We start from the raw sequence: 115,343 nt of genomic DNA, 5'->3' as shown, positions 1-115,343 counted from the left end.
AACTTCGGGCTGAGCCCGAGCAGCACCGCCGCCGCCCCGGCGACCCAGTACGCGGCGGTGGAGTAGACCCGGGTCGCCGCCATCACGCCGATGTTCTCCGCGTACGTGGTGGTTCCGGAGCCGCCGGCCGAACCGGCGAGCACGGTGGCGATCCCGTCGCCGAGGAACGCCCGACCCATGTCCCGGTCCAGGTTGCGGCCGGTCATCGCGGCGACCGCCTTCACGTGGCCGGCGTTCTCGGCGATCAGCACCAGGACCACCGGGATCACCAGTACCGCCGCGCGGACGCTGAAGCTGGGCGCGTGGAACTCGGGCAGCCCCACCCAGGCGGCCTCGCGCAGCCGGGTCAACGTGGCCGTGTCGAGCCCGCCCGTCGCGGCGGCGAACAGCCAGCCGACCACCACGCCGACCAGGATGGACAGCCGGCCCGGGAAGCCCCGGAAGGCCACCGTGGTGAGCAGGATCGCGGCGAGGGTGACCACCGCGACCAGCGGCTGCGCCTTGACGCCGGTGCCGCTGCCGTTGCCGTCCCAGGCGACCGGGGCGAGGTTGAGTCCGATCAGCGCGACGATCGCGCCGGTCACCGCCGGGGGCATCAGCGCGTCGATCCACCGGGTGCCGGCCACCTGGACGACCACGCCGACCAGGGCCAGCGCCGCGCCCGCGACCACGATGCCGCCGAGCGCCGGGCCGATGTCACCGCCGGCCTTCGCCGCCATGACCGGGGCGATGAAGGCGAACGACGAGCCGAGGTACGACGGCAGCCGGTTGCCGGTGACCAGCAGGAACAGCAGGGTGCCGAGCCCGGAGAAGAGCAGCGTGGTGGCCGGCGGGAAACCGGTGATCAGCGGCACCGTGAAGGTGGCTCCGAACATCGCCACCACGTGCTGCACGCCGACGCCGACGGTTCGTGGCCAGGAGAGGCGTTCGTCCGGGGCGACCACGTCGCCGGGGCGTCCCGCCCGGCCGTCGCCGTGCAGGCGCCAGGGGGTCCGGCGTGGTGGCGTGGTGGGCGTCCCGGTCTGGGGTGGGGTCATGGCGCAACTGCCCTTCACGTCGGTGGGACCTGGTGGGGGCGGCGGCGACCCTGGACGTTTGTAGCAGAGCGCCGGCGGCGGCCGGCCCGCTGGACCGGCCGTCGGTGACGGCGGACGCGGGGCGGGCGGTCGGCGCAGGAGGCTCAGGCGACGCCGGCGGGGCGGAACTGCACGCTGACCCGGGGCCCGACCGCACGACTGGTCTTCGGGACGGCGTGTTCCCAGGTGCGCTGGCAGGAGCCGCCCATGACGACCAGGTCGCCGTGGCCGAGCGGGAAGCGCGGGCCGGTCCCGCCGCCGCGCGGGCGCAGCAGCAGCGGTCGGGGGGTGCCGAACGAGACGATCGCGACCATGGTGTCGGCGTGCGCGCCCCGGCCGATGGTGTCGCCGTGCCAGGCGACGCTGTCCCGGCCGGACCGGTAGAGGCACATGCCCGCGGTGACGAACTCCTCGCCCAGTTCGGCGGCGTAGTGCCGGTTGAGGGCGGCGCGGGCCGCGGTCAGCGCGGGGTGGGGGAGCGGGCGGCCGGCGGCGTACCAGCAGAGGAGGCGGGGCACGTCGACCTCGTTGTCGTACATCCGGCGGCGCTCGGCCCGCCAGGGCACCTCCCGCAGCAGCGTGGCGAGGACCGGATCGGAGCCGCATACCCAGCCGGGGAGGTGGTCGACCCAGGCACCCCGGCCCAGCTCGTGCCGGCGTACCCGCCCGACCAGCGGTTCCAGGGCGGGGCCCTGGTCGGTGAGGTCCAGCATCGAGGGCTGGTACGCGATGTCGGCCACCCGGCCGATCCTACCTGCATCTCGTACACGCGTACGAGAGGCGGCCGCTCGGGGTAGGGTGCCCGGCGGGGCGGCACCGACCGGTTCCGCCCGGTGTGACCAATCCGGCGTACGCCGGCCGACCGACGGGAGAACCCGTATGCCGATCCGCGAGCCGTACCCGCGGGCGGTGTCATGACCAGCCTCACCCCGACGGCGGGGGCCGACCGGTCCCTGTCCCGCCTGCCCTCCCTGACCGGACTGCGGTGGATCGCGGCGATGCTGGTCTTCGGCTTCCACGTCGGGACGATGCGGATCATCGTCGAGCCGGAGTTCAAGGTCGTGGTGGACCAACTGTTCACCCTGGGCCTGTCCGGGGTGCAGTTCTTCTTCGTCCTCAGCGGGTTCGTGCTGGTCTGGTCCGCCCGTCCGCAGGACACGAAGTGGGCGTTCTGGCGGCGCCGGGTGGCCAAGATCTACCCGAACCACGTGCTGATGTGGGCGGTGGCGCTGCTGGTCGGGCTCTGGTTCGCCGACCCGGTCAACCCCTCGGCGGCGGTGCAGAACCTGCTGCTCGTGCAGGCCTGGAACCCCACCCCGGGCTACTTCTACAGCGTCAACACGGTGAGCTGGTCGCTCTCCTGCGAGCTGTTCTTCTACTTCTGCCTGCCCTTCGTCCTGCCGGCGCTGCGCCGGGCGTCGTCGTGGATGCTCTGGACCGTCGTGGTCGCGGTACCGCTGGTGATCCTCGCTCTCTGGCCGGGCCAGCTCCTGGTGCCCGAGGAGAGCCGCTGGTGGTTCACCCAGATCTTCCCGCTGGTGCGGTCCACCGAGTTCTGGATGGGCGTCGCCGCGGCCGAGCTGATGCGGCGCGGCCACTGGCGCGGTCCCGCCCTGCCGCTGGCCAGCCTGGTCTTCGTGGTCACCTGGGCGGTGGCCGGTGAGTGGATCCGCGCGGAACTCTGGGCGGCGCTGCTGTCGGCCGCGTACATCCTGGTGATCACCGCGGCGGCCCGGGCCGACGTGCGGGGCCTGCCCTCGCCGTGGCGATCCCGGCCGCTGGTCTGGCTCGGCGAGGTGTCCTTCGCCTTCTACCTGGTGCACGTCTTCGTGATGGTCACCATCCTCCGGCTCACCGGTGACTACGGCGTGGGCTTCACCGGCTGGACGGGGCCGCTGGTGGCGGTCGGCTTCCTGCTGCTGAACCTGCTGCTGGCCTGGCTGCTCTACCGGTGGGTGGAGACCCCGATGATGCGCCTGCTCGCTCCCAGCCGGAAGCGTCCCGCCCCGGCCGGGGATCCGTCCGCGACCGGGGACCGGGCGGCCGTGACGCCCCGGCAGCGGGCCGCCGACGGCGTCGACCGGTGCGGACACGCCGTGGCCCCGGCCGGTGACCAGGCCGCGGATTCCGGCACGGCTGGCATCGATGCGGGTACCCGACGTTCGGGGTAACATGCTCTGCGTGTCTTCCGTCGTGCTCGACTGCCATCGGTGGCGGTCGGTGCGCCGGGCGTTCCGGGTGTTCACCAGCCTCGCCGTGGCGGTCGCCCTCGCGCTGAGCGGCGGCGCCCTCGCCGGGGGCCTCCCCGCTGGCGGTGTGCCAGTCCTCGCCGAGAGAAGCCTCTCCGTGGGACGGCTGCCCGCCCTGGTCGGGTCGTACCCCGCCCACGGGGTCACGACTGACGGGGTCGAGCCGGACGCCCGCGACGAGGCGGGCACGCCCTCCGGCACCGGCCCGGCCGTCGGCGCACCGGTCGTGGTGGCCGCGTCCCGGGCGGTCGGCCGGCCCCCGGTCCGGCCGCTGGTCGGCACCGACGCCGGTGCGGCCGGCTCCCGGGCACCACCGCCCCGCTGATCTGTCCGCTCCGGGTGTCCCGTCCCCGGGGCCCGAGCTGATCCGACGAACCTCACCCCGCACCCGCCGACGGCCCACCGGTGGCTGCGACGATGGTCGCGCCCGCACCCGAGGCGTCCGTGCGGCCCCCACCCGCTCCGTGTTCCGTGAGGTGCCGACGATGGACATCGTTCTCTACGAGTTCCTGGTGGACGTGCCCCGGGCGGCCGCCATCTGGTCCGCCCTGCTCGTGCTCGCCCTGACCGTGCTCACCGTCCTGGTGGCACGCCCCGAGCGGGAACGGGAGGGGGTGCTGCCCCCACCCGCCCCGGCCCCGGCCGCTGGCGACCCCGTCGTTCGCGACCCGGCCGACCTGCGCCGGTACGCCGAAGAGGTGGCCGTTGCCGCGGCCGGGGCCGCGCACACCGCCCGCCGCCGTCGGACGGAGTGGCTGACCGCGCAGGAACGGGTCGACCAGGCCTGGCGGGCGTACGACGAGGCGGAGACGGCTGCCCGTCGCTTCGCCGGGGCCACCGCCCTGCCGGCACCCCGGACGCCCCGCACCCCGGCCGAGTACGTCGCCCGCGAGCGGTTCCTGCACCGGTCCGCGATGGCCGCGTACTGGCGGGGGGACCTGTCGGTGCGGGCGCTCAGCGACGTGTTCGCCCGCCGCAACGGGTGGGACCCCCGTCTGCACCCGGTCGTGCAGGAGGCGGTCCTGTCCCGGGTGCTGCGCGACCTACGGCGGGTGGAGTACCGGACGGCGGCCGAGCGGGAGCGGGCGGCCTGGCAGCGAGCCGAGGTGGCCGCCAGGGCGGCGCGGTCCCTGGCGGAGGAGGCGTCCCTCGCCGCGGAGCGCCTCCGGGCGGGCACCTCGACGGTCGTCGCCGCGTCCCGACGGGTGCCCGGCGCGGTCCGTCCCGCTGCCCGGTGGCGGCCGGCGCGGGTGGGCTGACGCCCTGACCGGTCCCGTCCCCCGGGCCGCTGCGGGGTCCCTGTGGCACTTCGGGGTCACCGCAGTCGGCGGCGTGACCGGATCGTGACGTGACCCGGGCCACGTCCTGCCGTGCGGCACCTTCGACCCCGGTCGTCCCGTTCTGCGCCCGGTGCGGCGGCCCGGTTGTGCCGACCCGTGGCGGTAACCGCCTCGACGATGACGGGTAGACGGCTCGTCCCATTCAGCGTCGTCAGCCCGGAAACGCGCTCGAATTCCGGGTATGAGGGGTCGTTCGGCCTGTTCACGAGGGTTGGCAGCGGATCAAGGTATCAGTAGTGTCGGCCCGTCTGGTGCGGTCGTAGGTCGCAAAGGGCGACACCGTGCCGGCCCGCTTAATCGTGCTCGACGAGCCGGGGACCCACGTACGTCCGGGGTGAATCCGCGGGGCCGACCCGCGGTAGGGCGATCTTCCCGCCCGAATCCGTCAGCTAACCCGGTAGGCGGTATCGGAAGGAGTAGTCCGTGCTGTACACCCCCGTTTCCCGGTTCCTCCACGGTGCCCAGGTGCCGCCGGCCGGCCGTCCGCGTCGCCGGCACTGACTCCGGCGTCCGTCCTCAGGCGCTGTCCGAGCGGGCACCCTCCGCGACCCGTCGATCCCGCGTGCGGTCCGTCCGCGCGCCGATGAGGTGCGCCGCTCTCCACCCCTGCCTTCCGTGGAGGAATCCGTGAAGTACCCGGTCCCGCGACCGTTCACCCTGTTCCGAACCCGCCGGTCCTACCAGGTGACCGCCTCGGCGGCGGTGCTGGTGGTGGCGTCCACCGCCGGCGTCCTGCTCGTCGACACCGACACACCGGTACGCCGGGACGACACCGTGGCCACGGCGGCCGAGCCGGACCGGTCGACCGCCGCCTCCCGGCACCGCGACCGCGCCAGTGCGTCCCCGGCCAACCCGTCCGCCGTCGCCACCACCCCACCGGCCGCCGCGGCGACTCCGGCCACCCGCTCCGCCTCGCCCGCCGCCACCCGCTCGCCGGACCCGGACCTGACGACCAGCCCCACCCCGCCGAAGCCGCCCGCGTCGAAGGTGCTCGACATCCAGTACCAGGAGCAGACCACCTTCTACTACTGCGGTCCGGCCGCCACCCGGATCGCGCTCACCGCCCGGGACGTCGTTCGCAGCCAGGACGACCTCGCCCGGCGGCTGCACACCACCGAGGCCGGCACCAACTCCGCCGAGGACACCACCCGGGTCCTCAACGACCTCGTCGGCCGGGACGTCTACCGGACCCGGACGATCCCTGGTGGCGCGGCCACCCCGGCCCAGATGGACCGGCTCCAGGCCGACGTGGTGCGGGCCGTCGGCAGCGGGTACGCCGTCGTGGTGAACATCGCCGGTTCCGCCACCGACGTGGCGGGGGGATGGCATTCCTACCCCGGCGGGCACTACCTGACGGTGGTCGGTTACCGGGACAACGGTCGTACTGTCAAGATCGCGGACCCGGCGAACGCCGCCGCCGGCTCGTACTGGATGACCAGCATCAGCCTGGCGCACTGGGCCGCCACCCGCGGCTACTCCGCCTGAGCCCTTGCGCGGGGAACAGCCGCCGCTGTGGTAGGAGGGGACCCCTGCTCCTCAAAATGCGGTAACAGGGGGCCCCTCCTACCACCTGAAGGCGTGAGGTGCGCCCGGGCGGCGGACAGGAACCCCTCGGCGTACGACTCGACCGGGAAGTCGCCCAGGTAGTGGGTGCGCATCGCCCAGCGGGCCTCGGCCAGCGGGTCGGTGCCGAGCAGCCGCTCCAGGACGTCGTCGACGTCGGCCAGGTCCCGGCGCAGCACGTAGCCGGAGCGGGCCAGCGGGAAGCGCTCGGTGAACGCGTCGCCGTCGGCGCCCATGTCGGTCACCGCGTACGGCTTGCCCGAGTAGAGGTAGTCGGAGATGACCCCGGAGACGTCGGAGATCAGCGCGTCGGAGCGGTTCACGCAGTCGACCAGACTCATCGCCCGACTGGCTTCGGTGCCCCAGACGTGCTGCCGGCCGGTGCGGGAGCGGTCCGCCGCGAGCACCTCCTCCACCCGGGCGAGCTGCCGGGCCGACTTTGGGTTCTGCGCGGTGTACGGGTGGGCCCGCAGGATCACCGTCGCGCCCCGGGCCAGCAGCCGCCCGACCAGCGCCTCGGCCACCGACAGCGAGCAGTAGTCGGCGTCCGCGTGGTGCCCGGTCCAGGTGGGCGTGTAGAGCACGGTCGGCTGGGCCGGCATCGGCACCGGCGGCTGGCGTACCCCGATCGCCTCCACCTGGGGACGGCCGACGACGACGAACTTCTCCGCCGGGATCTGCACCCCGGCGCGGGCGTACCGCTCGATCGCCGCCTGCCCGGCCACGAAGTTCCGGTCGAAGATCGCCGAGACCGGGTTGGCGCTCGGGGCCTTGTCGCTGTCGCCGTGGTGGATCTGGATGTGGGTGAGCTGGGTGAAGCGGATGCAGTGGGCGTTCTTCGCGCCGTGGTTGACGTAGAACGCCACCCGCAGGCTGGGCACCAGCGCCTCGTCGATCGCCTTCAGCGTCGGGCAGTACACCACCGGCGCGCGGGTCGCCGCCGCGATCGGGGCCAGGAACTCCGGCTCGCGCAGCAGCACCAGGAACGGCCGGCCGATCCGCTCCAGGTACGGCAGCCACATGGTGACCTGGTACTCCGAGCCGGGCGGGGCGGAGAAGTAGAGCAGGAACTCCGGCTGGTGCCGGGCCAGTGCGCGGGCCACCGGGCTGGCCGCCGTCGACGGGCGGAACCGCCGCCGGGCCAGACGCAGCCCGACCACCCCGGCGAGGCCGCCGACGAGCAGGCTGACCAGCAGGGCGTACCAGGTGGGCAGGGCGAGCAGCGCGCCGAAGGCGACCGCGCCGAGCAGCACCGGGATCGCCGTGCCGACGTGGGCGGTGGTCAGCCCGTGGCGTACCGGCAGGTTGGCGGTGCGGATCTCCAGGCCACCGGCCTCCCGCAGCGGCCCGTCGAGCAGCACCAGCGCCAGCACCACCAGCGCGGTGGCCACCAGGGCGGGGTCGAAGCCGGCGTCGAGGCGGCGGGCGTACCCGATCAGGATGCCGGCGGCGACCAGGACCGACTCGCCCGCGACGTCCGCGCCCGGACGGACCCGCCGCTCCCACACCCCGGCGGCGAGCGCGGCGACCGCGAGCAGCAGTCCGGGCAGGGTCGCCCCGGTGAGCGCGATCAGGAGGAAGGCCAGGACCGCCAGGCCCACGGTGAGACACCGGGCGAGCAGTTTCCGGACCAGGGTGCCACGCATCTCGCTGACTCTCCTGCCTGTGGCGTGGGAAGTGGGGGCGCGGGTTCAGCGACCCGACGGCGCGGCGGCGGGAGCCGGCCCGGCTTGGGCCGGCACCACCGGTTCGTCGGCCGAGCGGCGGACGTCGATCACCTGGCCGGTGAGGTCGGACAGGAGCACGTCCAGCGAGGCCCGGGCCACCGTCGCCGCGGCGAGCAGGGTGCCTTCCGGCTCCGCGCCGAACGCGCGGGTGCGCATCGGGGTGGCGGTGCGCTCCGGGTTGACGCAGTTCACCCGGACGCCGAACTCGGCCCACTCGTCGGCGAGGGCCTGGGTGAGGTTGACCAGCGCCGCCTTGGTCGCCGAGTAGAGCGCGTACCGGGCCCGGCCCCGGGTGTACGAGCTGGAGGTGTAGAGCAGCAACTGCCCCCGGGTCTGGCGCAGGTACGGCAGCGCGTGCCGGGCGACGGTCACCGGCCCGACGAAGTTCACCCGGAGGAGCCGGTCGATGGTCGCCTCGTCCATCTCGGCCAGGGCGCCCTTCTCCAGGATCCCGGCGGTCACCACCACGTGGTCGATCCGGCCGGTGGCCTCGAACGCGGTGCGCAGCGCGGCCTGCACGTCGGTGTCCCGTTCGACATGGGTGCCGGTGGCGGAGCGGCTGACCGGGAAGACCTGCGCGCCGTAGCGGCGGGCCAGCTCGGCCAGCTCGTGGCCGATGCCGTAGCTGCCGCCGAAGATCACCATCGTCCGGCCGGTCAGCTCCTCGGTGTACCGCTGCTCGTCCACCGGACGGGGGGCCCGCGCCGCGGCGAGCTGGAAGAGCTTGTCCACCAGGTGCACGTCGACCGGGTGGGTGACCTTGATGTTCTCGTCCGCGCCGTCGATCACCTTGATCGGCACCTCGGGGAGGTAGCGCAGCACCACGCCGCAGTCGTCGGTGGCGGCGAAGTGCGGGTCGTCGGCGGCCCGCCGGTACGCCTCGCGGATGGTGCCGGAGCGGAACGCCTGCGGGGTCTGCCCGCGCCGCAGCCGGGCGCGCACCGGGATGCCGGTGATGCAGTCGTCGTCGCCGACCTCGACGATGGTGTCCGCCGAGGGGATCGCGACGTCCACCGCCTGGTACGTCCAGAGCGCGTTCACGCACTCCCGGACGATCCGCCCGCTGAGCAGGGGGCGGACCGCGTCGTGGAAGAGGATGTTGCAGTCGTCCGGGCCGATCGCGTCCAGCGCCAGGCGGGTGGTGTCGCTGCGCGTCCCGCCGCCGGGGAGGACCTGGCGGACCTTGCGGAAGCCGGCCGCCTCGACGATGCCCCGGGCGTCGTCGACGTAGCCGGGGGCCATCAGCACGAGGATGTCGTCGATCTCGGGGGCCGCCTCGAAGACCGCGATGGTGTGTTCGATGATCGGCTTACCGGCGATCTTGACCAGCTGCTTCGGGATGCCCAGCCCGACCCGGGAACCCGTTCCGCCGGCCAGTACCACCGCCACCGTCCGCGAGGGGCGCCACGGAGCCGGGGCGGCCTCCGTACCGGTGCCGGCTCCGTCGGGGTGGTCCTGCGTCATCGTGATCCTCACTGATCCACGTGCCGTCGTCCGTGCCCGACTCCTCGGGCGGGCACGCGGTACGACCTTAGCTCCGCCGTCGCACGCGCCTGCCCCCCGGTGTTCACCGGGGGGCAGGCCGTCGCACGCTACTTCTTCATGAACTCGTTGTACGCCGCGATGACCTGGTCGGTCGGCCCGTCCATCCGGATCAGGCCGGACTCCAGCCAGATCGACCGCTCGCAGGTGTCGCGGATGGTGCCGATGGCGTGGCTGACCAGGAAGACCGTGCCCGCCTCGGCGCGCAGCTCCCGGACCCGCTGCTCACTGCGCCGGCGGAACCGGGCGTCACCGGTGGCCAGAGCCTCGTCGATGAGCAGCACGTCGTGCTTCTTCGCGGCGGCGATGGAGAACCGCAGCCGGGCCGCCATGCCGGAGGAGTAGGTCCGCATCGGCAGGGAGCCGAAGTCGCCGCGCTCGTTGATCCCGGAGAACTCGATGATCTGCGGGGTCAGTCGACGGACCTGTGCCGGGGTCATGCCCATGGCCAGGCAGCCGAGCGCCACGTTCTTCTCGCCGGAGAGGTCGTTGAGCAGGGCGGCGTTGACGCCGAGCAGCGAGGGCTGCCCCTGGGTGTAGATCGCGCCCTTGTTCGTCGGCATCAGGCCGGCGATGGCCCGCAGCAGCGTCGACTTGCCGGAGCCGTTGCTGCCGATCAGTCCGATCGCCTCACCCCGGTAGGCGGTGAAGCTGACCCCCTTGACCGCGTGCACCTCGCGGACGTTCGGCGCGTTGGTGCGGGTGACGATCCGCTTGAGCGCGGCCACCGGCGAGCCGCTGCCGGGGGTGCCGGCGCCGTAGACCCGGTAGACCAGGTGCACGTCGTCCGCGATGACGGTGGGGACGCGCTGGTCGGCGACCGTGGTGACGCCGGGGGAGACCTGGTTGGACTCAGCCACGACCGTATTCCTTCTCGCCGCGCCAGAAGTAGACGTATCCGCCGACGAAGGCGACCAGCGCCCACGCGGTGCCGACCAGCCAGAGCTGGGCCGCCGAGGATGTCAGCGGGACGTCCTCCATCAGGGCGTGCCGGACCAGCTCGATGTAGATCAGCAGCGGGTTCAGCTCGACCAGCAGCTGCGCCCAGCCGGGCAGGTGCTTGGCGAAGTTCTGCACGCTGTAGAGCACGCCGGAGGCGTACATCCAGGTCCGCATCACGAACGGCATGAGCTGCTTGAGGTCGGTCATCTTCGAGCCGAGCCGGGCCATGCCCAGCGCCGTGCCGACGTTGAACACCGACTGGAGCAGCAGCGCCGGCAGCACCAGCAGCCACTCCAGGGTCAACGGCTCCCCGGTGACCAGCACGATCGCGACGAGCACGAGCATGGCGGTGAGCAGGTTCTGGAACTGGGTCAGCGTCACCGCGATCGGCAGGCTGGCCCGGGGGAAGTGCAGCGCCCGGATCAGGCCGAGGTTGCCGCTGATCGACTGGGTGCCGTTGAGCACCACCGACTGGGTGAAGTTGAAGACGAACAGACCCACGCAGAGGTAGGCGATGAAGTTGTCGACCCCGGCCCTGGTGTTGAGGATAACCCCGAAGATGAGGAAGTAGATCGCCGCGTTGGTCAGCGGGGTCAGAACCTGCCAGACCCGCCCGAGCCGGGCGGTGGCGAAGGTGGCGATCAGCTTCGCGTTCGCGTACGCCGCGATGAAGTGCCGGTAGGACCACAACTGCCGGGTGTACCCGGCCAGGGTGGGCCGTTCGCCGGCGACCGTCAGACCGTACCGGGCGGCCAGTTGCGCCCGGGTCAGTCCTGAGTCGGCGTCAGCCACCGCCGTGTTGGCCATGGGTAGGCGCTCCGATCTTCCAGGGTTTACGGGATGCGCGAGGCGAGCCTCCGGCACGTCGCCGGCCCGAACCGTCCGCGGCGGGCACGTCGAGCCTCATCGCTGCGTGGACCGTAGTGGAAAACACGTCGGGACGCAACCGTACCGTCCCTGCGCTACATTGTTCCACGTGACGACCGAGAAGAGGCGGGTTCCGGCGGGAGCGGCGGTGCTCCGTGGCGAGATCACCACGGCCATCCGGCGGGCCGTCATGCAGGAGCTGGCCGCTGTCGGCTACGGCCGGCTGTCCATCGAGGCGGTCGCCCGGCGGGCGGGGGTGGGCAAGACCGCGATCTACCGGCGCTGGAGTTCCAAGTTGGAGCTGGTGCTGGAGGTCGTCTCCGCCGTGGCCGGCAAGCGCCTGCCGCTACCGGACACCGGCACCCTCCAGGGCGACCTGGAGATGCTTTACATGATCATGGCAGGGGCGCTGCGGCACCCGCTCGCCTCCCAGATCATCCCCGACCTGCTCGCCGAGGCGGCGCGCAACCCGCAGATCGCCCAGACCCTCGAGGAGGCGCTGCGGCTCAACCAGCGCACCATCGGCAGCCTGGTGATCGGGCGCGCCGTGGAGCGCGGCGAGCTGCCCCCCGGTGCGGATCCGGACTCCGTGGTCGACTTCATCGTCGGTCCGCTCTACTGGCGGCTGGCCATCGCCCGGCTCCCGCTGGACCCGGCCGACCTGCCCCGGATGGCCGCGACGGTCGCCGCAGCGCTCCGAGTAGCATGCCAACCATCAATCCGGGACGAGCCGGGCGTCCAGCTGAGCGCACAACCGTGACGATCCCCAGCTCGTCCGCTTCATCAGCCCATTCCGCACCACCGGGTTCCGGAGACACCGGAACCGGCTAGCATCGCGGCCGGACGAGCTCCACACGACAGGAGGAATGCCCATGGATGGGCAGAACGCCGAATTCATCCCGCCGGCGCGGCCGGTGATCGGCGAAGCCGAGATCGACGCCGCCGTCCGGGTGCTGCGCAGCGGCCGGGTGGTACAGGGGCCCGAGGTCGCCGCCTTCGAGGAGGAATTCGCCGAGCTCGTCGCCGGCCGGCACTGCGTGGCCGTCAACTCCGGCACCTCCGCGCTCCAGCTCACGCTGATGGCGCTCGGTTTCGGGCCGGGTGACGAGATCATCGTCCCCTCCTTCTCCTTCGCCGCCAGCGCCAACTCGATCCGGCTGGTCGGCGCGGAGCCGGTTTTCGTCGACATCGAACCGGGCTCGTTCTGCCTGGACCCGGCCGCCGTGGAGGCCGCCGTCGGGCCCCGGACCAAGGCGATCATGCCGGTGCACCTCTACGGCCACCCGGCCGCGATGGACAAGATCATGGCCATCGCCGAGCGGCACGGCCTAGCCGTCGTGGAGGACGCCGCGCAGGCACACGGCGCGGCCCTGAACGGCACCCCGGTGGGCGCGTTCGGCACCGCCGGCTGCTTCAGCTTCTACCCGACCAAGAACATGCACTCCCTCGAGGGCGGCATGATCACCACCGCCGACCCGGTGCTCGCCCGTACCCTGCGGCTCCTGCGCAACCAGGGCATGGAGCAGCGGTACGCCAACGAGATCGTCGGCGCGAACATGCGGATGACGGACGTCGCCGCGGCGATCGGCCGGGTGCAGCTCACCCAGCTCGGCGAGTGGACCGAGCAGCGCCGGTCGAACGCCAAGTTCCTCGACTCCCGGATCACCGGCATGGTCACCCCGCCGGTGGCCGACGCCGCCCGGCACGTTTACCACCAGTACACCGTCCGGGTACGCGGTGACCGGGACGCCGCCCAGCAGCGCCTCACCGAGCTGGGCATCGGCAACGCGGTCTACTACCCGACCCCGATCCACCGTCTCAAGCCGTACCTCACCGCCGACGGCCAGCCGGGCCCGTGGGACCTGCCGGAGACCGAGCGGGCCGCCGCCGAGGTGATCTCCCTGCCGATCCACCCGTCGCTGACCCAGGCCGACCTGGAGCGGATCGCCGACGCCGCGAACGCCGCCGGGGGTGCGGCATGAGTTGCCCTGTGTCAAGCCGCCACTTGATGATCTTGTTTGAGCAGGTGTTGGAGGGCTCGGTGGCGGTCCGGGTCGTAGGGGGTGTTGGTGGTCCAGCACTTCCAGATGATGTCCAGCCAGGCGCGGGCCAGGATACGGACCGCGTGGGGATGGTCGTGGCCGCGGGCTCGGGCTCGTTGGTAGAGGTCGGCGGCCCAGGGGTTGGCGTGGCGGCTGTCACCGGCAAAGTCGCAGACGGCGTCGCGCAGTTGTTTGTCCACGGCCCAGCGGAAGGTCACGATGCGGACTTTGCCGGATTCGCGGGTCGAGGGTGCGACGCCGGCGAGGCAGGCCAGGGACGCCGGGGTGGGGAACCGGCCGCGGGCGTCGCCGATCTCGGCGAGCAGCCGGGCGGCGCGGACGGTGCCGGAGCGGGGCAGGCTGGTGAAGATGTCCCGGTCGGGGTGCAGGTCGAGGGCTTCGGTGATCTGCTGGTTCAGGGCGTCGATCTGGGCCACGATGGCGGCCAGGGTGGCGAGGTAGGCGCGGGTGATGCCGGCCAGGGTCTGTCCGTAGTTTCCGGTGGCGCCGCGAGGCGCGGCGTCGATGCGGGCGTGCAGCACGGCTGGGTCGGTGCGGCCGCAGTAGCTCGCGCTCTTCAGCCAGGCGGCCAGGCGCTTGGGCGACAGCCAGTCCAGGGCATCCTGGGTGGTGAACCGGGTCAGGAACTGCCGGCTGATCGACGAGTCGATCTCGTTGAACAGCTCGACAGTGGCCGGCAGCGTCGTGGCCAGGTGGGCGCGCAGCTGGTTGGCGACCGCGATGCGGTGGGCGACCAGGTCTTTGCGAGCGCGGCACAGCTTGCGCAGCCCGGTGGTTGTCTCGCTGTCCAGCACGAGCGGGGTCAGCCGGCGCCGGTCGGTGCGGACGGTGTCGGCCAGGACGTAGGCGTCAAACCGGTCGTCCTTGTTCCCGGCCGAGCCGTACCGTCGGCGCAGTGCCTTGACCTGCGAGGGTGGGATCACGTACACGGTCGTGTCGGCGGCCAGCAACGCATCTACGATCGGCCCGTCCGGGCGTTCGATGCCGACCGCGTCCACCCGATGCCGGTCAAGCAGGTCGATCAGCCGTCTCAGGCCGGTCCTGGTGTATTTCAGCGCCAGCCGCTCCAGCGGCTCACCGTCGGCGTCGACCACGCAGACCGCGTAGTCGTCCTTGGCCCAGTCCACCCCGGCCGAGTTGCCTCGCGCCGGCACGGCGGTGTCGGTCACACTCATAGTTGCCTCTCCGCTGCGCTACCAGTGGGGAAGCACCTGGCGGTTCCGGGACACCACTGCCGGTCGCTCATTGAGCGGCGCTCGATGGCGCATAGCCCTGTTGCCAGTCGGGGTGTCCCGGGCCGCCGGGCCTCGCAGAACTCATGCTGGACCTCGAAGGTCGAGCGAGCTGGGCGATGGCCCGACGGTCACCGGTGCACTCGAACCAACCTCAGCTCGAGTGAGACAAGGGTGCACCAATGAGCGAGTGGAGCGAGCGAATCGTCAGGATCAGCGCGGTGACGGCTCGGGCCGGCGCAGAGCGAAGCGGAGCGGTGGCATGAGCGAGCGGAAGAAGTTGCGCGCCGGTCTGATCGGCCTCGGCGCGATGGGGCGCAACCACGCCCGGATCCTCTCCGGCCTGGACGGCGTCGAGCTGGTTGGCATCGTCGACCCGGCCGGCGACACGACCGGGACCCTGCGCGCGCCCGTCGTGCCGGAACTGGGTGAGCTGCTCGCCCTCGGCCTCGACTACGCGGTGGTGGCCTGCCCGACCGCGCTGCACGAGCAGGTCGGCCTGGACCTGGCCGCCAACGGGGTCTGCGCGCTGATCGAGAAGCCCCTGGCGCAGTCCGTCGAATCGGCGGTACGGCTGGTCGAGGCGTTCGAGTCGCGTGGCCTGGTGGCTGGTGTCGGGCACATCGAGCGCTACAACCCCGCCCTGCAGAACCTGCGCACCCGGCTGGAGGCCGGTGAACTGGGCGAGGTCTACCAGGTGGTCACCCGCCGCCAAGGGCCCTTCCCGCACCGGATCGCCGACGTCGGCGTGGTGATGGACCTGGCCACCCACGACATCGACCTGACCAGCTGGGTGACCGGGCAGGACTACACCTCCGTCTCGGCCCGGACGGTCTCCCGCAGCGGCCGGCTGCACGAGGACATGGTCGCCGTCGTCGGCCAGCTCGCCGACGGCACGATGGTCAACCACCTGGTGAACTGGCTGAGCCCGCTGAAGGAGCGGTCCACCGTCATCACCGGTGACCGGGGCTGCTTCGTCGCCGACACGCTCACCGCCGACCTGACCTTCTACGCCAACGGTGCCATCGACACCGAGTGGGAGGCGCTGCGCGCGTTCCGCGGGGTCGCCGAGGGCGACATGGTCCGGTACGCCATCCCCAAGCGGGAGCCGCTCCTGGTCGAGCACGAGCGGTTCCGCGACGCGGTCGAGGGCAAGCAGAGCGACATCGTCACCCTGCGGCAGGGTCTGCGGACCGTGCAGGTCGCCGCCGCGACGCTCGAGTCGGCCTCGGCTGGTGTCACCGTCTCGATCGCGCCGTCCGGCGCCGCCCCGGAGCTGGCGTTGCCATGACGTCGTCGCCGGCCCGGCGGCTGGTCTCGGTGATGAGGCGGCGGGTCTACTCGCCGGTGCGGACGGCCCTGCGGGAAGCCACCGCCTGGCGGTCCTACTCCACGGTACGGGAGGCCTGCGGGCTCTCCGACGCGGTCCCGCTGCTGGTGCATGCGGGACGGATCGTCGACGATCGTTGCCTTGGCGCGATCATCGACGCCCTGCCCCGGCTGGCCACGTACCACCTGGCCCTCGTTCACGGATGGACCGGCGGCGACCGGGCGGCGGTCGAGGGCCTGCTCCGCCGGGCCCGGGCGGCCGGGGTCGACGCACGGGTGCACCGGGTGGTCCGCCCCCGCCGGCTGACGCCCGACTTCCTGGCCGCCGCCGACCTGGCGGTGCACGGCTTCTGCCGGCCGGACGGGTCGTCCCCCCTGGTGCCGGAGGTGTTCGACGACTACCGGGCGGCCGGGTTGAGGATCGTCGCCGGCAACGCCCGGGGGGTCCGCGACTACCTCGTCCGGCACGGTGCCGGTGAGGTCTTCGCCACCGGGTCGCTGCCGTCCTTCGCCACCGCGGTGCGACGGGCGGCCAGCGTGCCGACTCCGGCGGACGGATCGGACAGCGCGCCGACTCCGGCGGACGGATCGGACAGCGCGCCGGTGCCGGCGGGCAGGGCGGCCACCGCGCCGGCCCCGGCCACGCCGGTTCCCGCCTCCGCGCCGGCCGGGCCCTCCGGGGTGCCGACCCCGTGGACCCCGCTGGGCACCGGACCGGTCCGGCTCGGCCTCGGCACGGCGAACTATGCCGGACAGCTCGCGGCGATCGCCACCGCCGTCTGCGCCGCCCGCCCGGCCGTGTCGGCGGAGCTGGTGATGGCGAAGCCGCCGTCCTCCTTCCGGTACCCCGCCGACGTGTACCTGCACTTCCCGACCGAGCACCACCTCGACGTCCAGCTGGACCAGATCCGGCGGGTGCTGAGTGGCTACACCCACCTGATCGTGGACGCCTTCCGCCCGGTGCTCGGCCGGCTCAACGGTGACGACATCGCCGGTGACCTGCCCGCCCTCACCCGGGCCGGGGTCAAGGTCGCGTTGCTGGCGCACGGCAGCGAGATCCGGCACCCGGTCGAACACCTCGACCGCCACGCCGAGTCCGGTTTCCGCGACGCCCCGGAGGAGCTGCGCGCGCGGCTCACGACGGTGGCGCAACGGAACCGGCAGATCGCGCGGGAGAGTGGGCTGCCACTCTTCGTCACCACGCCCGATCTGCTGGACGACGTACCATGGGCGACCTGGGCCCCGCTGGTGGTCGACGTCGACGGCTGGGCCTGCGACCGTCCGGTGATGGAACGGTCCCGGCCGGTGGTGCTGCACGCGCCGTCGACCCGGTGGACGAAGGGGACCGATCGGATCCTGCCCGACCTTCAGGAGCTGCATGACCGCAAAGTGATCGACTTCAGGCTGGTCGAGGGGATGCCGCACGACGAGATGCGCCGCCTGGTCTTCGAGGCGGACGTCGTCACGGAACAGTTCGTGATGGGCACCTACGGCACCTTCGCCTGCGAGGCGATGGCCGCCGGCAAACTGGTGGTCTCCTACCTCAGCGAGAGTGTGCACGAGCGGGTCGATCTCCGGCCGCCGATCGTCAACGCGACCGCCACGACCCTCGTGAAGACGATCGAGTCGCTGATCGAGGACCGGGCCACCGCCGCCCGCCTCGCGGCGGAGGGCCCCGGGTTCGTCCGTGAGCACCACGACGGCCGGCGCACGGCGGCCGCCTTCGACGCGTTCCTCCGGTGACCCGCCGACGCCCGTCCGATGACCCGTCCCGGTGGTCCGGCCACTGACCGGTCCGCCGAACCTTTCAACGAGGAGAACTCACCGATGGAACCTGTCCAGGGCGCCGCTGCTCCGTCTCGTCGTGGGCGGGTGGTGATGCTCGTCGACAACGGCGTCCACGGCGACTCTCGGGTCCAGAAGGCGGCCCGCTCGGTTGCCGAAGCGGGCTGGGAGGTGATCCTGGTCGGCATCCGTCGCGGTGCCGCCACCGAGGACACCTGGCGGATCGGCGACGCCGAGGTGCGGCTGATCAGCGTCTCCCGCCGTATTCCGCACCCGGTGGCCTACCGGCGGGCGCTACTGCGCCGGCCGCTGGCCTACCGACCCGGTCCGGACGGCAGGCGCAAGATCCAACGGCTGAAGGCCCAGCGCGACGACCTCGACCTCCGGCTGTCGGAGATCAAGGTCGCGCGCCGGGAGGGCACCATCTCGCAGTTCTCTGAGCTGAGCCGCAAGGGGGTGCTCGCCGTCCCCTACTTCATGAACAAGGCGAGGTTCCAGTGGGTCAAGTTCCGCAACGCGGAGCTGAAGCGCCTCCAGGACCGCCAGCAGGACCCACACTCCCGGATCGACAACCTGGCGCTGCGGTTCTGGCAGACCACGATGGGGGACCGCGCCTGGCGTCGGCTGGACCCGGAGCTGTGGGACTACGAGCTGGCGTTCGCCCCGGTGCTGGACGAGCTGAAGCCGGACCTGATCCACGCCCACGACTTCCGGATGCTCGGCGTCGGCGCGCGGGCCACCATGCGGGCCCGTGCCGCCGGGCGGGACGTCAAGCTCGTCTGGGACGCCCACGAGTTCGTGCCCGGCATCATCGGCCGACCGAAGAACCTGCGCTGGCTTCCCGCGCAGATCGCGTACGTCCGTGAGCACGCCCCGTACGCCGACGCGGTGATGACCGTGTCGCCCACCTTGGCCGACCTGCTCCGGAAGATGCACGACCTGCCCGAGCAGCCGTCGGTGGTACTCAACGCGCCGCCGCGCACGCTCACGCCGGAGCAACGGGCCCTGCCGGTACCGGACCTGCGGGCGCTCTGCGGGATCGACGCCGCCACGCCGTTGCTGGTCTACTGCGGTGGGATCAACCCGTCCCGCGGGGTCGACGTCATGATCCGGGCGCTCACCGAGCTGCCCGACGCGCACGTCGCGCTGGTCTCGTTGCACCCCAACGGCAAGGTCCCGACGATGATCGAGCTGGAGGACCTCGCCGCCGAGCTGGGCGTCGCCGACCGGGTGCACCTGCTGCCGTACGTCCCGCACTGGCAGGTGCCGCAGTTCCTGGCCGCGGCCGACGCCGGGGTGATCCCGATCCACCACAAGCCCAACCACGAGATCGCACTGATCACGAAGTTCTTCGAGTACGCGCACGCCCGGCTGCCGATGGTGGTCAGCGACGTGCAGACGATGGCGGACACCACCCGTGCCACGGGCCAGGGCGAGGTGTTCGTCGCCGACGACCTCGCCGACTACCTGCGCGCGGTGCGGATGGTGCTGGCCGATCCGGAGCGGTACCGGAAGGCGTACGACCAGCCGGGTGTGCTGGCGGGCTGGACCTGGGAGGCGCAGGCGCAGGTGATGGAGGACGTCTACCGACGGCTGCTCCCGGGGCGGCCCCCCGCGCCGTCGGTCCCCGCCCCCGAGCCGGAGAAGGACCCGGCACCGGTCAGCTGAGGACGACGGTGGGCCCCGGCCGGATGGCCGGGGCCCACGTCGTCGTCCGTCGTCGCGGCGTCGGCTCAGTCGGTCAGGAACAGCCGGTCGAAGGCGGTCTGCGTGACCGTCCAGTCCCAGGTCTTCAGCGTGTGCTCGGCGGCGGCCTGACCGGAGCGCCGCCAGTCCTCCTCGGTCGCGGTTGCCGCCAGGATCCGTTCGGCGGCCTGCGCCGGGGAGCCCACCACCCAGTCGGCCGGGAAGAGGGTACGGGCACCGTGCGCCCCGCTGGCGAAGTACGGCCAGTCCCGTACCACCGGCACCGCACCGCTGGCGGCACCCTCCACCAGACCGCAGTGGAAGCTCTCCCGCACCGACGAGCTGACGATGACGCCCACCTCGGTCAGCGCGGCCGGCACGTCGTCGGTCTGGCCCCGGCGCTGCACGGCACCGCTCGGCTCCAGCTCGGCGAGGTCCCGCTTGAGCAGGTCGGCGTACTGCTTGGCGGCGACGCTGGTCTTGGCGTTGAGGTCACTGCCGATCAGCAGCAGCTGGTAGCGCTCGTCCTGCCGGCGCAGGTGGCGCAGCACCTCGATCGTCCAGCGCGGGTCCTTCGCGACTGAACCCACCCCGACCATGCCCAGGTTGAACCGCGCCTGGGCCGGCTTGGGCCGGGCGTAGCGTTGCAGGTCCATCGCGTTGTCGATGACCCAGAGCCGGGGGGCCTGGGCCCCGAGCAGCTGCGGCAGCACCGCGGTGGACAGGTCCCGTAGGTGGTCGGAGACGAAGACGACGTCGTCGACCCGGGAGAAATCCACCAGGTGCGGCCAGAAGTTGAACGCCTCGAAGCTGTGCAGCCGGATGACGATCCGGGTGTCACCCGGATCCGGCATGGTGAACAGCGCGGCGGTCGCCTGGCACCAGTCGATGAAGACCGTGTCGGCCCAGTCCAGGTGCGGGCGCAGCCACTCCTCAATCTTCTCGCCGTAGGGCGTGTGACCGGCGAGCTTGTGCTCGATGACCGAGCTGCCGCTGCGGGCCAGCGACCGGCGGGCCGGGTCGTCGTCCAGGTCGAGGAAGCGCACCTCGACGTTCGGCATCGCCTCGTACCGCTGGCGGATCTCGTGCAGGAAGTTGTCGTTGATCAGGGTGGCCAGCAGGATCCGCAGCGGCCGGCCGGAGGGCCCCGGGGCCGCCGGGACCGCCCGGCCCCGGGGCGCGGACAGCAGGCGGGCGGCCTCGCTGGCCCGGAACGGCGCGAGGTACCCGGCCGGGTCGTCGACCAGCGGCGAGGAGAGCCGGTCGAAGTGCAGCACGCGGTTCGAGGCGAGGCTCCACGCGTTGGAGAGCGCGGTGGCGGCCCGCTTGCGGTCCTTGCGCAGCAGGCTGTCGGCGAGCGTCAGCTGGGCGCTGATCGCGTCGTGCAGCCGCTCCGGCACCCGGCCGACCGCCAGTTCGGACTGGGCGGCCTTGGTCAGCAGCTCGGCGCGGGTGGCGGCGTTGGAGATCCGGTTCACCGCCGCCGTCGCGGCCCGGGCCGCCTCGGCGTGCCGTCCCGCCCGTACCGCGCTGTCGTGGACCCGTGCCGCGAGTTTGCTGCGGTAGCGGTCCGGGATCTTCGGCGCCGACACGGCGCGGGTCCAGAGCCACGCCCCGGCGGGTGTGCCCATGACCTTCTGGCCGGTGGCCTTGCGCAGGGTCGTCTTGGCGCTGGAGATCGCCGCCCGACGGGCCCCCCGCACCCCCCGCGCCGCGGTCGCGGAAACCTGCCGTTCCAGCCGGGTGGTCACCGGGGCGGACACCCCGGCGTCCAGCGCGCGCAGCGCCGGCACCAAGCCGTAGCACGCGCTGGCGGCGACGTTGCGCTGGGCCATCTCCCAGACCGTGTGCACCGAGCGCGGGTCGATGGCCACGAGCAGGTCGGCGGTGCGTGCCCACTTCATGAGCCAGCCGCTGCGCTGGGCATGCAGCCAGATCTTCCGGTTGGCGGGGGCCCGGCCGAGGGCGGTACGGAGCCGCTTGTCGATCTGCTCCTTCGGCACGGCGAACGAGCGGACCTCGGCCAGCGCCGGATCGATCTCCAGCTCGGCCGCGTCGAAGAAACAGGCCACGGCGACCCGGGCACCCCGACCCTTGAAGCGTTCCAGCGCCTCGGTCAGGACGGCCGGTTGGGCGGGGACGTTGCTGGCCACGATGAGCACAGTGGTCACGGTCGTCAGACTCCCGTCATGGCGGTCGCGGTCGAGGCGGACGAGCCCGGCCGGACCAGCTGGGTCAGGTGCCGGACGGCGGGGGCGAGCACGGCCGGGCGGGCGAAGCGGCGGGCCCGTTCCCGCGCCTCGGCCCGGTCGGCCTCGGTGGCGGTGACCGCCAGGCGCGCCGCCTCGGAGAACGAGTGCGCGAGCCGCTGCGGGTCGATCCCGACCGCGCCGGTCCAGAGCGGGTGGCCGGCGAGCACGTTGCGGGCGTCGTGGTCGACGTCGTGCGCGCTGAGCACCGGCAGCCCGGTGGCCATGAACTCGTAGACCTTGCCGGAGGTGACATAGCGGCCACCGACCAGCATCAGCACCAGGGCGTCCCAGGAGCCGTAGGTGGCCGAGAGCGCAGTCTTGGCGACCGGGCCGCCGAACGTGACGTCGTCCGGCGCGGCCGCCTTGAGCAGGTCCATGTGGCGGTTGGCCTCGCGCATCGCGCCGGCTCCGATGTGCCCGCGCACCTCGAACCGAGAACGGGCCACCAGCGGGTCGTCGCGGCGGGCGAGCCGCCAGCCGGTGAGCACCGCGTCGAGGAAGTCCGGCGGGAAGTTCACCGAGCCCAGGTAGCCGAAGGTGAGGCCGGCTGCCGGGTCGGGCGCCCGGCCGCTGATCGCCGGCAGGCTCTCCTCGTCGTAGCCGTTACGGACCACGTGCACCCGGTCGGCCAGGTGCGGGTAGCGCTCGCGGTACCAGCCGGCGATCGGGTCGTTGACCGTCCAGACGGCGACCGTCTGCTCCAGGACCCGGCTCTCCCAGCGCCCGGAGACCGACTCGCGGGTGAAAGCCTCACCGCCGCCGATCACGTCCAGCGACCAGCCGTCCCGGAAGTCGATCGCGTACGGGACCTTGTACTCCTCCCAGAGCTTCCAGGTCGCGGCGATGTTGACGTACGGCGCGCAGGAGGAGAGCAGCAGGTCGGCGGCGTGCTCGCGGTGCACCCGCAGCACTGCCTTCTCCAACTCGTGCCGCCAGCCGCCGAAGACCGGCTCGGGGAACACCTTCTGCTCGCGCTTGCGCAGCTCGGTGATCCAACCGCCCGGGTTCAACGACCGGTCCTCCGAGAACGCCCGGATGTCCGTCTCCAGGTCCTGCCGGATCAGCGGCAGTTTGACCACCTTGACCCGGGGGTCGACGCTCTCGGAGAGCGTGTGGTCCAGGCCGTACTCCCGCTCCCACGCCTCGTCGCACAACGTGATGACGGTGACGTCCCAACCCAGGGCGCAGAACTGGTTGGCCGTCTCGCGCATCCGGTAGGCGCAGCTCTTCGCCGCCGGTGGGAAGCCGATCGCCAGGTAGATGACGTGCGGCCGGGGGCCGGAGCGGGGTTGCGTCCAGGGGAGGGAGAAACGCTTGTTCATCGCATGCTGCCGATCGTGAGGGTGCGGGGCTCGGTCATGCCTGGTGCGCGAGCAGGGTCTCGATCACGCGATGCGCCGCCCGGCCGTCGCCGTACGGGGTGCCCCGGGGCGCCTCCGGCGCGGGGCGGGTGGCGGTGGCGACCCAGTCGGCCAGCGTGTGCGGGTCCGGTACCAGGCGGTTCCAGTCGTCGCCCAGCGTCTCGATCCACTCGGACTCGGTGCGCAGCGTGGTGCAGGGGCGGCCGAGCAGGTAGGCCTCCTTCTGGAGCCCGCCGGAGTCGGTGACCACACCCACCGAGCCGAGCACCGCCGCCACCATGCCGGCGTAGGGCAGTGGCCGGCCCACGTGCAGCGCCCCCCGGTTCAGCTTCAGCCCGTACTCCTCGGACTTGGCCAGCAGGCGCGGGTGGGCCAGCAGCGCCACCGGGACCGGCAGGTCGGCGAGCGCGTCGACCAGCGCGGTGAGCCGGGCCGGGTCGTCGGTGTTCTCCGCGCGGTGCAGGGTGGAGACGAGGTACGGGGCCTGCGGATCGATGCCCTCGGGCAGCTCCGGCCGGGGGTGGTCGCCCCGCTCCACGGCGTCGCGGATGCGCAGGCAGATGTCCACCATGACGTCGCCGACCAGGGTCGACCGCGCGGCCAGCCCCTCGGCGGCGAGGTGCCGCATGGCCTCCTCGGTGGGGGCGAGCAGCAGGTCGGCGGCGTGGTCGGTGAGGACCCGGTTGTGCTCTTCCGGCATCCGCCGGTTGAACGAGCGCAGCCCGGCCTCCAGGTGGGCGACCGGGAGGTGCTGCTTAACGGCGGAGAGAGTGCCGGCCAGGGTGGAGTTCGTGTCGCCGTAGACCAGCACCCAGTCGGGCCGCTCGGCGTCGAGCACCGGGTCGAGCGCGGCGAGCGTCCGGCCGGTCTGCACGCCGTGGCTGCCCGAGCCGATGCCCAGGTGCACGTCCGGCGCGGGAATGCCCAGGCCGGAGAAGAAGACGTCGGAGAGATCGACGTCGTAGTGCTGACCGGTGTGCACGATGACGTGACGACAGTCACGCTCGGCGAACGCGGCGGCGATCGGCGCGAGCTTCACCAGCTGTGGACGGGCGCCGACGATGCTGACGACCTTCACGTGTGTGTCTCCTCGGGCTGTGGCAGAGGTACAGCAGACTGTGCCCCACGGTTTCGGCCGGACGCGGTGCCAGCCCTGACGTCCGGCCGTGCGACGGTCCCGAAGCAGAGCGCGACACCACAATAGCGTCGTCCCCGCCCCGTCCGCCGCGCCACGGCCCGCCCCGCGCCGGGTGCGCCGCCGCGTCGGCGACCCGTCGCGCGGCCCGCGGTCGACGGCTGTCCGCAGGTGCCGACCGGACCGTCCCGGCCGCCTCGCGCGAAACCGGGCCGTTGGACACCTTTTAGACTACTGGGCCATGACTGCCCTTCCCTCCCAAGGCCTGAGCCGTGACGGCGCGTCCCCGGACGCGGACGGGCCCGTCGAGCGGGAGCCGGCCACCGCCCCGGACGGCGGGCCGGAGGCCGGCTCCCGGGCGGCCCGGGTCGATGCGGAGGTGCCCCGCCGGCGGCTCGGGCGAGGTCGGGCGGACCTGGTCGCTGCCCTGGTCTACCTCGTCGGCGCGCTCTGGGTGACCGCCCGTGGCTGGCGCGACCACGACGGTCGCCTGCTCGGCAGCCGCCCGAACGACCAGGGCTTCAACGAGTGGATGCTGGCCCATGCGGCGCACGCCTACACCCACCTCGAGAACCCCTTCTTCACCACCCTCCAGAACGCCCCCGAGGGCATCAACCTGATGACCAACGTGGGGATGCAGCTGCCCGGCCTGGTGCTGACCCCGTTCACGTTGCTCTTCGGTGCCTCTTTCTCGTACCTGCTGTTCATCACGCTGAACCTCGCCGGCACCGCCTACGCGTGGTACCACGTGCTCTCCCGGCACCTGGTGGGGTCCCGGGGCGCGGCCTTCGTCGGTGGCCTCTTCTGCGCCTTCGCCCCCGCTCTGGTCTCGCACAGCAACGGTCACCCGCACATCACCGCCCAGTGGCTCGTGCCGTTCCTCGTCTGGCGGGTGCTGGCGTTGGCCCGGGGCGAGCGGGTGGTCCGGGACGGGCTGGTGCTGGGCGCGCTCGTCGTCGCGCAGTTCTTCATCGGCCTGGAGATCCTGTTCCTGACCGCGCTGGGCTGCCTGTTCATGGTGCTCGGCTACCTCGCCGTGCGTCCCCGGGAGGCCCTGCGACGGGCCCGCCCCCTGCTCGGCGGGCTGGCCATCGCCGGGGTGATGGTGGCACTGGCCGCCGCCTACCCGCTGTGGATGCAGTTCGCCGGCCCGCAGCACCGCATCGGGCACCCGGGCGACCCGGACGCCTACGCCCTGAAACTCGGCTCCTACGTCGAGTACGCCACGAAGTCGCTCGCCGGCAGCGAGACCAGTGCCCAGCCCTGGGGGCCGAACACCACCGAGCAGAGCAGCTACTACGGCTGGTCGCTGGTGGTGGTGGCGTTCGCCGCGCTGTGGTGGCTGCGCCGGGAGATCTTCGTCCGGGTGCTGGCCGTGGTCGCCCTCGTCTCGGCCCTCCTCTCCGTCGGCACCACCTGGACGTGGGGGACCGAACGCACCGACGTCCCGGCGCCGTTCGCGTTGCTCCACCACCTGCCGGTGTTCGACTCGGTGGTGGTGTCCCGGTTCGCGTTGATCACCACGGCGGCGCTGGGCGTTCTGCTGGCGCTCGCCGGGGACCGGCTCGTCGGCGCCGAGTCGCGGAACAGGTCGGAGGGCCGGCTGGTCCGCGGGCTGACGGTGGCCGTCGCGGTGGCCGCGCTGCTGCCGGTCATGCCGGTGCCGCTGGACGCCCGCAGCCGCGTCCCGGTGCCGGACTTCGTCGGCAGCGGCACCTGGAAGGAGCACGTCGCGCCGGGACGTACCCTGGTGCCGGTGCCGGTCAACGGCATGACCTCGATCTACTGGGGTGCCGAGGCGGTGGCCGGATTCGCGGTGCCCGAGGGTTACTTCCTCGCGCCGGTCTCCGCCACCGACCGGACCGGCCGGTGGGGCGTCGAGCCCCGGCCGACGGCCACGCTGTTGACCGCGGTCGCCCGGGGTCAGCGTCCGCCGACGGTCACCCCGGCCGAGGTGGAGCAGGCCCGGGCCGACGTCCGGCACTGGAAGGCCGACGCGGTCGCCCTGCCGAGACACGGCCGGGAGACGGAGCTGCGGACGACCCTGGACGCGATGTTCGGCCCCGGCAAGCGGGTCGACGACGTGTGGCTCTGGGACGTCCGGCCGTTCACCCGCTGAGCGGGCGGCCCGACCGGGGCGACGGCCGCTCGCCGGTCACGGCGAGCGGCCCCAGACCATCATCAGGTAGCCACCGTAGTACGCGGAGAAGATGGCGAGCGTGACCACCACCGTGGTCGCCCTGGCGCGTCCGGCCCGGGCCAGGCCGACGGCGATCGGCAGCAGCAGGGTGAACGCGGGGATCAGGAACCGCGCCTTAGAGGTCGCGCGGAATGGTGGGTTGATCGGCGCGCCTGAACGGATGCAGGCACAGAACTGGTGATCATGAAGTTGCTGACGCTCCGTGATCACGGGAGGTTCTGTGCCTGCCATCCCAGCATGGCTGATCGAGCCGTTGTGGGTCCAGTTCGCCGCGCTGCTCCCCGATCGGCCGACCTACCAACCGACACATCCGCTGGGCTGTCACCGCAAGCGGATCGATGACCGCATCGTGTTCGACAAGCTGGTCCAGGTGTTGCGGTTCGGCTGCGCCTACGAGGCGATCGCCGATGCCACCTGTTCGGCCACCACGATCCGCGGCCGCCGTGACGAGTGGATAGAGCTTGGGGTGTTCGCCCAGCTCAAACAGATCGCCCTGGACGCCTACGACCGGCTCGTCGGCCTGGTCCTCGACGACATCGCCGTGGACGGCTGCATCACCAAGGCTCCCGGCGGCGGCGAGGCCGCCGGACGCTCACCGGTCGACCGGGGCAAGCAGGGCATGAAACGCTCGTTGATGGTCGACGGCTACGGCATCCCCCTCGGCCGGGTCCTGGCCGGCGCGAACCGACACGACTCACCCCTGCTCGGCCCCACCCTCGACCACCTCGACGACCTCGGCCCACTACCCCAGGCCATCACGGTGCACCTCGACGCCGGATACGACTCCCAGGTCACCCGCGCCCTGCTGGCCGAGCGCGGCCTGACCGGTGAGATCGCCCACAAGGGCGACAAGGCGCCCATCCAGGCGAGCCAACGGTGGCACGTCGAACGGACGAACAGCTGGCACAACGCGTTCAACCGGCTGCAACGCTGCTACGAACGAACAGAGAAGGTCATCGACGCCTTCTTCGACCTCGCCGACGCGATCATCACCGTCCGCAGCCTCATCCGGCGTGCATGGACCCTCTACCGGTGGAACAACCGACCCGCCCGCCGCCGATGATCAACAACCATTCCGCGCGACCTCTTAACTCAAGATCACTGAAGGGGGTCAGTTTTGACCCGTCGACACAGGGTCATTTTTCACGCGTCGTCGACATGCGGCCGGGGCGGATCCATCGGTTGCGGCGCGGGGTCGGGTTCCGTGCCCACGGCCTCAAGCAGGTAGAGCAGATCGGCCGGGTCCACATCGAGCGAACGGGCTGGGTCCACCTCGTAGGTGGCCCAGTCGCCGAGGTTCCCGCCGTCGCCGGCCCAGTCGCCGAGGATCCCGCCGTCGCTGGCCTGATCGTCGATGCCCGGCTGGCCGAAGTCGGTGGACATCGCCGCACCGTGCCCGTCGGTCACGCCCATGCCGGGTACCGGCCACCCCGGTTCCGCCCACCCCGCCGGCCAGGACGACGCGGTGGGGGCGTCCGGGTCGTCCAACGGCCCGGGCAGCCCTGGCAGACCCGTGCCCGCCGGCGGGGCAGGTGCAGGCCCGGACATCGGCACCGTAGCCCCGTGGTCCAGCCAGGACAGGTCCTCACCCTGCGGGCGGTCCGGTCCGAGGGCAGGGCCCGGCAACGGTGCTTGCCGGGGCTGACCCGGATCGCTCACCCCGTACCGCGCCGCCCCGCGACCGCGACCTTCCCGGACCAGCCGCAGCAGACCACGGTCGCGCAATACCCCGATCCGGGCATGCACCGTCGGCTTCGGTGTGGATGTCGCCTCGGCGAGGTCTGACCCGCTGGCGGTGATGATCCCGTTGTCGTCCATCCGGTCGATCAGGGCGTTCCACAACTGCCGCAGCTGTTCCCGCTGCCGCGTTGTGGTGGCGATGTGGCCGGCGTGCTGGTCGAACAGCGCCCGGGCCCCGCCCGGGTCGCGCAGCCATCGGCTGCCTTCGGGAAGGGCCGGCAGTGGTGCTTGCTGGGGCTGACCCGGATCGCTCACCCCGTACCGCGCCGCCCCGCCACCGCGACCTTCCTGCACCAGATGCAGCAGACCACGGTCGCGCAATGCCCCGATCCGGTTATGCACCGTCTGCTGCAGTGTGAATGTCGCCTCGGCGAGGTCTGACTCGCTGGCGGTGATGATCCCGTTGTCGTCCATCCGGTCGATCAGGGCGTTCCACAACTGCCGCAGCTGTTCCCGCTGCCGTGTTGTGGTGGCGATGTGGCCGGCGTGCTGGTCGAACAGCGCCCGGGCCTCGCCCGGGTCGCGCACCCGCCGGCTGCCCGCAGCTGGTTGGGGTTGGGGTTGGGGTTGGGGTTGGTCGGGTTGCGGCGAGGCGGGCGTGGTGGGTGGCTCGTCGGCCGGGTGATGGAGGGTGTCGCCGGCGTGAACAGTGCCGGCGTCGGTGCGGGCCACCGCTGGAGAGGACGCGAGGTATGGCTGCCAGTCCATGTCCGGCCCCTGGTAGGTGGCCCAGTCGCCGAGGTTCCCGCCGTCGCCGGCCCAGTCGCCGAGGTTCCCGCCGTCGCCGGCCCAGTCGCCGAGGTTCCCGCCGTCGCTGGACTGATCGTCGATGCCCGGCTGGTCGAAGTCGGTGGACATCGCCGCACCGTGCCCGTCGGTCACGCCCATGCCGGGTACCGGCCACCCCGGTTGCGCCCACCCCGCCGGCCAGGACGACGCGGTGGGGGCGTCCGGGTCGTCCAACGGCCCGGGCAGCCCTGGCAGACCCGTGCCCGCCGGCGGGGCAGGTACCAGCCCGGACATCGGCACCGTAGCCCCGGGGTCCAGCCAGGACAGGTCCTCACCCTGCGGGCGGTCCGGTCCGAGGGCAGGGCCCGGCAGCGGTGCTTGCCGGGGCTGACCCGGATCGCTCACCCCGTACCGCGCCGCCCCGCCACCGCGACTTTCCCGGACCAACTGCAGCAGACCACGGTCGCGCAATACCCCGATCCGGGCATGCACCGTCGACTGCGGTGCGGATGTCGCCTCGGCGAGGTCTGACCCGCTGGCGGTGATGATCCCGTTGTCGTCCATACGGTCGATCAGGGCGTTCCACAACTGCCGCAGCTGCTCCCGCTGCCGTGTTGTGGTGGCGATGTGGCCGGCGTGCTGGTCGAACAGCGCCCGGGCCCCGCCCGGGTCGCGCAGCCATCGGCTGCCTTCGGGAAGGGCCGGCAGTGGTGCTTGCCGGGGCTGACCCGGATCGCTCACCCCGTACCGCGCCGCCCCGCCACCGTGACCTTCCTGCACCAGCCGCAGCAGAGCACTGCCGCGCAATACCCCGATCCGGGCATGCACCGTCTGCCGCGGTGTGAATGTCGCCTCGGCGAGGTCTGACCCGCTGGCGGTGATGATCCCGTTGTCGTCCATCCGGTCGATCAGGGCGTTCCACAACTGCCGCAGCTGCTCCCGCTGCCGTGTTGTGGTGGCGATGTGGCCGGCGTGCTGGTCGAACAGCGCCCGGGCCCCGCCCGGGTCGCGCAGCCACTGGCTGCCTTCGGGAAGGGCCGGCAGTGGTGCTTGCCGGGGCTGACCCGGATCGCTCACCCCGTACCGCGCCGCCCCGCCACCGCGACCTTCCTGCACCAGATGCAGCAGAGCACTGCCGCGCAATACCCCGATCCGGGCATGCACCGTCTGCCGCAGTGTGAATGTCGCCTCGGCGAGGTCTGACTCGCTGGCGGTGATGATCCCGTTGTCGTCCATCCGGTCGATCAGGGCGTTCCACAACTGCCGCAGCTGTTCCCGCTGCCGCGTTGTGGTGGCGATGTGGTCGGCGTGCTGGTCGAACAGCGCCCGGGCCCCATCCGGGTCGCGCAGCCATCGGCTGCCTTCGGGAAGGGCCGGCAACGGTGCTTGCTGGGGCTGACCCGGATCGCTCACCCCGTACCGCGCCGCCCCGCCACCGTGACCTTCCTGCACCAGCTGCAGCAGAGCACTGCCGCGCAATGCCCCGATCCGGCGATGCACCGTCGGCTTCGGTGTGGATGTCGCCTCGGCGAGGGCTAGCTCGCTGGCGGTGATGATCCCGTTGTCGTCCATCCGGTCGATCAGGGCGTTCCACAACTGCCGCAGCTGTTCCCGCTGCCGTGTTGTGGTGGCGATGTGGCCGGCGTGCTGGTCGAACAGCGCCCGGGCCCCGCCCGGGTCGCGCACCCGCCGGCTGCCCGCAGCGGGTTGGGGTTGGGGTTGGTCGGGTTGCGGCGAGGCGGGCGTGGTGGGTGGCTCGTCGGCCGGGTGATGGAGGGTGTCGCCGGCGTGAACAGTGCCGGCGTCGGTGCGGGCCACCGCTGGCCAGGACGCGAGGTATGGCTGCCAGTCCATGTCCGGCCCCTGGTAGGTGGCCCAGTCGCCGAGGTTCCCGCCCTCGCCGGCCCAGTCGCCGAGGTTCCCGCCGTCGCTGGCCTGATCGTCGATGCCCGGCTGGTCGAAGTCGGTGGACATCGCCGCACCGTGCCCGTCGGTCACGCCCATGCCGGGTACCGGCCACCCCGGTTCCGCCCACCCCGCCGGCCAGGACGACGCGGTGGGGGCGTCCGGGTCGTCCAACGGCCCGGGCAGCCCTGGCAGACCCGTGCCCGCCGGCGAGGCAGGTACCAGCCCGGACATCGGCGACTGAGGTGCCGGATCCTGCATGCCCGGTCCGGGCGGGAACGACTGAGTCCCTGGGGACTGGCTGGGCTGGTCGCCGTTGGGCGGCGACCATGATGGGCCGGGCGGGGCCTGCGGCCGGGGCGGATCCATCGGTTGCGGCCCGGGGTCGGGTTCCGCGCCCACGGCCTCAAACGGATAGAGCAGATCGGCCGGGTCCACATCAAGCGAACCGGCTGGGTCCACCTCGTAGGTGGCCCAGTCGCCGAGGTTCCCGCCGTCGCTGGCCTGATCGTCGATGCCCGGCTGGTCGAAGTCGGTGGACATCGCCGCACCGTGCCCGTCGGTCACGCCCATGCCGGGTACCGGCCACCCCGGTTCCGCCCACCCCGCCGGCCAGGACGACGCGGTGGGGGCGTCCGGGTCGTCCAACGGCCCGGGCAGCCCTGGCAGACCCGTGCCCGCCGGCGAGGCAGGTGCAGGCCCGGACATCGGCAACGTACCCCCGTGGTCCAGCCAGGACAGGTCCTCACCCTGCGGGCGGTCCGGTCCGAGGGCAGGGCCCGGCAACGGCGCTTGCCGGGGCTGACCCGGATCGCTCACCCCGTACCGCGCCGCCCCGCCACCGCGACCTTCCCGGACCAGCTGCAGCAGACCACGGTCGCGCAATACCCCGATCCGGTCATGCACCGTCGGCTGCGGTGCGGATGTCGCCTCGGCGAGGTCTGACCCGCTGGCGGTGATGATCCCGTTGTCGTCCATCCGGTCGATCAGGGCGTTCCACAACTGCCGCAGCTGTTCCCGCTGCGGTGTTGTGGTGGCGATGTGGTCGGCGTGCTGGTCGAACAGCGCCCGGGCCCCGCCCGGGTCGCGCAGCCATCGGCTGCCTTCGGGAAGGGCCGGCAGTGGTGCTTGCCGGGGCTGACCCGGATCGCTCACCCCGTACCGCGCCGCCCCGCCACCGCGACCTTCCTGCACCAGCTGCAGCAGACCACGGTCGCGCAATGCCCCGATCCGGTTATGCACCGTCCGCTGCAGTGTGAATGTCGCCTCGGCGAGGTCTGACTCGCTGGCGGTGATGATCCCGTTGTCGTCCATCCGGTCGATCAGGGCGTTCCACAACTGCCGCAGCTGTTCCCGCTGCCGTGTTGTGGTGGCGATGTGGCCGGCGTGCTGGTCGAACAGCGCCCGGGCCCCGCCCGGGTCGCGCAGCCATCGGCTGCCTTCGGGAAGGGCCGGCAGTGGTGCTTGCCGGGGCTGACCCGGATCGCTCACCCCGTACCGCGCCGCCCCGCCACCGCGACCTTCCTGCACCAGCTGCAGCAGAGCACTGCCGCGCAATACCCCGATCCGGGCATGCACCGTCTGCCGCAGTGTGAATGTCGCCTCGGCGAGGTCTGACTCGCTGGCGGTGATGATCCCGTTGTCGTCCATCCGGTCGATCAGGGCGTTCCACAACTGCCGCAGCTGTTCCCGCTGCCGTGTTGTGGTGGCGATGTGGCCGGCGTGCTGGTCGAACAGCGCCCGGGCCTCGCCCGGGTCGCGCACCCGCCGGCTGCCCGCAGCTGGTTGGGGTTGGGGTTGGGGTTGGTCGGGGTGCGGCGAGGCGGGCGTGGTGGGTGGCTCGTCGGCCGGGTGATGGAGGGTGTCGCCGGCGTGAACAGTGCCGGCGTCGGTGCGGGCCACCGCCGGCCAGGACGACGCGGTGGGGGCGTCCGGGTCGTCCAACGGCCTGGGCAGCCCTGGCAGACCCGTGCCCGCCGGCGGGGCAGGTACCAGCCCGGACATCGGCGACTGAGGTGCCGGATCCTGCATGCCCGGTCCGGGCGGGAACGACTGAGTCCCTGGGGACTGGCTGGGCTGGTCGCCGTTGGGCGGCGACCATGATGTCGGGCCGGGCGGGGCCTGCGGCCGGGGCGGATCCATCGGTTGCGGCGCGGGGTCGGGTTCCGTGCCCACGGCCTCAAACGGATAGAGCAGATCGGCCGGGTCCACATCGAGCGAACGGGCTGGGTCCACCTCGTAGGTGGCCCAGTCGCCGAGGTTCCCGCCCTCGCCGGCCCAGTCGCCGAGGTTCCCGCCGTCGCTGGCCTGATCGTCGATGCCCGGCTGGTCGAAGTCGGTGGACATCGCCGCACCGTGCCCGTCGGTCACGCCCATGCCGGGTACCGGCCACCCCGGTTCCGCCCACCCCGCCGGCCAGGACGACGCGGTGGGGGCGTCCGGGTCGTCCAACGGCCCGGGCAGCCCTGGCAGACCCGTACCCGCCGGCGGGGCAGGTGCAGGCCCGGACATCGGCACCGTAGCCCCGTGGTCCAGCCAGGACAGGTCCTCACCCTGCGGGCGGTCCGGTCCGAGGGCAGGGCCCGGCAACGGCGCTTGCCGGGGCTGACCCGGATCGCTCACCCCGTACCGCGCCGCCACGCGACCGCGACCTTCCCGGACCCGCTGCAGCAGACCACGGTCGCGCAATACCCCGATCCGGTCATGCACCGTCTGCTGCGGTGCGGATGTCGCCTCGACGAGGTCTGACCCGCTGGCGGTGATGATCCCGTCGTCGTCCATCCGGTCGATCAGGGCGTTCCACAACTGCCGCAGCTGTTCCCGCTGCCGCGTTGTGGTGGCGATGTGGCCGGCGTGCTGGTCGAACAGCGCCCGGGCCCCGCCCGGGTCGCGCAGCCACTGGCCGCCTTCGGGAAGGGCCGGCAACGGTGCTTGCCGGGGCTGACCCGGATCGCTCACCCGTACCGCGCCGCCCCGCCACCGCGACCTTCCTGCACCAGATGCAGCAGACCACGGTCGCGCAACGCCCCGATCCGGTCATGCACCGTCCGCCGCAGTGTGAATGTCGCCTCGGCGAGGTCTGACCCGCTGGCGGTGATGATCCCGTTGTCGTCCATCCGGTCGATCAGGGCGTTCCACAACTGCCGCAGCTGTTCCCGCTGCCGTGTTGTGGTGGCGATGTGGCCGGCGTGCTGGTCGAACAGCGCCCGGGCCCCGCCCGGGTCGCGCAGCCATCGGCTGCCTTCGGGAGGGGCCGGCAGTGGTGCTTGCTGGGGCTGACCCGGATCGCTCACCCCGTACCGCGCCGCCCCGCCACCGCGACCTTCCTGCACCAGATGCAGCAGAGCACTGCCGCGCAATACCCCGATCCGGTCATGCACCGTCCGCTGCGGTGTGAATGTCGCCTCGGCGAGGTCTGACCCGCTGGCGGTGATGATCCCGTTGTCGTCCATCCGGTCGATCAGGGCGTTCCACAACTGCCGCAGCTGTTCCCGCTGCCGTGTTGTGGTGGCGATGTGGCCGGCGTGCTGGTCGAACAGCGCCCGGGCCCCGCCCGGGTCGCGCACCCACTGGCTGCCCGCGGGAAGGGCCGGCAACGGTGCTTGCTGGGGCTGACCCGGATCGCTCACCCCGTACCGCGCCGCCCCGCCACCGCGACCTTCCTGCACCAGCTGCAGCAGACCACGGTCGCGCAATACCCCGATCCGGTCATGCACCGTCGGCCGCAGTGTGAATGTCGCCTCGGCGAGGGCTGACCCGCTGGCGGTGATGATCCCGTCGTCGTCCATCCGGTCGATCAGGGCGTTCCACAACTGCCGCAGCTGTTCCCGCTGCCGTGTTGTGGTGGCGATGTGGTCGGCGTGCTGGTCGAACAGCGCCCGGGCCCCGCCCGGGTCGCGCACCCATCGGCTGCCCGCGGGAAGGGCCGGCAACGGTGCTTGCCGGGGCTGACCCGGATCGCTCACCCCGTACCGCGCCGCCCCGCCACCGCGACCTTCTCGGACCCGCTGCAGCAGACCACGGTCGCGCAATGCCCCGATCCGGTCATGCACCGTCGGCTGCGGCGCGGATGTCGCCTCGGCGAGGACTGACCCGCTGGCGGTGATGATCCCGTTGTCGTCCATCCGGTCGATCAGGGCGTTCCACAACTGCCGCAGCTGTTCCCGCTGCCGTGTTGTGGTGGCGATGTGGCCGGCGTGCTGGTCGAACAGCGCCCGGGCCTCGCCCGGGTCGCGCACCCACCGGCTGCCCGCAGCGGGTTGGGGTTGGGGTTGGGGTTGGTCGGGTTGCGGCGAGGCGGGCGTGGTGGGTGGCTCGTCGGCCGGGTGATGGAGGGTGTCGCCGGCGTGAACAGTGCCGGCGTCGGTGCGGGCCACCGCTGGCCAGGACGCGAGGTATGGCTGCCAGTCCATGTCCGGCCCCGGGTAGGTGGCCCAGTCGCCGAGGTTCCCGCCCTCGCCGGCCCAGTCGCCGAGGTTCCCGCCGTCGCCGGCCCAGTCGCCGAGGTTCCCGCCGTCGCTGGCCTGATCGTCGATGCCCGGCTGGTCGAAGTCGGTGGACATCGCCGCACCGTGCCCGTCGGTCACGCCCATGCCGGGTACCGGCCACCCCGGTTCCGCCCACCCCGCCGGCCAGGACGACGCGGTGGGGGCGTACGGGTCGTCCAACGGCCCGGGCAGCCCTGGCAGACCCGTGCCCGCCGGCGGGGCAGGTACCAGCCCGGACATCGGCAACATACCCCAGTCGTCCAGCCAGGACAGGTCCTCACCCTGCGGGTGGTCCGGTCCGAGGGCAGGGCCCGGCACCGGCAACTGCGCCCCTGGATCCCGCGACGGGCCCCACACCCACTGGGCGGCGGACACCGGGCCAGGACCAGACGGGTCGCCGCCTTCCGCTGGATCGGGCGACTGCCCGCCTGAGGTGTTGCCGGCCCACCGGTGCCGGCCGCCAGCGGCGACGAAGTCCTCCTGATCCGGCCAGCGCACGCCGGGTTCCTGACCGTTCTCGACGATGTCCGCGGTCCGTACCGCCTCCACCAGATCCGGCCCGAACAACTCCACCGAACCATCCGAGAACAACACGGACCGCACCGGCTCGTCCACGTGTGGCCGCAGCTCGCCGGGTATCTGGTCCACCTCGTGCGTGGACGACATCAGCCGCCGGGCACGGAGCTGGGTGCGCAACCATCCACCGAAGGAGGTGGCCTGCCCCGGTCCCCGCCATGCCGCGTCGCACCAGACCAGCATGATGTCAGGTATGCCGCCGCCGCGCTGTCGCGCCTGCGCGACGGCGTGTTGCCAGGCGGGCGAGGCGGTGATCATCCGGAGGAACAAGGCCTGACGCACCGGATCGTCGGCCAGCCGCTCGGCCAGGTTCCGGTGCCCGGCGATGGTGAACCATCCCTCCACCGACGGCAGCGCCTGCGCCGCCGTGCGATCCGCCGCCGCGTCCAGATCCGCCGCTGCCGGGTCGGCGAAGTACACGCCGCTGAACGTGTCCGCCATGACGACATCCCTGGACACCTCGAACAGTTGGGGCAGGACCCCGTCCGGCGACGCCGCCTGGATACCGAGGTCCGCAGCGAGCCGGCGCAGCTGAGCGTCGCTGGCACGGCCGTAGCCGCCGCTGGCGAGATCGTGGATTCGTTCCACGGCCGGCCCAGTCGCCGCGACGGCCCGCTCGCCGAGACCGCCAGAGTCGGCACTGATCGACTCGTCCAGCAACGACACATCACTGATCGAACCCGAGTCCCTGAAACCGGTCGAATCCGTGTCCCGGGAGCCGAGATCGGGGCTGAACACTCCACCGCTTGCAATAGACACGTCACTGACCGACGCCGTATCACCGACGCTGTCGACGTCGACGATCGACATGCCACCGACACGGGAGCCGGCACCACCCGGCACCGTACCGAGGGCCCCGACCACATCCGCCGTCCCGGGCGTCACGCTCCCGCCGGCCGAGGCGAGCACCTTGTGGTACCCGTCCACCCACTCCCGCTGGAACGAGGTGACCAACGCCGCATGACCGGCCGGATCGACACCGTAGCGGCGGGCCAACGCGGTGAACTGGGCCTGCGCCAGACCAGCCGCCGCCGCGGTGTGCCGCTCGACATCACCGGCACCGCCGGCCCGCCGACACGCCCGCCTTCCTCGACATCGACCGTAGCCACACGGCGGCCGCCCCGGTGACACCGGGACCGTCACGGCCGAGAAACGGGCGGACAGGTCGGTAACCGCCTGCCGGACCACCCTCCCCACGGCACTGACCTGCCCGGCGTCGGGACCGGCCACCACACCCGGCAGCACGGCAGGGGCACCGAGGATCACATCGACCCCACGGTCCACCTGGCTCCACACGCCGCCCTCGACCGCCCTGAGCACGCCAGCGGACGCACCACCGCCCCAGCGCCCCCCGACACGCCAGCGCCTGTCGGCACGCCAGCGCCTGTCGGCACGCCAGCGCCTGTCGGCGTGCCGGTGCCTGTGGGTAGGCCGGCGGCGAGGTACTGGTCGATGTGGTGTTGAACGGCCAGGTGCGCGAGCGAGCGCAGCGCCTGCCGGTCGAACTCCGCCGGCAGCCCGGCGATCACCTGCCGCGCCCGCACCTCGGCCGGGATCCGCCCACCGGAGAACGCCAACGCCTCGACCACCCGGGCCACCGCCCGCTGCCGACACCCGTCAGATACCCCTCGGTCAACGCGGCAGCGGGCAGACCGACCGCGGACAGGAAAGCCGCAACAGCCCGATCACCCCGCCGGGCGTCGACCCACCCGGCGAACACCCGCTCAACCGACACGGGAAGCGCGGCCAGGAACTGCCGCGCCTGCCCCATCCCGGCCAGCAGTCCACCATAGTGGTCCACCAGTTCCCGCTGGAACCGCTGCCACTGCTCCACCACCAGCGCACCAGCGGCCGCTACCCACTCCGGCACCGGCACCAGCGGCACCGAGAAGCTCGGCACGGACCACGCCGGCACCGGCAGGTCCGGGGCCGACCACGCCGGCGCGGACAGGTCCGGTGCCGACAGGGTCGGTGCCGGCACCGGCGGGACGGGCACCGGGCCCGGCCCGCCAGAGCCCGCACCCGCCGGATCGTCGACCTCCGGCTGATACGTGGACGGTGCCGGAGTGACCGGAGCGACCGGCCTGCCGTCGGCGGTGAAACCGGTACCGGCGGGCATGTTCCACCGGGGCCGGGTCGGATTGAACCCCAAACCGACAGCCACGCGACGCGCAGCGGCCCCGGCCCCGGACGCGCCCAGCTCACCCGACCCCGACAACGCCCCGGAAATCACGGCCATACCGAGACCACTGGGGTCGTAGGTCCCGTCGACGATGTAGCTGGCGGCGATGTCGCCGACCACCTCCAGGCCGATCTCCGACACCGGCACCATCATCAGGCTGGTCAGCAGGTTACGCGTGGTATCCGACACTTCGAACTTCGCCAGAGCACCACCCACGACCCCGGCGAACCGGGCCAACGCCGGCCCGGCCGCCGTGGTGACACCCGCCACCGCCAACCCGTACAACGCCTGCTTACCGACCTGCGCCCAGTCGACCCCCGGCACCAGACCATCAGCCAGCATGCTGATCTGCGCCAACAACGACGACCCCGGCATGAACAACATCTGGATCGCCGTGCTGCTCGCCGCCGCCCGCACCATCGACGACCGCAGGATCGTCTGGATGATCGTCCGGGTCTTCACGATGTGCGCCGCCGCCTCCACCGGCAGGACAAACGCCATCGCGAACGCGACCGCCAACTCCGTCATCATGAAGATGAACATGACCAGCGCCTGACGATCCGTCAGCTCCATCTGGTTCAGGAAGCCCCGCATCGCCTGAGCCGCGTTCACCTTCAGATCGGCGACCCCGTCCAACAACTCCACGAACGGAGCGGTCTGCGCCACGAACCGGTCGAAGACCTCACCCTCCCCCGCCGCCCCAACCACCTTGATCACCTGGGCCAGCTCCGGAACCAACAGGGTCCGCACCCGATCCGCCAGCACCTCCAACGCGTTCAGGTCGTACGCCAACACCGGCAGATTCGACCGGTGCAACCGCATCCCGGTGAACGCCTCCAGGGCCTGCTTCGACGACTCACTGAGACCCACGGAAGGAACAGCAGCCTCCGCCACCGCCAACGCCCCCTCCCCACCCCCACCAGGGGCACTCAATGCCAATCACCCAGCAGCGCACCAACGCCTCGGCCGTCGGCCATCTCGTTCCCACGCGAAGCAGCCCCGCGCACCGCCACTCATGTCCGCAACCAGCTCGGAACCGATGGCCTCCGTTTCACCCAGACACAACGACAGAGGCCCACCGCCTCGCCCTGAAATCCAGGGCCGCACACACCTCGACCAACAGCTCCTCATCACTCAACGCGCTCATCCCACCACCCCCCCGTTACCCCACGACTGAATCCTGGCAGTGGGTTCACCACCCGGGACTGCGTAGGATTTCGGCCCTGTCTCACATTCGGTGGTGACGGAGAGTCGTGGGGGTCGTTGACACTGGCGTGAAGGATGTCGATGAGCTTGCACGGACGGTGTTTTCGGGTCTTTCTCCGCTGGTCGTAGCGGACGTGGCGACGAGGGCGAGCGGATCGTGGTGCGGGGTCGCCGCGATGACGGACGCTGCTCCCCGCGCATGCGGGGGTGATCCCAGCGCACACCTGTCCGTGGTCGGGATGTCCGGCTGCTCCCCGCGCATGCGGGGGTGATCCCGTGTTGCGGGTGGCCGGGCCTCGGCCGGGTAACTGCTCCCTGCGGATCAGGCCGCTGCCGCTGGCCGCCCCGGCGTCATGGCGAACGACTCGGTCAGTCCGATCCGCGGGGACGCCGCGTCCACAAGGTCGACCTGTTCGCCGGGTTGGGCCGGGATGAGGCGAGGCAGCGCGCTGTACAGGGTGCTGCGCGAGACGCCGAGCAGCTTGGCGATCGAGGTCATCGTGCGGTTCGGCTCGGCGAGCAGTTGCAGCGCGTACGCGACCTTCTCCGGGGTCATCGCCGGCGGCCGGCCGAGGCGTTGCCCCCGGGCACGAGCGGCGGCCAGGCCCTCGTTGGTGTTGGCCACGATGATGGTGCGCAGGAACTCGGCCAGCGCGGCGAAGACGTGGAAGACGAACATCCCGCCAGCGGTGGTGGTGTCGAGCTTCTCGTGTAGGGACTGGAATCCGACGCCGTGGCGCTTGAGCCGGCCGACGATGCCGATCAGGTCTTCCAGCGAGCGGCCGAGTCGGTCGAGCGAGACGACGGTGAGCACGTCGCCGGGGCGGATGTACTCGAACATTTTGGCTAGCTCGGGCCGGTCGGTGTTCTTCCCAGAGGCCTTGTCGAAGAAGCACTTGGCGCAGCCGGCCGCAATCAATGCGGCTTGCTGGCGGGCGAGATTCTGCTCCCGGGTGGAGACTCGCCCGTAGCCGACGAGCATGCCTGCGAGCGGCGTCGGGGTGAGCAGGTCGTCCTCGGCGGGCGCGGGGGTGACGGTCACGCCGTCCAGCGTGCCCAACAAACCCGTTGTCGCATTGTTGGACACGCCGACTTCTCGGACGGGTTTTTCGGACGCGATCTACTTTGTCTCAGTGACCATCTTGATCTTGTCCGGAAAACGATCGTTTCTCAAACAAGATCAGAAACCCGAAGGACGAGGTCGAAATGCAGCACGCGCAATGGCTTGCGATCATCGCAAACAAGTGCGCAGAATGTAGGCATGCCCCGGCGAGACATCTTCACCGACGTGGCCGCGATCCTCTACCCGATCCCGCAACCCGACCCCGGCGAGGAGCACGACGACGGCTTTCTCGCGGCGCGGGACGAAGCTGCAAAGGACCAAGAACGTGCTGCCGAGAACCTGCGGGCCGCGTGGGACGGAGGCGACCAGGACCCGCTGATCGGCGCGCTGGCCGGTGCCCGCCGCGCGAAGGAGAAAGCCGAGCAGCGGATCCGCGAGCTGATCGCCTACGGCCGCGAGTTCGTCCAACCCCGCCCCTACACGCTGGGCGACCTGGCCGCAGCCGCCGGCATGTCCATCTCCGGTGTACGCACCGCTTACAACCACCGCGACGTCGCCCAGGTCGCCGAGGCCACCGGCACCAAGCCCCGAGAGTGGCGAGCCCCCCATCCCGAGGACGAGCAGGCAACGGCATGAGTTGCCCTGTGTCAAGCCGCCACTTGATGATCTTGTTTGAGCAGGTGTTGGAGGGCTCGGTGGCGGTCCGGGTCGTAGGGGGTGTTGGTGGTCCAGCACTTCCAGATGATGTCCAGCCAGGCGCGGGCCAGGATACGGACCGCGTGGGGATGGTCGTGGCCGCGGGCTCGGGCTCGTTGGTAGAGGTCGGCGGCCCAGGGGTTGGCGTGGCGGCTGTCACCGGCAAAGTCGCAGACGGCGTCGCGCAGTTGTTTGTCCACGGCCCAGCGGAAGGTCACGATGCGGACTTTGCCGGATTCGCGGGTCGAGGGTGCGACGCCGGCGAGGCAGGCCAGGGACGCCGGGGTGGGGAACCGGCCGCGGGCGTCGCCGATCTCGGCGAGCAGCCGGGCGGCGCGGACGGTGCCGGAGCGGGGCAGGCTGGTGAAGATGTCCCGGTCGGGGTGCAGGTCGAGGGCTTCGGTGATCTGCTGGTTCAGGGCGTCGATCTGGGCCACGATGGCGGCCAGGGTGGCGAGGTAGGCGCGGGTGATGCCGGCCAGGGTCTGTCCGTAGTTTCCGGTGGCGCCGCGAGGCGCGGCGTCGATGCGGGCGTGCAGCACGGCTGGGTCGGTGCGGCCGCAGTAGCTCGCGCTCTTCAGCCAGGCGGCCAGGCGCTTGGGCGACAGCCAGTCCAGGGCATCCTGGGTGGTGAACCGGGTCAGGAACTGCCGGCTGATCGACGAGTCGATCTCGTTGAACAGCTCGACAGTGGCCGGCAGCGTCGTGGCCAGGTGGGCGCGCAGCTGGTTGGCGACCGCGATGCGGTGGGCGACCAGGTCTTTGCGAGCGCGGCACAGCTTGCGCAGCCCGGTGGTTGTCTCGCTGTCCAGCACGAGCGGGGTCAGCCGGCGCCGGTCGGTGCGGACGGTGTCGGCCAGGACGTAGGCGTCAAACCGGTCGTCCTTGTTCCCGGCCGAGCCGTACCGTCGGCGCAGTGCCTTGACCTGCGAGGGTGGGATCACGTACACGGTCGTGTCGGCGGCCAGCAACGCATCTACGATCGGCCCGTCCGGGCGTTCGATGCCGACCGCGTCCACCCGATGCCGGTCAAGCAGGTCGATCAGCCGTCTCAGGCCGGTCCTGGTGTATTTCAGCGCCAGCCGCTCCAGCGGCTCACCGTCGGCGTCGACCACGCAGACCGCGTAGTCGTCCTTGGCCCAGTCCACCCCGGCCGAGTTGCCTCGCGCCGGCACGGCGGTGTCGGTCACACTCATAGTTGCCTCTCCGCTGCGCTACCAGTGGGGAAGCACCTGGCGGTTCCGGGACACCACTGCCGGTCGCTCATTGAGCGGCGCTCGATGGCGCATAGCCCTGTTGCCAGTCGGGGTGTCCCGGGCCGCCGGGCCTCGCAGAACTCATGCTGGACCTCGAAGGTCGAGCGAGCTGGGCGATGGCCCGACGGTCACCGGTGCACTCGAACCAACCTCAGCTCGAGTGAGACAAGGGTGCACCAATGAGCACGGCGGCCTGCCTCTGCCCAATCCGCTGGCAGCGCCTCTACGCCATGATCGAAGGCACTCGCTACGAGGTGGAACCAGTACTCGGCGCCGCAGCCAGCGCACCAGGCCCGAAACAGTCGATCGGCCATGCTCGGGATGCACGCCTTGATCCCGCGCGCGGAGGTGACCCCGGTTGCCCTTGCTGGTGTACGCCTTGTCCGCGAGGACCAGGTCCGGGCGAGTCCGCGGCCGGCCACCGCCCACCCGCTTCACGCGGATCTTGCGTAGGACCGGGATGAACTCCGGGCTGTCACCGCGCTGCCCGCCGGTGATCACCATCGCCAGGGGTTTGCGGCCCTGCTCACAAGCCAGATGCGTCTTGGTGGTCAACCCGCCCCTCGATCGGCCCAGCCCATGATCAGCGGGCTCGGTCTGCAACCCGCCCGGCGGCTCCTTCTGCGCGTGACCGTCGCGACGGGGACCGGCCGCGTGCTGGTGCGCTCGGCTGACCGTCGAGTCGACGCTCACGGTCCAGCCGATCCTCCCGGCGGCGTCGCCGTCAGCTTGCAACTCGGCCAGGATGTCCGCCCAGGTGCCGTCGCGCTGCCAGCGCCGGAACCACTCGTACAGAATCTGCCCGGGCGGATACGCCTCGGGCACGTCGCGCCACGGCGTACCCGTACGTACTCGCCACCGAATCCCGTCGATCATCTGCCGTTTGGTCCATTTGGGCGGACGTCCTCTGCCCGAGCTGGCAGGCAGAGCAGGCTCAAGCGCCGCTCACTGCGCGTCGGTGAGGTCGTGCCGCCTCGTCGCCGCTACGCTGGGCATGAGGTCTCCGGTCGGTCTCGGTTTGCTTGGTCGCTAACCGATCTACCGGAGACCTCAACCTTTACCGATCACCGCCACGCCGGAGCCTCACCAACCGCTGCCCCTTACCAAACACTGCCTAACCCGCACGGCCGGATCTCCGTACCGTTTACCTGGCCGGCGCCGGTGCAGCGAGCACCCACGCCAGGGCGGCGGCAGCGGCCGACGCCTTGTGCCGGGCTTGCTGGCGGACGAGGGACAGCGGCCCGTCGAGCACGTCGGACTCGACCTCCTGGCCGCGCACAGCGGGGAGGTCGTGCAGGAACACCGCGTCGGTTGCGCCCGAGAAACTCGCCATCGTCGCCCGGGTGATGCGGAACGGGGCGAATCGCTGCTCCCAGCCGGGGTCGCCGTGCGGCACCCCCATCGACTGCCACCGCGTCGTGTAGACCGCGTCCACCGGATCGGGCCGCCGAGGCAGCTGGTGGCGCTGCCGGATCGGGTCGCCATCGGGCCGCCGCGCGTTCAGCGCCTCCAGTTCCTCCGGCGGGAAGCCATTGTCCTCCGGGCAGTAGACATCGAGGCGCATCCCCGGTGTCCCGATCACCAGGTGGGCCAACGAACGGGCGGTGTTGTTGGCCGCTCCCAGGTAGGCGAGGTGCAGGCCCGTCGTCCGACCGAAGTAGTCTAAGAGGTCGCGCGGAATGGTTGTTGATCATCGGCGGCGGGCGGGTCGGTTGTTCCACCGGTAGAGGGTCCATGCACGCCGGATGAGGCTGCGGACGGTGATGATCGCGTCGGCGAGGTCGAAGAAGGCGTCGATGACCTTCTCTGTTCGTTCGTAGCAGCGTTGCAGCCGGTTGAACGCGTTGTGCCAGCTGTTCGTCCGTTCGACGTGCCACCGTTGGCTCGCCTGGATGGGCGCCTTGTCGCCCTTGTGGGCGATCTCACCGGTCAGGCCGCGCTCGGCCAGCAGGGCGCGGGTGACCTGGGAGTCGTATCCGGCGTCGAGGTGCACCGTGATGGCCTGGGGTAGTGGGCCGAGGTCGTCGAGGTGGTCGAGGGTGGGGCCGAGCAGGGGTGAGTCGTGTCGGTTCGCGCCGGCCAGGACCCGGCCGAGGGGGATGCCGTAGCCGTCGACCATCAACGAGCGTTTCATGCCCTGCTTGCCCCGGTCGACCGGTGAGCGTCCGGCGGCCTCGCCGCCGCCGGGAGCCTTGGTGATGCAGCCGTCCACGGCGATGTCGTCGAGGACCAGGCCGACGAGCCGGTCGTAGGCGTCCAGGGCGATCTGTTTGAGCTGGGCGAACACCCCAAGCTCTATCCACTCGTCACGGCGGCCGCGGATCGTGGTGGCCGAACAGGTGGCATCGGCGATCGCCTCGTAGGCGCAGCCGAACCGCAACACCTGGACCAGCTTGTCGAACACGATGCGGTCATCGATCCGCTTGCGGTGACAGCCCAGCGGATGTGTCGGTTGGTAGGTCGGCCGATCGGGGAGCAGCGCGGCGAACTGGACCCACAACGGCTCGATCAGCCATGCTGGGATGGCAGGCACAGAACCTCCCGTGATCACGGAGCGTCAGCAACTTCATGATCACCAGTTCTGTGTCTGCATCCGTTCAGGCGCGCCGATCAACCCACCATTCCGCGCGACCTCTAAGAGCGCGCAGGCGTCGGCAATGGCCTGGGTCGGGTGCTCATCGTGGGTCACGGCGTTGATGGTTGCGGGCAGCTCACTCGCTAGCGCTTCGAGCTCGATCTGCGGGCCGTTCGTCCGCACCACGGCGGCATCGAGGTGATGGGCCAGCACCATCCCGGTGTCGGCCCACGTCTCCCCCGTGGTGACCTGCAAATCAGAGGCACCAAAGTGGAGGGTGTGACACCCGAGCTGGACCGCTGTGCTCCAGAACGACGAACGGGTACGGGTGGACGGCGCCGTGAAGATGAGCGCTACCCGCGCTCCGACCAACCGATCCTTCCACCGCCCGGGATCGGCTCCGTAGTGGTGGGCGACCGTCACGAGGTCTCTCAACTCTTCCGGCGCGAGTGTGGTGAGCGTCAGAAGCGGCCGCCGGACGGAACCAAGCACCACCATACCAACGAGCATAGGCAACGAAAGTTCTGCTCGCATGCCCGAAGTTTGACGTTGCCTAACCGAAAGATCGATGGTTTTATGGGCAACAACTGCGGTCTGTAGCGGTAGAACTACAACCGGCAGCAGCACCGCACTCCTCGCGTTGCGAGTGAGCCCATCCCAAGCACATGGCCTACGGGGACGGCATGAAGCTGCACAGTTTCGACGAGTGGTCGCCGCTGCGGGAGATTGTCCTGGGTTCGGCCTCCGGCTACCGGGAGCAGGCCCGTGACCTCTCCTTTGACCTCTTCTTCTACGACAACCTCGTCCACGACAACCCGAAGACCCACCGTGGTTACTACCCACGGCTCCCAGTCGACGGTGAGCCGACGCCCGTACAGAACGCGTCGAAGACGGTGACCATCAAGCAGCGCTACGTCACGAGGACGTGGAAGGAATGGCCAAGGCGCTCGAGTCCCTCGGGGTACGCGTCCGCCGGCCGATGGACATCCAGGAGGGTGCGACACAGATCGCCACGCCCGCGTGGTCGGCCTCCGCCCTGCCACCCCTGAACGTCCGGGACAACACGTTGATCCTGGGCAACGAGATCATCGAGACGCCACCGATGATGCGCTCACGCTACTTCGAGACACAGTTTTTGAAGCCGCTCTTCATGGAGTACTTCGAGCACGGCGCACGGTGGACGGTCATGCCGCGGCCCTGGATGACCGACCGCTCCTTCGATCTCACCTACGCCGAACAGGTCGGCGGGATGGAGATCGTGCCCGTCATCAACGACTCCCCCTACGACGTCGGCATCGAGATGCTCTTCGACGCCGCGCAGTGCCTGCGCTTCGGTCGAGATCTCCTGGTCAACATCTCGACGGCGAACCACCTCCTGGCCTGCGAATGGTTGGAGCGCCACCTGGAGGGTCGCTACAACATCCACCGGATACACCGGCTGACCGACAGCCACATCGACAGCGCGTTGCTTCCCCTACGACCGGGCACCCTATTGATCCGCACTCGGCGCTTCCTCGACTACCTGCCCGACGCCCTCCGCAAATGGGACGTCATCGAGGCCCCAGCACCGACTGCACAGAACTTCCCCCAGTACGACGACGACGATGTCATCCTCACCAGCCCGTTCATTGACCTGAACGTGTTGTCGATCGACGAGCGGACCGTCATGGTCAACGACTCCTGCCCAGAGCTGAGCCGTGAGCTGGAACGGCACGGCTTCGACGTCGTGCCGGTACGCCATCGGCACCGGCGGTTGTTCGGCGGCGGTCTGCACTGCTTCACCCTGGACACCGTCCGCGACGGAGAACTCGAGGACTACTTCTCATGATGGGTCGCGTCGCCATCGTCGACGGCTACAGCACCACCAGGTTTCTCCTCGCGGCCCTACGCGAACGGGGCGTGGAGTGTGTCCATGTCCAGAGCCAGAGCGACATGCCCGAGTTCCTAGTGTTGCGTCTCAGTTTTGGCTAGCCGTTTGTTGGAGGGCGACGCGTCCACGCCGGACCTTGGCCAGGATCGATTCGGCGGTCGCGGTCCATACGAACGGCTTCGGGTCGTCGTTGTGCACCCGCAGGTACTCCTCGATCGCTCTGACGAGGTCATCCACGCTGCGGAACACGCCACGGCGGATCATCTTGTCGGTCAGTTCGGCGAACCAACGCTCGACCATGTTCAGCCAGGACGAGCTGGTTGGGGTGAAGTGCAGGTGGAAGCGCGGATGCTTGGCCAGCCAGGCCTTGACGTTCGGGTGGGTGTGGGTGCCGTAGTTGTCGACGATCATGTGGATCTGCAGCTTGCGGGGAACCGACGTGTCGATAGTGCGCAGGAAGCGCAGGAACTCGTCATGGCGGTGCCGGGCGAAGCACTTGCCGATGACCTTGCCGGTCAGCACGTCCAGTGCCGCGAACAGTGTCGTGGTGCCATGCCGTTTGTAGTCATGGGTCATCGTGCCGGCCCGACCGGGCTTGAGTGGCAGGCTCGGCTGGGTACGGTCCAACGCCTGGATCTGCGATTTCTCGTCCATGCACAAGACCACGGCCTTGTCCGGCGGGTTCAGGTACAGGCCCACGACGTCGACGAGTTTCTCCTCGAACCGCTTGTCGTTCGACAGCTTGAACGTCTCCACCAGGTGCGGCTTGAGCCCCCGCGCGTCCCATACCCGCTGCACAGTAGCCTTCGACACGCCGACCCTGGCCGCCATCGACCGGCACGACCAATGCGTGGCCCCCTCGGGCCGCGAATGCAGCGTCAGTTCCACGATCTGGTCGATCACCGCCTGCGGGATCGACGGCTTGCGGCCCCGACCCGCCGCTACCTTGCCCAGGTCGGTGAGCCCACGCTCGGCGAACTCCGCCCGCCACGCCCTCACCGTCATCCGGGTCACCCCCGTCAGCACGGCGATGTCGGTGTTGGACACCCCGGCGGCCGCGTGCAGCAGCACCTGCGCCCGCTGGACCAGACGGTGCTCCGCGGTCCGCGACCTAGCCAGAGACTCCAGCAGCTCACGCTGGCCCGGATCAAGCGCCAATGGCGCAGCGGCACGACTCACGACCAGCATCGTACCAACTGGCTATCCATTTCAGAGACAGAACACTAGCGCAATCGTTCGAACCGGACGCCTACTTGGCCGACCTGGGACACCATGACGACGCCGAGCACCTGCTCGACGAGCTCCATGCCTTCGGCGTAGCGCGCGTTCTGCCGGGTTCGGAGCGCGGGGTACTTCTGGCCAACAAGCTGAGCCATCGCCTCGGCCTGCCCGGCAACGAGGTGTCCATGGCAAGAGCGTGGCGGGACAAGTACGCCATGGCGGCTGCCCTACGGGCCATGGGTCTGGACGCGCCGCGCAGTGCGCTGGTCGACGACGTCGCCAGCGCCGTGGCGTATTTCGACGCCCAGGGCGGCCGCCCGGTGGTGGTGAAGCCGGTTTCCAGCGCCGGCACCGACGGGGTACGCATCTGCCCGACCGAAGACGAGGTCCGCGACGCCGCCATGTCCGTCCTCTCCCACCCCAACATCTACGGGCACAAGAACGCCTCGCTGCTCGTCCAGGAACGTCTCGACGGCGTCGAGCACATCGTCAACACGGTGTCCGTCGACGGCGTCCACAAGATCTCCGACGTCTGGGTCTCCAACAAACGAGTCGAAGCCACCGGCCTACCGTTCTACGACTACCAGGACGCTGTACCGGTTGACGACGCCCTCGCCGCAGTCGTTCGCTACGCAAAAGACGCGCTCACCGCCCTCGGCATCCGCAATGGCGCGGCGCACACCGAGCTGATGGTCACCGACCGGGGCCCCGTGCTGATCGAGACCGGCGCCCGCCTGATGGGCAGTTCCATGCCGGATCTGACGTACCGGTTAACCGGCATGTCCCACGTGCACCTGCTCTGCGCGGCGCTCTGTGATCCGGCCGCGTTCGACCGCTACGACGAGACGAAGGTGGTGCACTCGAAGCGCATGCGCTACGTCTGGCTGTCCAACCAGCGGGCCTGCGCCCGTGGCCCGGGCGCGTGGCAGGCCGAACTCGGGGCCCTTCCGACGTTCGCGGAACTCTCGACGTTCGCCGTCTCCCAGGACGTCATCCCCCAGACCGTCGACGTCATCACCGCACCCGGTCTGGTCGCCCTCGTCGGCGACGACGACGCCGATCTCGATCGCGACCATCGCGCCATCCGCGCCCTCGAAGCCGACGACCTCTACGCCCGATGATCACTTCCGAGCCTCCGGTCGTCGTTCTCGGCGTTGCCGCCAGCGACGCACACGTGGTGGCAAACCGGCTCATCGCGTTCCAGCTCCGCAACCTCGGCTACCACGTCGTGAACCTGGGCGCCTGCACCCCGGTCGCCGAGTTCGTCGAGTGCCTCGCCGCTCACCCCGATGCGGTGGCGCTCGTCATCGGTTCGGTGAACGGCCACGCGGTGGAGGACCTCACCCCCCTGCGGGCGGCCAAGGACGCCGGACGCGTGCCCTGCCCGATGATCGTCGGCGGGCGTCTGTCCGTCGGATCCGAGACCGACGACAAGGATGCCGTGGCCGCACTCCACGACCTGGGTGTCGATCACGTCCTCCGCGACGTGTCGGCGCTGCCACCCCTTCTCGCCCGCCTGGCCGCGGCCAGGCGACGCCGGCAACCCGAGGAGGCGTCGCGGTGACGATGGTGCAACGAAAGTCCGGCGCCTCGGTCCACACCGAGCTGCCCGGCCCTCGGTCGCGCGCACTGCTCGACGCCCAAGCGACCGTCGAGTCGTCGGCCCGCACCTACCCCCGCAGCGCCCCGATCGCCATCGCGCGAGGCGACGGCGCCTACGTCGAGGACGCCGACGGCAACCGCTTCCTCGACTTCCTGTCCGGTGCCGGCGTTCTGGCCCTGGGGCACAACCACCCCGCGCTGGTCGCGGCGGCTCGGGCCCAGCTCGAGGTGGAGTCGCACGCTCTCGATTTCCCCACCCCGGCCAAGCACGAGTTCACCCGGCGGCTGCTCGGCTTCCTGCCCCCGGCGATGCAGGGCCGCACCAAGATCCAGTTCTGCTCGCCTACCGGGGCCGACGCGGTGGACGCGGCGGTCAAGCTCTGCAAGACAGCCACGGGCCGCGACGAGGTCATCGCCTTCCAGGGCGCGTTCCACGGCAGCACCCAGAGCACGATCGCGCTGAGCGGGCTGCGCGCCCCGAAGGAGCACCTGCGCAACCTGAACCCGGGCGTCTCCTTCTTCCCCTTCTCGTACTGCCTACGGTGCCCGCTCGGCCTTGAGCCCGCGACGTGCAGCACGAACTGCGGCCAGTACCTCACCAAGGTCCTGACCGACCCGAACGGTGGCGTGCGCCGCCCGGCCGCTGCGATCATCGAGCTCGTTCAGGGCGAGGGTGGCGTGATCCCCGCCCGTGCCGAGTTCGTGCGGGAGCTGCGCGAGACCACCAGCCGGTTGAACATCCCGTTGATCGTCGACGAGGTGCAGAGCGGCGCCGGACGCACCGGCACCTGGTTCGCGTTCGAGCAGTACGGCATCGTCCCCGACGTCGTGGTCGCCTCGAAGGCGATCGGCGGGGGTCACCCGGCAGCCGTGATCCTCTACGACGCCCGGCTCGACACCTGGGCGCCGGGCGCCCACACCGGGACGTTCCGTGGCAACCAGGTGGCGTTCGCCGCCGGGTCCGCCCTGATGGAGGTCATCGAGCGCGACGGGATCCTCCACCACGTCCGCCGGGTCGGCTCGTTCCTCCGAGCCAACCTCGATGCGCTACAGGCCCGCCACCCCTCGCTGCTCGCCGAGGTGCGAGGGCTCGGGCTGATCCTCGGCGTCGAGTTCCGGTCGGTCGGGGACGTGTCGGCCTCGGAGGTCGCCGACCGGGTACGCGCCGCCGCCCTGAAGCGGGGACTCCTGTTCGAACCGGCGGGCCGCGACGGCAGCGTCGCCCGCTTCCTGCCGCCGCTCAACGTGACCTTCGACGAGGCACGCGAGGCGCTGGCGATCTTCGGTGCGGCCGTGGCCGAGGTAGCCGAGGCGGTGATGGGCTGATGGCCGACCAGCAGACGCCCATCGTGGTCAAGTTCGGCGGCTCGTCGTTCATCGAGCTACCGGCCTACCGGCGGGTGGCCCGTCACCTGTCCGAACTCGCCCACGACGAGGGGCGACCGGTCGTGGCGGTCGTCAGTGGCATGTCCGGATCGACAGGCCGGCTGCTGGAAGCGGCGCGTGACGTCGATCCCGACCTCGAGCCGCACGTGCAGGACCAGGTGCTCGCCACCGCCGAGATCGTCAGCGTCGGGCTGCTTCGTGCCGCGCTGCACGCCGAGGGGGTCAGGGCCACCGACCTGTGGGCGCCGCACATCGGGATGAGACGCATTGCGTCCGGCCCGGTGATCGCCGTCGATCGCCGTCGCCTGCTCGACGCGCTCGTCGGCAAGACCGTCGCCGTCGTCGCCGGCGGCCAGGCGCTCGACAGCGACGGGCGCATCGTCATGTTCGGGCGCAACAGCTCGGATCTCACCGCCGTCGCCGTGGCTGCCGCCGTCGGCGCCGACCAGTGCCAGATCTACTCCGACGTCGACGGTGTCTACACCGCCGACCCCCACGTCGTTCCCGGCGCGCGTCTCATGCCCGAGTTGTCGTACGCGCAGTGCGCGGCCATGTCGTCGAGTGGCGCCAAGGTCCTGCACGCCGGTGCCGTGCGCCTCGCCGAGGTCCACGGCATCGACATCGTGTGCGCGTCGCTGACTCCCGACGGAGCCGTCACCGGCTCGGTGATCGGCGCCGGTCGAGGTCTGGCCGCCGTCGTCGGCGACCGCAGGACCCAGGTCTTCCGGTTTGTGGGGGCCTCGGCCGACGACGCCCTCGAACGGGCCAGGGCCTGCGGTGTCGTCGGCGTCACCGTCGTACAGGGCGACGAGACGATTCACTGCTTCGCCGGCCAGCAGGGCGACGTCGCAGCCGCGCTACGCCGCGCCGGTATCGACGCCCTGGCCGTCTCCGGGTTGGGGCTGTTGTCAGTCGTCCAGCCCGACGGGCAGACCGAACACACCGCCGTTGGCGTCGACTCGCTCGATGGTGCCGTGCGCGACCTCCACGTCCACCTGCACGGGGACTCGGCCGCGACCACGCGATGGCCGGCACCGAAGCGGCGCTCGAATCACAGCGGGCTGCTCCTGAGCGCCAGACGGGCGGAGGGGTAAGCCGTGGACCCGTTCCCCCCGCTCGCCGAATCGATCGCCTACGCGAGGTCGTTGGGCAAGCCGACGGTGGCCGATCTCCTGTCCGACGCCGCCCGAGATGGTCGGACCCTGGTCCAGCCTCGGTCCGGCGTGGGTGACCATGACGCCATGCTGGACCTGCTGTTGGGCTTGGAGCACCGGGCGCAACCCGACGTCGCCACCATCACCATCGACTCCTACACCCGCCTGCTCCAGCTCGACACCGCTCGCCGGGCGCTGAGGGGGGACGCCGGAACGCTCAACGGCTACCCCCTCGTCTCTCACGGATGGCGACGCGGGCGCGAGCTCAACGAGCTGGTGCGAGCCCCGTTGCAGGTACGACACGGCTCACCGGACGCCCGCCTGCTGTTCCGCACCACCCTGGCATCCGGTATCACCTCTTTCGAAGGCGGCGGGATATCGTACAACGTCCCTTACGTCAAGAACATCCCGATCGCCAGTTCGGTGCGAGCCTGGCAGGAGGTCGATCGCGTCGCTGGCGAGGCCACCGCGGCCGGGCTGGTTGTCGACCGCGAGCTGTTCGGAACGCTGACCGCGGTGCTCATGCCGCCGTCGATCTGCCTGGCCGTGACTCTGATCGAAGCGGTGCTGGCAGCCGCCGAGGGCGTCCGCTGCATCTCGATCGCCTACCCGCAAGGTGGTCACCCCTGGCAGGACCTGGCAGCGCTACGGGCCATCCCCCGGCTCGCAGCCCGATATCTCACGCCGTACTCCGGCGTCCGCGTCCACACCGTGTTGCACCAGTTCATGGGCATCTTCCCCACCGACTGGTCGCGGGCGATCGACCTCATCACCTACGGCGCCCTCCTGGCCGGCCTCGGGAACGTCGACAAGGTCGTCACCAAATCCCCCGCCGAGGCCAGGGGCATCCCCACCCTGGCGGAGAACGCCGAGGGGATTTTCGCCACCCGGGCTGCCCTTGAGCAGCCCCTGGACCGCCTGGTGATCGATGAGGACGCGGTGGCCGACGAGTTGGAAGCCATCGAACGGGAGGTCGGCGAGCTGGTCGAGCCGATCCTTGACCAGCGCGACCTTGTCGTTGCCGTCGCCGACGCCTTCGCCGACGGCCGCATCGACGTCCCCTTCTCGGCCAGCCGCTTCGCCCAGTCGCTGGTGACGCCCTGTCGGGATCAGGAGGGCGCCATCCGGTTCGCCGACGTCGGCAGGCTCCCGTTCAGCCAGGCCACCCGGCGCCGCAACGACGACCTCGTCCGCGTCCGCCTGCGCGAGCGGGCCGACTCGCTGGACGGGCTCATGCGGGACCTCTACTTCTTCTCCGATGAACGGCCGAGCCCACCCTGGAAGTGGTTCGGCCGCCGAGGCGAAAGGAGCGCAGCACATGCCCAGGTTGCTGCTCGGTGATCTGTACCCGCACGACTTCGGCGGGGACGTGGCCCCGATCTCCGACACCATGGCTCGAAGCGCAGCCGCCGGCTCACAGGCGATCGTGTGGTACGCCGAGTCGGGCGACGTCATCGTCCTCCCCCAGGCACCGGACCCCGAGTTCTTGGCCTACCGCACCACCCTGTTGGGAGTCGACCGGGAGAGCCTCCGGATCGTCGTTCCTCCCATCGCCGAAGCAAGCCCCTACTTCCTGACCCGGGATCGGCTGACCAGCGCGGCTGGACTGGCCGAGTTACGCGACGCGTTGGCCGGCCGGACCGTCGACCGCATCGTGGCTCTCATGCCCGACGCTGCCATCGCCGCCCTGGCTACCGAGCTGGGGTGCCCCGAGGCCCTCCCCGGCCACCAGTTCTTCAGCCAGGGCGGTGCCCTCCTGGCCAACGGCAAGGCCTGCTTCCGGGCGGTCGCGGCCGGCGTCGGCGCGCCGCTGCCCCCCGGTGGCGTGGCCCGCGGCAGAGCAGACGCCAGGGCACTCGTCATGGAACTGCTGGAGCAGGGCCATCCTGTCATCCTCAAGCGCGACTTCGGTGGCGGCGGCATGGGCAGCGAGGTCGTGGCCCTCGAGGCGATCCCCCACCCGGTCGGTGCCCAGCGGGCCGTACATCTGCCGAGCACCGACCACCTCGACGACTACCTCGACGAGCGTTGGGACTGGCTCACCAACGGCGACCGGTTTCCCGTCGTCGTGGAACGCTACTACCACCGGGCACGGGCGATCTTCGCCGAATTCGAGATCACCGACGAAGCGGCCACCTTCGAGGAGCACGGCGAGATCATCCACGCCCCGATTGCCTTCGCCGAGTTCATTCCCGCACCCGATCTGCCGCCCGATGCCCTGGACCGCCTGGTCACCATCGGCCAAGCGCTGGCGGAGGGGATGCGGATGATGGGCTACCGCGGCGTGGTGAGCGCCGACGCGATCCTGCTGGATGACGGCGAAGTCCTGCTCACCGAATGGAACGGGCGGATGACGGCGTCCACGACCATCTACCGCAACCTCGGTCGGCGCCTGATCGGCCCGGACTTCAGTCGATGCCGGGCGTTGGGCGAGTTCGTCGGGTGGCGAGTGCCGTCGTTTCCGGCCGCGGTCGCCCGCCTCGACGAAGCCGGCCTGCACTACGACCCGGCCACCCGCACCGGCGTGGTCATCGTGAAGGGGTTCAACCCCGAGGACAGCACCGTCCGCTACTGCGTCATCGCAGAGAACACCGAAGCCGCGACCCAGATGAGCAGCAGGGTTGAAGGCCTCTTCGGCCCAAAGGACCAGGTCCGATAGGGAGGAAGCATGACGTCAAGCAACATCGAGCAGGCGCGTCGCATCCGAACCAAGAACTTCGGCAACGCGCTGCGCCTCCACTCCGTGATTTACCCGATCGACTTCTGCACATCTGGTTGCACCTACTGCGGGCTGAGCACGCTCCTGGCCAAGGAAGGTGCCCATGGCGTGCGGGGGGCGATGCGGCCCGCCACATTCGACTGGCTCATCCGCGAGCTGGCCGACGCCGGCTACCAGATCCACGAACTGGTCTTCGGCACGGTGGCCGAGGACCAGGACCTACTCACCAAGCGGATCGTTCGTTGGGTGGAACGCGCCCGGGCCGCCCACCCGGAGAGCTATCTCATCGTCAACTGCGACACGCTGCACCAGGACGGCTACCACCGCCTCAAGGACGCCGGCGCCGACGCCATCTGGACATTCATGGAGGTCATGTCGCCCGACATCTACTCCCAGAAGCACCGCTCCGGATTGAAGGCGGATCAGGCGCAGCGCCTGCAAGCACCGCAGCGGATCCGGAATGCCGGCTTGGCCGTCGGCAACGCCCTGCTGTGGGGGCTGGTGCCTGACTGGAAGGCGGAGCTCGAACAGTTCGTGGCGTGGTCGAAGGAGGTCGGCGGCTTCGACTTCGTGGCCACCCCGGTCCAGCAGACGATCACCCTCCCGCAGGGAACCTCGGCGCCCGAGGGGTTCGACATCGATCCGCCACTGACCATCTCACTGGACCTGTATCTCGAGATCTGCGCCCACCTGCGGCTGGCCTTCCCCGATGCCCACCTGGTGGCCAACACCCGGCTGGACCCGGACTTCGTCTACGGCAAGGTCTCGGAGATCACCGACATGTGCAACGGTTACGTCTGGACCGGTGCTCGATCGCATCCGGCTGAGCAGCTCGTGTCGATCGGTCACATCAAATCGGACACCACCCAGATGAACTTCCACAACCCGGGTGCCGATGCCACCGCGATCCAGCAGATCTGCCCGCCGGGGGTGACCGTGGACCTCAGCTTCGACGGCCGTCGCACGGCCATTGGCTAGTGCTCAAGCCGTAGACCGTAATCCTGTCTCAGCCGGCGCTGGTATTGACGCGGTACGGACCGATGTGAAACCGTCCTTCGCCTCCTGCTCGCCCTCCCTCCAGAACAATTCCGGGGAGGGCGGGCAGGGCGCAGTCTGGCATAATCGTCGAACCGATCGATGGAAAAGCCTCCGACCAGACCGATCGACGACGTCACCGTCGCTTCGAGGAAGCAAAAACCGAGGCACGTTCGCCCTTACCCACCAGTCAGAGGATGATCTGCGTTGCCACACCGCGACCTCGACCCGACGTCGCCTGTCCCCAATCCGCTCATCGTGAATGGAGCGGGGGGGAGACCGTTGAACAGCCGCACCACCGCTCGGCGACGCCGAACCGAGCTCAAGAACGCGCCCGAAGGCACCGGCGACGCGCCTCGGCGCGGACGGCTCTGGCGGTTCTTCGCCGTCGCCCTGACGATGCCGACCCTCGGCTCCGCGCTCGGGCTCGACGGCGGCGCCATCTTCCAGATCGCCGCCGTCGAGGACCTCGGCCTCGATCCCAGGACCATCGGTCTGGCCTTCGCCATGGGCATGCTCTCCGTGCCCATCCAGGTGCTCGCGGCTCGCCTGCCGTTGTGGCGAGCCGGCCGCAACCTCCAGCTCTTCCTCCTCGTCGCCGCCGTCGAATGCGCGGTCCTGGCGGTGCTCGTGGGTCTGGACGTGGTCGGCGGAGGTTTCGCCCTCATCGCCCTCGCCGTCACGGTCACGGCGGAGGTCAACCTGTCGGTGCTCTACGCCCCCTCGTGGCAGCCACTGCTGAACTACGGCCTCACCAGCCAGGAACGCCAGCGGGTGAACTCCTGGGGCAGGGCCGCCGGTGGCCTGATCGTGGCCGGTGCGGTCCTGCTGTACGGCTCGGGCGGCCCCGTGCTGCGTACGGCGATGTTCGCGGTCATCGGCGCCGTCGCCCTGCTGCTGGCCGTCGCCGCCCGCGGCATCCCGGCCCCGGACCGACCGGTGGAGCGCGACCTCGACGCGTCCGTTCTCGGGAACCGGCCCAAGCTCTCACCCACCATGCGGCGGATCTACCTGATCCTCGCCGTCGCCGGGCTGGCCACCGCCTGGCCGCTCTTCCTCGTCTACGCCGACAAGGTCCTGTGGCCCGGCGCCAACCTCGGGATGCTCGGCGCGGTGCAGCTCGGTGGAGCACTTCTGGCCGCCGCCTCCTGGCGGTCCAGCCACACGGACCTCGGCCGCTACGCCTGGCAGGCCGGCCTGGTGCTGCTGACGGCCACCGTCGCCCTCGCCGTCGTGCGGGCACCGGTCGACGGGACCACCGAGCAGGTGATCACCGTCGCGGCCCTGGCCGTGGCGTCGGCAGCCAACCTCACGATCCTTCTGGCCATGCTCGAACGGGCCCACCGGGACGTCGACGAGACCACCTCGGTCCGGGCCATGACGTTGCTCGACGTCGTTGCATCGACGTCGATTCAGGTCGGGCTCTTCGTCGGCGGGCTGCTCGTGTCGTTCAGCATCGATCGGGCCGATTGGCCGCTCGACCCCTACCGGATCTGGCTGGTGGCGGGCACGGCTGCCGTCGCCATGGGCCTGGTGTCGCCCGCCCTCCGCAGGACACCGACGGATTAGCCGAGTCCCCGAGCCAGATTGTCGACCGTCAGACAGGAGTCATCATGAGAACGGCCACCGGCGAGAGGCTGAACCAGCGCGAGCGACACTGCCTCTGGTCACCCGACGAGCTGGTCGAGGTGTACGAGGACGCGCTCGGTGACCCTGAAATCTGGGACGACGTCCTCGATGCCGCCCGCCGCGCTCGCCGCGACGGCTTCGGCAACACGGTCGGGCGGGCCAGCTCGGTGGCATCGGTCGGCCCGGACGACCGGCTCGACGCGCCCGCGGGCCAGCCCACCGCCTACTTCGAGGTGCTCGACGATGTAGACACCGCTCGCCAGGTGGCTTTGCTGGCCCAGCTGCGGCAGGAACTGGGAGAGAGCGCGATCCTCGCCGCCGTCCCGGCGCAGTACGACCTGGAAGCGCTGCGCTCCCTGCGTCGGGCCGGCGCCGACGCGTGCGTCTGCAAAGACCACAATGGACAGACCGCGCCAGCCGCGCTGAAGGCGCTGCTCGACGCCCAGAACGCGGCGTTCGCGGCCGGATTCACCCGTCTCGGCCTGACCGCCACCATCGGCGCCAACGCTGCGCGCCAACTGGCTTCCGTGTTACTTCAGAGCAACCACCTCATGGAGGAGTTGGGCCTGCATCCGCACACTATCGCCGTGCGCCGTGACCCGGGCGAGCCCCAGGCCGGGGTGGCCAACGGATCGCGGGATCCATTCCTCCTCCAGATCGCCCTGCTCCGGCTGGCACACCCGTATTCGAACATCATGGTCCCGGCCCACGGCGAAGCGGAACTGCTCCTGCGGCAGCTGGACGTCGGCGCCAACCTGGTCGCCGGCGGGGTTCCTTCGGCCGCAACTGCCGAAGGCTACCGGGTAGTCGCCACCGTCGACATCGAACCTGAGCTGCGGGAGCTGTCCTACCGGCGGCTTCCCAGCATGGACCATGCCGGCGGCCTCATCAGCGAGTTCAGGACCAAACCCACCGAGACCTACATGCTGGTTCGGCGGCCCGCAAGCCCGAAAGCCCTGGGAAACAACCTTCACCGAGGACTGTACCGATCGAAGGACCCCGAGACCGTCATCCTGGTCGAGGGCTCGCTGGCGATCACCTCGCGGCACCCCGACCGACCGGAGCCGACGGTGGTGGTGATCACCTCCACCCCGCAGGCGCCACACAAGCTGACCGTTCCCCGGAACGTGTATCACGAGGTGGTCGCCGAGGCCGACAGCCTGCTGATTGAGTTCAGCTCAGTCGCCGAGGACACCACCGACTCGTTTCCCTGGCCGCTGTCGTCCACCTAGTGTTGCGTCTCAGTTTTGGCTAGCCGTTTGTTGGAGGGCGACGCGTCCACGCCGGACCTTGGCCAGGATCGATTCGGCGGTCGCGGTCCATACGAACGGCTTCGGGTCGTCGTTGTGCACCCGCAGGTACTCCTCGATCGCTCTGACGAGGTCATCCACGCTGCGGAACACGCCACGGCGGATCATCTTGTCGGTCAGTTCGGCGAACCAACGCTCGACCATGTTCAGCCAGGACGAGCTGGTTGGGGTGAAGTGCAGGTGGAAGCGCGGATGCTTGGCCAGCCAGGCCTTGACGTTCGGGTGGGTGTGGGTGCCGTAGTTGTCGACGATCATGTGGATCTGCAGCTTGCGGGGAACCGACGTGTCGATAGTGCGCAGGAAGCGCAGGAACTCGTCATGGCGGTGCCGGGCGAAGCACTTGCCGATGACCTTGCCGGTCAGCACGTCCAGTGCCGCGAACAGTGTCGTGGTGCCATGCCGTTTGTAGTCATGGGTCATCGTGCCGGCCCGACCGGGCTTGAGTGGCAGGCTCGGCTGGGTACGGTCCAACGCCTGGATCTGCGATTTCTCGTCCATGCACAAGACCACGGCCTTGTCCGGCGGGTTCAGGTACAGGCCCACGACGTCGACGAGTTTCTCCTCGAACCGCTTGTCGTTCGACAGCTTGAACGTCTCCACCAGGTGCGGCTTGAGCCCCCGCGCGTCCCATACCCGCTGCACAGTAGCCTTCGACACGCCGACCCTGGCCGCCATCGACCGGCACGACCAATGCGTGGCCCCCTCGGGCCGCGAATGCAGCGTCAGTTCCACGATCTGGTCGATCACCGCCTGCGGGATCGACGGCTTGCGGCCCCGACCCGCCGCTACCTTGCCCAGGTCGGTGAGCCCACGCTCGGCGAACTCCGCCCGCCACGCCCTCACCGTCATCCGGGTCACCCCCGTCAGCACGGCGATGTCGGTGTTGGACACCCCGGCGGCCGCGTGCAGCAGCACCTGCGCCCGCTGGACCAGACGGTGCTCCGCGGTCCGCGACCTAGCCAGAGACTCCAGCAGCTCACGCTGGCCCGGATCAAGCGCCAATGGCGCAGCGGCACGACTCACGACCAGCATCGTACCAACTGGCTATCCATTTCAGAGACAGAACACTAGTGTGCCGAGTCGTTAATTCGTTGGTAGATGGGTATGGGTGATGGCCGTGGTCCGAAGCTGGCGCCGCTGGAGTTGACCGCCGAGGAGCGGGAGGCGCTACGAGGGCTGGCTCGGCGGCCGAAGACGGCGCAGGCGTTGGCGGTGCGGGCGCGGATCGTCCTCGCCTGCGCGGAAGGCCTGTCCAACAGCGAGGTGTCTCGCCGGCTTGGGGTGTCGCTGCCGACGGTCGGCAAGTGGCGTAAGCGGTTCGTGGCCGATCGGGTGGACGGGCTGCGCGACGAGCCGCGACCGGGCGCGCCACGGAAGATCGGCGACGCCCAGGTCGAGGCCGTGATCACGAAGACGCTCGAAGAGCTGCCGCCCGATCAGGACAGTCATTGGTCGACGCGGTCGATGGCCACGGCGGTGGGGCTGAACCAGACCGCGGTCTCGCGGATCTGGCGGGCGTTCGGCCTCAAACCGCACCAGGTCCAGAGTTGGAAGCTGTCGACCGACCCGCTGTTCATCGACAAGGTCCGCGACATCGTCGGGCTGTACCTGGACCCGCCGGAGGCCGCCATGGTCCTCGCCGTGGACGAGAAATCGCAGATCCAGGCCCTGGACCGGACCGCGCCCATGCTGCCGATGATGCCCGGCGTCCCCGGCCGGGTGACCCACGACTACGTCCGCCACGGCACCACCAGCCTGTTCGCCGCCCTCGACGTGGCCACCGGCAAGGTCATCGGCCAAACCTCCTCTGGGGCACGTGCTCGCGGTGCTCAACGGCAAGGGGGGCCAGGGCAAGACGTCGGTGGCCGCCAACCTGGGAGGGCTGCTGGCGTTGGCGGCGACGTAGACCACGCGTGCGTCCGGTGCCTCAGCTTGGGCGATCTCGTGGACGTTGCCCTGTGTGGGCAGGCCGCTGCCGATGTCGAGGAACTGGCGGATGCCCGCGTCGCGGGCCAGGAACCGGACGGCACGTTGGATGAACCGACGGTTCTCGCGTGCCATGAGAATCACCTCGGGAGCCGCTGCGAGCACCTTGTTCGCGGCTCGACGATCGGCTGCGAAGTTGTCCTTGCCGCCCAGGTAGTAGTCGTACATGCCCGCAGCAGTGGGGACGGAGGGATCGATGCCGGCCGCCTGGCCCGCGCTGTCCGTGGTCACTGTTCCCGAATCCTTCCGCAAGAGCGTCCACACGGTTCGCCGAGATCCAACGTGAACCGGCAGCTCCGCAGGAGGTCGCGTCCACATGCGTCACCGCGGAGCACGGTCGCCCTGAGCCCTCCCGGCTGCATAGCTGCGCGTCGGTACCGCCTGGCCCGCGAGCACGAAACCATGATCGCGACCTCGGATTATTCACGCCAGTGCCGACTCAGGCAACGGCTGCCCGGTCGTGCTCTCGAGCCGCCGCAGCCGGCACGCCCTGCTGCTGGGTCACGTTCCGCCGCACCCGGCACTGGGCGACCCGCCCCGCCCGGCCGCGCAGGCGGCTATTTCCCTGCGGGGACCTGGTCCTTGATCTCGTCGTAGCCGACCCCGGCAGGTGCGGCGGTGGGCGAGTAGATCACGCGGATCGCACCGGTCGGGAACACCTCCGTCGCCATCACCTTCAGGTGGTACGGCACGTCGCCGTCGTCGAAGAGCCTGCGCCCCTTACGCGCCGCCACCGGATGCACCAGCAGGCGTAACTCGTCGACCAGCCCGGCGGCGAGCAGCTGCTGCACCACGGAGATCGACCCGGGGATGAGGATGCCCTTGATGTCGGGATCGGCCTTGAGCGAGGTGACGACGTCGAGGAGATCACCCTGGATCACCTCGGAGTTGCGCCAGGAGAACTCCAACTGCTGCCGGGTGACGACGATCTTGCGTACGTCACCGAGCTGCTTGGCGAACCCCGCGTCGTCCCCGCCTGCGGCCTCGCGGTCGGGCCAGGCTCCGGCGAAGCTGTCGTAGGTCCCGTGGCCGATGAGCAGCACGTCGGCGGTGTCGTAGTCCTCGCCGACGGCGCGGCCCATGTTGTCGTCGAAGTACGGGAAGTGCCAGTCAGGATCGATCTCGGCCACCCCGTCGGCCGAGATGAAGAGCGTGGAGACGACCTTTGCCATTGCGGTGGTCCTTCCGGGTCAACTGGTGCCGTGCGGCAGACCGCCAGATCCTGACGTACCCCACCGACAGTTCACGCCGGGCCAGCAGCGGAGAGGCTCGACGCGCTGGTGGCGAGGTACGGCCGCGACCGGCCGGTAGGGTCGTCCGCGTGGATCTGGACGACCTCGCCGCCCGGCTCGGGGTGCCCGTCGAGGACGTCGACCGGGTGCACCGGCTCGCCGGCGACCGGCCGTCGGCTCCGCTGCCCGCCAGGGCCGACGCGCCTGCGATCCTCGACCGGCTCGCGGTGCGGCCGGACGACGCCGCCGAGATCATGGCGGGCTGGCCCGACCCGGACGCCCCCTGTGGACTCCGGAACTGCGCTGGCTGCTCGACCGCTCGACCGCCCTGGTCCGCGCCGATCTCGGGGGCCACGGCTGGCTGTCGCCCGGTCCGGCGCTGCCGCGCGAACGGGGCCCCGCCTGGCGGCACCTCTACGTGTACGCGTACCTGGCCCTGGTCGACGTCGTCCGGCAGTACCACCGCGACCGAGGCATCGTCGATGCCGTGTCGTGGGGGACCCTCGCGGACCTGGGTCGCAATCTCGCGATCGACCGGCGGATGCACCGCGAGGGCTGGCCGGTCATGCAGAGCTGGCTGACGCTGCACGCGCGCGGCGGCATCTACGAGCTGGGCCGGTTGCAGTACCAGCGCGGCGACACCACCCTCGGCCTGCACGTTCCCGACTCCGGGCCGATGACCCCGGAGGCGGTCACGGCGTCGCTCGACGAGGCCCGCGCGTTCTTCCCGCACCACTTCCCCGACGAGCACTACAGGACGTTCTCCTGCGGCTCGTGGCTGCTCGCTCCCCAGCTGCTGGAGTACCTGCCCGAGGACTCCAACATCGTCCGGTTCCAGCGGAGGTTCGAGCTGGAGCCCTACGAGGAGCCGGAGGGGCTGGACGCCGACGTCGAGGTGCTGCGGTACGTGTTCCGGACCCTGACCACGCCGCTCGACCAGCTGTCGTGCCGCACCGTGCTCCAGCGCGCGGTCGTCGACCACCTGAAGGCCGGCCGTCACTGGCACTGGCGCCGCGGTCGCTTCCCGATCTAGCCACCCCCGGGTTACGCGGCCTGGTCAACCGGGTGACGGGGAGGGGAAGGGCACGCTCGGCCGCGCGCGAAGGGATCTCGGGCAGTAGGTTGACGGGGTGACTGGACGGTTCCCGATCGAAGACATCACCCCCTCGGTGGCGTGCGGTCGCTACCCGGCCAAGGCGGTCGTCGGCGAACTGGTGCCGGTGTCCGCCCGCGCCTACCGGGAGGGGCACGACGCGCTCGGCTGCACGGTGCGCTGGCAGGGCCCGGACGGGCGGGAGCGGCCCGCGGTGCGGATGCGTCCCGGCGAGCCGGGGCAGGACCGCTGGCACGCCACCATCCGCCCGGACGCGGTCGGCCGCTGGACGTTCACCGTCGAGGCGTTCGCCGACCCGTACCTGACCTGGCAGAACGCGGTGACGAAGAAGATCGCCGCCGGGCAGGGGGCGGCCGATCTAGCCAACGACCTGGCCGACGGGGCGACGGTGCTGGACGCCGCCGCGACGACCGTGCCGAGGCCCGAGCGGAAGCGCGTCGTCGCCGCCGCGCGGGCGCTGCGGGACGAGAACCTGCCGGTGCCGCGCCGGGTGGCCCCGGCCCTGGAGCTGGCCGAGCTGCTCTGGGCGCATCCGGTCCGCGAGCTGGTCACCCCCGCCGACGAGTACGCCCTCTGGGTGGACCGTCCCCGGGCGCTCTTCTCCGCCTGGTACGAGTTCTTCCCCCGCTCCGAGGGGGCGATCCCGGCCACGGTCGACGCTCCGGCCCGCTCGGGCACCTTCGCCACCGCGATGGAGCGCCTGCCGGGGGTCGCCGCGATGGGCTTCGACGTGCTCTACCTGCCGCCGATCCACCCGATCGGCCGGGTCAACCGCAAGGGACGCAACAACACCCTCGTCGCCGGCCCGGACGACGTCGGCTCGCCGTGGGCGATCGGCGCGGCCGAGGGCGGCCACGACGCCCTCCACCCGGACCTGGGTACGCCGGAGGACTTCCGCGACTTCATCGCCGCCGCCGCCGAGGTGGGGCTGGAGGTGGCGATGGACCTGGCGTTGCAGTGCGCGCCGGACCACCCGTGGGTCACCGAGCACCCGGAGTGGTTCACCACCCGCGCCGACGGCACCATCGCGTACGCGGAGAACCCGCCGAAGAAGTACCAGGACATCTACCCGCTGAACTTCGACAACGACCCGGAGGGGATCCGCGCCGAGATCCTGCGGGTGGTGCTGCACTGGGTCGGCGAGGGCGTGAAGATCTTCCGGGTCGACAACCCGCACACCAAGCCGGTCGACTTCTGGTACTGGCTGATCGGCGAGGTGAAGAAGGTCGACCCGGACGTGCTCTTCCTCGCCGAGGCGTTCACCCGGCCGGCGATGATGCACGGCCTCGGCAAGATCGGCTTCACCCAGTCGTACACGTACTTCACCTGGCGGACCACGCCCGCCGAGATGCGGGAGTACTGCGAGGAGCTGGTCGCCTCGGTGGAATGGATGCGGCCGAACTTCTGGCCCAACACGCCGGACATCCTGCACGAGACGTTGCAGCACGGCGGGCCGCCGATGTTCAAGATCCGGGCGGTGCTGGCCAGCCTGCTCTCCCCCTCCTGGGGGATGTACGCCGGCTACGAACTCTTCGAACACGAGGCCCGCCCCGGCGCGGAGGAGTACCTCGACAACGAAAAGTTCGAGCTGCGGCCCCGGGACTGGGCCGGCGCGCAGGCCCAGGGTCGCTCGCTCGCGCCGTTCATCGCCACGCTCAACCGGGTACGCCGGGACAACCCGGCCCTGCACCGGCTTCGCAACCTGGTCTTCCACGAGATCGACAACCCGATGCTGCTCTGCTGGTCGAAGCGGGACGCCGGCACCGGCAACACCGTGCTGGTGGTCTGCTCGTTCGACGCGCAGAGCGTGCAGTGGGGCAACACCACCCTGGACATGCCCGCGCTCGGCTTCGACTGGCACGAGCGGTTCACCGTCCACGACGAGCTGACCGGGGCGACGTACGACTGGGGGCAGCGCAACGCGGTACGGCTCGACCCGTACCTGCAACCCGCGCACGTGTTCACGGTGCGGCGTCCCGCGCCCGCCGAGCCCACGCCGGTCGCCCCCGCCGCCCCCACCGAACTGACCGTCGAGGCGGTCCCGGACGATCTTTCCGGCGGCACCGCACCGGTCGCCCCCGCTGACAAGGATGTGGAATGGACCAGTTGATCGCCGGTTTGGCCCACGACCCGCACGCCGTGCTGGGCGCGCACCCCGCCGACGGGCGCACCACCATCCGTACCCTGCGGCGGGGTGCGACCGGGGTGACCCTGCTGGCCGACGGCGGCCGGCACGACATGCGCCGGGTGCACGACGCGGGCGTCTTCGAGGCCGTCGTGCCGGGCACCGTGACCGACTACCGGGTCGAGGTCGACGGGACGGTGCACGACGACCCGTACCGGCACCTGCCCACCCTGGGTGAGCTGGACCTGCACCTGATCGGTGAGGGCCGGCACGAGCGGCTCTGGGAGGCGCTCGGCGCGCGGGTCACCGACGCCGGGGTGGCGTTCGCGGTCTGGGCGCCGAGCGCCAAGGGGGTCCGGCTGGTCGGCGAGTTCACCGGCTGGGGCCCGGACGACGGCTGGCCGATGCGCTCCCTCGGGTCGAGCGGCGTGTGGGAGCTGTTCGTGCCCGGGGCAGGCGTCGGGCAGCGGTACAAGTACCGCGTCCTCGGCGCGGACGGGCAGTGGCGGGACAAGGCCGACCCGATGGCCGCGTACGCCGAGGTGCCGCCGGCCACCGCCTCGGTGGTGCACCGCTCGTCGTACGAGTGGTCCGACGCGGCGTGGCTGGAGCGGCGGGCGAAGCGGCAGCCGCACCAGGAGCCGATGAGCGTGTACGAGGTGCACCTGGGTTCGTGGCGGCCCGGCCTCGGCTACCGGGAGCTGGCCGAGCAGTTGACCGCGTACGTCACCGACCTGGGCTTCACGCACGTCGAGTTCCTGCCGGTGATGGAACATCCGTTCGGCGGTTCCTGGGGCTATCAGGTCACCGGCTACTACGCCCCGACGTCCCGGTTCGGCGACCCGGACGAGTTCCGCCACCTGGTGGACACCCTGCACGCCGCCGGCATCGGCGTCCTCCTGGACTGGGTGCCGGCCCACTTCCCCAAGGACGAGTGGGCCCTCGCCCGCTTCGACGGCACCCCGCTCTACGAACACCCCGACCCGCGTCGCGGCGAGCACCCCGACTGGGGCACGTACGTCTTCGACTTCGGCCGCCGCGAGGTACGCAACTTCCTGGTCGCCAACGCGCTCTACTGGCTCGACGAGTTCCACGTCGACGGGCTACGGGTCGACGCCGTCGCGTCCATGCTCTACCTGGACTACTCGCGCGGCGAGGGGCAGTGGGTGCCCAACCAGTACGGCGGCCGGGAGAACCTCGAGGCGATCGCCTTCATGCAGGAGGTCAACGCCACTGTCTACAAGCACCACGCCGGGGTGGTGATGATCGCCGAGGAGTCCACCGCGTGGCCCGGCGTGACCCGGCCCACCAGCGACAACGGGCTCGGCTACGGGTTCAAGTGGAACATGGGCTGGATGCACGACACCCTGCTCTACACCTCGAAGGATCCGGTCTACCGGCAGCACCACCACCATCAGCTCACCTTCTCCCTGGCGTACGCCTTCACCGAGAACTACGTGCTGCCGATCAGCCACGACGAGGTGGTGCACGGCAAGGGGTCGCTGGTCGGCAAGATGCCCGGCGACACCTGGCAGAAGCTGGCCACCGTACGGGCGCTGCTGGCGTACATGTGGGCGCACCCGGGCAAGCAGCTCCTCTTCATGGGCTGTGAGCTGGGTGACGAGCGGGAGTGGAGCGAGGAACGCGGCCTCGACTGGTACCTGCTGCACGACCCGGCCCGGGCCGGCGTGCAACGGCTGGTCAAGGACCTGAACGCGGTCTACCGGGCCACCCCGGCGCTCTGGGCGCAGGACACCGACCCGGCCGGGTTCCGCTGGATCGCCGGGGACGACGTCGCCAACAACACCGTGTCGTTCGTCCGGATCGCCCCGGACGGCTCGACCCTGGTCTGCGTGGTGAACTTCTCCGCCCGCCCGCTGCACGACTACCGGATCGGCCTACCGGCCGGCGGCACCTGGACGGAGGTCGTCAACACCGACGCGCACCACTACGGCGGGTCCGGCGTGGGCAACCAAGGCGAGGTGCAGGCGGAGTCCGTGCCCTGGCACGGTCTGCCCGCGTCGACACCCCTCCAGGTCCCTCCGCTCGGCGTCCTCTGGCTCCGCCCGGCCTGATCATGCTGGGGACGTGCCCCCAGAGGGGCCGTTTCCGCCCATGATGTGTGGCGAAATCAGAGGCGGGACGGGGTGGGGGTGACGAAGGCAGCCCAGGCGGCGGGCCCGAAGGTCAGCACCGGACCGGAGCGGTCCCTGCTGTCCCGGGCCGCCATGGCCGGGCAGGTGCCGCTGCCGTCACCGGACACCGTCCGGGCCGCGCTCGGCGCGCTCTCGTGGTGCAGCCGGTGCAACGCGGTGACCAGGTAGCGGTAGGTGCTGCCGGCCGCCGCCGTGGCGTCGGTGAAGGTGCCGGTGGCCCCGGAGGCGCGGACGGTGGCCAGCAGGTGCCGGCCGTCGGCCAGGGCGCAGGCGTCCACCGGTCCGTCGCCGGGGAGCCGGTAGACCGCGTACCCGGTGGTCGTGCCGGTGGTCGGGCGCTGCCAGGTCAGGGTCACCCCGCCGCTGACCCGCGTCGCGGCGGTGAGGGTGGGCGCGCCGGGCGCGGACCCGCCCCGGGCGAGCGGTACGGGCAGCAGGGCCGGACGGCTGTAGTGGTCGGCGACCACCCGGGCCACCGCGCCGATCCGGTTGGCGCGGACGTCCTTGGCGCTGAAGTGGATGTCCCCGACCACCTGCGGGTGGCTGCGGTTGAGCGTGAGGTGGCTGGTCAGTTCGTCGACGTCCTGCCAGGCCGCGTCCTGGCCGGACGCGCCGGCCCGGTAGGTGGCCTGCCCGACGACGAGTTGCACGTTCGTCCCGGTGGTCACCTGCGACCACCAGCGCACCAGTTCGGCGTAGTCGGCGACGGGGTGCCCGATGTGCCAGTAGATCTGCGGGGCGATGTAGTCGATCCAGTTCTGCTTCACCCAGCGCCGGGTGTCGGCGTAGATCGCGTCGTAGGACTGGAGCCCGTTGGTACGCGAGCCGAGCGGGTCGGTGCCGGCGTTGCGCCAGATGGCGAACGGGCTGATCCCGAAGGTGACCCAGGACTTCGCGGCGTGGATCTTCTGCCCCATCTCCTGCACCAGCAGGTTCACGTTGTTGCGCCGCCAGTCGTCGATGGTGGCGAACCCGGCGCCGTACTGGGCGAAGGTGTCCTGGTCGGGGAAGCTCACCCCGCTGACCGGGTACGGGTAGAATTAGTCGTCCCAGTGCACGCCGTCGATGTCGTAGCGGCGCACCGCGTCCATCATGGCGTCCTGCACGAAGGCCCGGACGGCCGGGATGCCCGGGTTGTAGTAGAGCTGGCCGCCGTAGCTCTCCACCCAGCTCGGGTTGCGCCGGGCCGGATGGCTGGTCGCGAGCCGGGTCAGGTCGGTGTGGTTGGCGACCCGGTACGGGTTGAACCAGGCGTGGAACTCCAGGTTGCGGGCGTGCGCCTCGGCGACCATGAAGGCCAGCGGGTCGTAGCCCGGGTTCGTGCCCTGGGTGCCGGTGAGCCAGTGCGACCACGGCTCGTAGGACGACGGCCAGAAGGCGTCGGCGGTGGGCCGGACCTGCACGACGACCGCGTTCATCCGGTTGCGGCTGGCCAGGTCGAGCCAGGAGCGGTACTCGGTCTGCTGCTCGGCGACGGTGAGCCCGGTGCGGCTGGGCCAGTCCACGTTGGCGACGCTGGCGATCCACATGGCCCGGAGCTGCCGCTTCGGGGTGGCCGGGTCGACCGGGCAGGCCGCCTGCACGGCCACCGGGACCGCCGCGGTCGGCCCGGACGGCGGCGGGGACGCCGACGCGACCAGACCCGCGCCGAGGAGCAGCGCCGTCACCAGCGCGGCACGGACGAGGGTCGGGATGCGCGGCTCCACCATGAAGGAGATCTTCATCGATCTCTCGCCCCGGCGCAAGGATCCTTCATGGCCGGCTCCGGTCCCGCCCGCTACCGGTACCGGGGCCCGGCGATCACCGCCCGCGCGGCTGGCTGAAGCGCAGCATGTTGCCGGAGGGGTCGCGGAAGGCGCAGTCGCGGACGCCGTACGGCTGGTCGATCGGTTCCTGCAACACCTCGCCACCGGCGGCACTGATGCGCTCGAAGGTGGCGTCGCAGTCGTCGGTGTGGAAGATGACCCCGCGCAGCAGGCCCTTCGCCAGCAGTTCCGCCATGGTCTTCTTGTCGGCGGGCGAGGCGTTCGGGTTCGCCAGGGGCGGTTCGAGAACGATGTTCACGTCGGGCTGCGACGGCGCGCCGACGGTGATCCAGCGCATCCCCTCGAATCCGACGTCGTTGCGTACCTCCAGGCCGAGGACGTCCCGGTAGAAGGCGAGCGCCCGGTCGTGGTCGTCGACGGCGATGAAGCAGTCGGAAAGCGTGATGTCCATGCGTTTCACGCTACGGACGTCGGGACGGCCTTCGCTTCTCGATTCCTGACCGGTCGCGTGAAAATCTTGGCGACACAGGCCGGAATGGCCGTGCCCTCGTCGTGGCGACGGGCCCGGTACGCGCTGGGGCTCTCGCCGACCAACTCGGTGAAGCGCGAGCTGAACGACCCCAGCGAGGTGCACCCGACCGCGAAGCAGACCTCCGTCACCGTCAGGTCACCCCGCCGCAGCAGCGCCTTGGCCCGCTCGATCCGGCGCGTCATGAGGTAGCTGTACGGCGTGTCCCCGAAGGCGGCGCGGAAGCTGCGGGAGAAGTGGCCCGGTGACATGAGCGCGGCGCGGGCCAGCGCCGGAACGTCGAGCGGCTTCGCGTAGTCGCGGTCGATCAGGTCACGGGCCCGGCGCAGCCGGACGAGGTCCTCCAACGTCACACGACCACCCTTCCACAGTGCCCCGGGGCCGGCCGACCCGCCGTCGTGCCCGAGCCGTACGCGGCTCAGACCAGGCCCGCCTGACGGAGGAGTTTCCACAGTCCGGCGCCGTCCGGGGCGGAGAGCCACTTCTGCCCCACCGGCCCGGACGACGACTCCTGCCCGGCCAGCGGCGCAGGGAGCGTACCGGCGAGCACCGACTGGGTGGGCGAGAGCCGCCGGATCGCCACGCCCGCCACGTTGGCCGGATGGGCGGCGGCGAACTCCCGGTAGATTTCCTGGTCGTGCTGGCCGTCGTCGCCGACCAGCAGCCACTTCACGTCGGGGAACTCGCTCGCCAGCCGGGCCAGGGTGGCCCGCTTGTGTTCCTTGCCGCTGCGGAACCACCGGTCGTGGGTCGGGCCCCAGTCGGTGAGCAGCAGCGGCCCGGCCGGGTAGAGGTGCCGGGAGAGGAACCGGGTCAGCGTCGGCGCCACGTTCCACGCGCCGGTGGAGAGGTAGAAGACCGGCGCGCCGGGGTGCGCGGTGACCAGGCGTTCGTAGAGCACCGCCATGCCGGGCACCGCGTTGCGGGCGTGCTCGTCGAGGACGAAGGTGTTCCACGCGGCGAGCAGGGGTCGGGGCAGCGCGGTGACCATCACCGTGTCGTCGATGTCGGAGAGGATGCCGAACCGGACCTGCGGGTCGAGGATGCGCACCGGCGCCTCCACCGGTTCGGCGTCGGCCATGCTCAGCCGGACCGACCCCCACCCCGGGGGCAGGTCGGCCTCGACCACCGTGTTGACGAAGCCGCTGCGGTCGGCGCACGCCTCGTGGCGGACGCCACCGGCCTCGATGGTGACGGTCACCCGCTTCGCCGGCAGGGTGGCGAAGCTGCGCCAGCCGCGTACCTTCTCCAGCCGCCCCTTCTTCCGGTTGTCCGCCCGGCCGAGCAGCACCCGGCACATCACCCGCACCCAACCCGGGCCGCCGTAGCCCGTGTAGGCGACGATGTTGGTCTGCCAGCCGGTGCGACGCAGCCGGCGTTCCACCAGCCGGTGGACGGCGTCTTCGATCCGGGCGGCGCGGTGCAGGCTGGGTACGGCGAGCTGGCCGGCGGGAGGCGTGGACACGCTGACACCCTGCCACACCCGCCGCCAGGCGGCCACGCGAGCAAGCATCCCGCCCTCACCTGCGCCGATCCGCCTCCCCCGGCCGGCTCCCCGTGACACACTTTCGCTCGCAGGGCGGCGACGGGGGCGTTCGGCGATGGCGACAGGCGTACCACGGTGGGTTCCGGCGCTGGACCGGCCGGCGCTGGTCGCGCTCCTGCTCGGCATCGCGGGGGTGGGCTACCGGCTGGTGCTGACGGTGCACACCGTCCCCGCCGGCAACAGCGACGAGGCGACCTTCGGTCTGGTCGCGCTGCACGTCGCCCAGGGCCGCGCGCACCCGGTCTTCCTGTACGGGCAGCGGTACATGGGGGTGCTGGAGTCGTACCTGGCGGCGCCGCTGGTCGCCGTCGCCGGACCGTCCTGGACGGTGCTGCGGCTGCCCCTGCTGGCGCTCTACGCCCTCTTCGTCTGGTTGATGTACCGGTTGACCCGCCGGGTCTTCTCGCCCTGGTTCGCGGTGCTGGTGGTCGGCCTGCTGGCGCTCGGCACGGAACGGGTGGTCCGGGACCAGATGACCGCCGTGGGCGGACGCCCCGAGGTCAAGGTGGCGGTGGCGGCGATGCTGCTGGTCGCGGTCGGGCTCGCCGAACGCACGGTCCGGCACCGCCGGCTGGCCGTGGGCCTGTTCGGGCTGCTCGCCGGGGTGGCCACCTGGTCGGACTGGCTGATCGTGCCCTACCTGGCGGTGGCCGGGCTGACCCTGGCGTACGCGCTGCGCCGGGAGCTGGTCGGCTGGGCGGCGGTGCTGCTGCTGGCCGGTTTCACCGTCGGGGTGTTCCCGATGCTCTGGGACAACCTCACCGCTCCGCCGGGGCAGGACTCGCTGTCGGTGTTCCGCCGGGTCGACGCGACCGGCGGACCGCCCGGCCCGCTGGCCGGACGGATCGCCGGTGGGCTCACCGAGGGGGTACCGCTGGCCAGTGGGCTCTGCCCGGCGGGGGGCTGCGCCCGCTGGCAGGAGTGGTTCGGCCTGCTCTACCCGGTGCTGCTGGTGCTCGCCGTCGGGCTCGCGCTGGTCGCGCTGCGCCGCCGGGTCACCCACCCGGTCCGGCCGGTCGTGACGCTCGCCCTGGTCGCCGGGGCGGCGTTGACCCTGTTCGGGTACGTGCGCAGCCCGCTGGCCGCGTTCGATCCGCTCTCCAGCGCCCGTTACCTGTCGGTGCTCCAACTGTCCCTGCCGGCGGTGCTCTGGCCGCTGTGGGTGGCGGCGGTGTCCTGCTGGCGGGGCACGGCGGGGGTGGCCGGGCGGCTCGCGGGGGCCACCGCCACCGCCGTACTGGCCGCGCTGACCGTCACCGCGCTGGTGGCGACCGGCCAGTTCGCCACCGGCACGGCCGGCATCCGCGCCGAGGAACGTCAGGCCCGCCGGGTCGCCGAGGTGCTGCGCGCCGCCGGCCCCCGCCACGTGTACGGCGACTACTGGACCTGCCACCGGCTCACCTTCACCACCGCCGAGGAGGTGCTCTGCGGGGTGCTCGACGACGGGCTGCACCCGGGGCAGAACCGCTACCCGGCGTACTGGCGGGCGGTGGGGCGCGCCGAGCGGCCCGGGTACGTGCTGCGGGCCGGCTCGCCCGCCGAGCGGCGGCTGACCGAACTACTCGCCGCAGGCGGCGTCCCGGCCACGGTCACCGACGTCGGCGACTACCGGGTGTACCACCCGGCCACCGCCGTCCGCCCCTGGCGGTGAGCGCTGCCGTCTCCGCCGGCGGGGCCCGGGTAGGCTCGCCCGGCCAGCGTCCCACCGGCCCGTGAGGGGTGCCTCCCGATGCTCATCCTGCTGCCGCCCTCGGAGCGCAAGGCCGACGTCCGCGCCGGGCGGCGGCTCGACCCGACCCGGCTCAGCCTGCCCGAGCTGAACCCGGCCCGGGAGGAGGTGCTGGACGCGCTGGTCGCCGTCGCCACCGCGCCGGGCACCGACGTCGGGCGGGAGGTGCTGCTCACCGGCGCCCAGCGGGACGACATCGCCCGCAACGCGCGACTGCGCCGGGCAGCCACCGCCCCGGCGGCGGCGGTCTACACCGGGGTGCTCTACGAGGCGCTGGACCTGGCCACCCTTCCCGCGCCAGCCCTGCGAGCCGCCCGCCGGCAGGTACTGGTCGCCTCCGGGCTCTGGGGCGCGGTACGCCTCACCGACCGGATCCCGCCGTACCGCTGCCCGATCGGGACCACCCTGCCCGGACCGGGGACGCTGACCGCGTACTGGAAGCGGGTGCTGGCACCGGCGATGGAGTCGGCGGCGGCCGACGGACCGGTGCTCGACCTGCGCTCCGCCGCCTACGCGGCGACCTGGACGCCCCGGGGGGAGGTGGCCGGGCGGACGGTGACCGTGCGGGTGCTGCACGAACGGGAGGTCGACGGGGTGGTGACCCGGTCGGTGGTCAGCCACTTCAACAAGGCGACCAAGGGCCGGCTGGTACGTGACCTGCTCACCGCCGGGATCCGCCCGCGCGACGCGGCCGAGCTGGTCACCGCGCTGCGCGACCTGAAGTACCCGGTGCTGGAGGAACCGGTCACGCCCGGCCGGCCCCGCCGGGTCGACGTGGTGGTCACCCGGCTCTGACCGTGGGTGACCGGCGACCGGCCGGCACCTCCGCCGCACTCGTCGCCGGGCGCGACAACGCAAATTTTGCTCAAGGCTTGCGCCGATCGGTACCGCGCGGGCCCCTCACCGTCCACCGTAGGGATACCCCGACGAGTGGAGGAGCGGTCCCCGATGGAAACCACCCTGCTCGACCGGCCCCGGGCCACGGCGCACCCGCCGCCGCTGGACTGGCCGACCGTGGCCGACGCCTTCGAGGTCGCCTGCCTGCTGCGCTGCATGCCCCTGCCGGCGGGTCCCCGGGGCCGGCATCCCGGTGAGCCGTACCGGAGCACCGTCGAGTTCAACCGCGAGGACGCCGCGCTGCGCATGCGGCAGTTGCTCGGGCGGCTCGGTGTCCCGGTGGAGCACGACATCACCGTCGGCGGTCTGCGCCGCCGTTACGAACTGCACCAGCTGCGGGTGCCCGCGTCCGCCCGGACCGCCTACGCGACGCTGCTCGACACCGGGTGGCGGCAGGGCCGGCGGGAACTGCTCGGCGGACCGGTGCCCGGCGCGTCCGCGGCCCGTCGGGTGTGGCGGTCCCGGCTGGCCGCCGCCGCCTGGCGGTCCGCGCTGCTGGCCGGTGGCCGGCACGTCCGCCGGCACATCCTCGGGGTCCGCCTCACCGACCGGGAGCTGGCCGCGGTCCTGGTCCGGGGCGCCGCCCTGCTGGAGGTTCCCGCCACGCTCCGCCCCGGGGCCGGCTGCTTCGTGGTGAGCGTCGCCGACGGGGCGGACCGCAACCGGATCCTGGAGAGCGCCAGCCTGACCCCCGCCCCGGTGACCGCCCCGGCCGGGGAGACCGCCTAGCGTCCGCGCGACGGCGGGTTGCCAACCGGGGCCGTCCGGGCGCAGAGTACAGCCGGTGAACACCGTGCCCTCCGCCTCCGGCCGGCGGCCGGCGGTCGCCCTCGCGCTGCTGGCCGTGCTGGTCGGGGCGGCCGTTCCGGCGTTGGCCGGATGCCGCGACGAACCAATCGAGCCGGTCCGGATCCGGATCGCCACCGGTAGCCCCACCGCGGTCTACCACGCCTTCGGCCAGTCGCTGGCGACCATCCTCAACCGGGAACTGCCCGGGGTCCGGGCGACCGTGGTGGTGACCGCCGCGTCGGCGGAGAACGTCCGGCTGGTCGCGGCGGGCGGGGCGGAACTCGGCTTCACCCAGGCCGACGTCCTCTCCGGGGCCCCGGACGCCCACCCCGGCGTGGTGGCGGTGGCCCGGGTCTACGACGACCTGCTGCACCTGGTCACCAGCGCCGAGTCGCCGATCCGGACGGTGGCGGACCTGCGCGGCCGGCGGGTGTCGGTGGGTGCCCCCGGCTCGGGCACCGGGATCACCGCGGGCCGGCTGCTCGACGTGGCGGGACTGGACGGCGGTGCGGTGCGACGGGAACGGCTCGGGCTGGACGACTCGGTGACCGCGCTCCGCGACGGGCGGATCGACGCGTTCTTCTTCTCCGGCGGCCTGCCGGTACGGGCGATCGAGCAGCTCGCCGGCACCGCCGGGATCCGCCTGGTCGACCTGGGCGAGTGGACCGAGCCGTTGCGCCGCAGCCACCGGGAGGTCTACGTCTCCCGGGACATCCCCAGCTCGGCGTACGGCGCGGAACCGGTGACCACCGTGGCGAACCCGAACTACCTCGTGGTCGGGGCGGACGTGCCGGAGGCCGTGGTGCGGGAGGTGACCCGGCTGCTGATGGAACGCCGGGAGGAACTGGCCGCCGCGCATCCGGCCGCCGGTCGGATGAGTGCCCGATCGGCCATCGCCACCGTCCCGCTCCCCCTGCACCCGGGCGCGGCGGCCTGGTACCGGGCGAACAAGCCCTGACCACGCCCGGCCGGCTCAGGGGTCCGCCGCGCTCGGTCCGGCCGGCTCAGGGGTCCGCCGACTCTCGGTCCGGCCGGCCCCCGGCGGGCCGGCTCCGGTCGGCGCGGTGGGAAACCACAGCTCGGCCACCAGGCCGCGCGGCTCGCCCCGGCGCATGGTCAGGTGCCCGCCGGAGGCGTCCACCAGCACGGCCACGATGGTCAGTCCGAGCCCGGCCCCCTCGACGTTCTGCGCGTCCGGGGCACGCCAGAAGCGTTCGGTCGCCTGCGCGAGCTGACTGTCGGTCATACCCGGACCGGTGTCGGCGACCACCAGCGTCACCCCGTCCTCGGCCGGCTCGACGGTCACCGTCACCGCGCCCCCGGCGCCACTGAACTTCACCGCGTTGTCGATCAACGCGTCCAGGGCCTGGTCGATGGCGGTGGGCACGGTACGGGCGTACCGGGGGCCGGAGGCCGCGACCAGGCGTAGCGTGACCTGCCGGCGGCGGGCCAGCGGCTCCCAGGCGGTCACCCGGGAGGCGGCCACCGCCACCGCGTCGACGGTCACCAGCCGGTTCTCCTCCCGCTCGGCCCGGGCCAGGGTGAGCAGCGCGTCGAGCACCTGGGCCAGCCGGTCGGTCTCCTCCAGGGCCAGCCGGTGCTCGGCCCGCCCCTCCGGGTCGGTCAGGCTCGGCCCCAGCTCCTCCACCCGCAGCCGCAACGCGGTGAGCGGGTTGCGGAGCTGGTGGCTGGCGTGCGCGACGAAGGCCCGCTGCCGGTCCATCACGTCGGAGACCACGTCGGCCATGTGGTTGAAGCCGGCCGCGAGGCGGCGCAGCTCCGGCGGCCCGAGCCGGTGCTGGACCCGGGCGCTGCGATCCCCCTCGGCGATCTCGTGGGTCACCGCGTCCAGTTCGATGACCGGGCGCAGCACCCAGCCGGCCAACCCGAACGCGGTCGAGACGCAGGCCAGCACGGCGAGCAGCCCGATCGCCGCGAGGACCAGCCACCAGGTCGTGACAGCGCGGCGGACCGCGTCGACCGGGCTGGCGGTCACCACCGCGCCCAGCACCTCGCCGCCGTCGTTGATCGGCACCGCCACCACGATCGGTCCGTCCACCCAGGGCCAGACCGACTCGGCACCGGTGAACTGCTGCCCGGAGAGCGCGACCCGCAGGGCCAGCTCGGTCGTCGGGGACGACCGGTAGCCGTCGGAGACCGCCACCGTCCGCAGCTCCCGGTCGACCACGGCCGCGCCGATGCCGTACAGGTCCTCGTAGCTGCCCAGTTCCCCGTCGAGCTGGCCGGTGCCGCCGCCGCGAAGTGCCGGGCCGGCGAGCGAGGCGAACCGGGTGGCGTCGGCGAGCCGGTCCGCGCGGACCCGGTCGGTCTCCCGGTTGGCCAGGGTCACCGCGAGCGGGGTCTCCAGTGCCACCAGCACCAGCGCCATCAGCAGCAGGTAGCTGATGACCAGCCGACGGCGCACCTCGACCTCACTCGGCGCGGAGCCGGTAGCCGACCCCGCGCACGGTCTCCACCAGCCGCGCGTCGCCCAGCTTGCCGCGCAGCGACCCGACGTGCACCTCGACGGTGTGCCCCTCGGCCCAGGTGGTCCCCCAGACGTCAAGCAGGATCCGCTCGCGGGGCACCACCGCGCCGGGCTGCCGGGCGAGCGACACGAGGATGTCGAACTCCTTGCGGGTCAGGGTGACCGACCGGTCGTCGACGGTGACGGTCCGGGCGGCCACGTCGATCCGGAGGCCGCCGGCGGTGATCCGGTCCAGTTCCGGTGCGGCGCGGGCGGCGCGGCGCAGCACCGCCTCGATCCGGGCCTGCAACTCGACCATCGAGAAGGGCTTCACCACGTAGTCGTCCGCGCCGAGACGCAGCCCGAGCACCCGGTCCCGCTCCTCGCCCCGGGCGGTGACCGCGATGATGCCGATCTGCGCGCTGCGCCGCCGCAGCTCCCGGCACAGTTCGGTGCCGTCCCCGTCCGGCAGGGTCAGGTCGAGCAGGACCAGGTCGCACGGCGCGGCGGCCAGCGCCGCCGCCACGGTCGCGGCGTGCTCGACCTGGTAGCCCCGCCGGGTCAACGCCGACGACAGGGCCGCCGCCACCCGGCGGTCGTCCTCCACCAGCAGGACCCGCACCCGCACCTCCACTGTTGAGCCCCCGGTCAGCGAATGGTGCCAGACGGGCTGGCGTCACGACACCCCCGGCCGGGGACCGCACCGGGCGCCGGCCTGCGGACGGCCGCCCGCAGGCCGGGAGGGGCGGCGGGACCGGACGCCCCTCCGGCCGGGTGGGACAGCTCGGGTGGACGGCGTTGCGGCGGGTGAGCGTCGGGCGTGGGCGGAGCCGCCGGTTATGCTTCCCGCTGCCGTGGTGCTCCCCGGTGACGCGCGCCGGGACCACGGGTGACCGAGCACGTGCGCCGGCTCCGGGCGGGTCCGTCCCGCCGGCCGCCGGCCGTACGCCACACCGGCGCGGACGCGCCCTGCTGACTGTGAGTGGAGCCCATGAGCCAAGGAACCGACCAGGTCTTCGTGCACCCGACGGCCGACGTCGAGGAGGGCGCGCGGATCGGCGACGGCACGAAGGTCTGGCACCTGGCGCACGTCCGGTCCACCGCGCGGATCGGCGGCGGCTGCGTGATCGGACGCAACGTCTACGTCGACAGCAACGTGGTCATCGGGGACCTCTGCAAGGTCCAGAACAACGTCTCCGTGTACCAGGGCGTGACGCTGGAGGACGAGGTCTTCGTCGGCCCGTGCGCCGTCTTCACCAACGACTTCCGCCCCCGGGCGCAGAACCCGGACTGGGAGATCACCCCGACCGTGGTACGCCGGGGCGCGTCCATCGGCGCGAACGCCACCCTGGTCTGCGGGATCGAGGTCGGCTCGTACGCGATGATCGCCGCCGGTTCGGTGGTGACCCGGGACGTCGCTCCGTACCAGCTGGTCGCCGGTAACCCGGCCCGCCCCAAGGGCTGGGTGAACGAGAAGGGCGAGGTGGTCTCCCGGGACCCGGCCAACCCGCCGGCTGGCGTCTGAGGTGGTAGGAGGGGTCCCCTGTTACCGCTTTCTGTCGTGCAGGGGTCCCCTCCTACCACCCGGCGGCAGCGCCGGACCGGCGGCAGTCGGCGCGGAGAGCCAGGACGCGGCGGCGAGGTGCCGGCGACGCGGACGGGCCCCGACCGGATCGGTCGGGGCCCGTGTCACGTGGGGCGCGGTCCGGCGGACCGGACCGGTGTGGCTCAGCCGCCGATGACGACGCGCCGGACGTCGGCCCAGCGCGCCGGGTCGGTCACCCGGCGGCCGTCGACCAGCACCCGCACGTCGGGCAGGTCGGTGGCGGCCAGGGAGCGGTACTCGGCGTGGTCGGCCTGCACGACGGCGGCGGTGACCCGCTCCCCGGCGTAGGCGGGCAGCCCGTGCGCGGCCAACTCCTCGGCGGTGTACATCGGGTCCGAAACGTACGGCTTGGCGCCCCGGGCGCGCAGCGCCTCCACGGTCGGGAAGACCCCGGAGAAGGCGGTCTCCTTGACCCCGCCCCGGTAGGCGGCACCGAGCACCAGCACCTCCGCCCCGGTGAGGTCGCCGTACGCGGCGGCGAGCAGGTCGACGGCGTACTCCGGCATGGCCGCGTTCGCCTCGCGGGCGGAACGGACCACGGTGGCGGCGGGGTCGTTCCACAGGTACATCCGGGGGTAGATCGGGATGCAGTGGCCGCCCACCGCGATGCCCGGGGAGTGGATGTGGCTGTACGGCTGGGTGTTGCAGGCCTCGATGACCTTGGTGACGTCCACGCCGACGGTGTCGGCGAACCGGGCGAACTGGTTCGCCAGGCCGATGTTGACGTCCCGGTAGGTGGTCTCGGCGAGCTTGGCCAGCTCGGACGCCTCGGCCGAGCCGAGGTCCCACACGCCGTTCGGCTTGCCCAGGTCGGGGCGCTCGTCGAAGTCGAGCACCGCCTCGTAGAAGCGGACGCCGTGCGCGGCGGACGCCTCGTCGATGCCGCCGACCAGCTTCGGGTAGCGGCGCAGGTCGGCGAAGACCCGGCCGGTGAGCACCCGCTCGGGGCTGAACACCAGGTGGAAGTCCGTGCCGGCGGTGAGCCCGGAGCCCTGCTCCAGCATGGGCGCCCAACGGTTGCGGGTGGTGCCGACCGGCAGGGTGGTCTCGTAGCTGACCAGGGTGCCCGGCTTGAGACCGGCGGCGATGGCCCGGGTCGCGTCGTCCATCCAGCCGAAGTCCGGCACGCCCTCGGCGTCCACGAACAGCGGTACGACCACCACGACGGCCTCGCTGTCGGCCACCGCGGCGGCGGTGTCGGTGGTGGCCGAGAGGAGACCGGCCGAGACCACCTCCTTGAGCTTGACGTCCAGATCGGCTTCCCCGGGGAACGGCACCGCGCCGTCGTTGACCAGGCTGACCACCCGCTCGGAGACGTCGGCACCGATGACCCGGTGCCCCTTCGTCGCGAACTGCACGGCCAGCGGCAGTCCGATCTTCCCGAGGGCGACGACGCAGATGTTCATGTCTACTACTTTCCTCCTAGTGGAAGCCTGCGCCGCAGGCGGGCCATCACCCGGCGTGGCGTCACAGGTGCTACGGCGACGATCAGTTGACCCTTGTGGTTGGTGGTGGCGGTGAGGACGTGCAGGCGTGCGCCGCGGCGGACCACCACACGCTGGGGCACCGTCCGACGGGGACCGCGCAGGGGGGCCGTCCCGGTCGTACCGAGCGCGTCGATCCGCGCCTGGATGAGTCGAAGCTTACCGCCGGGAGCCAGGTCGGTGAGGAGACCGGCCAACAGGATGCGCGCCCGGATGGTGGTGCCGGTGATGTCCGGGACCAGCTCGGTGCTCTCCGCCGGCACGTCGCCCGCCACGATCTTCAACGCCGAGGCGAGGTGCGGCAAATCGGGACGGGGGCTGCGGGCGGTCACCACGAGGGCGCGGGTGCCCTCGAAGGCGACCGACACGGTGTCCAGCCGGGCGATCCAGTCCGCGGCGCTGCCGGTGATCTCGAACCACTGGTCCGGGATGCCGAGACGGGGGTCGCGGAAGCCGGGGTAGTCGGCGTACCAGCGGTCGTCCTCCACCACCGCCGGTGGGTTGCCCTGGTCGGCGTCCTGCCGGATCGCCGCGAGCAGGTCGTCCAGCTCACCGTGCCAGGCCAGGGCGAGCCGGACCCGGGTCTCGATGCCGATCTGGTCCCGGATCGTGTCGGTGAGGTACCGCTCGGCCAGCGACCGCACCCCGGCCTGGACGCTGGCCTGGGTGGGCCGGTCCAACGCCAGGAAGTCGTTCTCCAGCAGCCGGGCGACCTCCCAGGCGAAGTGGCGCAGCAGCACCGCGTCCCGCCGGGGGCCGGCCTCGATCAGCCCGCCCACGAAGTCCATGATCGACTCGGCGCAGTGCAGCCGTTCCAGGTGCCGGCTCTTGTACGTGATGTTGTGGGCGTTGAACCGCCGCACGGCGAAGTAGTAGTCGTAGTCGGCGAGCACGGAGACCCGTCGGGCCCGGTAGCAGGCCTCGATGGTGAACGGCTGGTCGCTGCCGACCGGCATGTCCTCCGGGTAGCGCAGCTTGTGCCGCTCGATCAGGTCACGCCGGAACAGCTTCGTGTTGGACAGCGAGAACGGCAGCGGCGAGGTGAACAGGTCCACCTCGGCCTGGGTGGACTCGAAGATGGCCTGGTGGATGTAGCGGCTGTTCACCCCCACCATCCGGCCCAGCACCACGTCCGAGTCGTACCGGTCGGCCGCCGCGACGAGCCGCTCCAGCGCCTCCGGCCCGAGGTAGTCGTCCGAGCCGATGAAGAAGACGTACCGGCCGGTGGCGATCTCCAGCGCGCGGTTGCTCGGGTTCGCCGGACCCCCGGTGTTCGCCTGGTGGATCACCTTGACCGTACCCGGGTACGACCGGGCGAACCGGTCCAGCTCCCGGCTGCTGCCGTCGGTGGAGCCGTCGTCCACGGCGATGACCTCGAGCCGGTCGAGTCCGATGGTCTGCTCCACCACCGACGTCAGACACCGGGTCAGGTAGGGCATGGTGTTGTAGACGGCGGTGATGACGGTGACGTCGGGGACGGTCACGTGCCGGCCCTCACCGCCGGCCGGGCGGCCCCCGGACCGGCCGGGTCCGCCCCGGCGGCCGGTCGCGCACCGGGCGGTGTCGGGCCGGGCCGGTCCGGCAGGAGCCGGCGGTAGACGCCGTCCAGCACCTCGGCCTGCGCCTCCCAGGTCCAGCTCTCCAGCAGGCCGGGGCGGTCGTACGCGGCGCGGTAGCGCTCCGGGTCGGCGAGCACAGCGCGGACCGCGCGGACGTAGTCGGCCACGTCCTCGGCGCGGAACACCTCGCCCTGGCCGGTGGAGCGCACCGTGCCGGCCATCGTCTTGACGTCGCTGACCACCAGCGGCAGCCGGGCGTGCGAGTACTCGAAGAACTTCGTGATCAGCGCGATCTCGTGGTTCGGCCAGTGGTGGATCGGGATCACCCCGACGTCGGCCGCGGAGAGGAAGGGCACCACCTGCCAGTGCGCCACGTACGGCAGGGCGTGCACCCGGTCGGCGACGCCCCGCCTGGTCGCGCGGGCGAGGACCTCGGTCATGTAGGGACCGGCGGGCTTGTTGACCACCATCGCCACGTGCACCCCGGGCATCTGCGGCATCGCGTCGACCATGGTATCCAGGCCGCGCTGCCTCCCGGCCGACCCACTGTAGACCAGCAGGGGCACCTCGGGGCCGATCCCGCAGAGGGCACGCAGGTCCGGTGCGGGTGCGTCCGGGGTCGACTCACCGTGGTCGGCGGCTGGCGCGTTGAGCACCACGTCCGGCACGGCGGTCAGGCCGTGCTCCCGTTGCAACAGCTCGGCCAGGCCGCCGGAGACGGTCATCACCGCGTCGGCGTACGGGGCATACTCCCGCTCGTGGGCGCGGTGCGCGGGCAGCCAGCGGGCGTTGTCCTGCCAGGGCTTCACGCCGGGCAGGAACTCGTGCGCGTCCCAGACCACCTTGATCTTGCGTCCCCGCGCGGCGGCGCGGATCTTGGCGCGGGCGGCGACCCCGAGCATCCGGAAGTCGTTGGCATGCACCAGGTCGGGCCGCAACTCGTCGACGACCGGGCCGTAGGCCAGCTCGTAGTCCCACAGCCCCGGCTCCAGCCGCCGCCACGCGCCGTCGCCCTTCACCGTCTGCCAGAAGAGCGTGTACGCCCGGTCCCACGGGTTGCGGAACCGGCGGTGGGTGCGGGCCCGGGTGAGCATCCAGTACCGCCCCGACACCCAGGTGCGGGTCAGCTTCGCGGCGACCTGCTCGGCCCGGAGCGCCCGGCGACGCAGGCCGAGGCGGGGGGTCGCCGGGTCGGCGACGGCCAGCTGCGCGGCCCGGACGTCGAGGTCGGCCTGCCACGCCCGGACGGCCTGCCGCCGGTGGGCGGCGATCCCGCTCGGCGGGTACGCCAGCGGCCAGCGCAGCCAGGACCGCCGGAACTCGTGCCGGCGGCGGGCGAGCGGATCGGGCATCGCCAGCAGGCGCACCTCCGCGTCGCCGAGCCGCCAGGACTGCGCCACGCCTCCGGGGGCCCGCCCCAGCAGGACGACGTCCCAACCGGCGTCGGCAGCCGAACGGGCTGTCTTCTGGACCCGGGAGTCGCCGTGGACACCGTTGTCGACCAGCATGACGATCCGTCCCCGGGTGCCGGCCGTACCGTCAGATCCCATCATCCGCCCGTCTTCCGTCCCTCGCCGCGGCCCCGGCGAGTCTACGACAAGCGCTGCGAAGGGCCAGTCGCCCTGTCCGCCGTGTCCCCGACGCGGGGAGTGTCCTGGTTGTTAATCTGCGTCCGGTTCCGCAGTCGGGGTCGGTGGCTCCGGTCCGGAGGCCCCCTTCGCTGTCCCACCTGAAGAAGCGACACCCGTTCCCCGCTCGACACAGACAGGACGCGATAATCGACGTGGTGACGACCGAGGAACGCCCCCGACCGGGCCGGGACGCCGACACGTCCGCGGCCGGCCCCGGCAGCCGTACCGTGCTCGGCCGACGGCTGGTCGCCGTCGTACGCCACGCACTGCCCGCCCTCGCCGCGTACACCGCGGTTCGGGTCTTCGGGGTGCTGGTCGTCTACGTCTGGGCCCGCAACGCCGGGGAGAGCCCGGCCTCGGTGCTGAGCAAGAACGACGGCCTCTACTACCTCTCCATCGCCCGGGTCGGCTACGACGGGTACGCCCGGGTGCAGAGCGACATGGCGTTCTTCCCGCTCTACCCGGGCCTGGTCGCGGTCGCCGACGTGGTCTCCCCGTTCGGCCTGCGGGAGACGGCGCTGCTGGTCGGCAGCGCCGCGTCGCTGGCCGCCGCGTGGGGGCTCTTCGCGCTCGGCAACCACCTGCACGGGCGGTCGGTCGGCGTGCTGCTCGCCGTGCTCTGGGGAGTGCTGCCGCATGCTGTGGTGGAGTCGATGTCCTACAGCGAGGGCCTGTTCACCGCGCTCGCCGCGTGGACCCTCTACGCCCTGCTCCGGGAGCGGTGGCTGACCGCCGGAGCGCTCTGCCTCCTCGCCGGACTGGCCCGGCCGACCGCCTCCGCCCTGATCGCGGTGGTGGGTTTGGCGGCCCTCGTGGCGGTCGTCCGCCGCCGGGACGGCTGGCGCCCCTGGGCGGCCGGGGCGCTGGCGCCGCTGGGCTGGCTGGGCTACCTCGCCTGGGTCGGTCGGCAGACCGGTCGGGCGGACGGGTGGTTCCACATCCAGGAAGCCGGCTGGGGCTCGTCGTTCGACTTCGGCGTCTTCTTCGTGCAGCGCGGTCGGGAGGTACTGGCCGCCCCGTCGGGGTTGCAGCTGTACGTGGTGACCGGGGTGTGCCTCGTCGCGATCATGTTGTTCGTCCTGAGCGTGCTCGACCGGCAGCCCTGGCAGCTGTTGCTCTACGCCGGGCTGCTGCTGGCCACCACCCTGGGCGCCGCCGGCTACTACCACTCTAAGAGGTCGCGCGGAATGGTGGGTTGATCGGCGCGCCTGAACGGATGCAGACACAGAACTGGTGATCATGAAGTTGCTGACGCTCCGTGATCACGGGAGGTTCTGTGCCTGCCATCCCAGCATGGCTGATCGAGCCGTTGTGGGTCCAGTTCGCCGCGCTGCTCCCCGATCGGCCGACCTACCAACCGACACATCCGCTGGGCTGTCACCGCAAGCGGATCGATGACCGCATCGTGTTCGACAAGCTGGTCCAGGTGTTGCGGTTCGGCTGCGCCTACGAGGCGATCGCCGATGCCACCTGTTCGGCCACCACGATCCGCGGCCGCCGTGACGAGTGGATAGAGCTTGGGGTGTTCGCCCAGCTCAAACAGATCGCCCTGGACGCCTACGACCGGCTCGTCGGCCTGGTCCTCGACGACATCGCCGTGGACGGCTGCATCACCAAGGCTCCCGGCGGCGGCGAGGCCGCCGGACGCTCACCGGTCGACCGGGGCAAGCAGGGCATGAAACGCTCGTTGATGGTCGACGGCTACGGCATCCCCCTCGGCCGGGTCCTGGCCGGCGCGAACCGACACGACTCACCCCTGCTCGGCCCCACCCTCGACCACCTCGACGACCTCGGCCCACTACCCCAGGCCATCACGGTGCACCTCGACGCCGGATACGACTCCCAGGTCACCCGCGCCCTGCTGGCCGAGCGCGGCCTGACCGGTGAGATCGCCCACAAGGGCGACAAGGCGCCCATCCAGGCGAGCCAACGGTGGCACGTCGAACGGACGAACAGCTGGCACAACGCGTTCAACCGGCTGCAACGCTGCTACGAACGAACAGAGAAGGTCATCGACGCCTTCTTCGACCTCGCCGACGCGATCATCACCGTCCGCAGCCTCATCCGGCGTGCATGGACCCTCTACCGGTGGAACAACCGACCCGCCCGCCGCCGATGATCAACAACCATTCCGCGCGACCTCTTAGACTACTTCGGTCGGACGACGGGCCTGCACCTCGCCTACCTGGGAGCGGCCAACAACACCGCCCGTTCGTTGGCCCACCTGGTGATCGGGACACCGGGGATGCGCCTCGATGTCTACTGCCCGGAGGACAATGGCTTCCCGCCGGAGGAACTGGAGGCGCTGAACGCGCGGCGGCCCGATGGCGACCCGATCCGGCAGCGCCACCAGCTGCCTCGGCGGCCCGATCCGGTGGACGCGGTCTACACGACGCGGTGGCAGTCGATGGGGGTGCCGCACGGCGACCCCGGCTGGGAGCAGCGATTCGCCCCGTTCCGCATCACCCGGGCGACGATGGCGAGTTTCTCGGGCGCAACCGACGCGGTGTTCCTGCACGACCTCCCCGCTGTGCGCGGCCAGGAGGTCGAGTCCGACGTGCTCGACGGGCCGCTGTCCCTCGTCCGCCAGCAAGCCCGGCACAAGGCGTCGGCCGCTGCCGCCGCCCTGGCGTGGGTGCTCGCTGCACCGGCGCCGGCCAGGTAAACGGTACGGAGATCCGGCCGTGCGGGTTAGGCAGTGTTTGGTAAGGGGCAGCGGTTGGTGAGGCTCCGGCGTGGCGGTGATCGGTAAAGGTTGAGGTCTCCGGTAGATCGGTTAGCGACCAAGCAAACCGAGACCGACCGGAGACCTCATGCCCAGCGTAGCGGCGACGAGGCGGCACGACCTCACCGACGCGCAGTGAGCGGCGCTTGAGCCTGCTCTGCCTGCCAGCTCGGGCAGAGGACGTCCGCCCAAATGGACCAAACGGCAGATGATCGACGGGATTCGGTGGCGAGTACGTACGGGTACGCCGTGGCGCGACGTGCCCGAGGCGTATCCGCCCGGGCAGATTCTGTACGAGTGGTTCCGGCGCTGGCAGCGCGACGGCACCTGGGCGGACATCCTGGCCGAGTTGCAAGCTGACGGCGACGCCGCCGGGAGGATCGGCTGGACCGTGAGCGTCGACTCGACGGTCAGCCGAGCGCACCAGCACGCGGCCGGTCCCCGTCGCGACGGTCACGCGCAGAAGGAGCCGCCGGGCGGGTTGCAGACCGAGCCCGCTGATCATGGGCTGGGCCGATCGAGGGGCGGGTTGACCACCAAGACGCATCTGGCTTGTGAGCAGGGCCGCAAACCCCTGGCGATGGTGATCACCGGCGGGCAGCGCGGTGACAGCCCGGAGTTCATCCCGGTCCTACGCAAGATCCGCGTGAAGCGGGTGGGCGGTGGCCGGCCGCGGACTCGCCCGGACCTGGTCCTCGCGGACAAGGCGTACACCAGCAAGGGCAACCGGGGTCACCTCCGCGCGCGGGATCAAGGCGTGCATCCCGAGCATGGCCGATCGACTGTTTCGGGCCTGGTGCGCTGGCTGCGGCGCCGAGTACTGGTTCCACCTCGTAGCGAGTGCCTTCGATCATGGCGTAGAGGCGCTGCCAGCGGATTGGGCAGAGGCAGGCCGCCGTGCTCATTGGTGCACCCTTGTCTCACTCGAGCTGAGGTTGGTTCGAGTGCACCGGTGACCGTCGGGCCATCGCCCAGCTCGCTCGACCTTCGAGGTCCAGCATGAGTTCTGCGAGGCCCGGCGGCCCGGGACACCCCGACTGGCAACAGGGCTATGCGCCATCGAGCGCCGCTCAATGAGCGACCGGCAGTGGTGTCCCGGAACCGCCAGGTGCTTCCCCACTGGTAGCGCAGCGGAGAGGCAACTATGAGTGTGACCGACACCGCCGTGCCGGCGCGAGGCAACTCGGCCGGGGTGGACTGGGCCAAGGACGACTACGCGGTCTGCGTGGTCGACGCCGACGGTGAGCCGCTGGAGCGGCTGGCGCTGAAATACACCAGGACCGGCCTGAGACGGCTGATCGACCTGCTTGACCGGCATCGGGTGGACGCGGTCGGCATCGAACGCCCGGACGGGCCGATCGTAGATGCGTTGCTGGCCGCCGACACGACCGTGTACGTGATCCCACCCTCGCAGGTCAAGGCACTGCGCCGACGGTACGGCTCGGCCGGGAACAAGGACGACCGGTTTGACGCCTACGTCCTGGCCGACACCGTCCGCACCGACCGGCGCCGGCTGACCCCGCTCGTGCTGGACAGCGAGACAACCACCGGGCTGCGCAAGCTGTGCCGCGCTCGCAAAGACCTGGTCGCCCACCGCATCGCGGTCGCCAACCAGCTGCGCGCCCACCTGGCCACGACGCTGCCGGCCACTGTCGAGCTGTTCAACGAGATCGACTCGTCGATCAGCCGGCAGTTCCTGACCCGGTTCACCACCCAGGATGCCCTGGACTGGCTGTCGCCCAAGCGCCTGGCCGCCTGGCTGAAGAGCGCGAGCTACTGCGGCCGCACCGACCCAGCCGTGCTGCACGCCCGCATCGACGCCGCGCCTCGCGGCGCCACCGGAAACTACGGACAGACCCTGGCCGGCATCACCCGCGCCTACCTCGCCACCCTGGCCGCCATCGTGGCCCAGATCGACGCCCTGAACCAGCAGATCACCGAAGCCCTCGACCTGCACCCCGACCGGGACATCTTCACCAGCCTGCCCCGCTCCGGCACCGTCCGCGCCGCCCGGCTGCTCGCCGAGATCGGCGACGCCCGCGGCCGGTTCCCCACCCCGGCGTCCCTGGCCTGCCTCGCCGGCGTCGCACCCTCGACCCGCGAATCCGGCAAAGTCCGCATCGTGACCTTCCGCTGGGCCGTGGACAAACAACTGCGCGACGCCGTCTGCGACTTTGCCGGTGACAGCCGCCACGCCAACCCCTGGGCCGCCGACCTCTACCAACGAGCCCGAGCCCGCGGCCACGACCATCCCCACGCGGTCCGTATCCTGGCCCGCGCCTGGCTGGACATCATCTGGAAGTGCTGGACCACCAACACCCCCTACGACCCGGACCGCCACCGAGCCCTCCAACACCTGCTCAAACAAGATCATCAAGTGGCGGCTTGACACAGGGCAACTCATGCCGTTGCCTGCTCGTCCTCGGGATGGGGGGCTCGCCACTCTCGGGGCTTGGTGCCGGTGGCCTCGGCGACCTGGGCGACGTCGCGGTGGTTGTAAGCGGTGCGTACACCGGAGATGGACATGCCGGCGGCTGCGGCCAGGTCGCCCAGCGTGTAGGGGCGGGGTTGGACGAACTCGCGGCCGTAGGCGATCAGCTCGCGGATCCGCTGCTCGGCTTTCTCCTTCGCGCGGCGGGCACCGGCCAGCGCGCCGATCAGCGGGTCCTGGTCGCCTCCGTCCCACGCGGCCCGCAGGTTCTCGGCAGCACGTTCTTGGTCCTTTGCAGCTTCGTCCCGCGCCGCGAGAAAGCCGTCGTCGTGCTCCTCGCCGGGGTCGGGTTGCGGGATCGGGTAGAGGATCGCGGCCACGTCGGTGAAGATGTCTCGCCGGGGCATGCCTACATTCTGCGCACTTGTTTGCGATGATCGCAAGCCATTGCGCGTGCTGCATTTCGACCTCGTCCTTCGGGTTTCTGATCTTGTTTGAGAAACGATCGTTTTCCGGACAAGATCAAGATGGTCACTGAGACAAAGTAGATCGCGTCCGAAAAACCCGTCCGAGAAGTCGGCGTGTCCAACAATGCGACAACGGGTTTGTTGGGCACGCTGGACGGCGTGACCGTCACCCCCGCGCCCGCCGAGGACGACCTGCTCACCCCGACGCCGCTCGCAGGCATGCTCGTCGGCTACGGGCGAGTCTCCACCCGGGAGCAGAATCTCGCCCGCCAGCAAGCCGCATTGATTGCGGCCGGCTGCGCCAAGTGCTTCTTCGACAAGGCCTCTGGGAAGAACACCGACCGGCCCGAGCTAGCCAAAATGTTCGAGTACATCCGCCCCGGCGACGTGCTCACCGTCGTCTCGCTCGACCGACTCGGCCGCTCGCTGGAAGACCTGATCGGCATCGTCGGCCGGCTCAAGCGCCACGGCGTCGGATTCCAGTCCCTACACGAGAAGCTCGACACCACCACCGCTGGCGGGATGTTCGTCTTCCACGTCTTCGCCGCGCTGGCCGAGTTCCTGCGCACCATCATCGTGGCCAACACCAACGAGGGCCTGGCCGCCGCTCGTGCCCGGGGGCAACGCCTCGGCCGGCCGCCGGCGATGACCCCGGAGAAGGTCGCGTACGCGCTGCAACTGCTCGCCGAGCCGAACCGCACGATGACCTCGATCGCCAAGCTGCTCGGCGTCTCGCGCAGCACCCTGTACAGCGCGCTGCCTCGCCTCATCCCGGCCCAACCCGGCGAACAGGTCGACCTTGTGGACGCGGCGTCCCCGCGGATCGGACTGACCGAGTCGTTCGCCATGACGCCGGGGCGGCCAGCGGCAGCGGCCTGATCCGCAGGGAGCAGTTACCCGGCCGAGGCCCGGCCACCCGCAACACGGGATCACCCCCGCATGCGCGGGGAGCAGCCGGACATCCCGACCACGGACAGGTGTGCGCTGGGATCACCCCCGCATGCGCGGGGAGCAGCGTCCGTCATCGCGGCGACCCCGCACCACGATCCGCTCGCCCTCGTCGCCACGTCCGCTACGACCAGCGGAGAAAGACCCGAAAACACCGTCCGTGCAAGCTCATCGACATCCTTCACGCCAGTGTCAACGACCCCCACGACTCTCCGTCACCACCGAATGTGAGACAGGGCCGAAATCCTACGCAGTCCCGGGTGGTGAACCCACTGCCAGGATTCAGTCGTGGGGTAACGGGGGGGTGGTGGGATGAGCGCGTTGAGTGATGAGGAGCTGTTGGTCGAGGTGTGTGCGGCCCTGGATTTCAGGGCGAGGCGGTGGGCCTCTGTCGTTGTGTCTGGGTGAAACGGAGGCCATCGGTTCCGAGCTGGTTGCGGACATGAGTGGCGGTGCGCGGGGCTGCTTCGCGTGGGAACGAGATGGCCGACGGCCGAGGCGTTGGTGCGCTGCTGGGTGATTGGCATTGAGTGCCCCTGGTGGGGGTGGGGAGGGGGCGTTGGCGGTGGCGGAGGCTGCTGTTCCTTCCGTGGGTCTCAGTGAGTCGTCGAAGCAGGCCCTGGAGGCGTTCACCGGGATGCGGTTGCACCGGTCGAATCTGCCGGTGTTGGCGTACGACCTGAACGCGTTGGAGGTGCTGGCGGATCGGGTGCGGACCCTGTTGGTTCCGGAGCTGGCCCAGGTGATCAAGGTGGTTGGGGCGGCGGGGGAGGGTGAGGTCTTCGACCGGTTCGTGGCGCAGACCGCTCCGTTCGTGGAGTTGTTGGACGGGGTCGCCGATCTGAAGGTGAACGCGGCTCAGGCGATGCGGGGCTTCCTGAACCAGATGGAGCTGACGGATCGTCAGGCGCTGGTCATGTTCATCTTCATGATGACGGAGTTGGCGGTCGCGTTCGCGATGGCGTTTGTCCTGCCGGTGGAGGCGGCGGCGCACATCGTGAAGACCCGGACGATCATCCAGACGATCCTGCGGTCGTCGATGGTGCGGGCGGCGGCGAGCAGCACGGCGATCCAGATGTTGTTCATGCCGGGGTCGTCGTTGTTGGCGCAGATCAGCATGCTGGCTGATGGTCTGGTGCCGGGGGTCGACTGGGCGCAGGTCGGTAAGCAGGCGTTGTACGGGTTGGCGGTGGCGGGTGTCACCACGGCGGCCGGGCCGGCGTTGGCCCGGTTCGCCGGGGTCGTGGGTGGTGCTCTGGCGAAGTTCGAAGTGTCGGATACCACGCGTAACCTGCTGACCAGCCTGATGATGGTGCCGGTGTCGGAGATCGGCCTGGAGGTGGTCGGCGACATCGCCGCCAGCTACATCGTCGACGGGACCTACGACCCCAGTGGTCTCGGTATGGCCGTGATTTCCGGGGCGTTGTCGGGGTCGGGTGAGCTGGGCGCGTCCGGGGCCGGGGCCGCTGCGCGTCGCGTGGCTGTCGGTTTGGGGTTCAATCCGACCCGGCCCCGGTGGAACATGCCCGCCGGTACCGGTTTCACCGCCGACGGCAGGCCGGTCGCTCCGGTCACTCCGGCACCGTCCACGTATCAGCCGGAGGTCGACGATCCGGCGGGTGCGGGCTCTGGCGGGCCGGGCCCGGTGCCCGTCCCGCCGGTGCCGGCACCGACCCTGTCGGCACCGGACCTGTCCGCGCCGGCGTGGTCGGCCCCGGACCTGCCGGTGCCGGCGTGGTCCGTGCCGAGCTTCTCGGTGCCGCTGGTGCCGGTGCCGGAGTGGGTAGCGGCCGCTGGTGCGCTGGTGGTGGAGCAGTGGCAGCGGTTCCAGCGGGAACTGGTGGACCACTATGGTGGACTGCTGGCCGGGATGGGGCAGGCGCGGCAGTTCCTGGCCGCGCTTCCCGTGTCGGTTGAGCGGGTGTTCGCCGGGTGGGTCGACGCCCGGCGGGGTGATCGGGCTGTTGCGGCTTTCCTGTCCGCGGTCGGTCTGCCCGCTGCCGCGTTGACCGAGGGGTATCTGACGGGTGTCCGGCAGCGGGCGGTGGCCCGGGTGGTCGAGGCGTTGGCGTTCTCCGGTGGGCGGATCCCGGCCGAGGTGCGGGCGCGGCAGGTGATCGCCGGGCTGCCGGCGGAGTTCGACCGGCAGGCGCTGCGCTCGCTCGCGCACCTGGCCGTTCAACACCACATCGACCAGTACCTCGCCGCCGGCCTACCCACAGGCACCGGCACGCCGACAGGCGCTGGCGTGCCGACAGGCGCTGGCGTGCCGACAGGCGCTGGCGTGTCGGGGGGCGCTGGGGCGGTGGTGCCGTCCGCTGGCGTGCTCAGGGCGGTCGAGGGCGGCGTGTGGAGCCAGGTGGACCGTGGGGTCGATGTGATCCTCGGTGCCCCTGCCGTGCTGCCGGGTGTGGTGGCCGGTCCCGACGCCGGGCAGGTCAGTGCCGTGGGGAGGGTGGTCCGGCAGGCGGTTACCGACCTGTCCGCCCGTTTCTCGGCCGTGACGGTCCCCGGTGTCACCGGGGCGGCCGCCGGTGTGGCTACGGTCGATGTCGAGGAAGGCGGGCGTGTCGGCGGGCCGGCGGTGCCGGTGATGTCCGAGCGGCACACCGCGGCGGCGGCTGGTCTGGCGCAGGCCCAGTTCACCGCGTTGGCCCGCCGCTACGGTGTCGATCCGGCCGGTCATGCGGCGTTGGTCACCTCGTTCCAGCGGGAGTGGGTGGACGGGTACCACAAGGTGCTCGCCTCGGCCGGCGGGAGCGTGACGCCCGGGACGGCGGATGTGGTCGGGGCCCTCGGTACGGTGCCGGGTGGTGCCGGCTCCCGTGTCGGTGGCATGTCGATCGTCGACGTCGACAGCGTCGGTGATACGGCGTCGGTCAGTGACGTGTCTATTGCAAGCGGTGGAGTGTTCAGCCCCGATCTCGGCTCCCGGGACACGGATTCGACCGGTTTCAGGGACTCGGGTTCGATCAGTGATGTGTCGTTGCTGGACGAGTCGATCAGTGCCGACTCTGGCGGTCTCGGCGAGCGGGCCGTCGCGGCGACTGGGCCGGCCGTGGAACGAATCCACGATCTCGCCAGCGGCGGCTACGGCCGTGCCAGCGACGCTCAGCTGCGCCGGCTCGCTGCGGACCTCGGTATCCAGGCGGCGTCGCCGGACGGGGTCCTGCCCCAACTGTTCGAGGTGTCCAGGGATGTCGTCATGGCGGACACGTTCAGCGGCGTGTACTTCGCCGACCCGGCAGCGGCGGATCTGGACGCGGCGGCGGATCGCACGGCGGCGCAGGCGCTGCCGTCGGTGGAGGGATGGTTCACCATCGCCGGGCACCGGAACCTGGCCGAGCGGCTGGCCGACGATCCGGTGCGTCAGGCCTTGTTCCTCCGGATGATCACCGCCTCGCCCGCCTGGCAACACGCCGTCGCGCAGGCGCGACAGCGCGGCGGCGGCATACCTGACATCATGCTGGTCTGGTGCGACGCGGCATGGCGGGGACCGGGGCAGGCCACCTCCTTCGGTGGATGGTTGCGCACCCAGCTCCGTGCCCGGCGGCTGATGTCGTCCACGCACGAGGTGGACCAGATACCCGGCGAGCTGCGGCCACACGTGGACGAGCCGGTGCGGTCCGTGTTGTTCTCGGATGGTTCGGTGGAGTTGTTCGGGCCGGATCTGGTGGAGGCGGTACGGACCGCGGACATCGTCGAGAACGGTCAGGAACCCGGCGTGCGCTGGCCGGATCAGGAGGACTTCGTCGCCGCTGGCGGCCGGCACCGGTGGGCCGGCAACACCTCAGGCGGGCAGTCGCCCGATCCAGCGGAAGGCGGCGACCCGTCTGGTCCTGGCCCGGTGTCCGCCGCCCAGTGGGTGTGGGGCCCGTCGCGGGATCCAGGGGCGCAGTTGCCGGTGCCGGGCCCTGCCCTCGGACCGGACCACCCGCAGGGTGAGGACCTGTCCTGGCTGGACGACTGGGGTATGTTGCCGATGTCCGGGCTGGTACCTGCCCCGCCGGCGGGCACGGGTCTGCCAGGGCTGCCCGGGCCGTTGGACGACCCGTACGCCCCCACCGCGTCGTCCTGGCCGGCGGGGTGGGCGGAACCGGGGTGGCCGGTACCCGGCATGGGCGTGACCGACGGGCACGGTGCGGCGATGTCCACCGACTTCGACCAGCCGGGCATCGACGATCAGGCCAGCGACGGCGGGAACCTCGGCGACTGGGCCGGCGACGGCGGGAACCTCGGCGACTGGGCCGGCGAGGGCGGGAACCTCGGCGACTGGGCCACCTACCCGGGGCCGGACATGGACTGGCAGCCATACCTCGCGTCCTGGCCAGCGGTGGCCCGCACCGACGCCGGCACTGTTCACGCCGGCGACACCCTCCATCACCCGGCCGACGAGCCACCCACCACGCCCGCCTCGCCGCAACCCGACCAACCCCAACCCCAACCCCAACCCGCTGCGGGCAGCCGGTGGGTGCGCGACCCGGGCGAGGCCCGGGCGCTGTTCGACCAGCACGCCGGCCACATCGCCACCACAACACGGCAGCGGGAACAGCTGCGGCAGTTGTGGAACGCCCTGATCGACCGGATGGACGACAACGGGATCATCACCGCCAGCGGGTCAGTCCTCGCCGAGGCGACATCCGCGCCGCAGCCGACGGTGCATGACCGGATCGGGGCATTGCGCGACCGTGGTCTGCTGCAGCGGGTCCGAGAAGGTCGCGGTGGCGGGGCGGCGCGGTACGGGGTGAGCGATCCGGGTCAGCCCCGGCAAGCACCGTTGCCGGCCCTTCCCGCGGGCAGCCGATGGGTGCGCGACCCGGGCGGGGCCCGGGCGCTGTTCGACCAGCACGCCGACCACATCGCCACCACAACACGGCAGCGGGAACAGCTGCGGCAGTTGTGGAACGCCCTGATCGACCGGATGGACGACGACGGGATCATCACCGCCAGCGGGTCAGCCCTCGCCGAGGCGACATTCACACTGCGGCCGACGGTGCATGACCGGATCGGGGTATTGCGCGACCGTGGTCTGCTGCAGCTGGTGCAGGAAGGTCGCGGTGGCGGGGCGGCGCGGTACGGGGTGAGCGATCCGGGTCAGCCCCAGCAAGCACCGTTGCCGGCCCTTCCCGCGGGCAGCCAGTGGGTGCGCGACCCGGGCGGGGCCCGGGCGCTGTTCGACCAGCACGCCGGCCACATCGCCACCACAACACGGCAGCGGGAACAGCTGCGGCAGTTGTGGAACGCCCTGATCGACCGGATGGACGACAACGGGATCATCACCGCCAGCGGGTCAGACCTCGCCGAGGCGACATTCACACCGCAGCGGACGGTGCATGACCGGATCGGGGTATTGCGCGGCAGTGCTCTGCTGCATCTGGTGCAGGAAGGTCGCGGTGGCGGGGCGGCGCGGTACGGGGTGAGCGATCCGGGTCAGCCCCAGCAAGCACCACTGCCGGCCCCTCCCGAAGGCAGCCGATGGCTGCGCGACCCGGGCGGGGCCCGGGCGCTGTTCGACCAGCACGCCGGCCACATCGCCACCACAACACGGCAGCGGGAACAGCTGCGGCAGTTGTGGAACGCCCTGATCGACCGGATGGACGACAACGGGATCATCACCGCCAGCGGGTCAGACCTCGCCGAGGCGACATTCACACTGCGGCGGACGGTGCATGACCGGATCGGGGCGTTGCGCGACCGTGGTCTGCTGCATCTGGTGCAGGAAGGTCGCGGTGGCGGGGCGGCGCGGTACGGGGTGAGCGATCCGGGTCAGCCCCGGCAAGCACCGTTGCCGGCCCTTCCCGAAGGCGGCCAGTGGCTGCGCGACCCGGGCGGGGCCCGGGCGCTGTTCGACCAGCACGCCGGCCACATCGCCACCACAACGCGGCAGCGGGAACAGCTGCGGCAGTTGTGGAACGCCCTGATCGACCGGATGGACGACGACGGGATCATCACCGCCAGCGGGTCAGACCTCGTCGAGGCGACATCCGCACCGCAGCAGACGGTGCATGACCGGATCGGGGTATTGCGCGACCGTGGTCTGCTGCAGCGGGTCCGGGAAGGTCGCGGTCGCGTGGCGGCGCGGTACGGGGTGAGCGATCCGGGTCAGCCCCGGCAAGCGCCGTTGCCGGGCCCTGCCCTCGGACCGGACCGCCCGCAGGGTGAGGACCTGTCCTGGCTGGACCACGGGGCTACGGTGCCGATGTCCGGGCCTGCACCTGCCCCGCCGGCGGGTACGGGTCTGCCAGGGCTGCCCGGGCCGTTGGACGACCCGGACGCCCCCACCGCGTCGTCCTGGCCGGCGGGGTGGGCGGAACCGGGGTGGCCGGTACCCGGCATGGGCGTGACCGACGGGCACGGTGCGGCGATGTCCACCGACTTCGACCAGCCGGGCATCGACGATCAGGCCAGCGACGGCGGGAACCTCGGCGACTGGGCCGGCGAGGGCGGGAACCTCGGCGACTGGGCCACCTACGAGGTGGACCCAGCCCGTTCGCTCGATGTGGACCCGGCCGATCTGCTCTATCCGTTTGAGGCCGTGGGCACGGAACCCGACCCCGCGCCGCAACCGATGGATCCGCCCCGGCCGCAGGCCCCGCCCGGCCCGACATCATGGTCGCCGCCCAACGGCGACCAGCCCAGCCAGTCCCCAGGGACTCAGTCGTTCCCGCCCGGACCGGGCATGCAGGATCCGGCACCTCAGTCGCCGATGTCCGGGCTGGTACCTGCCCCGCCGGCGGGCACGGGTCTGCCAGGGCTGCCCAGGCCGTTGGACGACCCGGACGCCCCCACCGCGTCGTCCTGGCCGGCGGTGGCCCGCACCGACGCCGGCACTGTTCACGCCGGCGACACCCTCCATCACCCGGCCGACGAGCCACCCACCACGCCCGCCTCGCCGCACCCCGACCAACCCCAACCCAACCCCAACCAGCTGCGGGCAGCCGGCGGGTGCGCGACCCGGGCGAGGCCCGGGCGCTGTTCGACCAGCACGCCGGCCACATCGCCACCACAACACGGCAGCGGGAACAGCTGCGGCAGTTGTGGAACGCCCTGATCGACCGGATGGACGACAACGGGATCATCACCGCCAGCGAGTCAGACCTCGCCGAGGCGACATTCACACTGCGGCAGACGGTGCATGCCCGGATCGGGGTATTGCGCGGCAGTGCTCTGCTGCAGCTGGTGCAGGAAGGTCGCGGTGGCGGGGCGGCGCGGTACGGGGTGAGCGATCCGGGTCAGCCCCGGCAAGCACCACTGCCGGCCCTTCCCGAAGGCAGCCGATGGCTGCGCGACCCGGGCGGGGCCCGGGCGCTGTTCGACCAGCACGCCGGCCACATCGCCACCACAACACGGCAGCGGGAACAGCTGCGGCAGTTGTGGAACGCCCTGATCGACCGGATGGACGACAACGGGATCATCACCGCCAGCGAGTCAGACCTCGCCGAGGCGACATTCACACTGCAGCGGACGGTGCATAACCGGATCGGGGCATTGCGCGACCGTGGTCTGCTGCAGCTGGTGCAGGAAGGTCGCGGTGGCGGGGCGGCGCGGTACGGGGTGAGCGATCCGGGTCAGCCCCGGCAAGCACCACTGCCGGCCCTTCCCGAAGGCAGCCGATGGCTGCGCGACCCGGGCGGGGCCCGGGCGCTGTTCGACCAGCACGCCGACCACATCGCCACCACAACACCGCAGCGGGAACAGCTGCGGCAGTTGTGGAACGCCCTGATCGACCGGATGGACGACAACGGGATCATCACCGCCAGCGGGTCAGACCTCGCCGAGGCGACATCCGCACCGCAGCCGACGGTGCATGACCGGATCGGGGTATTGCGCGACCGTGGTCTGCTGCAGCTGGTCCGGGAAGGTCGCGGTGGCGGGGCGGCGCGGTACGGGGTGAGCGATCCGGGTCAGCCCCGGCAAGCGCCGTTGCCGGGCCCTGCCCTCGGACCGGACCGCCCGCAGGGTGAGGACCTGTCCTGGCTGGACCACGGGGGTACGTTGCCGATGTCCGGGCCTGCACCTGCCTCGCCGGCGGGCACGGGTCTGCCAGGGCTGCCCGGGCCGTTGGACGACCCGGACGCCCCACCGCGTCGTCCTGGCCGGCGGGGTGGGCGGAACCGGGGTGGCCGGTACCCGGCATGGGCGTGACCGACGGGCACGGTGCGGCGATGTCCACCGACTTCGACCAGCCGGGCATCGACGATCAGGCCAGCGACGGCGGGAACCTCGGCGACTGGGCCACCTACGAGGTGGACCCAGCCGGTTCGCTTGATGTGGACCCGGCCGATCTGCTCTATCCGTTTGAGGCCGTGGGCGCGGAACCCGACCCCGGGCCGCAACCGATGGATCCGCCCCGGCCGCAGGCCCCGCCCGGCCCATCATGGTCGCCGCCCAACGGCGACCAGCCCAGCCAGTCCCCAGGGACTCAGTCGTTCCCGCCCGGACCGGGCATGCAGGATCCGGCACCTCAGTCGCCGATGTCCGGGCTGGTACCTGCCTCGCCGGCGGGCACGGGTCTGCCAGGGCTGCCCGGGCCGTTGGACGACCCGGACGCCCCCACCGCGTCGTCCTGGCCGGCGGGGTGGGCGGAACCGGGGTGGCCGGTACCCGGCATGGGCGTGACCGACGGGCACGGTGCGGCGATGTCCACCGACTTCGACCAGCCGGGCATCGACGATCAGGCCAGCGACGGCGGGAACCTCGGCGACTGGGCCGGCGAGGGCGGGAACCTCGGCGACTGGGCCACCTACCAGGGGCCGGACATGGACTGGCAGCCATACCTCGCGTCCTGGCCAGCGGTGGCCCGCACCGACGCCGGCACTGTTCACGCCGGCGACACCCTCCATCACCCGGCCGACGAGCCACCCACCACGCCCGCCTCGCCGCAACCCGACCAACCCCAACCCCAACCCGCTGCGGGCAGCCGGCGGGTGCGCGACCCGGGCGGGGCCCGGGCGCTGTTCGACCAGCACGCCGGCCACATCGCCACCACAACACGGCAGCGGGAACAGCTGCGGCAGTTGTGGAACGCCCTGATCGACCGGATGGACGACAACGGGATCATCACCGCCAGCGAGCTAGCCCTCGCCGAGGCGACATCCACACCGAAGCCGACGGTGCATCGCCGGATCGGGGCATTGCGCGGCAGTGCTCTGCTGCAGCTGGTGCAGGAAGGTCACGGTGGCGGGGCGGCGCGGTACGGGGTGAGCGATCCGGGTCAGCCCCAGCAAGCACCGTTGCCGGCCCTTCCCGAAGGCAGCCGATGGCTGCGCGACCCGGATGGGGCCCGGGCGCTGTTCGACCAGCACGCCGACCACATCGCCACCACAACGCGGCAGCGGGAACAGCTGCGGCAGTTGTGGAACGCCCTGATCGACCGGATGGACGACAACGGGATCATCACCGCCAGCGAGTCAGACCTCGCCGAGGCGACATTCACACTGCGGCAGACGGTGCATGCCCGGATCGGGGTATTGCGCGGCAGTGCTCTGCTGCATCTGGTGCAGGAAGGTCGCGGTGGCGGGGCGGCGCGGTACGGGGTGAGCGATCCGGGTCAGCCCCGGCAAGCACCACTGCCGGCCCTTCCCGAAGGCAGCCAGTGGCTGCGCGACCCGGGCGGGGCCCGGGCGCTGTTCGACCAGCACGCCGGCCACATCGCCACCACAACACGGCAGCGGGAGCAGCTGCGGCAGTTGTGGAACGCCCTGATCGACCGGATGGACGACAACGGGATCATCACCGCCAGCGGGTCAGACCTCGCCGAGGCGACATTCACACCGCGGCAGACGGTGCATGCCCGGATCGGGGTATTGCGCGGCAGTGCTCTGCTGCGGCTGGTGCAGGAAGGTCACGGTGGCGGGGCGGCGCGGTACGGGGTGAGCGATCCGGGTCAGCCCCGGCAAGCACCACTGCCGGCCCTTCCCGAAGGCAGCCGATGGCTGCGCGACCCGGGCGGGGCCCGGGCGCTGTTCGACCAGCACGCCGGCCACATCGCCACCACAACACGGCAGCGGGAGCAGCTGCGGCAGTTGTGGAACGCCCTGATCGACCGTATGGACGACAACGGGATCATCACCGCCAGCGGGTCAGACCTCGCCGAGGCGACATCCGCACCGCAGTCGACGGTGCATGCCCGGATCGGGGTATTGCGCGACCGTGGTCTGCTGCAGTTGGTCCGGGAAAGTCGCGGTGGCGGGGCGGCGCGGTACGGGGTGAGCGATCCGGGTCAGCCCCGGCAAGCACCGCTGCCGGGCCCTGCCCTCGGACCGGACCGCCCGCAGGGTGAGGACCTGTCCTGGCTGGACCCCGGGGCTACGGTGCCGATGTCCGGGCTGGTACCTGCCCCGCCGGCGGGCACGGGTCTGCCAGGGCTGCCCGGGCCGTTGGACGACCCGGACGCCCCCACCGCGTCGTCCTGGCCGGCGGGGTGGGCGCAACCGGGGTGGCCGGTACCCGGCATGGGCGTGACCGACGGGCACGGTGCGGCGATGTCCACCGACTTCGACCAGCCGGGCATCGACGATCAGTCCAGCGACGGCGGGAACCTCGGCGACTGGGCCGGCGACGGCGGGAACCTCGGCGACTGGGCCGGCGACGGCGGGAACCTCGGCGACTGGGCCACCTACCAGGGGCCGGACATGGACTGGCAGCCATACCTCGCGTCCTCTCCAGCGGTGGCCCGCACCGACGCCGGCACTGTTCACGCCGGCGACACCCTCCATCACCCGGCCGACGAGCCACCCACCACGCCCGCCTCGCCGCAACCCGACCAACCCCAACCCCAACCCCAACCCCAACCAGCTGCGGGCAGCCGGCGGGTGCGCGACCCGGGCGAGGCCCGGGCGCTGTTCGACCAGCACGCCGGCCACATCGCCACCACAACACGGCAGCGGGAACAGCTGCGGCAGTTGTGGAACGCCCTGATCGACCGGATGGACGACAACGGGATCATCACCGCCAGCGAGTCAGACCTCGCCGAGGCGACATTCACACTGCAGCAGACGGTGCATAACCGGATCGGGGCATTGCGCGACCGTGGTCTGCTGCATCTGGTGCAGGAAGGTCGCGGTGGCGGGGCGGCGCGGTACGGGGTGAGCGATCCGGGTCAGCCCCAGCAAGCACCACTGCCGGCCCTTCCCGAAGGCAGCCGATGGCTGCGCGACCCGGGCGGGGCCCGGGCGCTGTTCGACCAGCACGCCGGCCACATCGCCACCACAACGCGGCAGCGGGAACAGCTGCGGCAGTTGTGGAACGCCCTGATCGACCGGATGGACGACAACGGGATCATCACCGCCAGCGGGTCAGACCTCGCCGAGGCGACATCCACACCGAAGCCGACGGTGCATGCCCGGATCGGGGTATTGCGCGACCGTGGTCTGCTGCGGCTGGTCCGGGAAGGTCGCGGTCGCGGGGCGGCGCGGTACGGGGTGAGCGATCCGGGTCAGCCCCGGCAAGCACCGTTGCCGGGCCCTGCCCTCGGACCGGACCGCCCGCAGGGTGAGGACCTGTCCTGGCTGGACCACGGGGCTACGGTGCCGATGTCCGGGCCTGCACCTGCCCCGCCGGCGGGCACGGGTCTGCCAGGGCTGCCCGGGCCGTTGGACGACCCGGACGCCCCCACCGCGTCGTCCTGGCCGGCGGGGTGGGCGGAACCGGGGTGGCCGGTACCCGGCATGGGCGTGACCGACGGGCACGGTGCGGCGATGTCCACCGACTTCGGCCAGCCGGGCATCGACGATCAGGCCAGCGACGGCGGGATCCTCGGCGACTGGGCCGGCGACGGCGGGAACCTCGGCGACTGGGCCACCTACGAGGTGGACCCAGCCCGTTCGCTCGATGTGGACCCGGCCGATCTGCTCTACCTGCTTGAGGCCGTGGGCACGGAACCCGACCCCGCGCCGCAACCGATGGATCCGCCCCGGCCGCATGTCGACGACGCGTGAAAAATGACCCTGTGTCGACGGGTCAAAACTGACCCCCTTCAGTGATCTTGAGTTAAGAGGTCGCGCGGAATGGTTGTTGATCATCGGCGGCGGGCGGGTCGGTTGTTCCACCGGTAGAGGGTCCATGCACGCCGGATGAGGCTGCGGACGGTGATGATCGCGTCGGCGAGGTCGAAGAAGGCGTCGATGACCTTCTCTGTTCGTTCGTAGCAGCGTTGCAGCCGGTTGAACGCGTTGTGCCAGCTGTTCGTCCGTTCGACGTGCCACCGTTGGCTCGCCTGGATGGGCGCCTTGTCGCCCTTGTGGGCGATCTCACCGGTCAGGCCGCGCTCGGCCAGCAGGGCGCGGGTGACCTGGGAGTCGTATCCGGCGTCGAGGTGCACCGTGATGGCCTGGGGTAGTGGGCCGAGGTCGTCGAGGTGGTCGAGGGTGGGGCCGAGCAGGGGTGAGTCGTGTCGGTTCGCGCCGGCCAGGACCCGGCCGAGGGGGATGCCGTAGCCGTCGACCATCAACGAGCGTTTCATGCCCTGCTTGCCCCGGTCGACCGGTGAGCGTCCGGCGGCCTCGCCGCCGCCGGGAGCCTTGGTGATGCAGCCGTCCACGGCGATGTCGTCGAGGACCAGGCCGACGAGCCGGTCGTAGGCGTCCAGGGCGATCTGTTTGAGCTGGGCGAACACCCCAAGCTCTATCCACTCGTCACGGCGGCCGCGGATCGTGGTGGCCGAACAGGTGGCATCGGCGATCGCCTCGTAGGCGCAGCCGAACCGCAACACCTGGACCAGCTTGTCGAACACGATGCGGTCATCGATCCGCTTGCGGTGACAGCCCAGCGGATGTGTCGGTTGGTAGGTCGGCCGATCGGGGAGCAGCGCGGCGAACTGGACCCACAACGGCTCGATCAGCCATGCTGGGATGGCAGGCACAGAACCTCCCGTGATCACGGAGCGTCAGCAACTTCATGATCACCAGTTCTGTGCCTGCATCCGTTCAGGCGCGCCGATCAACCCACCATTCCGCGCGACCTCTAAGGAGTTGATCTAGCGAGTGGGAGCGGGGCGGCCATGCGAACGCCGCTCCAAAACAGCGTGTGGCCGCCCAGCACGTTGCGGCCGGGTCCGGAACTTCCGCAGGAACACCTCGTCGGGGCCGGTCAGCGTGAAGTAGCGGATCAACTCAGCCCGCGTGACCTCCGGGAACCCCCGCAGCCGCGCCAGCTCTTCCTCGGAGAACACATCCCGAGTCGCCACCCACCCACCGCCCGAACATTGATCCATACCAAACGGACGGCACGCTACGGGTCACCCACCACGAAGATCAATGGACCTTAGCGTTGGTTTTTCGCTGGAAGCTACGGACGGGCCTGATTGCGCGGCTGGCCGGGGTCGGTGGACATCCCAGCACCGTGGGCGGTCACATCAATGTCGGGATCCGGCCACCCCGGTTCCGTCCACCCCGCCTGCCAGGACGACGCGGTGGGGGCGTCCGGGTCGTCCAGCGGCGCTGGCAGCCCAGGCAGGCCCGTGTCCGTCGGCGGGGCAGGTACCGTCCCGGGCATCGGCGACTGAGGTGCCGGATTCTGCACGTCCAGTCCGGGCGGGATCGACCGCGTCCTTGGGAACTGGTTGTGCTGGTCGCCGCTGGGCGGCGACCACGATGTCGGGTCGGGCGGGGTCTGCGGCCAGGTCGGATCCATCGGTTGCGGCCCGGGGTCGGGTGCCGTGTCCATGGCCGTGGGCGGGCCGACCCACCACGGATGGAGCGGATCAAGATTGAGCAGATCGGCGGGTTCCCCCTGGTAGGTGGCCCAGTCGCCGAGGTTCCTGTTGCCGTCGTCGGGCTGATTGTCGGTGGGCGGCGGGCCGAAGTTGGCGGGTATCGCAGCACCGTGCCCGTCGGGCACACCAATGTCGGGAACCCACCCTGCCTGCCAGAGCGATGCCGTGGGGGCGTCCGGGGCGTTCAGCGGCCCGGGCGGCGCTGGCAGCCCAGGCAGACCCGTGTCCGTCGGCGGGGCAGGTACCGTCCCGGGCATCGGCGACTGAGGTGCCGGATTCTGCACGTCCAGTCCGGGCGGGATCGACCGCGTCCTTGGGAACTGGTTGTGCTGGTCGCCGCTGGGCGGCGACCACGATGTCGGGTCGGGCGGGGTCTGCGGCCAGGTCGGATCCATCGGTTGCGGCCCGGGGTCGGGTGCCGTGTCCATGGCCGTGGGCGGGCCGACCCACCACGGATGGAGCGGATCAAGATTGAGCAGATCGGCGGGTTCCCCCTGGTAGGTGGCCCAGTCGCCGAGGTTCCTGTTGCCGTCGTCGGGCTGATTGTCGGTGGGCGGCGGGCCGAAGTTGGCGGGTATCGCAGCACCGTGCCCGTCGGGCACACCAATGTCGGGAACCCACCCTGCCTGCCAGAGCGATGCCGTGGGGGCGTCCGGGGCGTTCAGCGGCCCGGGCGGCGCTGGCAGCCCAGGCAGACCCGTGTCCGTCGGCGGGGCAGGTACCGTCCCGGGCATCGGCGACGTATCCCCGTGGTCCAGCCGGGACAGGTCCTCACCCTGCGGGCGGTCCGGTCCGAGGGCAGGGTCCGGCAACGGTGCTTGCTGGGGCTGACCCGGATCGCTCACCCCGTACCGCGCCGCCACGCGACCGCGACTTTCCTGGACCGGCTGCAGCAGAGCACTGCCGAGCAATATCCCGATCCGGTGATGCACCGTCGGCTGCGGTGTGGATGTCGCCTCGGCGAGGTCTGACAGGCTGGCGGTGATGATCCCGTTGTCGTCCATCCGGTCGATCAGGGCGTTCCACAACTGCCGCAGCTGATCCCGCTGCCGCGTTCTGATGTGGCCGGCGTGCTGGTCGAACAGCCTCTCGGCCTCATCCGGGTCGCGCACCCACCGGCTGCCCGCAGTGGGTTGGGGTTGGTCGGGGTGGAGTGGGGCGAGGGTGGTGGGTGGCTCGTCGGCCGGGTGATGGAGGGTGTCGCCGGTGTGGAGAGTGCCGGCGTCGGTGCGGGTCACCGCCGGGGAGGGTGCGAGGTATGGCTGCCAGTCCATGTCCGGCTCCTGGTAGGTGGCCCAGTCGCCGGGGTTTCCGCTGCCGTGGCCGGCCTGATTGTCGGTGCTCGGCTGGTCGAAGTCGGTGGACATCGCAGCACGGTGCCCGTCGGTCACACCAGTGCCGGGAACCGGCCCCGCTGGTTCCGCCCACCCCGTCGGCCAGGACGACGCGGCCGGCCCCGTCGGCCAGGGCGATGCTGTGGGGGCGTCCGGGTCGTCCAGCGGCCCGGGCAGCCCTGACAGCCCGGGCAGACCCGTGCCCGCCGGCGGGGCAGGTACCGGCCCGGACATCGGCAGCGTACCCCCGTGGTCCAGCCAGGACAGGTCCTCACCCTGCGGGCGGTCCGGTCCGAGGGCAGGGCCCGGCAACGGCGCTTGCCGGGGCTGAGCCGGATCGCTCACCCCGTACCGCGCCGCCACGCGACCGCGACCTTCCCGGACCCGCTGCAGCAGACCACGGTCGCGCAATACCCCGATCCGGTCATGCACCGTCGGCTGCGGTGCGGATGTCGCCTCGGCGAGGTCTGACCCGCTGGCGGTGATGATCCCGTTGTCGTCCATCCGGTCGATCAGGGCGTTCCACAACTGCCGCAGCTGTTCCCGCTGCCGTGTTGTGGTGGCGATGTGGTCGGCGTGCTGGTCGAACAGCGCCCGGGCCCCGCCCGGGTCGCGCAGCCATCGGCTGCCTTCGGGAGGGGCCGGCAGTGGTGCTTGCCGGGGCTGACCCGGATCGCTCACCCCGTACCGCGCCGCCCCGCCACCGCGACCTTCCTGCACCAGCTGCAGCAGAGCACTGCCGCGCAATACCCCGATCCGGTCATGCACCGTCGGCCGCAGTGTGAATGTCGCCTCGGCGAGGTCTGACTCGCTGGCGGTGATGATCCCGTTGTCGTCCATCCGGTCGATCAGGGCGTTCCACAACTGCCGCAGCTGTTCCCGCTGCCGTGTTGTGGTGGCGATGTGGTCGGCGTGCTGGTCGAACAGCGCCCGGGCCCCGCCCGGGTCGCGCAGCCACTGGCTGCCTTCGGGAGGGGCCGGCAGTGGTGCTTGCCGGGGCTGACCCGGATCGCTCACCCCGTACCGCGCCGCCCCGCCACCGCGACCTTCCTGGACCAGCTGCAGCAGACCACGGTCGCGCAATACCCTGATCCGGGCATGCACCGTCTGCCGCAGTGTGAATGTCGCCTCGGCGAGGTCTGACCCGCTGGCGGTGATGATCCCGTTGTCGTCCATCCGGTCGATCAGGGCGTTCCACAACTGCCGCAGCTGTTCCCGCTGCCGTGTTGTGGTGGCGATGTGGCCGGCGTGCTGGTCGAACAGCGCCCGGGCCCCGCCCGGGTCGCGCACCCGCCGGCTGCCCGCAGCGGGTTGGGGTTGGGGTTGGGGTTGGTCGGGGTGCGGCGAGGCGGGCGTGGTGGGTGGCTCGTCGGCCGGGTGATGGAGGGTGTCGCCGGCGTGAACAGTGCCGGCGTCGGTGCGGGCCACCGCCGGCCAGGACGACGCGGTGGGGGCGTCCGGGTCGTCCAACGGCCTGGGCAGCCCTGGCAGACCCGTGCCCGCCGGCGGGGCAGGTACCAGCCCGGACATCGGCGACTGAGGTGCCGGATCCTGCATGCCCGGTCCGGGCGGGAACGACTGAGTCCCTGGGAACTGGCTGGGCTGGTCGCCGTTGGGCGGCGACCATGATGTCGGGCCGGGCGGGGCCTGCGGCCGGGGCGGATCCATCGGTTGCGGCGCGGGGTCGGGTTCCGTGCCCACGGCCTCAAACGGATAGAGCAGATCGGCCGGGTCCACATCGAGCGAACGGGCTGGGTCCACCTCGTAGGTGGCCCAGTCGCCGAGGATCCCGCCGTCGCTGGCCTGATCGTCGATGCCCGGCTGGTCGAAGTCGGTGGACATCGCCGCACCGTGCCCGTCGGTCACGCCCATGCCGGGTACCGGCCACCCCGGTTGCGCCCACCCCGCCGGCCAGGACGACGCGGTGGGGGCGTCCGGGTCGTCCAACGGCCCGGGCAGCCCTGGCAGACCCGTGCCCGCCGGCGAGGCAGGTACCAGCCCGGACATCGGCGACTGAGGTGCCGGATCCTGCATGCCCGGTCCGGGCGGGAACGACTGAGTCCCTGGGAACTGGCTGGGCTGGTCGCCGTTGGGCGGCGACCATGATGTCGGGCCGGGCGGGGCCTGCGGCCGGGGCGGATCCATCGGTTGCGGCCCGGGGTCGCGTTCCGTGCCCACGGCCTCAAACGGATAGAGCAGATCGGCCGGGTCCACATCAAGCGAACCGGCTGGGTCCACCTCGTAGGTGGCCCAGTCGCCGAGGATCCCGCCGTCGCTGGCCTGATCGTCGATGCCCGGCTGGTCGAAGTCGGTGGACATCGCCGCACCGTGCCCGTCGGTCACGCCCATGCCGGGTACCGGCCACCCCGGTTCCGCCCACCCCGCCGGCCAGGACGACGCGGTGGAGGCGTCCGGGTCGTCCAACGGCCCGGGCAGCCCTGGCAGACCCGTGCCCGCCGGCGAGGCAGGTACCAGCCCGGACATCGGCGACTGAGGTGCCGGATCCTGCATGCCCGGTCCGGGCGGGAACGACTGAGTCCCTGGGAACTGGCTGGGCTGGTCGCCGTTGGGCGGCGACCATGATGGGCCGGGCGGGGCCTGCGGCCGGGGCGGATCCATCGGTTGCGGCCCGGGGTCGGGTTCCGCGCCCACGGCCTCAAACGGATAGAGCAGATCGGCCGGGTCCACATCAAGCGAACCGGCTGGGTCCACCTCGTAGGTGGCCCAGTCGCCGAGGTTCCCGCCGTCGCTGGCCTGATCGTCGATGCCCGGCTGGTCGAAGTCGGTGGACATCGCCGCACCGTGCCCGTCGGTCACGCCCATGCCGGGTACCGGCCACCCCGGTTCCGCCCACCCCGCCGGCCAGGACGACGCGGTGGGGGCGTCCGGGTCGTCCAACGGCCCGGGCAGCCCTGGCAGACCCGTGCCCGCCGGCGGGGCAGGTGCAGGCCCGGACATCGGCACCGTAGCCCCGGGGTCCAGCCAGGACAGGTCCTCACCCTGCGGGCGGTCCGGTCCGAGGGCAGGGCCCGGCAGCGGTGCTTGCCGGGGCTGACCCGGATCGCTCACCCCGTACCGCGCCGCCCCGCCACCGCGACCTTCCCGGACCAGCTGCAGCAGACCACGGTCGCGCAATACCCCGATCCGGTCATGCACCGTCGGCTGCGGTGCGGATGTCGCCTCGGCGAGGTCTGACCCGCTGGCGGTGATGATCCCGTTGTCGTCCATCCGGTCGATCAGGGCGTTCCACAACTGCCGCAGCTGTTCCCGCTGCCGTGTTGTGGTGGCGATGTGGCCGGCGTGCTGGTCGAACAGCGCCCGGGCCCCGCCCGGGTCGCGCAGCCATCGGCTGCCTTCGGGAAGGGCCGGCAGTGGTGCTTGCTGGGGCTGACCCGGATCGCTCACCCCGTACCGCGCCGCCCCGCCACCGCGACCTTCCTGCACCAGCTGCAGCAGACCACGGTCGCGCAATGCCCCGATCCGGTCATGCACCGTCCGCCGCAGTGTGAATGTCGCCTCGGCGAGGGCTGACCCGCTGGCGGTGATGATCCCGTCGTCGTCCATCCGGTCGATCAGGGCGTTCCACAACTGCCGCAGCTGTTCCCGCTGCCGCGTTGTGGTGGCGATGTGGCCGGCGTGCTGGTCGAACAGCGCCCGGGCCTCATCCGGGTCGCGCAGCCACTGGCTGCCTTCGGGAAGGGCCGGCAGTGGTGCTTGCCGGGGCTGACCCGGATCGCTCACCCCGTACCGCGCCGCCCCGCCACCGCGACCTTCCTGCACCAGCTGCAGCAGAGCACTGCCGCGCAATACCCCGATCCGGGCATGCACCGTCGGCCGCAGTGTGAATGTCGCCTCGGCGAGGGCTGACCCGCTGGCGGTGATGATCCCGTTGTCGTCCATCCGGTCGATCAGGGCGTTCCACAACTGCCGCAGCTGTTCCCGCTGCCGTGTTGTGGTGGCGATGTGGTCGGCGTGCTGGTCGAACAGCGCCCGGGCCCCGCCCGGGTCGCGCACCCATCGGCTGCCCGCGGGAAGGGCCGGCAACGGTGCTTGCTGGGGCTGACCCGGATCGCTCACCCGGTACCGCGCCGCCACGCGACCGTGACTTTCCTGGACCAACCGCAGCAGACCACTGCCGCGCAATGCCCCGATCCGGTCATGCACCGTCGGCTGCGGTGTGAATGTCGCCTCGGCGAGGTCTGACCCGCTGGCGGTGATGATCCCGTTGTCGTCCATCCGGTCGATCAGGGCGTTCCACAACTGCCGCAGCTGTTCCCGCTGCCGTGTTGTGGTGGCGATGTGGCCGGCGTGCTGGTCGAACAGCGCCCGGGCCTCGCCCGGGTCGCGCACCCACCGGCTGCCCGCAGCGGGTTGGGGTTGGGGTTGGGGTTGGTCGGGTTGCGGCGAGGCGGGCGTGGTGGGTGGCTCGTCGGCCGGGTGATGGAGGGTGTCGCCGGCGTGAACAGTGCCGGCGTCGGTGCGGGCCACCGCTGGCCAGGACGCGAGGTATGGCTGCCAGTCCATGTCCGGCCCCGGGTAGGTGGCCCAGTCGCCGAGGTTCCCGCCCTCGCCGGCCCAGTCGCCGAGGTTCCCGCCGTCGCCGGCCCAGTCGCCGAGGTTCCCGCCGTCGCTGGCCTGATCGTCGATGCCCGGCTGGTCGAAGTCGGTGGACATCGCCGCACCGTGCCCGTCGGTCACGCCCATGCCGGGTACCGGCCACCCCGGTTCCGCCCACCCCGCCGGCCAGGACGACGCGGCCGGCCCTGCCGGCCAGGACGATGCGGTGGGGGCGTCCGGGTCGTCCAACGGCCCGGGCAGCCCTGGCAGACCCGTGCCCGCCGGCGGGGCAGGTACCAGCCCGGACATCGGCAACATACCCCAGTCGTCCAGCCAGGACAGGTCCTCACCCTGCGGGTGGTCCGGTCCGAGGGCAGGGCCCGGCACCGGCAACTGCGCCCCTGGATCCCGCGACGGGCCCCACACCCACTGGGCGGCGGACACCGGGCCAGGACCAGACGGGTCGCCGCCTTCCGCTGGATCGGGCGACTGCCCGCCTGAGGTGTTGCCGGCCCACCGGTGCCGGCCGCCAGCGGCGACGAAGTCCTCCTGATCCGGCCAGCGCACGCCGGGTTCCTGACCGTTCTCGACGATGTCCGCGGTCCGTACCGCCTCCACCAGATCCGGCCCGAACAACTCCACCGAACCATCCGAGAACAACACGGACCGCACCGGCTCGTCCACGTGTGGCCGCAGCTCGCCGGGTATCTGGTCCACCTCGTGCGTGGACGACATCAGCCGCCGGGCACGGAGCTGGGTGCGCAACCATCCACCGAAGGAGGTGGCCTGCCCCGGTCCCCGCCATGCCGCGTCGCACCAGACCAGCATGATGTCAGGTATGCCGCCGCCGCGCTGTCGCGCCTGCGCGACGGCGTGTTGCCAGGCGGGCGAGGCGGTGATCATCCGGAGGAACAAGGCCTGACGCACCGGATCGTCGGCCAGCCGCTCGGCCAGGTTCCGGTGCCCGGCGATGGTGAACCATCCCTCCACCGACGGCAGCGCCTGCGCCGCCGTGCGATCCGCCGCCGCGTCCAGATCCGCCGCTGCCGGGTCGGCGAAGTACACGCCGCTGAACGTGTCCGCCATGACGACATCCCTGGACACCTCGAACAGTTGGGGCAGGACCCCGTCCGGCGACGCCGCCTGGATACCGAGGTCCGCAGCGAGCCGGCGCAGCTGAGCGTCGCTGGCACGGCCGTAGCCGCCGCTGGCGAGATCGTGGATTCGTTCCACGGCCGGCCCAGTCGCCGCGACGGCCCGCTCGCCGAGACCGCCAGAGTCGGCACTGATCGACTCGTCCAGCAACGACACATCACTGATCGAACCCGAGTCCCTGAAACCGGTCGAATCCGTGTCCCGGGAGCCGAGATCGGGGCTGAACACTCCACCGCTTGCAATAGACACGTCACTGACCGACGCCGTATCACCGACGCTGTCGACGTCGACGATCGACATGCCACCGACACGGGAGCCGGCACCACCCGGCACCGTACCGAGGGCCCCGACCACATCCGCCGTCCCGGGCGTCACGCTCCCGCCGGCCGAGGCGAGCACCTTGTGGTACCCGTCCACCCACTCCCGCTGGAACGAGGTGACCAACGCCGCATGACCGGCCGGATCGACACCGTAGCGGCGGGCCAACGCGGTGAACTGGGCCTGCGCCAGACCAGCCGCCGCCGCGGTGTGCCGCTCGGACATCACCGGCACCGCCGGCCCGCCGACACGCCCGCCTTCCTCGACATCGACCGTAGCCACACCGGCGGCCGCCCCGGTGACACCGGGGACCGTCACGGCCGAGAAACGGGCGGACAGGTCGGTAACCGCCTGCCGGACCACCCTCCCCACGGCACTGACCTGCCCGGCGTCGGGACCGGCCACCACACCCGGCAGCACGGCAGGGGCACCGAGGATCACATCGACCCCACGGTCCACCTGGCTCCACACGCCGCCCTCGACCGCCCTGAGCACGCCAGCGGACGGCACCACCGCCCCAGCGCCCCCCGACACGCCAGCGCCTGTCGGCACGCCAGCGCCTGTCGGCACGCCAGCGCCTGTCGGCGTGCCGGTGCCTGTGGGTAGGCCGGCGGCGAGGTACTGGTCGATGTGGTGTTGAACGGCCAGGTGCGCGAGCGAGCGCAGCGCCTGCCGGTCGAACTCCGCCGGCAGCCCGGCGATCACCTGCCGCGCCCGCACCTCGGCCGGGATCCGCCCACCGGAGAACGCCAACGCCTCGACCACCCGGGCCACCGCCCGCTGCCGGACACCCGTCAGATACCCCTCGGTCAACGCGGCAGCGGGCAGACCGACCGCGGACAGGAAAGCCGCAACAGCCCGATCACCCCGCCGGGCGTCGACCCACCCGGCGAACACCCGCTCAACCGACACGGGAAGCGCGGCCAGGAACTGCCGCGCCTGCCCCATCCCGGCCAGCAGTCCACCATAGTGGTCCACCAGTTCCCGCTGGAACCGCTGCCACTGCTCCACCACCAGCGCACCAGCGGCCGCTACCCACTCCGGCACCGGCACCAGCGGCACCGAGAAGCTCGGCACGGACCACGCCGGCACCGGCAGGTCCGGGGCCGACCACGCCGGCGCGGACAGGTCCGGTGCCGACAGGGTCGGTGCCGGCACCGGCGGGACGGGCACCGGGCCCGGCCCGCCAGAGCCCGCACCCGCCGGATCGTCGACCTCCGGCTGATACGTGGACGGTGCCGGAGTGACCGGAGCGACCGGCCTGCCGTCGGCGGTGAAACCGGTACCGGCGGGCATGTTCCACCGGGGCCGGGTCGGATTGAACCCCAAACCGACAGCCACGCGACGCGCAGCGGCCCCGGCCCCGGACGCGCCCAGCTCACCCGACCCCGACAACGCCCCGGAAATCACGGCCATACCGAGACCACTGGGGTCGTAGGTCCCGTCGACGATGTAGCTGGCGGCGATGTCGCCGACCACCTCCAGGCCGATCTCCGACACCGGCACCATCATCAGGCTGGTCAGCAGGTTACGCGTGGTATCCGACACTTCGAACTTCGCCAGAGCACCACCCACGACCCCGGCGAACCGGGCCAACGCCGGCCCGGCCGCCGTGGTGACACCCGCCACCGCCAACCCGTACAACGCCTGCTTACCGACCTGCGCCCAGTCGACCCCCGGCACCAGACCATCAGCCAGCATGCTGATCTGCGCCAACAACGACGACCCCGGCATGAACAACATCTGGATCGCCGTGCTGCTCGCCGCCGCCCGCACCATCGACGACCGCAGGATCGTCTGGATGATCGTCCGGGTCTTCACGATGTGCGCCGCCGCCTCCACCGGCAGGACAAACGCCATCGCGAACGCGACCGCCAACTCCGTCATCATGAAGATGAACATGACCAGCGCCTGACGATCCGTCAGCTCCATCTGGTTCAGGAAGCCCCGCATCGCCTGAGCCGCGTTCACCTTCAGATCGGCGACCCCGTCCAACAACTCCACGAACGGAGCGGTCTGCGCCACGAACCGGTCGAAGACCTCACCCTCCCCCGCCGCCCCAACCACCTTGATCACCTGGGCCAGCTCCGGAACCAACAGGGTCCGCACCCGATCCGCCAGCACCTCCAACGCGTTCAGGTCGTACGCCAACACCGGCAGATTCGACCGGTGCAACCGCATCCCGGTGAACGCCTCCAGGGCCTGCTTCGACGACTCACTGAGACCCACGGAAGGAACAGCAGCCTCCGCCACCGCCAACGCCCCCTCCCCACCCCCACCAGGGGCACTCAATGCCAATCACCCAGCAGCGCACCAACGCCTCGGCCGTCGGCCATCTCGTTCCCACGCGAAGCAGCCCCGCGCACCGCCACTCATGTCCGCAACCAGCTCGGAACCGATGGCCTCCGTTTCACCCAGACACAACGACAGAGGCCCACCGCCTCGCCCTGAAATCCAGGGCCGCACACACCTCGACCAACAGCTCCTCATCACTCAACGCGCTCATCCCACCACCCCCCCGTTACCCCACGACTGAATCCTGGCAGTGGGTTCACCACCCGGGACTGCGTAGGATTTCGGCCCTGTCTCACATTCGGTGGTGACGGAGAGTCGTGGGGGTCGTTGACACTGGCGTGAAGGATGTCGATGAGCTTGCACGGACGGTGTTTTCGGGTCTTTCTCGATCCTGGTGGTTAATTCGCGACGCGCCGGTCGGGGTGACGGCCCCGGGCCGTAGTGTGGGTGATGGTGTCGGTTCGCTGCCGGTGTTTCTCCCTTCGTCCCGGCTGCGGGATGGGGATTGTGGTGTCTGTGCAGCCCGCGCCGTGGCCGGAGCCGGACCGGCGGATCGCGGCGGCGATCGCGGCGAAGTATCGGGGTCGGCGTGCCCGGCCGTTGGCGGTGCAGATCCGTGACCGGCTGGGTGAATGGCTGCATGATGCGGACTTCGTCGCGGCGTTCGGGGTTCGTGGCCGGCCGGGTTGGTCGCCGTCGCGGTTGGCGCTGGTGACGGTGTTGCAGCGGGTGGAGAATCTCACTGACCGGCAAGCGGCCGAGGCGGCGCGTAACCGGCTGGACTGGCAGTATCTGCTCGGTCTGCCGTTGGACGATCCAGGGTTCGACCACACGGTGCTGGCCGAGTTCCGCACCAGGGTGGCCGACGCCGGTCTGGAACACCTCGTGCTGGACGCGTTGCTGACCCGGCTGGCCGAGGCTGGTCTGCTCTCCGCTGGCGGCAAGCAGCGCACCGATTCCACACATGTCGCCGCGGCGGTGGCCGCGCTCAACCGTCTGGAACTGGTCGGGGAAAGCATCCGGGCGGCTTTGGAGGCCCTGGCCGCGGCGCATCCACAGTGGCTGGCCGGGCGGATCTGCGTGCCGGATTTCGCCGATCGTTATGGCAGCCCGATGACCGGTTGGCGGCCGCCGGTCTCGCAGGCCAAACGCGACGCACTGGCGATCGTCTACGCCCGCGACGGCTACCGGCTGCTGGAGGCGGTCCACGACCAGCACGCACCGGCCTGGCTGGCCCAGATACCGGCGGTGGACGTGCTGCGCCAGGTACTGGTGCAGCACTACACCCGCACGGTCACCAGTCGCGGGCGGGAGGTGATTACCCGGCGGGAGAAAGCGCCTGAGGGCGACGGTCTCCCGCCCGGCCATATCCGCATCGCTTCCCCGTACGACACCGATGCCCGGTGGGGTGTCAAACGAGAAGAGTTCTGGCTGGGCTACAAACTGCACGTCACCGAGACCTGCGACGACGCTGCGCCGTGCGGCTGCCGACAGCCCGGCGGGCACACCCCGGCAGGGCGACCGGGGCGCACCGGCGACAGGCACGAGGCCGCCTGCCCACAGCTACGGCCGAACCTGATCACGCATGTAGCCACCACCGACGCGACCGTGACCGACAACCGGATGACCGAACCCATCCACGACGCCCTCGCCGATATGAGCCTCACCCCCGGCCGGCACTACCTCGACTCCGGCTACCTGTCCGCCGCGCTCGTGGTCTCCGAACTCGCCCGGCACGGCATCACGCTGATCGGCCCGTTGCTGGCCGACTGTTCCGCCCAGGCCCGCGCCGGCAAGGGCTACGCCCGCGCCGACTTCACCATCGACTACGACACGCGCACCGTGACCTGCCCACAAGGCAGAAAGGCCACCTCCTGGACACCGTGCACCCAGTACGGCAAGCCCGCCATCGTGGCCACCTTCGCTACCAGCGACTGCGGCCCCTGCCCCGCCCGGACCCTATGCACCACCGGAAGACGACGACAACTGTCCCTACTACCCCGGGAACTGGCCGAGGCCCAGACCACCATCCGGGCCGCCGAACACACCCTCGGCTTCCAAGCCGACTACGCCCGCCGTGCCGGAGTGGAAGG

At 71.3% G+C, this 115,343-nt stretch carries 75 protein-coding genes, 4 pseudogenes and 1 riboswitch (2 of these 80 only partly in view); of the genes and pseudogenes, 41 read left to right on the top strand and 38 right to left on the bottom strand.

Going from position 1 to position 115,343, the window contains the following annotated elements:
• Window positions 1-1,037, bottom strand: partial view of a uracil-xanthine permease family protein gene (locus GA0074694_RS28515; protein ID WP_091463001.1) — the 5' portion only. The gene continues 295 nt to the left of window position 1, outside the view; only the first 1,037 of its 1,332 coding nucleotides appear in the window; the start codon lies at window positions 1,035-1,037; the stop codon falls past the left edge of the window.
• Window positions 1,038-1,180: 143 nt separating this feature from the next.
• Entirely contained in the window at window positions 1,181-1,789 is a 609-nt protein-coding gene (locus GA0074694_RS28510; protein ID WP_425413673.1) for an alpha-ketoglutarate-dependent dioxygenase AlkB, read from the bottom strand.
• A gap of 201 nt (window positions 1,790-1,990) precedes the next feature.
• Here GA0074694_RS28510 and GA0074694_RS28505 point away from each other — a divergent pair, with 201 nt between their 5' ends.
• The 4 genes from GA0074694_RS28505 (at window position 1,991) to GA0074694_RS28490 (ending at window position 6,150) form a co-directional block, all read left to right on the top strand.
• Window positions 1,991-3,247, top strand: a complete 1,257-nt coding sequence (locus GA0074694_RS28505; RefSeq protein ID WP_091462999.1) for an acyltransferase family protein — start codon at window positions 1,991-1,993, stop codon at window positions 3,245-3,247.
• Window positions 3,248-3,257: 10 nt separating this feature from the next.
• Window positions 3,258-3,650 (top strand): hypothetical protein, encoded by a 393-nt coding sequence (locus GA0074694_RS28500; protein WP_141714299.1) that lies wholly within the window; start codon window positions 3,258-3,260, stop codon window positions 3,648-3,650.
• A gap of 160 nt (window positions 3,651-3,810) precedes the next feature.
• On the top strand, window positions 3,811-4,584 hold the full coding sequence (locus tag GA0074694_RS28495; RefSeq protein WP_091464231.1) for a hypothetical protein: 774 nt from the start codon (window positions 3,811-3,813) through the stop codon (window positions 4,582-4,584).
• A gap of 361 nt (window positions 4,585-4,945) precedes the next feature.
• Window positions 4,946-5,084: riboswitch (cyclic di-AMP (ydaO/yuaA leader) on the top strand.
• Between the two features lie 196 nt (window positions 5,085-5,280).
• Complete coding sequence (locus GA0074694_RS28490; protein WP_425413647.1) at window positions 5,281-6,150, top strand: C39 family peptidase; 870 nt, start codon at window positions 5,281-5,283, stop codon at window positions 6,148-6,150.
• On the opposite strand, the gene GA0074694_RS28485 is transcribed toward GA0074694_RS28490, so the two are convergent.
• From GA0074694_RS28485 to GA0074694_RS28470, 4 genes are all read right to left on the bottom strand, one after another.
• Entirely contained in the window at window positions 6,138-7,874 is a 1,737-nt protein-coding gene (locus GA0074694_RS28485; protein ID WP_141714298.1) for a CDP-glycerol glycerophosphotransferase family protein, read from the bottom strand. The genes GA0074694_RS28490 and GA0074694_RS28485 overlap by 13 nt on opposite strands.
• A 45-nt stretch (window positions 7,875-7,919) precedes the next feature.
• Complete coding sequence (locus tag GA0074694_RS28480) at window positions 7,920-9,419, bottom strand: bifunctional cytidylyltransferase/SDR family oxidoreductase (RefSeq protein ID WP_091462997.1); 1,500 nt, start codon at window positions 9,417-9,419, stop codon at window positions 7,920-7,922.
• A gap of 128 nt (window positions 9,420-9,547) precedes the next feature.
• Window positions 9,548-10,357: an ABC transporter ATP-binding protein gene (locus tag GA0074694_RS28475; RefSeq protein WP_091462996.1), complete on the bottom strand. Its 810-nt coding sequence runs from the start codon at window positions 10,355-10,357 to the stop codon at window positions 9,548-9,550.
• Window positions 10,350-11,246, bottom strand: coding sequence for an ABC transporter permease (locus tag GA0074694_RS28470; protein ID WP_091462995.1), 897 nt, complete (start codon window positions 11,244-11,246; stop codon window positions 10,350-10,352). The genes GA0074694_RS28475 and GA0074694_RS28470 overlap by 8 nt, the downstream gene beginning before the upstream one ends.
• Window positions 11,247-11,454: 208 nt before the next feature.
• Here GA0074694_RS28470 and GA0074694_RS28465 point away from each other — a divergent pair, with 208 nt between their 5' ends.
• On the top strand, window positions 11,455-12,066 hold the full coding sequence (locus tag GA0074694_RS28465; protein ID WP_176738206.1) for a TetR/AcrR family transcriptional regulator: 612 nt from the start codon (window positions 11,455-11,457) through the stop codon (window positions 12,064-12,066).
• A 112-nt stretch (window positions 12,067-12,178) separates the two neighbouring features.
• Window positions 12,179-13,288: a DegT/DnrJ/EryC1/StrS family aminotransferase gene (locus GA0074694_RS28460; protein WP_091462994.1), complete on the top strand. Its 1,110-nt coding sequence runs from the start codon at window positions 12,179-12,181 to the stop codon at window positions 13,286-13,288.
• A gap of 11 nt (window positions 13,289-13,299) precedes the next feature.
• On the opposite strand, the gene GA0074694_RS28455 is transcribed toward GA0074694_RS28460, so the two are convergent.
• Window positions 13,300-14,544 (bottom strand): IS110 family RNA-guided transposase, encoded by a 1,245-nt coding sequence (locus tag GA0074694_RS28455; RefSeq protein WP_091461346.1) that lies wholly within the window; start codon window positions 14,542-14,544, stop codon window positions 13,300-13,302.
• 319 nt (window positions 14,545-14,863) lie between these two features.
• Between GA0074694_RS28455 and GA0074694_RS28450 the strand changes: the two genes are divergently transcribed.
• The 3 genes from GA0074694_RS28450 to GA0074694_RS28440 all read left to right on the top strand — a co-directional run bounded on the left by GA0074694_RS28450 (window position 14,864) and on the right by GA0074694_RS28440 (window position 19,383).
• Complete coding sequence (locus tag GA0074694_RS28450; RefSeq protein WP_091462993.1) at window positions 14,864-15,892, top strand: Gfo/Idh/MocA family protein; 1,029 nt, start codon at window positions 14,864-14,866, stop codon at window positions 15,890-15,892.
• Entirely contained in the window at window positions 15,889-17,673 is a 1,785-nt protein-coding gene (locus tag GA0074694_RS28445; protein ID WP_091462992.1) for a glycosyltransferase family protein, read from the top strand. The genes GA0074694_RS28450 and GA0074694_RS28445 overlap by 4 nt, the downstream gene beginning before the upstream one ends.
• Window positions 17,674-17,757: 84 nt before the next feature.
• Window positions 17,758-19,383: a glycosyltransferase family 4 protein gene (locus GA0074694_RS28440; RefSeq protein ID WP_245714957.1), complete on the top strand. Its 1,626-nt coding sequence runs from the start codon at window positions 17,758-17,760 to the stop codon at window positions 19,381-19,383.
• A gap of 65 nt (window positions 19,384-19,448) precedes the next feature.
• Here the strand turns inward: GA0074694_RS28440 and GA0074694_RS28435 are convergent, their stop codons facing one another.
• The 3 genes from GA0074694_RS28435 to wecB are packed head-to-tail and all read right to left on the bottom strand — an operon-like array spanning window position 19,449 to window position 24,092.
• On the bottom strand, window positions 19,449-21,572 hold the full coding sequence (locus tag GA0074694_RS28435; protein ID WP_176738148.1) for a glycosyltransferase: 2,124 nt from the start codon (window positions 21,570-21,572) through the stop codon (window positions 19,449-19,451).
• A gap of 5 nt (window positions 21,573-21,577) precedes the next feature.
• On the bottom strand, window positions 21,578-22,975 hold the full coding sequence (locus GA0074694_RS28430) for a glycosyltransferase family protein (protein WP_091462990.1): 1,398 nt from the start codon (window positions 22,973-22,975) through the stop codon (window positions 21,578-21,580).
• 34 nt (window positions 22,976-23,009) lie between these two features.
• A complete protein-coding gene (wecB, locus tag GA0074694_RS28425) occupies window positions 23,010-24,092 on the bottom strand; it encodes a non-hydrolyzing UDP-N-acetylglucosamine 2-epimerase (protein WP_091462989.1) in 1,083 nt (360 codons plus the stop codon).
• A 298-nt stretch (window positions 24,093-24,390) separates the two neighbouring features.
• On the opposite strand from wecB, the gene GA0074694_RS28420 reads away from it, so the two are divergent.
• Entirely contained in the window at window positions 24,391-26,268 is a 1,878-nt protein-coding gene (locus GA0074694_RS28420) for a DUF6311 domain-containing protein (RefSeq protein ID WP_245714956.1), read from the top strand.
• Window positions 26,269-26,304: 36 nt separating this feature from the next.
• Here the strand turns inward: GA0074694_RS28420 and GA0074694_RS28415 are convergent, their stop codons facing one another.
• Window positions 26,305-26,559 carry a hypothetical protein gene (locus GA0074694_RS28415; RefSeq protein WP_091462988.1) on the bottom strand — a complete coding sequence of 85 codons (255 nt, stop codon included), beginning with the start codon at window positions 26,557-26,559 and terminating at the stop codon, window positions 26,305-26,307.
• Between the two features lie 10 nt (window positions 26,560-26,569).
• Here GA0074694_RS28415 and GA0074694_RS28410 point away from each other — a divergent pair, with 10 nt between their 5' ends.
• Window positions 26,570-27,412 carry an IS5 family transposase gene (locus GA0074694_RS28410; protein ID WP_091453604.1) on the top strand — a complete coding sequence of 281 codons (843 nt, stop codon included), beginning with the start codon at window positions 26,570-26,572 and terminating at the stop codon, window positions 27,410-27,412.
• 80 nt (window positions 27,413-27,492) lie between these two features.
• Here GA0074694_RS28410 and GA0074694_RS28405 read toward each other — a convergent pair whose 3' ends face one another.
• The 4 genes from GA0074694_RS28405 to GA0074694_RS28385 all read right to left on the bottom strand — a co-directional run bounded on the left by GA0074694_RS28405 (window position 27,493) and on the right by GA0074694_RS28385 (window position 40,216).
• On the bottom strand, window positions 27,493-33,681 hold the full coding sequence (locus tag GA0074694_RS28405) for a winged helix-turn-helix domain-containing protein (RefSeq protein ID WP_091462987.1): 6,189 nt from the start codon (window positions 33,679-33,681) through the stop codon (window positions 27,493-27,495).
• Window positions 33,678-37,106, bottom strand: a complete 3,429-nt coding sequence (locus tag GA0074694_RS28400; RefSeq protein WP_141714297.1) for a hypothetical protein — start codon at window positions 37,104-37,106, stop codon at window positions 33,678-33,680. Before GA0074694_RS28400 ends, GA0074694_RS28405 begins: the two co-directional genes overlap by 4 nt.
• 205 nt (window positions 37,107-37,311) lie before the next feature.
• On the bottom strand, window positions 37,312-38,838 hold the full coding sequence (locus GA0074694_RS28390) for a hypothetical protein (protein ID WP_091462984.1): 1,527 nt from the start codon (window positions 38,836-38,838) through the stop codon (window positions 37,312-37,314).
• A gap of 658 nt (window positions 38,839-39,496) precedes the next feature.
• Window positions 39,497-40,216: a recombinase family protein gene (locus GA0074694_RS28385; RefSeq protein WP_425413646.1), complete on the bottom strand. Its 720-nt coding sequence runs from the start codon at window positions 40,214-40,216 to the stop codon at window positions 39,497-39,499.
• A 219-nt stretch (window positions 40,217-40,435) separates the two neighbouring features.
• Between GA0074694_RS28385 and GA0074694_RS28380 the strand changes: the two genes are divergently transcribed.
• Window positions 40,436-40,873 carry a hypothetical protein gene (locus tag GA0074694_RS28380; protein WP_091462958.1) on the top strand — a complete coding sequence of 146 codons (438 nt, stop codon included), beginning with the start codon at window positions 40,436-40,438 and terminating at the stop codon, window positions 40,871-40,873.
• An 11-nt stretch (window positions 40,874-40,884) separates the two neighbouring features.
• Here the strand turns inward: GA0074694_RS28380 and GA0074694_RS28375 are convergent, their stop codons facing one another.
• The 5 genes from GA0074694_RS28375 to GA0074694_RS28355 form a co-directional block, all read right to left on the bottom strand.
• Window positions 40,885-42,129, bottom strand: coding sequence for an IS110 family RNA-guided transposase (locus GA0074694_RS28375; RefSeq protein ID WP_091461346.1), 1,245 nt, complete (start codon window positions 42,127-42,129; stop codon window positions 40,885-40,887).
• Window positions 42,130-42,270: 141 nt separating this feature from the next.
• Window positions 42,271-43,116 (bottom strand): IS5 family transposase, encoded by an 846-nt coding sequence (locus GA0074694_RS28370; RefSeq protein ID WP_425413672.1) that lies wholly within the window; start codon window positions 43,114-43,116, stop codon window positions 42,271-42,273.
• 217 nt (window positions 43,117-43,333) lie between these two features.
• Complete coding sequence (locus GA0074694_RS28365; RefSeq protein WP_281190383.1) at window positions 43,334-43,828, bottom strand: hypothetical protein; 495 nt, start codon at window positions 43,826-43,828, stop codon at window positions 43,334-43,336.
• Window positions 43,829-43,879: 51 nt separating this feature from the next.
• The gene (locus tag GA0074694_RS28360) at window positions 43,880-44,722 is read right to left on the bottom strand and encodes an IS5 family transposase (protein WP_091453604.1); all 843 of its coding nucleotides are present in this window, start codon (window positions 44,720-44,722) and stop codon (window positions 43,880-43,882) included.
• Between the two features lie 39 nt (window positions 44,723-44,761).
• Window positions 44,762-45,391, bottom strand: coding sequence for a hypothetical protein (locus GA0074694_RS28355; protein ID WP_141714296.1), 630 nt, complete (start codon window positions 45,389-45,391; stop codon window positions 44,762-44,764).
• Window positions 45,392-45,447: 56 nt separating this feature from the next.
• On the opposite strand from GA0074694_RS28355, the pseudogene GA0074694_RS28350 reads away from it, so the two are divergent.
• Window positions 45,448-46,592 (top strand): annotated as a pseudogene (locus GA0074694_RS28350) (glycine amidinotransferase).
• 129 nt (window positions 46,593-46,721) lie between these two features.
• On the opposite strand, the gene GA0074694_RS28345 reads toward GA0074694_RS28350, so the two are convergent.
• Window positions 46,722-47,822 carry an IS630 family transposase gene (locus tag GA0074694_RS28345; RefSeq protein WP_141713936.1) on the bottom strand — a complete coding sequence of 367 codons (1,101 nt, stop codon included), beginning with the start codon at window positions 47,820-47,822 and terminating at the stop codon, window positions 46,722-46,724.
• Between GA0074694_RS28345 and GA0074694_RS28340 the strand changes: the two genes are divergently transcribed.
• The 9 genes from GA0074694_RS28340 to GA0074694_RS28300 all read left to right on the top strand — a co-directional run bounded on the left by GA0074694_RS28340 (window position 47,792) and on the right by GA0074694_RS28300 (window position 58,612).
• The gene (locus GA0074694_RS28340) at window positions 47,792-48,976 is read left to right on the top strand and encodes an ATP-grasp domain-containing protein (RefSeq protein WP_091462982.1); all 1,185 of its coding nucleotides are present in this window, start codon (window positions 47,792-47,794) and stop codon (window positions 48,974-48,976) included. The two genes, GA0074694_RS28345 and GA0074694_RS28340, sit on opposite strands and share 31 nt — an antisense overlap.
• A complete protein-coding gene (locus GA0074694_RS28335) occupies window positions 48,973-49,419 on the top strand; it encodes a cobalamin-dependent protein (protein ID WP_091462981.1) in 447 nt (148 codons plus the stop codon). Before GA0074694_RS28340 ends, GA0074694_RS28335 begins: the two co-directional genes overlap by 4 nt.
• Before the next feature lie 2 nt (window positions 49,420-49,421).
• Window positions 49,422-50,783, top strand: a complete 1,362-nt coding sequence (locus GA0074694_RS28330) for an aspartate aminotransferase family protein (protein WP_091462980.1) — start codon at window positions 49,422-49,424, stop codon at window positions 50,781-50,783.
• The gene (locus GA0074694_RS28325; protein ID WP_091462979.1) at window positions 50,783-51,937 is read left to right on the top strand and encodes an amino acid kinase family protein; all 1,155 of its coding nucleotides are present in this window, start codon (window positions 50,783-50,785) and stop codon (window positions 51,935-51,937) included. Before GA0074694_RS28330 ends, GA0074694_RS28325 begins: the two co-directional genes overlap by 1 nt.
• Window positions 51,938-51,940: 3 nt before the next feature.
• The gene (locus GA0074694_RS28320; RefSeq protein ID WP_091462978.1) at window positions 51,941-53,338 is read left to right on the top strand and encodes a methylaspartate mutase; all 1,398 of its coding nucleotides are present in this window, start codon (window positions 51,941-51,943) and stop codon (window positions 53,336-53,338) included.
• Complete coding sequence (locus GA0074694_RS28315; RefSeq protein ID WP_091462977.1) at window positions 53,316-54,656, top strand: preATP grasp domain-containing protein; 1,341 nt, start codon at window positions 53,316-53,318, stop codon at window positions 54,654-54,656. Before GA0074694_RS28320 ends, GA0074694_RS28315 begins: the two co-directional genes overlap by 23 nt.
• 9 nt (window positions 54,657-54,665) lie before the next feature.
• On the top strand, window positions 54,666-55,694 hold the full coding sequence (locus GA0074694_RS28310; protein WP_091462976.1) for a hypothetical protein: 1,029 nt from the start codon (window positions 54,666-54,668) through the stop codon (window positions 55,692-55,694).
• A gap of 339 nt (window positions 55,695-56,033) precedes the next feature.
• Window positions 56,034-57,320: a hypothetical protein gene (locus GA0074694_RS28305; RefSeq protein ID WP_091462975.1), complete on the top strand. Its 1,287-nt coding sequence runs from the start codon at window positions 56,034-56,036 to the stop codon at window positions 57,318-57,320.
• A 44-nt stretch (window positions 57,321-57,364) separates the two neighbouring features.
• Window positions 57,365-58,612 (top strand): hypothetical protein, encoded by a 1,248-nt coding sequence (locus GA0074694_RS28300; RefSeq protein ID WP_091462974.1) that lies wholly within the window; start codon window positions 57,365-57,367, stop codon window positions 58,610-58,612.
• A 9-nt stretch (window positions 58,613-58,621) separates the two neighbouring features.
• Here the strand turns inward: GA0074694_RS28300 and GA0074694_RS28295 are convergent, their stop codons facing one another.
• Window positions 58,622-59,722 (bottom strand): IS630 family transposase, encoded by a 1,101-nt coding sequence (locus GA0074694_RS28295; protein WP_141713936.1) that lies wholly within the window; start codon window positions 59,720-59,722, stop codon window positions 58,622-58,624.
• Window positions 59,723-59,794: 72 nt separating this feature from the next.
• Between GA0074694_RS28295 and GA0074694_RS28290 the strand changes: the two are divergent.
• Window positions 59,795-60,511, top strand: a pseudogene (locus tag GA0074694_RS28290) (IS630 family transposase); the annotation flags it as partial.
• A gap of 78 nt (window positions 60,512-60,589) precedes the next feature.
• Here the strand turns inward: GA0074694_RS28290 and GA0074694_RS33450 are convergent.
• The 3 genes and pseudogenes from GA0074694_RS33450 to GA0074694_RS32050 all read right to left on the bottom strand — a co-directional run.
• Window positions 60,590-60,844 (bottom strand): annotated as a pseudogene (locus tag GA0074694_RS33450) (SAM-dependent methyltransferase); the annotation flags it as partial.
• A gap of 389 nt (window positions 60,845-61,233) precedes the next feature.
• Window positions 61,234-61,848, bottom strand: coding sequence for a dihydrofolate reductase family protein (locus GA0074694_RS28280; RefSeq protein WP_091462973.1), 615 nt, complete (start codon window positions 61,846-61,848; stop codon window positions 61,234-61,236).
• A 71-nt stretch (window positions 61,849-61,919) separates the two neighbouring features.
• Window positions 61,920-62,060, bottom strand: coding sequence for a hypothetical protein (locus tag GA0074694_RS32050; protein WP_176737958.1), 141 nt, complete (start codon window positions 62,058-62,060; stop codon window positions 61,920-61,922).
• Window positions 62,061-62,170: 110 nt separating this feature from the next.
• On the opposite strand from GA0074694_RS32050, the gene GA0074694_RS28275 reads away from it, so the two are divergent.
• From GA0074694_RS28275 to glgB, 3 genes are all read left to right on the top strand, one after another.
• Entirely contained in the window at window positions 62,171-62,941 is a 771-nt protein-coding gene (locus tag GA0074694_RS28275) for an acyltransferase domain-containing protein (RefSeq protein WP_342670961.1), read from the top strand.
• A 97-nt stretch (window positions 62,942-63,038) separates the two neighbouring features.
• Window positions 63,039-65,132 carry an alpha-1,4-glucan--maltose-1-phosphate maltosyltransferase gene (locus GA0074694_RS28270; RefSeq protein WP_091462972.1) on the top strand — a complete coding sequence of 698 codons (2,094 nt, stop codon included), beginning with the start codon at window positions 63,039-63,041 and terminating at the stop codon, window positions 65,130-65,132.
• Entirely contained in the window at window positions 65,120-67,222 is a 2,103-nt protein-coding gene (glgB, locus tag GA0074694_RS28265) for a 1,4-alpha-glucan branching protein GlgB (RefSeq protein WP_091462971.1), read from the top strand. The genes GA0074694_RS28270 and glgB overlap by 13 nt, the downstream gene beginning before the upstream one ends.
• Before the next feature lie 56 nt (window positions 67,223-67,278).
• On the opposite strand, the gene GA0074694_RS33445 is transcribed toward glgB, so the two are convergent.
• The 5 genes and pseudogenes from GA0074694_RS33445 to GA0074694_RS28240 all read right to left on the bottom strand — a co-directional run bounded on the left by GA0074694_RS33445 (window position 67,279) and on the right by GA0074694_RS28240 (window position 71,111).
• Window positions 67,279-67,410: a DUF397 domain-containing protein gene (locus tag GA0074694_RS33445; RefSeq protein WP_281190384.1), complete on the bottom strand. Its 132-nt coding sequence runs from the start codon at window positions 67,408-67,410 to the stop codon at window positions 67,279-67,281.
• Between the two features lie 9 nt (window positions 67,411-67,419).
• A pseudogene (locus GA0074694_RS33440) lies at window positions 67,420-68,832 on the bottom strand (glycoside hydrolase family 10-like protein); the annotation flags it as partial.
• Window positions 68,833-69,103: 271 nt separating this feature from the next.
• Complete coding sequence (locus GA0074694_RS28250) at window positions 69,104-69,520, bottom strand: VOC family protein (protein ID WP_091464217.1); 417 nt, start codon at window positions 69,518-69,520, stop codon at window positions 69,104-69,106.
• A 5-nt stretch (window positions 69,521-69,525) separates the two neighbouring features.
• Entirely contained in the window at window positions 69,526-69,951 is a 426-nt protein-coding gene (locus GA0074694_RS28245) for a helix-turn-helix transcriptional regulator (RefSeq protein ID WP_091462968.1), read from the bottom strand.
• Between the two features lie 65 nt (window positions 69,952-70,016).
• A complete protein-coding gene (locus GA0074694_RS28240; RefSeq protein WP_245714955.1) occupies window positions 70,017-71,111 on the bottom strand; it encodes an App1 family protein phosphatidate phosphatase in 1,095 nt (364 codons plus the stop codon).
• 88 nt (window positions 71,112-71,199) lie between these two features.
• On the opposite strand from GA0074694_RS28240, the gene GA0074694_RS28235 reads away from it, so the two are divergent.
• The 4 genes from GA0074694_RS28235 to GA0074694_RS28220 all read left to right on the top strand — a co-directional run bounded on the left by GA0074694_RS28235 (window position 71,200) and on the right by GA0074694_RS28220 (window position 75,517).
• Window positions 71,200-72,795, top strand: a complete 1,596-nt coding sequence (locus tag GA0074694_RS28235; RefSeq protein ID WP_091462967.1) for an ArnT family glycosyltransferase — start codon at window positions 71,200-71,202, stop codon at window positions 72,793-72,795.
• Window positions 72,796-72,873: 78 nt separating this feature from the next.
• Window positions 72,874-73,668, top strand: coding sequence for a peroxide stress protein YaaA (gene yaaA, locus GA0074694_RS28230; RefSeq protein WP_091462966.1), 795 nt, complete (start codon window positions 72,874-72,876; stop codon window positions 73,666-73,668).
• Between the two features lie 153 nt (window positions 73,669-73,821).
• Window positions 73,822-74,499 (top strand): hypothetical protein, encoded by a 678-nt coding sequence (locus GA0074694_RS28225; RefSeq protein WP_091462965.1) that lies wholly within the window; start codon window positions 73,822-73,824, stop codon window positions 74,497-74,499.
• A gap of 55 nt (window positions 74,500-74,554) precedes the next feature.
• Window positions 74,555-75,517 (top strand): TAXI family TRAP transporter solute-binding subunit, encoded by a 963-nt coding sequence (locus GA0074694_RS28220; protein ID WP_245714954.1) that lies wholly within the window; start codon window positions 74,555-74,557, stop codon window positions 75,515-75,517.
• A gap of 15 nt (window positions 75,518-75,532) precedes the next feature.
• Here the strand turns inward: GA0074694_RS28220 and GA0074694_RS28215 are convergent, their stop codons facing one another.
• Both GA0074694_RS28215 and GA0074694_RS28210 read right to left on the bottom strand, forming a co-directional pair.
• Window positions 75,533-76,984, bottom strand: coding sequence for a sensor histidine kinase (locus GA0074694_RS28215; RefSeq protein WP_091462964.1), 1,452 nt, complete (start codon window positions 76,982-76,984; stop codon window positions 75,533-75,535).
• A gap of 7 nt (window positions 76,985-76,991) precedes the next feature.
• The gene (locus GA0074694_RS28210; RefSeq protein ID WP_091464207.1) at window positions 76,992-77,648 is read right to left on the bottom strand and encodes a response regulator transcription factor; all 657 of its coding nucleotides are present in this window, start codon (window positions 77,646-77,648) and stop codon (window positions 76,992-76,994) included.
• 369 nt (window positions 77,649-78,017) lie between these two features.
• Here GA0074694_RS28210 and GA0074694_RS28205 point away from each other — a divergent pair, with 369 nt between their 5' ends.
• The gene (locus GA0074694_RS28205) at window positions 78,018-78,551 is read left to right on the top strand and encodes an acyltransferase (RefSeq protein WP_091462963.1); all 534 of its coding nucleotides are present in this window, start codon (window positions 78,018-78,020) and stop codon (window positions 78,549-78,551) included.
• 203 nt (window positions 78,552-78,754) lie between these two features.
• Here GA0074694_RS28205 and GA0074694_RS28200 read toward each other — a convergent pair whose 3' ends face one another.
• From GA0074694_RS28200 to GA0074694_RS28190, 3 genes are read right to left on the bottom strand one after another with little or no spacing between them, the layout of a single operon-like run.
• A complete protein-coding gene (locus GA0074694_RS28200; RefSeq protein WP_091462962.1) occupies window positions 78,755-80,038 on the bottom strand; it encodes a nucleotide sugar dehydrogenase in 1,284 nt (427 codons plus the stop codon).
• Window positions 80,039-80,043: 5 nt separating this feature from the next.
• Complete coding sequence (locus GA0074694_RS28195) at window positions 80,044-81,600, bottom strand: glycosyltransferase family 2 protein (RefSeq protein WP_091462961.1); 1,557 nt, start codon at window positions 81,598-81,600, stop codon at window positions 80,044-80,046.
• Window positions 81,597-83,225 carry a glycosyltransferase family 4 protein gene (locus GA0074694_RS28190; RefSeq protein WP_245715052.1) on the bottom strand — a complete coding sequence of 543 codons (1,629 nt, stop codon included), beginning with the start codon at window positions 83,223-83,225 and terminating at the stop codon, window positions 81,597-81,599. Before GA0074694_RS28190 ends, GA0074694_RS28195 begins: the two co-directional genes overlap by 4 nt.
• A gap of 236 nt (window positions 83,226-83,461) precedes the next feature.
• Between GA0074694_RS28190 and GA0074694_RS28185 the strand changes: the two genes are divergently transcribed.
• The 5 genes from GA0074694_RS28185 to GA0074694_RS28165 all read left to right on the top strand — a co-directional run bounded on the left by GA0074694_RS28185 (window position 83,462) and on the right by GA0074694_RS28165 (window position 88,420).
• A complete protein-coding gene (locus GA0074694_RS28185) occupies window positions 83,462-84,505 on the top strand; it encodes a type VI secretion system membrane subunit TssM (RefSeq protein WP_141714295.1) in 1,044 nt (347 codons plus the stop codon).
• Window positions 84,506-84,582: 77 nt separating this feature from the next.
• Entirely contained in the window at window positions 84,583-85,425 is an 843-nt protein-coding gene (locus GA0074694_RS28180) for an IS5 family transposase (protein WP_091453604.1), read from the top strand.
• A gap of 9 nt (window positions 85,426-85,434) precedes the next feature.
• Entirely contained in the window at window positions 85,435-85,971 is a 537-nt protein-coding gene (locus tag GA0074694_RS28175) for a hypothetical protein (RefSeq protein WP_091462959.1), read from the top strand.
• Window positions 85,972-86,188: 217 nt separating this feature from the next.
• Entirely contained in the window at window positions 86,189-87,034 is an 846-nt protein-coding gene (locus GA0074694_RS28170) for an IS5 family transposase (RefSeq protein ID WP_425413672.1), read from the top strand.
• A gap of 141 nt (window positions 87,035-87,175) precedes the next feature.
• A complete protein-coding gene (locus tag GA0074694_RS28165; RefSeq protein WP_091461346.1) occupies window positions 87,176-88,420 on the top strand; it encodes an IS110 family RNA-guided transposase in 1,245 nt (414 codons plus the stop codon).
• Between the two features lie 11 nt (window positions 88,421-88,431).
• On the opposite strand, the gene GA0074694_RS28160 is transcribed toward GA0074694_RS28165, so the two are convergent.
• Entirely contained in the window at window positions 88,432-88,869 is a 438-nt protein-coding gene (locus GA0074694_RS28160; protein ID WP_091462958.1) for a hypothetical protein, read from the bottom strand.
• Window positions 88,870-89,088: 219 nt separating this feature from the next.
• On the opposite strand from GA0074694_RS28160, the gene GA0074694_RS28155 reads away from it, so the two are divergent.
• The 4 genes from GA0074694_RS28155 (at window position 89,089) to GA0074694_RS28140 (ending at window position 101,816) form a co-directional block, all read left to right on the top strand.
• Window positions 89,089-89,808, top strand: coding sequence for a recombinase family protein (locus GA0074694_RS28155; RefSeq protein WP_425413646.1), 720 nt, complete (start codon window positions 89,089-89,091; stop codon window positions 89,806-89,808).
• Window positions 89,809-90,466: 658 nt separating this feature from the next.
• Window positions 90,467-96,928 (top strand): winged helix-turn-helix domain-containing protein, encoded by a 6,462-nt coding sequence (locus GA0074694_RS28150; protein ID WP_091462957.1) that lies wholly within the window; start codon window positions 90,467-90,469, stop codon window positions 96,926-96,928.
• The gene (locus tag GA0074694_RS28145; protein ID WP_091462956.1) at window positions 96,823-98,022 is read left to right on the top strand and encodes a hypothetical protein; all 1,200 of its coding nucleotides are present in this window, start codon (window positions 96,823-96,825) and stop codon (window positions 98,020-98,022) included. The genes GA0074694_RS28150 and GA0074694_RS28145 overlap by 106 nt, the downstream gene beginning before the upstream one ends.
• On the top strand, window positions 98,013-101,816 hold the full coding sequence (locus tag GA0074694_RS28140) for a hypothetical protein (RefSeq protein WP_091462955.1): 3,804 nt from the start codon (window positions 98,013-98,015) through the stop codon (window positions 101,814-101,816). Before GA0074694_RS28145 ends, GA0074694_RS28140 begins: the two co-directional genes overlap by 10 nt.
• An 80-nt stretch (window positions 101,817-101,896) precedes the next feature.
• Here GA0074694_RS28140 and GA0074694_RS28135 read toward each other — a convergent pair whose 3' ends face one another.
• The gene (locus GA0074694_RS28135) at window positions 101,897-102,739 is read right to left on the bottom strand and encodes an IS5 family transposase (RefSeq protein WP_091453604.1); all 843 of its coding nucleotides are present in this window, start codon (window positions 102,737-102,739) and stop codon (window positions 101,897-101,899) included.
• A 425-nt stretch (window positions 102,740-103,164) separates the two neighbouring features.
• Window positions 103,165-113,184 carry a winged helix-turn-helix domain-containing protein gene (locus GA0074694_RS28125; protein ID WP_091462953.1) on the bottom strand — a complete coding sequence of 3,340 codons (10,020 nt, stop codon included), beginning with the start codon at window positions 113,182-113,184 and terminating at the stop codon, window positions 103,165-103,167.
• Window positions 113,185-113,760: 576 nt separating this feature from the next.
• On the opposite strand from GA0074694_RS28125, the gene GA0074694_RS28120 reads away from it, so the two are divergent.
• On the top strand, window positions 113,761-115,343 hold the 5' portion of the coding sequence (locus tag GA0074694_RS28120) for a transposase (protein ID WP_176737983.1). 193 nt of this gene lie beyond the right edge of the window; 1,583 of the gene's 1,776 nt are visible here — the first part of the coding sequence; it begins with the start codon at window positions 113,761-113,763; its stop codon lies off the right edge, out of view.

Source organism: Micromonospora inyonensis (assembly GCF_900091415.1).
Taxonomy (GTDB): Bacteria; Actinomycetota; Actinomycetes; order Mycobacteriales; family Micromonosporaceae; genus Micromonospora; species Micromonospora inyonensis.
Note: the sequence above shows the minus strand (reverse complement) of the source record. Positions and strands in the feature narration are given on the sequence as shown.

What these genes read in the sequence shown, in the direction of transcription:
- GA0074694_RS28510 (WP_425413673.1), bottom strand. Translation starts at nt 1,789, where the DNA reads ATGCTGGACCTCACCGACCAGGGCCCCGCCCTGGAACCGCTGGTCGGG.
- GA0074694_RS28505 (WP_091462999.1), top strand. Translation starts at nt 1,991, where the DNA reads ATGACCAGCCTCACCCCGACGGCGGGGGCCGACCGGTCCCTGTCCCGC.
- GA0074694_RS28495 (WP_091464231.1), top strand. Translation starts at nt 3,811, where the DNA reads ATGGACATCGTTCTCTACGAGTTCCTGGTGGACGTGCCCCGGGCGGCC.
- GA0074694_RS28485 (WP_141714298.1), bottom strand. Translation starts at nt 7,874, where the DNA reads ATGCGTGGCACCCTGGTCCGGAAACTGCTCGCCCGGTGTCTCACCGTG.
- GA0074694_RS28480 (WP_091462997.1), bottom strand. Translation starts at nt 9,419, where the DNA reads ATGACGCAGGACCACCCCGACGGAGCCGGCACCGGTACGGAGGCCGCC.
- GA0074694_RS28470 (WP_091462995.1), bottom strand. Translation starts at nt 11,246, where the DNA reads ATGGCCAACACGGCGGTGGCTGACGCCGACTCAGGACTGACCCGGGCG.
- GA0074694_RS28460 (WP_091462994.1), top strand. Translation starts at nt 12,179, where the DNA reads ATGGATGGGCAGAACGCCGAATTCATCCCGCCGGCGCGGCCGGTGATC.
- GA0074694_RS28455 (WP_091461346.1), bottom strand. Translation starts at nt 14,544, where the DNA reads ATGAGTGTGACCGACACCGCCGTGCCGGCGCGAGGCAACTCGGCCGGG.
- GA0074694_RS28450 (WP_091462993.1), top strand. Translation starts at nt 14,864, where the DNA reads ATGAGCGAGCGGAAGAAGTTGCGCGCCGGTCTGATCGGCCTCGGCGCG.
- GA0074694_RS28445 (WP_091462992.1), top strand. Translation starts at nt 15,889, where the DNA reads ATGACGTCGTCGCCGGCCCGGCGGCTGGTCTCGGTGATGAGGCGGCGG.
- GA0074694_RS28440 (WP_245714957.1), top strand. Translation starts at nt 17,758, where the DNA reads ATGGAACCTGTCCAGGGCGCCGCTGCTCCGTCTCGTCGTGGGCGGGTG.
- GA0074694_RS28430 (WP_091462990.1), bottom strand. Translation starts at nt 22,975, where the DNA reads ATGAACAAGCGTTTCTCCCTCCCCTGGACGCAACCCCGCTCCGGCCCC.
- GA0074694_RS28420 (WP_245714956.1), top strand. Translation starts at nt 24,391, where the DNA reads ATGACTGCCCTTCCCTCCCAAGGCCTGAGCCGTGACGGCGCGTCCCCG.
- GA0074694_RS28380 (WP_091462958.1), top strand. Translation starts at nt 40,436, where the DNA reads ATGCCCCGGCGAGACATCTTCACCGACGTGGCCGCGATCCTCTACCCG.
- GA0074694_RS28375 (WP_091461346.1), bottom strand. Translation starts at nt 42,129, where the DNA reads ATGAGTGTGACCGACACCGCCGTGCCGGCGCGAGGCAACTCGGCCGGG.
- GA0074694_RS28340 (WP_091462982.1), top strand. Translation starts at nt 47,792, where the DNA reads ATGGCGCAGCGGCACGACTCACGACCAGCATCGTACCAACTGGCTATC.
- GA0074694_RS28345 (WP_141713936.1), bottom strand. Translation starts at nt 47,822, where the DNA reads ATGCTGGTCGTGAGTCGTGCCGCTGCGCCATTGGCGCTTGATCCGGGC.
- GA0074694_RS28335 (WP_091462981.1), top strand. Translation starts at nt 48,973, where the DNA reads ATGATCACTTCCGAGCCTCCGGTCGTCGTTCTCGGCGTTGCCGCCAGC.
- GA0074694_RS28330 (WP_091462980.1), top strand. Translation starts at nt 49,422, where the DNA reads ATGGTGCAACGAAAGTCCGGCGCCTCGGTCCACACCGAGCTGCCCGGC.
- GA0074694_RS28325 (WP_091462979.1), top strand. Translation starts at nt 50,783, where the DNA reads ATGGCCGACCAGCAGACGCCCATCGTGGTCAAGTTCGGCGGCTCGTCG.
- GA0074694_RS28315 (WP_091462977.1), top strand. Translation starts at nt 53,316, where the DNA reads ATGCCCAGGTTGCTGCTCGGTGATCTGTACCCGCACGACTTCGGCGGG.
- GA0074694_RS28310 (WP_091462976.1), top strand. Translation starts at nt 54,666, where the DNA reads ATGACGTCAAGCAACATCGAGCAGGCGCGTCGCATCCGAACCAAGAAC.
- GA0074694_RS28300 (WP_091462974.1), top strand. Translation starts at nt 57,365, where the DNA reads ATGAGAACGGCCACCGGCGAGAGGCTGAACCAGCGCGAGCGACACTGC.
- GA0074694_RS28295 (WP_141713936.1), bottom strand. Translation starts at nt 59,722, where the DNA reads ATGCTGGTCGTGAGTCGTGCCGCTGCGCCATTGGCGCTTGATCCGGGC.
- GA0074694_RS28280 (WP_091462973.1), bottom strand. Translation starts at nt 61,848, where the DNA reads ATGGCAAAGGTCGTCTCCACGCTCTTCATCTCGGCCGACGGGGTGGCC.
- glgB (WP_091462971.1), top strand. Translation starts at nt 65,120, where the DNA reads ATGGACCAGTTGATCGCCGGTTTGGCCCACGACCCGCACGCCGTGCTG.
- GA0074694_RS28250 (WP_091464217.1), bottom strand. Translation starts at nt 69,520, where the DNA reads ATGGACATCACGCTTTCCGACTGCTTCATCGCCGTCGACGACCACGAC.
- GA0074694_RS28240 (WP_245714955.1), bottom strand. Translation starts at nt 71,111, where the DNA reads ATGCTTGCTCGCGTGGCCGCCTGGCGGCGGGTGTGGCAGGGTGTCAGC.
- GA0074694_RS28235 (WP_091462967.1), top strand. Translation starts at nt 71,200, where the DNA reads ATGGCGACAGGCGTACCACGGTGGGTTCCGGCGCTGGACCGGCCGGCG.
- yaaA (WP_091462966.1), top strand. Translation starts at nt 72,874, where the DNA reads ATGCTCATCCTGCTGCCGCCCTCGGAGCGCAAGGCCGACGTCCGCGCC.
- GA0074694_RS28225 (WP_091462965.1), top strand. Translation starts at nt 73,822, where the DNA reads ATGGAAACCACCCTGCTCGACCGGCCCCGGGCCACGGCGCACCCGCCG.
- GA0074694_RS28205 (WP_091462963.1), top strand. Translation starts at nt 78,018, where the DNA reads ATGAGCCAAGGAACCGACCAGGTCTTCGTGCACCCGACGGCCGACGTC.
- GA0074694_RS28200 (WP_091462962.1), bottom strand. Translation starts at nt 80,038, where the DNA reads ATGAACATCTGCGTCGTCGCCCTCGGGAAGATCGGACTGCCGCTGGCC.
- GA0074694_RS28190 (WP_245715052.1), bottom strand. Translation starts at nt 83,225, where the DNA reads ATGGGATCTGACGGTACGGCCGGCACCCGGGGACGGATCGTCATGCTG.
- GA0074694_RS28165 (WP_091461346.1), top strand. Translation starts at nt 87,176, where the DNA reads ATGAGTGTGACCGACACCGCCGTGCCGGCGCGAGGCAACTCGGCCGGG.
- GA0074694_RS28160 (WP_091462958.1), bottom strand. Translation starts at nt 88,869, where the DNA reads ATGCCCCGGCGAGACATCTTCACCGACGTGGCCGCGATCCTCTACCCG.
- GA0074694_RS28140 (WP_091462955.1), top strand. Translation starts at nt 98,013, where the DNA reads ATGGGCGTGACCGACGGGCACGGTGCGGCGATGTCCACCGACTTCGAC.